At 69.0% G+C, this 111,792-nt stretch carries 104 protein-coding genes and 1 tRNA gene (2 of these 105 running past the window's edge); 40 read left to right on the top strand and 65 right to left on the bottom strand.

Annotated features, from left to right (window positions below):
• Nucleotides 1–161, bottom strand: partial view of an NUDIX domain-containing protein gene (locus AC1D29_RS04545; RefSeq protein ID WP_477894708.1) — the 5' end (the start) only. Its footprint begins 373 nt before the window's first position; the window shows 161 of its 534 coding nt (coding positions 1–161); its start codon is at nt 159–161; its stop codon lies beyond the left edge, outside the window.
• On the bottom strand, nt 158–1,054 hold the full coding sequence (gene cysM, locus AC1D29_RS04540) for a cysteine synthase CysM (RefSeq protein ID WP_477894707.1): 897 nt from the start codon (nt 1,052–1,054) through the stop codon (nt 158–160). Before cysM ends, AC1D29_RS04545 begins: the two co-directional genes overlap by 4 nt.
• A gap of 97 nt (nt 1,055–1,151) precedes the next feature.
• Here cysM and AC1D29_RS04535 point away from each other — a divergent pair.
• Both AC1D29_RS04535 and AC1D29_RS04530 read left to right on the top strand, forming a co-directional pair.
• Nucleotides 1,152–1,236 (top strand) — tRNA-Leu (locus AC1D29_RS04535).
• Between the two features lie 97 nt (nt 1,237–1,333).
• Complete coding sequence (locus AC1D29_RS04530; protein ID WP_477894706.1) at nt 1,334–1,921, top strand: rhomboid family intramembrane serine protease; 588 nt, start codon at nt 1,334–1,336, stop codon at nt 1,919–1,921.
• Here the strand turns inward: AC1D29_RS04530 and AC1D29_RS04525 are convergent.
• Entirely contained in the window at nt 1,918–2,778 is an 861-nt protein-coding gene (locus AC1D29_RS04525; protein WP_477894705.1) for an SDR family oxidoreductase, read from the bottom strand. The genes AC1D29_RS04530 and AC1D29_RS04525 overlap by 4 nt on opposite strands.
• A gap of 117 nt (nt 2,779–2,895) precedes the next feature.
• On the opposite strand from AC1D29_RS04525, the gene AC1D29_RS04520 reads away from it, so the two are divergent.
• The 5 genes from AC1D29_RS04520 (at nt 2,896) to AC1D29_RS04500 (ending at nt 9,755) form a co-directional block, all read left to right on the top strand.
• A complete protein-coding gene (locus AC1D29_RS04520; RefSeq protein ID WP_477894704.1) occupies nt 2,896–3,915 on the top strand; it encodes a CDP-6-deoxy-delta-3,4-glucoseen reductase in 1,020 nt (339 codons plus the stop codon).
• A gap of 1 nt (nt 3,916) precedes the next feature.
• Nucleotides 3,917–4,645, top strand: a complete 729-nt coding sequence (locus AC1D29_RS04515) for a 2OG-Fe dioxygenase family protein (protein ID WP_477894703.1) — start codon at nt 3,917–3,919, stop codon at nt 4,643–4,645.
• Between the two features lie 86 nt (nt 4,646–4,731).
• Entirely contained in the window at nt 4,732–5,787 is a 1,056-nt protein-coding gene (locus tag AC1D29_RS04510; RefSeq protein ID WP_477894702.1) for a Leu/Phe/Val dehydrogenase, read from the top strand.
• Nucleotides 5,788–5,989: 202 nt separating this feature from the next.
• Nucleotides 5,990–7,414 (top strand): OmpP1/FadL family transporter, encoded by a 1,425-nt coding sequence (locus tag AC1D29_RS04505; RefSeq protein WP_477894701.1) that lies wholly within the window; start codon nt 5,990–5,992, stop codon nt 7,412–7,414.
• Between the two features lie 13 nt (nt 7,415–7,427).
• On the top strand, nt 7,428–9,755 hold the full coding sequence (locus tag AC1D29_RS04500; protein ID WP_477894700.1) for an alkaline phosphatase D family protein: 2,328 nt from the start codon (nt 7,428–7,430) through the stop codon (nt 9,753–9,755).
• Nucleotides 9,756–9,893: 138 nt separating this feature from the next.
• Here AC1D29_RS04500 and AC1D29_RS04495 read toward each other — a convergent pair whose 3' ends face one another.
• From AC1D29_RS04495 to AC1D29_RS04480, 4 genes are read right to left on the bottom strand one after another with little or no spacing between them, the layout of a single operon-like run.
• Complete coding sequence (locus AC1D29_RS04495; RefSeq protein WP_477894699.1) at nt 9,894–10,607, bottom strand: ABC transporter ATP-binding protein; 714 nt, start codon at nt 10,605–10,607, stop codon at nt 9,894–9,896.
• 14 nt (nt 10,608–10,621) lie between these two features.
• Entirely contained in the window at nt 10,622–11,407 is a 786-nt protein-coding gene (locus tag AC1D29_RS04490) for an ABC transporter ATP-binding protein (protein ID WP_477894698.1), read from the bottom strand.
• Nucleotides 11,408–11,420: 13 nt separating this feature from the next.
• Nucleotides 11,421–12,503, bottom strand: a complete 1,083-nt coding sequence (locus AC1D29_RS04485; protein WP_477894697.1) for a branched-chain amino acid ABC transporter permease — start codon at nt 12,501–12,503, stop codon at nt 11,421–11,423.
• A 13-nt stretch (nt 12,504–12,516) separates the two neighbouring features.
• On the bottom strand, nt 12,517–13,440 hold the full coding sequence (locus AC1D29_RS04480; protein WP_477894696.1) for a branched-chain amino acid ABC transporter permease: 924 nt from the start codon (nt 13,438–13,440) through the stop codon (nt 12,517–12,519).
• Nucleotides 13,441–13,738: 298 nt separating this feature from the next.
• Between AC1D29_RS04480 and AC1D29_RS04475 the strand changes: the two genes are divergently transcribed.
• Both AC1D29_RS04475 and AC1D29_RS04470 read left to right on the top strand, forming a co-directional pair.
• Entirely contained in the window at nt 13,739–15,598 is a 1,860-nt protein-coding gene (locus tag AC1D29_RS04475; RefSeq protein ID WP_477894695.1) for a sensor histidine kinase, read from the top strand.
• Complete coding sequence (locus AC1D29_RS04470) at nt 15,591–16,931, top strand: sigma-54-dependent transcriptional regulator (protein ID WP_477894694.1); 1,341 nt, start codon at nt 15,591–15,593, stop codon at nt 16,929–16,931. The genes AC1D29_RS04475 and AC1D29_RS04470 overlap by 8 nt, the downstream gene beginning before the upstream one ends.
• On the opposite strand, the gene AC1D29_RS04465 is transcribed toward AC1D29_RS04470, so the two are convergent.
• Genes AC1D29_RS04465 through AC1D29_RS04445 form a run of 5 tightly spaced genes read right to left on the bottom strand, consistent with a single transcriptional unit; the run spans nt 16,928 to nt 22,791 of the window.
• The gene (locus AC1D29_RS04465; protein WP_477894693.1) at nt 16,928–17,869 is read right to left on the bottom strand and encodes an amino acid ABC transporter substrate-binding protein; all 942 of its coding nucleotides are present in this window, start codon (nt 17,867–17,869) and stop codon (nt 16,928–16,930) included. The genes AC1D29_RS04470 and AC1D29_RS04465 overlap by 4 nt on opposite strands.
• Nucleotides 17,811–19,115, bottom strand: coding sequence for a replication-associated recombination protein A (locus tag AC1D29_RS04460; RefSeq protein ID WP_477894692.1), 1,305 nt, complete (start codon nt 19,113–19,115; stop codon nt 17,811–17,813). The genes AC1D29_RS04465 and AC1D29_RS04460 overlap by 59 nt, the downstream gene beginning before the upstream one ends.
• The gene (lolA, locus tag AC1D29_RS04455; protein WP_477894691.1) at nt 19,112–19,717 is read right to left on the bottom strand and encodes an outer membrane lipoprotein periplasmic chaperone LolA; all 606 of its coding nucleotides are present in this window, start codon (nt 19,715–19,717) and stop codon (nt 19,112–19,114) included. Before lolA ends, AC1D29_RS04460 begins: the two co-directional genes overlap by 4 nt.
• A 10-nt stretch (nt 19,718–19,727) precedes the next feature.
• Nucleotides 19,728–22,106: a DNA translocase FtsK gene (locus AC1D29_RS04450; protein ID WP_477894690.1), complete on the bottom strand. Its 2,379-nt coding sequence runs from the start codon at nt 22,104–22,106 to the stop codon at nt 19,728–19,730.
• A 16-nt stretch (nt 22,107–22,122) separates the two neighbouring features.
• Nucleotides 22,123–22,791, bottom strand: coding sequence for a Crp/Fnr family transcriptional regulator (locus AC1D29_RS04445; protein WP_056196243.1), 669 nt, complete (start codon nt 22,789–22,791; stop codon nt 22,123–22,125).
• Nucleotides 22,792–22,966: 175 nt separating this feature from the next.
• Between AC1D29_RS04445 and trxB the strand changes: the two genes are divergently transcribed.
• The 3 genes from trxB to rpmG all read left to right on the top strand — a co-directional run bounded on the left by trxB (nt 22,967) and on the right by rpmG (nt 24,562).
• Nucleotides 22,967–23,926, top strand: a complete 960-nt coding sequence (trxB, locus tag AC1D29_RS04440) for a thioredoxin-disulfide reductase (protein WP_477894689.1) — start codon at nt 22,967–22,969, stop codon at nt 23,924–23,926.
• 194 nt (nt 23,927–24,120) lie between these two features.
• The gene (rpmB, locus tag AC1D29_RS04435) at nt 24,121–24,354 is read left to right on the top strand and encodes a 50S ribosomal protein L28 (protein ID WP_477894688.1); all 234 of its coding nucleotides are present in this window, start codon (nt 24,121–24,123) and stop codon (nt 24,352–24,354) included.
• A gap of 37 nt (nt 24,355–24,391) precedes the next feature.
• Nucleotides 24,392–24,562 (top strand): 50S ribosomal protein L33, encoded by a 171-nt coding sequence (gene rpmG / locus AC1D29_RS04430; protein WP_025564431.1) that lies wholly within the window; start codon nt 24,392–24,394, stop codon nt 24,560–24,562.
• 85 nt (nt 24,563–24,647) lie between these two features.
• Here the strand turns inward: rpmG and AC1D29_RS04425 are convergent, their stop codons facing one another.
• The 3 genes from AC1D29_RS04425 to AC1D29_RS04415 all read right to left on the bottom strand — a co-directional run bounded on the left by AC1D29_RS04425 (nt 24,648) and on the right by AC1D29_RS04415 (nt 27,839).
• Complete coding sequence (locus AC1D29_RS04425) at nt 24,648–25,136, bottom strand: DUF3016 domain-containing protein (RefSeq protein ID WP_477894687.1); 489 nt, start codon at nt 25,134–25,136, stop codon at nt 24,648–24,650.
• A 98-nt stretch (nt 25,137–25,234) separates the two neighbouring features.
• The gene (locus AC1D29_RS04420) at nt 25,235–26,446 is read right to left on the bottom strand and encodes a DesA family fatty acid desaturase (RefSeq protein ID WP_477894686.1); all 1,212 of its coding nucleotides are present in this window, start codon (nt 26,444–26,446) and stop codon (nt 25,235–25,237) included.
• Between the two features lie 130 nt (nt 26,447–26,576).
• On the bottom strand, nt 26,577–27,839 hold the full coding sequence (locus tag AC1D29_RS04415; RefSeq protein WP_477894685.1) for an RsmB/NOP family class I SAM-dependent RNA methyltransferase: 1,263 nt from the start codon (nt 27,837–27,839) through the stop codon (nt 26,577–26,579).
• A 35-nt stretch (nt 27,840–27,874) separates the two neighbouring features.
• On the opposite strand from AC1D29_RS04415, the gene AC1D29_RS04410 reads away from it, so the two are divergent.
• Nucleotides 27,875–28,528 (top strand): DUF1345 domain-containing protein, encoded by a 654-nt coding sequence (locus tag AC1D29_RS04410; RefSeq protein WP_477894684.1) that lies wholly within the window; start codon nt 27,875–27,877, stop codon nt 28,526–28,528.
• On the opposite strand, the gene purN is transcribed toward AC1D29_RS04410, so the two are convergent.
• Complete coding sequence (purN, locus tag AC1D29_RS04405) at nt 28,521–29,153, bottom strand: phosphoribosylglycinamide formyltransferase (protein WP_477894683.1); 633 nt, start codon at nt 29,151–29,153, stop codon at nt 28,521–28,523. The genes AC1D29_RS04410 and purN overlap by 8 nt on opposite strands.
• A gap of 71 nt (nt 29,154–29,224) precedes the next feature.
• Between purN and trpS the strand changes: the two genes are divergently transcribed.
• The 3 genes from trpS to AC1D29_RS04390 are packed head-to-tail and all read left to right on the top strand — an operon-like array spanning nt 29,225 to nt 31,961.
• Nucleotides 29,225–30,217: a tryptophan--tRNA ligase gene (trpS, locus tag AC1D29_RS04400; RefSeq protein WP_477894682.1), complete on the top strand. Its 993-nt coding sequence runs from the start codon at nt 29,225–29,227 to the stop codon at nt 30,215–30,217.
• Nucleotides 30,214–30,621 (top strand): DUF3717 domain-containing protein, encoded by a 408-nt coding sequence (locus AC1D29_RS04395; RefSeq protein WP_477894681.1) that lies wholly within the window; start codon nt 30,214–30,216, stop codon nt 30,619–30,621. Before trpS ends, AC1D29_RS04395 begins: the two co-directional genes overlap by 4 nt.
• Nucleotides 30,618–31,961 (top strand): MATE family efflux transporter, encoded by a 1,344-nt coding sequence (locus AC1D29_RS04390; protein WP_477894680.1) that lies wholly within the window; start codon nt 30,618–30,620, stop codon nt 31,959–31,961. Before AC1D29_RS04395 ends, AC1D29_RS04390 begins: the two co-directional genes overlap by 4 nt.
• A 27-nt stretch (nt 31,962–31,988) precedes the next feature.
• On the opposite strand, the gene AC1D29_RS04385 is transcribed toward AC1D29_RS04390, so the two are convergent.
• From AC1D29_RS04385 to ettA, 4 genes are all read right to left on the bottom strand, one after another.
• Complete coding sequence (locus AC1D29_RS04385) at nt 31,989–33,365, bottom strand: HAMP domain-containing sensor histidine kinase (RefSeq protein WP_477894679.1); 1,377 nt, start codon at nt 33,363–33,365, stop codon at nt 31,989–31,991.
• A 151-nt stretch (nt 33,366–33,516) separates the two neighbouring features.
• Nucleotides 33,517–34,236 (bottom strand): response regulator, encoded by a 720-nt coding sequence (locus AC1D29_RS04380; RefSeq protein ID WP_477894678.1) that lies wholly within the window; start codon nt 34,234–34,236, stop codon nt 33,517–33,519.
• 90 nt (nt 34,237–34,326) lie between these two features.
• Nucleotides 34,327–34,821, bottom strand: a complete 495-nt coding sequence (locus tag AC1D29_RS04375; RefSeq protein ID WP_477894677.1) for a Spy/CpxP family protein refolding chaperone — start codon at nt 34,819–34,821, stop codon at nt 34,327–34,329.
• 148 nt (nt 34,822–34,969) lie between these two features.
• Nucleotides 34,970–36,634, bottom strand: coding sequence for an energy-dependent translational throttle protein EttA (gene ettA, locus AC1D29_RS04370; protein ID WP_477894676.1), 1,665 nt, complete (start codon nt 36,632–36,634; stop codon nt 34,970–34,972).
• Nucleotides 36,635–36,831: 197 nt separating this feature from the next.
• On the opposite strand from ettA, the gene AC1D29_RS04365 reads away from it, so the two are divergent.
• The 7 genes from AC1D29_RS04365 to AC1D29_RS04335 all read left to right on the top strand — a co-directional run bounded on the left by AC1D29_RS04365 (nt 36,832) and on the right by AC1D29_RS04335 (nt 47,001).
• Nucleotides 36,832–37,419: a DUF642 domain-containing protein gene (locus tag AC1D29_RS04365; protein WP_477894675.1), complete on the top strand. Its 588-nt coding sequence runs from the start codon at nt 36,832–36,834 to the stop codon at nt 37,417–37,419.
• A gap of 66 nt (nt 37,420–37,485) precedes the next feature.
• A complete protein-coding gene (locus tag AC1D29_RS04360; RefSeq protein ID WP_477894674.1) occupies nt 37,486–39,078 on the top strand; it encodes an ABC transporter substrate-binding protein in 1,593 nt (530 codons plus the stop codon).
• A gap of 143 nt (nt 39,079–39,221) precedes the next feature.
• Nucleotides 39,222–40,769, top strand: coding sequence for a DEAD/DEAH box helicase (locus AC1D29_RS04355; RefSeq protein ID WP_477894673.1), 1,548 nt, complete (start codon nt 39,222–39,224; stop codon nt 40,767–40,769).
• A 5-nt stretch (nt 40,770–40,774) separates the two neighbouring features.
• Nucleotides 40,775–41,422 (top strand): Rossmann-fold NAD(P)-binding domain-containing protein, encoded by a 648-nt coding sequence (locus tag AC1D29_RS04350; protein WP_477894672.1) that lies wholly within the window; start codon nt 40,775–40,777, stop codon nt 41,420–41,422.
• A complete protein-coding gene (gene mnmC, locus AC1D29_RS04345; protein WP_477894671.1) occupies nt 41,419–43,311 on the top strand; it encodes a bifunctional tRNA (5-methylaminomethyl-2-thiouridine)(34)-methyltransferase MnmC2/FAD-dependent 5-carboxymethylaminomethyl-2-thiouridine(34) oxidoreductase MnmC1 in 1,893 nt (630 codons plus the stop codon). The genes AC1D29_RS04350 and mnmC overlap by 4 nt, the downstream gene beginning before the upstream one ends.
• 90 nt (nt 43,312–43,401) lie before the next feature.
• Nucleotides 43,402–45,180 carry a methyl-accepting chemotaxis protein gene (locus AC1D29_RS04340; RefSeq protein WP_477894670.1) on the top strand — a complete coding sequence of 593 codons (1,779 nt, stop codon included), beginning with the start codon at nt 43,402–43,404 and terminating at the stop codon, nt 45,178–45,180.
• A 267-nt stretch (nt 45,181–45,447) separates the two neighbouring features.
• A complete protein-coding gene (locus tag AC1D29_RS04335; RefSeq protein WP_477894669.1) occupies nt 45,448–47,001 on the top strand; it encodes a M4 family metallopeptidase in 1,554 nt (517 codons plus the stop codon).
• Nucleotides 47,002–47,008: 7 nt separating this feature from the next.
• Here the strand turns inward: AC1D29_RS04335 and AC1D29_RS04330 are convergent, their stop codons facing one another.
• The 9 genes from AC1D29_RS04330 to AC1D29_RS04290 form a co-directional block, all read right to left on the bottom strand.
• Complete coding sequence (locus tag AC1D29_RS04330; RefSeq protein ID WP_477894668.1) at nt 47,009–47,497, bottom strand: hypothetical protein; 489 nt, start codon at nt 47,495–47,497, stop codon at nt 47,009–47,011.
• A 95-nt stretch (nt 47,498–47,592) separates the two neighbouring features.
• Complete coding sequence (gene rpiA, locus AC1D29_RS04325; RefSeq protein ID WP_477894667.1) at nt 47,593–48,252, bottom strand: ribose-5-phosphate isomerase RpiA; 660 nt, start codon at nt 48,250–48,252, stop codon at nt 47,593–47,595.
• Between the two features lie 63 nt (nt 48,253–48,315).
• The gene (locus AC1D29_RS04320) at nt 48,316–50,079 is read right to left on the bottom strand and encodes a glycoside hydrolase family 16 protein (RefSeq protein WP_477894666.1); all 1,764 of its coding nucleotides are present in this window, start codon (nt 50,077–50,079) and stop codon (nt 48,316–48,318) included.
• A 5-nt stretch (nt 50,080–50,084) separates the two neighbouring features.
• The gene (locus AC1D29_RS04315; protein WP_477894665.1) at nt 50,085–50,726 is read right to left on the bottom strand and encodes a PEP-CTERM sorting domain-containing protein; all 642 of its coding nucleotides are present in this window, start codon (nt 50,724–50,726) and stop codon (nt 50,085–50,087) included.
• Nucleotides 50,727–50,746: 20 nt separating this feature from the next.
• A complete protein-coding gene (locus AC1D29_RS04310; protein ID WP_477894664.1) occupies nt 50,747–51,412 on the bottom strand; it encodes a PEP-CTERM sorting domain-containing protein in 666 nt (221 codons plus the stop codon).
• A 185-nt stretch (nt 51,413–51,597) separates the two neighbouring features.
• The gene (locus AC1D29_RS04305) at nt 51,598–53,091 is read right to left on the bottom strand and encodes a carotenoid oxygenase family protein (RefSeq protein ID WP_477894663.1); all 1,494 of its coding nucleotides are present in this window, start codon (nt 53,089–53,091) and stop codon (nt 51,598–51,600) included.
• Nucleotides 53,092–53,102: 11 nt separating this feature from the next.
• A complete protein-coding gene (locus tag AC1D29_RS04300) occupies nt 53,103–53,531 on the bottom strand; it encodes a DUF2141 domain-containing protein (RefSeq protein WP_477894662.1) in 429 nt (142 codons plus the stop codon).
• Between the two features lie 381 nt (nt 53,532–53,912).
• Nucleotides 53,913–55,034, bottom strand: a complete 1,122-nt coding sequence (locus AC1D29_RS04295) for a 3-deoxy-7-phosphoheptulonate synthase (protein ID WP_477894661.1) — start codon at nt 55,032–55,034, stop codon at nt 53,913–53,915.
• A gap of 28 nt (nt 55,035–55,062) precedes the next feature.
• Entirely contained in the window at nt 55,063–55,986 is a 924-nt protein-coding gene (locus AC1D29_RS04290; protein ID WP_477894660.1) for a DMT family transporter, read from the bottom strand.
• A gap of 99 nt (nt 55,987–56,085) precedes the next feature.
• Here AC1D29_RS04290 and AC1D29_RS04285 point away from each other — a divergent pair, with 99 nt between their 5' ends.
• Genes AC1D29_RS04285 through AC1D29_RS04275 form a run of 3 tightly spaced genes read left to right on the top strand, consistent with a single transcriptional unit; the run spans nt 56,086 to nt 58,606 of the window.
• A complete protein-coding gene (locus AC1D29_RS04285; RefSeq protein ID WP_477894659.1) occupies nt 56,086–57,027 on the top strand; it encodes a LysR family transcriptional regulator in 942 nt (313 codons plus the stop codon).
• A 25-nt stretch (nt 57,028–57,052) separates the two neighbouring features.
• Nucleotides 57,053–58,093: a quinone-dependent dihydroorotate dehydrogenase gene (locus AC1D29_RS04280; protein WP_477894658.1), complete on the top strand. Its 1,041-nt coding sequence runs from the start codon at nt 57,053–57,055 to the stop codon at nt 58,091–58,093.
• Between the two features lie 12 nt (nt 58,094–58,105).
• Complete coding sequence (locus tag AC1D29_RS04275; RefSeq protein WP_477894657.1) at nt 58,106–58,606, top strand: outer membrane protein assembly factor BamE; 501 nt, start codon at nt 58,106–58,108, stop codon at nt 58,604–58,606.
• A gap of 100 nt (nt 58,607–58,706) precedes the next feature.
• On the opposite strand, the gene AC1D29_RS04270 is transcribed toward AC1D29_RS04275, so the two are convergent.
• From AC1D29_RS04270 to AC1D29_RS04240, 7 genes are all read right to left on the bottom strand, one after another.
• Nucleotides 58,707–59,189: an FxDxF family PEP-CTERM protein gene (locus AC1D29_RS04270; protein WP_477894656.1), complete on the bottom strand. Its 483-nt coding sequence runs from the start codon at nt 59,187–59,189 to the stop codon at nt 58,707–58,709.
• Between the two features lie 203 nt (nt 59,190–59,392).
• Nucleotides 59,393–61,720, bottom strand: a complete 2,328-nt coding sequence (gene parC / locus AC1D29_RS04265; protein WP_477894655.1) for a DNA topoisomerase IV subunit A — start codon at nt 61,718–61,720, stop codon at nt 59,393–59,395.
• The gene (locus tag AC1D29_RS04260; RefSeq protein ID WP_477894654.1) at nt 61,717–62,373 is read right to left on the bottom strand and encodes a lytic transglycosylase domain-containing protein; all 657 of its coding nucleotides are present in this window, start codon (nt 62,371–62,373) and stop codon (nt 61,717–61,719) included. Before AC1D29_RS04260 ends, parC begins: the two co-directional genes overlap by 4 nt.
• Entirely contained in the window at nt 62,370–62,897 is a 528-nt protein-coding gene (locus tag AC1D29_RS04255; protein ID WP_477894653.1) for a GNAT family N-acetyltransferase, read from the bottom strand. The genes AC1D29_RS04260 and AC1D29_RS04255 overlap by 4 nt, the downstream gene beginning before the upstream one ends.
• Complete coding sequence (locus tag AC1D29_RS04250) at nt 62,894–63,925, bottom strand: histone deacetylase family protein (protein ID WP_477894652.1); 1,032 nt, start codon at nt 63,923–63,925, stop codon at nt 62,894–62,896. Before AC1D29_RS04250 ends, AC1D29_RS04255 begins: the two co-directional genes overlap by 4 nt.
• Nucleotides 63,926–64,073: 148 nt before the next feature.
• Entirely contained in the window at nt 64,074–65,624 is a 1,551-nt protein-coding gene (locus AC1D29_RS04245; RefSeq protein WP_477894651.1) for a S8 family serine peptidase, read from the bottom strand.
• 89 nt (nt 65,625–65,713) lie between these two features.
• Nucleotides 65,714–67,696: a DNA topoisomerase IV subunit B gene (locus AC1D29_RS04240; RefSeq protein ID WP_477894650.1), complete on the bottom strand. Its 1,983-nt coding sequence runs from the start codon at nt 67,694–67,696 to the stop codon at nt 65,714–65,716.
• 66 nt (nt 67,697–67,762) lie between these two features.
• Between AC1D29_RS04240 and AC1D29_RS04235 the strand changes: the two genes are divergently transcribed.
• The 7 genes from AC1D29_RS04235 to AC1D29_RS04205 all read left to right on the top strand — a co-directional run bounded on the left by AC1D29_RS04235 (nt 67,763) and on the right by AC1D29_RS04205 (nt 73,964).
• Entirely contained in the window at nt 67,763–69,130 is a 1,368-nt protein-coding gene (locus tag AC1D29_RS04235) for an amidohydrolase family protein (RefSeq protein WP_477894649.1), read from the top strand.
• Nucleotides 69,131–69,143: 13 nt separating this feature from the next.
• Complete coding sequence (locus AC1D29_RS04230; RefSeq protein ID WP_477894648.1) at nt 69,144–70,367, top strand: MFS transporter; 1,224 nt, start codon at nt 69,144–69,146, stop codon at nt 70,365–70,367.
• A complete protein-coding gene (locus tag AC1D29_RS04225) occupies nt 70,364–70,489 on the top strand; it encodes a hypothetical protein (protein ID WP_477894647.1) in 126 nt (41 codons plus the stop codon). Before AC1D29_RS04230 ends, AC1D29_RS04225 begins: the two co-directional genes overlap by 4 nt.
• Entirely contained in the window at nt 70,486–71,004 is a 519-nt protein-coding gene (locus AC1D29_RS04220; RefSeq protein WP_477894646.1) for a class I SAM-dependent methyltransferase, read from the top strand. The genes AC1D29_RS04225 and AC1D29_RS04220 overlap by 4 nt, the downstream gene beginning before the upstream one ends.
• 30 nt (nt 71,005–71,034) lie before the next feature.
• Nucleotides 71,035–71,916, top strand: a complete 882-nt coding sequence (gene dapA / locus AC1D29_RS04215; RefSeq protein ID WP_477894645.1) for a 4-hydroxy-tetrahydrodipicolinate synthase — start codon at nt 71,035–71,037, stop codon at nt 71,914–71,916.
• 70 nt (nt 71,917–71,986) lie between these two features.
• Nucleotides 71,987–73,156, top strand: a complete 1,170-nt coding sequence (bamC, locus tag AC1D29_RS04210; RefSeq protein ID WP_477894644.1) for an outer membrane protein assembly factor BamC — start codon at nt 71,987–71,989, stop codon at nt 73,154–73,156.
• 28 nt (nt 73,157–73,184) lie between these two features.
• Nucleotides 73,185–73,964, top strand: a complete 780-nt coding sequence (locus tag AC1D29_RS04205) for an MBL fold metallo-hydrolase (protein WP_477894643.1) — start codon at nt 73,185–73,187, stop codon at nt 73,962–73,964.
• 124 nt (nt 73,965–74,088) lie between these two features.
• On the opposite strand, the gene AC1D29_RS04200 is transcribed toward AC1D29_RS04205, so the two are convergent.
• From AC1D29_RS04200 to AC1D29_RS04190, 3 genes are all read right to left on the bottom strand, one after another.
• Nucleotides 74,089–74,292, bottom strand: a complete 204-nt coding sequence (locus AC1D29_RS04200) for a hypothetical protein (protein ID WP_477894642.1) — start codon at nt 74,290–74,292, stop codon at nt 74,089–74,091.
• Nucleotides 74,293–74,455: 163 nt separating this feature from the next.
• A complete protein-coding gene (locus AC1D29_RS04195) occupies nt 74,456–74,950 on the bottom strand; it encodes a hypothetical protein (RefSeq protein ID WP_477894641.1) in 495 nt (164 codons plus the stop codon).
• Complete coding sequence (locus AC1D29_RS04190; RefSeq protein ID WP_477894640.1) at nt 74,947–76,062, bottom strand: JmjC domain-containing protein; 1,116 nt, start codon at nt 76,060–76,062, stop codon at nt 74,947–74,949. The genes AC1D29_RS04195 and AC1D29_RS04190 overlap by 4 nt, the downstream gene beginning before the upstream one ends.
• 39 nt (nt 76,063–76,101) lie before the next feature.
• Between AC1D29_RS04190 and AC1D29_RS04185 the strand changes: the two genes are divergently transcribed.
• Nucleotides 76,102–76,623 carry an FKBP-type peptidyl-prolyl cis-trans isomerase gene (locus AC1D29_RS04185; RefSeq protein ID WP_477894639.1) on the top strand — a complete coding sequence of 174 codons (522 nt, stop codon included), beginning with the start codon at nt 76,102–76,104 and terminating at the stop codon, nt 76,621–76,623.
• 25 nt (nt 76,624–76,648) lie between these two features.
• On the opposite strand, the gene dut is transcribed toward AC1D29_RS04185, so the two are convergent.
• From dut to AC1D29_RS04125, 12 genes are all read right to left on the bottom strand, one after another.
• Nucleotides 76,649–77,098 (bottom strand): dUTP diphosphatase, encoded by a 450-nt coding sequence (gene dut / locus AC1D29_RS04180; RefSeq protein WP_477894638.1) that lies wholly within the window; start codon nt 77,096–77,098, stop codon nt 76,649–76,651.
• Nucleotides 77,098–78,306 carry a bifunctional phosphopantothenoylcysteine decarboxylase/phosphopantothenate--cysteine ligase CoaBC gene (gene coaBC, locus AC1D29_RS04175; RefSeq protein ID WP_477894637.1) on the bottom strand — a complete coding sequence of 403 codons (1,209 nt, stop codon included), beginning with the start codon at nt 78,304–78,306 and terminating at the stop codon, nt 77,098–77,100. Before coaBC ends, dut begins: the two co-directional genes overlap by 1 nt.
• The gene (trmB, locus tag AC1D29_RS04170; RefSeq protein WP_477894636.1) at nt 78,306–79,016 is read right to left on the bottom strand and encodes a tRNA (guanosine(46)-N7)-methyltransferase TrmB; all 711 of its coding nucleotides are present in this window, start codon (nt 79,014–79,016) and stop codon (nt 78,306–78,308) included. The genes coaBC and trmB overlap by 1 nt, the downstream gene beginning before the upstream one ends.
• Complete coding sequence (gene deoA, locus AC1D29_RS04165) at nt 79,016–80,326, bottom strand: thymidine phosphorylase (protein ID WP_477894635.1); 1,311 nt, start codon at nt 80,324–80,326, stop codon at nt 79,016–79,018. The genes trmB and deoA overlap by 1 nt, the downstream gene beginning before the upstream one ends.
• 3 nt (nt 80,327–80,329) lie before the next feature.
• Nucleotides 80,330–81,094 (bottom strand): deoxyribose-phosphate aldolase, encoded by a 765-nt coding sequence (gene deoC / locus AC1D29_RS04160; RefSeq protein ID WP_477894634.1) that lies wholly within the window; start codon nt 81,092–81,094, stop codon nt 80,330–80,332.
• A complete protein-coding gene (locus tag AC1D29_RS04155) occupies nt 81,091–81,927 on the bottom strand; it encodes a purine-nucleoside phosphorylase (protein WP_477894633.1) in 837 nt (278 codons plus the stop codon). Before AC1D29_RS04155 ends, deoC begins: the two co-directional genes overlap by 4 nt.
• 8 nt (nt 81,928–81,935) lie before the next feature.
• Complete coding sequence (gene cdd / locus AC1D29_RS04150) at nt 81,936–82,352, bottom strand: cytidine deaminase (protein WP_477894632.1); 417 nt, start codon at nt 82,350–82,352, stop codon at nt 81,936–81,938.
• A gap of 1 nt (nt 82,353) precedes the next feature.
• Complete coding sequence (locus AC1D29_RS04145) at nt 82,354–83,319, bottom strand: ABC transporter permease (protein WP_477894631.1); 966 nt, start codon at nt 83,317–83,319, stop codon at nt 82,354–82,356.
• The gene (locus AC1D29_RS04140; RefSeq protein ID WP_477894630.1) at nt 83,319–84,422 is read right to left on the bottom strand and encodes an ABC transporter permease; all 1,104 of its coding nucleotides are present in this window, start codon (nt 84,420–84,422) and stop codon (nt 83,319–83,321) included. Before AC1D29_RS04140 ends, AC1D29_RS04145 begins: the two co-directional genes overlap by 1 nt.
• Nucleotides 84,419–85,951 (bottom strand): ABC transporter ATP-binding protein, encoded by a 1,533-nt coding sequence (locus AC1D29_RS04135; protein WP_477894629.1) that lies wholly within the window; start codon nt 85,949–85,951, stop codon nt 84,419–84,421. Before AC1D29_RS04135 ends, AC1D29_RS04140 begins: the two co-directional genes overlap by 4 nt.
• Nucleotides 85,952–85,959: 8 nt before the next feature.
• Nucleotides 85,960–86,937, bottom strand: a complete 978-nt coding sequence (locus AC1D29_RS04130; RefSeq protein WP_477894628.1) for a BMP family lipoprotein — start codon at nt 86,935–86,937, stop codon at nt 85,960–85,962.
• A gap of 167 nt (nt 86,938–87,104) precedes the next feature.
• Nucleotides 87,105–88,454: an MATE family efflux transporter gene (locus tag AC1D29_RS04125; RefSeq protein ID WP_477894627.1), complete on the bottom strand. Its 1,350-nt coding sequence runs from the start codon at nt 88,452–88,454 to the stop codon at nt 87,105–87,107.
• Nucleotides 88,455–88,531: 77 nt separating this feature from the next.
• Here AC1D29_RS04125 and acnA point away from each other — a divergent pair, with 77 nt between their 5' ends.
• From acnA to AC1D29_RS04110, 3 genes are all read left to right on the top strand, one after another.
• Complete coding sequence (gene acnA, locus AC1D29_RS04120) at nt 88,532–91,255, top strand: aconitate hydratase AcnA (protein WP_477894626.1); 2,724 nt, start codon at nt 88,532–88,534, stop codon at nt 91,253–91,255.
• Nucleotides 91,256–91,368: 113 nt separating this feature from the next.
• The gene (locus AC1D29_RS04115; RefSeq protein WP_477894625.1) at nt 91,369–92,535 is read left to right on the top strand and encodes a mechanosensitive ion channel family protein; all 1,167 of its coding nucleotides are present in this window, start codon (nt 91,369–91,371) and stop codon (nt 92,533–92,535) included.
• Between the two features lie 3 nt (nt 92,536–92,538).
• Nucleotides 92,539–93,771, top strand: a complete 1,233-nt coding sequence (locus tag AC1D29_RS04110) for a potassium/proton antiporter (RefSeq protein WP_477894624.1) — start codon at nt 92,539–92,541, stop codon at nt 93,769–93,771.
• A 10-nt stretch (nt 93,772–93,781) separates the two neighbouring features.
• Here AC1D29_RS04110 and AC1D29_RS04105 read toward each other — a convergent pair whose 3' ends face one another.
• From AC1D29_RS04105 to AC1D29_RS04060, 10 genes are all read right to left on the bottom strand, one after another.
• Complete coding sequence (locus AC1D29_RS04105; protein WP_477894623.1) at nt 93,782–94,144, bottom strand: hypothetical protein; 363 nt, start codon at nt 94,142–94,144, stop codon at nt 93,782–93,784.
• Nucleotides 94,145–94,223: 79 nt separating this feature from the next.
• The gene (locus AC1D29_RS04100) at nt 94,224–94,511 is read right to left on the bottom strand and encodes a hypothetical protein (protein WP_477894622.1); all 288 of its coding nucleotides are present in this window, start codon (nt 94,509–94,511) and stop codon (nt 94,224–94,226) included.
• Nucleotides 94,512–94,661: 150 nt separating this feature from the next.
• Nucleotides 94,662–96,281, bottom strand: a complete 1,620-nt coding sequence (locus AC1D29_RS04095; protein ID WP_477894621.1) for an ATP-binding protein — start codon at nt 96,279–96,281, stop codon at nt 94,662–94,664.
• Between the two features lie 66 nt (nt 96,282–96,347).
• Nucleotides 96,348–97,316 (bottom strand): ABC transporter substrate binding protein, encoded by a 969-nt coding sequence (locus tag AC1D29_RS04090; RefSeq protein ID WP_477894620.1) that lies wholly within the window; start codon nt 97,314–97,316, stop codon nt 96,348–96,350.
• 83 nt (nt 97,317–97,399) lie between these two features.
• Complete coding sequence (locus tag AC1D29_RS04085) at nt 97,400–99,484, bottom strand: TonB-dependent receptor plug domain-containing protein (protein ID WP_477894619.1); 2,085 nt, start codon at nt 99,482–99,484, stop codon at nt 97,400–97,402.
• Between the two features lie 33 nt (nt 99,485–99,517).
• Nucleotides 99,518–100,342, bottom strand: a complete 825-nt coding sequence (locus AC1D29_RS04080; RefSeq protein WP_477894618.1) for a citrate synthase family protein — start codon at nt 100,340–100,342, stop codon at nt 99,518–99,520.
• Entirely contained in the window at nt 100,339–101,133 is a 795-nt protein-coding gene (locus AC1D29_RS04075; protein WP_477894617.1) for a citrate synthase family protein, read from the bottom strand. The genes AC1D29_RS04080 and AC1D29_RS04075 overlap by 4 nt, the downstream gene beginning before the upstream one ends.
• Nucleotides 101,130–102,959 (bottom strand): thiamine pyrophosphate-binding protein, encoded by a 1,830-nt coding sequence (locus tag AC1D29_RS04070; protein WP_477894616.1) that lies wholly within the window; start codon nt 102,957–102,959, stop codon nt 101,130–101,132. Before AC1D29_RS04070 ends, AC1D29_RS04075 begins: the two co-directional genes overlap by 4 nt.
• 302 nt (nt 102,960–103,261) lie before the next feature.
• On the bottom strand, nt 103,262–104,512 hold the full coding sequence (locus AC1D29_RS04065) for a M28 family peptidase (RefSeq protein ID WP_477894615.1): 1,251 nt from the start codon (nt 104,510–104,512) through the stop codon (nt 103,262–103,264).
• A 31-nt stretch (nt 104,513–104,543) separates the two neighbouring features.
• Nucleotides 104,544–105,455: a DUF6929 family protein gene (locus AC1D29_RS04060; RefSeq protein ID WP_477894614.1), complete on the bottom strand. Its 912-nt coding sequence runs from the start codon at nt 105,453–105,455 to the stop codon at nt 104,544–104,546.
• 198 nt (nt 105,456–105,653) lie between these two features.
• Between AC1D29_RS04060 and AC1D29_RS04055 the strand changes: the two genes are divergently transcribed.
• The 3 genes from AC1D29_RS04055 (at nt 105,654) to AC1D29_RS04045 (ending at nt 107,377) form a co-directional block, all read left to right on the top strand.
• Nucleotides 105,654–105,983 carry a toxin-activating lysine-acyltransferase gene (locus AC1D29_RS04055; RefSeq protein WP_477894613.1) on the top strand — a complete coding sequence of 110 codons (330 nt, stop codon included), beginning with the start codon at nt 105,654–105,656 and terminating at the stop codon, nt 105,981–105,983.
• Nucleotides 105,984–106,046: 63 nt separating this feature from the next.
• Entirely contained in the window at nt 106,047–107,165 is a 1,119-nt protein-coding gene (locus AC1D29_RS04050; protein WP_477894612.1) for a hypothetical protein, read from the top strand.
• Nucleotides 107,162–107,377, top strand: coding sequence for a glycosyltransferase (locus tag AC1D29_RS04045; RefSeq protein ID WP_477894611.1), 216 nt, complete (start codon nt 107,162–107,164; stop codon nt 107,375–107,377). Before AC1D29_RS04050 ends, AC1D29_RS04045 begins: the two co-directional genes overlap by 4 nt.
• On the opposite strand, the gene AC1D29_RS04040 is transcribed toward AC1D29_RS04045, so the two are convergent.
• The 4 genes from AC1D29_RS04040 to AC1D29_RS04025 form a co-directional block, all read right to left on the bottom strand.
• Nucleotides 107,361–107,561: a hypothetical protein gene (locus tag AC1D29_RS04040; protein WP_477894610.1), complete on the bottom strand. Its 201-nt coding sequence runs from the start codon at nt 107,559–107,561 to the stop codon at nt 107,361–107,363. The two genes, AC1D29_RS04045 and AC1D29_RS04040, sit on opposite strands and share 17 nt — an antisense overlap.
• 54 nt (nt 107,562–107,615) lie before the next feature.
• On the bottom strand, nt 107,616–110,303 hold the full coding sequence (locus AC1D29_RS04035; RefSeq protein WP_477894609.1) for a bifunctional acetate--CoA ligase family protein/GNAT family N-acetyltransferase: 2,688 nt from the start codon (nt 110,301–110,303) through the stop codon (nt 107,616–107,618).
• 5 nt (nt 110,304–110,308) lie between these two features.
• The gene (locus AC1D29_RS04030; protein ID WP_477894608.1) at nt 110,309–111,382 is read right to left on the bottom strand and encodes an NAD(P)-dependent alcohol dehydrogenase; all 1,074 of its coding nucleotides are present in this window, start codon (nt 111,380–111,382) and stop codon (nt 110,309–110,311) included.
• Between the two features lie 139 nt (nt 111,383–111,521).
• On the bottom strand, nt 111,522–111,792 hold the 3' portion of the coding sequence (locus tag AC1D29_RS04025; RefSeq protein WP_477894607.1) for a carboxymuconolactone decarboxylase family protein. It continues 209 nt past the right edge of the window; only the last 271 of its 480 coding nucleotides appear in the window; its start codon lies off the right edge, out of view; it ends in the stop codon at nt 111,522–111,524.

Here is a 111,792-nt window from a genome sequence, read left to right as displayed (position 1 = left end):
TCCACGCATTCGATGACCGCCGCCAGCACCGGCGTCGGGTTGTTCCAGTGCGTGAAGCCGCAGGCCACGCAGCGCAGCCGCTCCTTGTCGCCACCGTCCTCAGCCTGCGTGATCAGCGCCAGTTCGTTGGCACAGTCCGGGCAGAAGCGATAAGGCTTCATGCGGGAAACACACCCGTCGACAGGTAGCGGTCGCCGCGGTCGCAGACGATGAACGCGATGGTCGCGTTCTCGACGCTGCGCGCGATCTGCAGCGCCACCCAGCAGGCGCCCGCCGCCGAGATGCCGGCGAACAAGCCCTCCTCGCGGGCGAGGCGCCGCGCCATGTCCTCGGCGTCGCTCTGGCTGACCAGCACCAGTTCGTCCACGCCGCTGGGGTCGTAGATCTTGGGCAGATAGGCCTCGGGCCATTTGCGGATGCCGGGGATGCGCGAGCCTTCCGCCGGCTGCGCACCGACGATGCGCACGGCCGGGTTCTTCTCCTTCAGGTAGCGCGACACGCCCGTGATGGTGCCCGTCGTGCCCATCGCGCTGACGAAGTGCGTGATCTGGCCGTTCGTGTCCTTCCACAGCTCCGGGCCCGTGGTCTCGTAGTGCACGCGCGGGTTGTCGGCGTTGGCGAACTGGTCCAGCACGCGGCCCTTGCCCTCGCGCGCCATCTGCTCGGCCAGGTCGCGGGCGTACTCCATGCCACCGGTCTTGGGCGTCAGGATCAACTCGGCGCCGAAAGCCTTCATCGTCTGCGCACGCTCGATGGACAGGTCCTCCGGCATGATCAGCACCATGCGGTAGCCACGGATGGCCGCGGCCATCGCCAGCGCGATGCCGGTATTGCCCGAGGTCGCCTCGATCAACGTGTCGCCGGGCTTGATCTCGCCGCGTTCCTCGGCGCGCTTGATCATGCTGATGGCCGGGCGGTCCTTCACCGAACCCGCGGGGTTGTTGCCCTCCAGCTTGGCCAGGATCACATTGCCGCGCGCATCGTCGCCCGGCAGGCGCTGCAGGCGCACGAGCGGCGTCGCGCCGATGACGTCTTCGAGGGTCGGGTAGTTCATGGGCGACGATTGTGGCAGCGGCTCCAAGACCCGGGCCTTTGCGAGTGCATAATCCAGCCCCTCGCTGCAACGGCGAGAGGAAAGCTGTTTCCGACGGGCCCGGGTGGCGAAATCGGTAGACGCAGGGGACTCAAAATCCCCCGCCGCAAGGTGTGCCGGTTCGAGTCCGGCCCCGGGCACCAGGCGAAACAGCCGCCAGCATCCGCTGGCATACACTCAAACGGTAAGCATCGGCCCCTCCGGTGCAGGCGCCTACAGCTGGCGCACCGTCGCGACCTCATGCCCCCGCTGCCTTCGGTCACCAAAGCCTTCCTGCTGGCCTGCGTCGGCGTCTTCTGCTTCTTCGAGCTTGAACCATTCCGCGGGCTCGCTCCCTGGTTCGAACTTTGGCCGCTGACCTCAGGTGCCTTCATGCCCTGGCAGCTGCTGAGCTATGCCTTCCTGCACGGCGACTTCACGCACCTGCTGTTCAACATGCTGGGCCTGTGGATGTTCGGTGGCGAGCTGGAGCGCGTCTGGGGCCCGAAGCGCTACACGCAGATCCTCGTTGCCAGCACGCTGACCGCGGCCATCGTGCAACTCATGTTCACGTGGGCCATCGGCGCGCGCGCACCGACGGTGGGGGCCTCGGGCGCCATCTTCGGGCTGCTGCTGTCCTTCGGCATGCTGTTCCCCAACCGCATCATCGTGCCGCTGATCCCGCCAATTCCGATGAAGGCCAAGTACTTCGTCGCGATCTTCGGCGGGCTGGAGCTGATCCTGGGCTTCAGCCGCTCCAGCGGCATCGCCCACTTCGCCCACCTGGGCGGCATGCTGGGCGCCTGGCTGCTGATCCGCCACTGGCGCTCGCCGCGGCGGCGCGGCTAGAGGCCGTCTTTCGGCGTCGGGTAGCGCAACTTCAAACGCAGCTCGCGTTTGAGCCTCTCGTTGGCCAGCCGGCGCGACTCGCTCCAGAAGCTCAGCTGCATCGCGCTCATGCGCTCGGCCGCGTCGGCGCGCGAGATGCGCTCGGGCCGTGGCAGGCCGGCGAGATGGGCCGCCAGGTCGAAGTAGTCGCCCATCAGCAGCTGGCTGTCATCGCAGACGTTCACGGCCCGCTGCGGCAGGCCACGCAGCAGCGCGAGCACACAGGCACGCGCCAGGTCGTCGGCGTGGATGTGGTTGGTGAACACATCGTCTTCGCGACGCAGCACCGGCGTGCCCTTGGCCAGTCGCTCGCGCGGGTGCCCCCCCTCGCGGTCCGGGGCGTAGATGCCCGGGATGCGCAGCAGGCTCACGCGCGTGCCGTGGCGACGACCGAAGGCGCGCAGCTGGGCCTCGGCGTCAACGCGGCGCGCGGCACGGTCGGTGGCGGGCAGCAAGGCCCGTGTTTCGTCGATGAAGGCGCCACCGCAATCACCGTAGACACCGGTCGTGCTGCCGTAGACCAGAACCGCAGGTGGTTTGCGCGCCAGCGCGGCGAGCAGATGGCGGGTGCGCAGGTCCGCGCTGCCATCACGTGCCGGCGGCGCGAGATGCAGCACGAGGTCGGCCAGCCCGGCGAGTCGCGCCAGCGTCGCCGGCTCGTCCAGATTGCCCACCAGCGGCACGGCCCCGGCGGCGCGCAAAGCAGGCGCTCGCGCCGGGCTGGACGTCAGCGCGAACACTTGCCAGCGACCCGCCAGCGCCCGAAGCACGCGCAGGCCCACGTCACCGCAGCCGATGATCAACAGCCTTGGGGTCATGTCAACGGCGGCGGGCAGAGAGCGGAGCGAACATGGGGGTCATGGCACTGTCGGGCAAAATGGCGGGCAGTCTACGGCCCCGGACTTTGCCTGCGGGGCCGCTTGCTTTTTGAGCCCATGTCCCATCAGATCACCATCCAGCCCGCCGGCCGCGTCTACACGACCGAGGGCGACGACACCTTGCTTGCCGCGGCCATCCGCAACGGCGTCGGCCTGCCCTACGGCTGCAAGGACGGCGCCTGCGGCTCCTGCAAGAGCAAGCTGCTGGAAGGCGCCGTCATCCACGGCAACCACCAGCCCAAGGCTTTGTCGGCCGAGGAAGAGGCTGCCGGCTTCGTGCTGACCTGCTGCGCGCGGCCGCAGACCGATTGCACGATCGAAGCCCGCACGGTGCCCGGCGCCGGCGAGTTTCCGGTGCTGAAGCTGCCCACGCGCGTGGTCGCGATGCTGAAGCCCGCGCCCGACGTGGCCGTTCTGACGATGCAGCTGGCCGCCAACCAGAACTTCCAGTTCCGCGCCGGCCAGTACGTCGAATTCATCCTGCGCGACGGCTCGCGCCGCAGCTACTCGATGGCCAATGCGCCGCACAGCCTGCCCGGCCAGATCGAACTGCACATCCGCCACATGCCGGGTGGCAAGTTCACCGACCACGTGTTCGGCGCGCTGAAGGAAAAGGACATCCTGCGCATGGAGGGCCCGTTCGGCAGCTTCTTCCTGCGCGAGGACAGCGACAAACCCATCGTGCTGCTGGCCAGCGGCACGGGCTTCGCGCCCATCAAGGCCATCATGGAGCGCGCCCGTCACATCGAGTCGACCCGCCCCATGGTGCTGTACTGGGGCGCCCGCAAGCAGGCCGACCTGTACCTGAACGACTGGGCCGCGCAGGTCGCTGCCGAGTGGCCGCAACTGACCTATGTGCCCGTGCTGTCCGAGCCCGACGAGGGCTGGACGGGCCGCACCGGCTTTGTCCACCGCGCGGTGATGGCGGACCTGCCGAGCATGACCGGCCATCAGGTCTACGCCTGCGGCGCGCCCATCGTGGTCGAGTCGGCGCAGCGCGACTTCGTGTCGCAATGCAATTTGCCGGCGGAAGAGTTCTACGCCGACGCCTTCACCTCCGAAGCAGACAAGCACTGACATGTTCCAACCGCCGTGGACCGATCCTGCCGACCTGATCGGCTCGCTGCAACGCGACGGCGAAGCCGTCATCGCGCCGGATGCCCTGGCGACGCTGGGCGTGTCGGCGGTTGAGCTCGACGCGCTGAAACCCTGCTGGGACGACCTGCCGCCCGACGGCTACCTGCGCGATGGCGGCCGCTACCGCTTCCGCCGCCACGGTTGCTTCGTCGCCGACGGCAACACGCTGACGCTGCAGCCCCATCGCGCCCACTGGCAGCCGCTGGACTACAACGCGCTGCACGGCGGCATCCAGCGCTGGTTCGTGCCGCTGGCGCAGGAGATGGTCACTTCACCCGCATGGGCCGCGCTGCTGCTGGGCCTGGCCAGGACCGCGTCGGCGCTGAAAGGTGAACAGCCCTGGTTCATTGAGGCCCATCCGTTTCGCATCGACACCAGCGACGGCATCGGCCGGCCCACCCCCGAGGGCGCGCACCGCGACGGCGTGGACCTGGTGGCCGTGCTGTTCGTCGGCCGCCAGGGCGTCAAGGGCGGCGAGTCGCGCGTGTTCGACGCCGCCGGCCCAGCCGGCCAGCGCTTCACGATGACCCAGCCGTGGACCACGCTGCTGCTGGACGACGCCCGCGTGATCCACGAAACCACGCCCATCCAGCCGCTGGTGGCCGGCGAGCGCGGCTGGCGCGACACGCTGGTCATCACCCTGCGCAGCGGCGGCTTTCAAGGCCCCTGAGCCCTCGCCCCGATAAACTCCCGAACGGCCGCGCCAAAAGCGTGGCCGTTCTTCTTTCACTGCCGCGCCAAAAGCGCCTGACCGTCATGAACCCCTCTTCGATCTTCGGCCTGCCCGAGCAAGCCGCCCACGAGCGCGTGCTGCTCGCCACCGACCCGGCCACCGGCCTGAAGGCCATCCTGGCCGTGCACAGCACCGCCCGCGGCCCCGCTTTTGGCGGCTGCCGCCTGTGGCACTACGAATCGGAACTCGCCGCGCTGAACGACGCGCTGCGCCTGTCGCAAGGCATGAGCCTGAAGAACGCGCTGGCCGACCTGCCCTTCGGCGGCGGCAAGGCCGTCATCCTGAAGCCCGAAGGCCAGTTCGACCGCCCTGCCCTGTTCGCCGCCTTTGGCCGCGCGGTGCAGTCGCTGCAAGGCGCCTACATCACGGCCGAAGACGTCGGCACGACGACGGCCGACATGCGCGGCATGCAGGCCCAGACCTCCTACGTCAGCGGCATCCCGCGCGAACGCGCCTTCGGCGGTGACCCCAGCCCCAAGACGGCCTGGGGCGTGTTCGTCTCCATCCAGGCCGGTGCCCGCCTGGTGCTGGGCCGTTCGTCGCTGGAAGGCGTGCGCGTCGCGCTGCAAGGCCTGGGCGCCGTGGGCTGGCATCTGGCCGAATTCCTGCACCAGGCCGGCGCCAAGCTGGTCGTGGCTGACGTGGATGCGGCCAAGGTCGAGCGCGCCGTCGCGCAGTTCGGCGCGACGCGGGCCAATGTGGCCGAGATCCTCGCGGCCGATGTCGACGTGCTGGCGCCCTGCGCGCTGGGCGCGTCGCTGAACGAGCAGACCGTGCCGACCGTGCATGCCAAGCTGATCGCCGGCGCCGCCAACAACCAGCTGGCCACGGCCGCCGACGGCGACGCGCTGCAGCGCCGCGGCATCTGCTACCTGCCCGACTACCTGGTGAACGCCGGCGGCATCATCAGCGTGGCGCGCGAGTACCGCGGCGAGGGCGAGGAGGCCAAGGTCATGGCCGAGGTCAGCAAGATCGCCGAGCGTGTCGAGGAGCTGCTGCAGCGCGTGCAGCGCGCCGACTCGACACCGGCCCGCGTGGCCGACGACTGGGCGCGCTCCAAGCTCGTCCGCCCGGCCTGAGCCTGCCCCTGGGTTGGCTGGGGTTGCGCCCAGCCAACATCTAGAGAGACCTCTCAAGTCCAGGGTTTGTCTCGACCGGTTTGTCCTTCGGGTGACACGGGCGCTGCGCACAATCGGTGCGAGTTACGCCAGATAACCGGAGACAAACCCTATGCGACGCAATCCCCGTCCAGCGCGCGCGCTGCGACCCTTGCTGGCAGGCATGGCCCTGCTGCCCCTGGCCCTGACGGCCCATTCAGCGGGCTACCGCTTCGGCACCCAGAGCGCCGCCGCCGAAGGCACGGCCAACGCCAACGCCGCCGAGGCAGCCGATGCGAGCACGCTGTTCGCGAACCCCGCGGGCATCACGCGCCTGAGCGGCTGGAACTTCTCCGGCGTCATCGACTACGTCGACCCCAAGACCAAGTTCACCGACCAGGGGTCTTACATCTCCCTGCCCGGCACGGGCCTGCAGCCCCGATCGACGGGCACCGTCGGCGACACGATGAGCTTCGCCAAGGCGGCGGTCGTGCCCCATCTGTACGCCGCCTACAAGGCCTCCGACACGCTGGCCTATGGCGTCGGCTTCTTCGTGCCGTGGGGCACCAAGCTGGACTACCGCGCCGACTGGGGCGGCCGCTACAACCTGCAGAAGGTGGAGCTGAAGTCGTTCTCGCTGAACCCCAACGTCGCCTGGAAGGCCACGCCGGAGCTGTCACTGGCGGGTGGCATCAACCTGCAATACATGGAGGGCAAGCTGCGCCGCGCGGTGCCCTATGCCTCGGCCTACGCCAAGGGCCTGCTGGGTGCCGCGCAACAGGCGGCGGCCGGCGGCGCGCCCGGCCTGGCGCTGCAGTTGCAGCAGCAGGCGGCGCAGGTGTTCGGCAACCCGGCCTATGACGGCTCCATCGCCGTGGAAGGCAAGGACTGGAGCCTGGGCTTCAACCTGTCCATGCTGTGGGAGCCTGCGCCCGGCACGCGCGTGGGCCTGGCCTACCGCAGCAGCGTCAGCCACAAGCTCAAGGGCAGCGCCGACTGGACACAGCCCACCAACCTGCCCGCCAACGTGCTGGCGGCCATCACCGGCACCCCCTACAACGGCACGTCGGCGCTGGACCACAACGACTCCGACGCCAGCCTCGCGGTGCGCACGCCCGAGTCCGTCTCGCTGCACGGCTTCCAGCAACTGACGCCGACCATTGCCGTGATGGCCGACTTCATGTGGACGCGCGACTCGCGGCTGCAGCAGCTGCGCATCGACTTCGCGAACTCGACGGCCGACTCCATCACGCCCGAGCACTGGAAGGACAGCACCAAGGTGTCCGTCGGTGCGCAGTGGAAGGTGCTGCCCGCGCTGCTGCTGCGGGCCGGCTACAGCAAGGACTTGTCGCCCGTGCCCTCCAGCACGCGCAGCCCCGCGCTGCCCGACGCGCACCGCACCTGGCTGGCGCTGGGCGTCAACTGGGCCGTCACCGATGCCACCAGCGTCGACTTCTCGTTTGGCCACGTCAAGCTGAAGGACGCGGCGATGAATGCGACCGACGACGCAGAAGGCGAGACGCCCTGCAACTGCTCGTACGCGACCGCACGCGGCAACTACACGACCAAGGCCACCATCTTCGGTGTCCAGTTCAACCACAAGTTCTGAGGACGCGGACATCATGGACAGACGCAGTTTTCTCCGCCGCAGTGCCGCGCAAGCGGGCGCCCTCATCACCGCCTCCACGGCCCTGTCCAGCCTCGTCGGCTGCGGCGGCGGTGGCGACGCCGGTGCCCCCATCCAGCCGCTGCCGGACACCTTCCCCGGCTCGAGCACGCCGCTGCCGGCGACGCCGGCCGCCACCGGCGCCTACAAGTTCCCGCAGTCGGTCGCCTCGGGCGACCCCAAGCCCGACGGCGCCGTGCTGTGGGCCCGCGTGGTGCCGGGCAGCGCCGATGACGTGGCCAGCGCCACCGGCGGCGGCAGCTACACCGTCAAGCTGAACGTCAGCGCCGCCGCAGGCAACGCCGGGCTTCTCGGCACGACGACGACGCTGACCGGCACCGCGGACGCCACGGCCGATGTGCCGGTCTACGAGTTCTACGACCACACGCTGCGCCACCGCATCAGCGGTCTGCAGCCGGCCACCGTCTACTACTACCAGTTCACCGCCGGCGACAGCCGCTCGCGCGTGGGCCGCTTCAAGACGGCGCCGGCCAACGACGCCGACAACAGCGCGCTGAACTTCGCCTTCATCTCCTGCCAGGACTGGAGCGTCAACCACTGGGCCGGGCTGGACGCACTGGCCGCGGAGAACATCGACTTCATCGTCCACCTGGGCGACTACATCTACGAGGCCGTCGGCGCCGACTACCAGGCCGGCGGCGTGGAGAGCGCCCACACCGCACTGGCGCTGCCCAACGGCACGACGCTGCCCGGTGGCGGCAAGTACGCGACGACCATCGCCGACTACCGCTACCTCTACAAGCGCTACCGCACCGACCGCCGCCTGCAGGCGCTGCACGAGCGCTTCGCCTACGTGGCCGTCTGGGACGACCACGAGTTCAGCGACGACTGCTGGCAGGACCGCGAGACCTACGACAACGGCACGTTCAACACCACGACGCAGGTCGGCGACAACACGGCGCAGACCTCGCGCCGCATGGCCGCCAACCAGGCCTGGTTCGAGAACATGCCGGCCGACATTTCGTTCACGCTGGACCCCGGCCAGGGCATCACCGCCATCCGCATCTACCGCGACCTGAAGTTCGGCAAGCTGCTGCACCTCGTCATGACCGACGAGCGCCTGTACCGCGCCGACCACCTGATCCCCGAGGCCGCGCCCAGCCCGCTGACGGGCCAGCCGCTGGGCTCCATCGGCGCGCGCTACATGGTGCCGGCCGACACGCTGGCCGCCGTCGAGGCCGCCAAGATCACGGCCGGCGCGTCGCTGCCCGACCCGCTGGCGCTGGTCAGCATCCTGGGCGGCGCGCAGCGCCAGTGGTGGGTGCAGACCATGACCACGTCGACCGCCCTGTGGAAGGTCTGGGGCAACGAGGTCTCGCTGCTGAAGATGGGCATCGACGGCAACAAGATCCCGGCCGCACCGGCCGCCTTCAAGGCCAAGTTCGTGCTGAACGCCGACCAGTGGGACGGCTTCAACGGCGAGCGCAAATACCTGATGGGCCAACTGCTGGCCAAGGGCGTGAAGAACGTCGTGGCCGTCACGGGCGACATCCACGCCTTCTACGCCGGCGTCGTCATGGCCGACTACAACGCCGCCACGCCGGTGCCGGCGATGGTGGACCTGGTCACGGCCGGCGTGTCCAGCAACTCCAACTTCAGCTACTTCTACGGTGCGGCCACGCAGCCGGCCTTCGCGGCGCTGAAGCCGTTGGTGGCCACCAGCGAAGCCGAGGCCGAAGCCATCGCGATCCAGATCCTGAGCGCAGCCATCGCCATCGGCGCGGGCGTGACGGACCTCAGCAACACGGCCGCCATCCAGGCGGCGGTGGCGGCCGCCATCGGCGCAGGCCTGGTGCCGGCCGCGGCCTTTGCGCCGACCGCAGGCCTGTCCACGGCCGTCATCGTCACCTTCGACGAGACGCAGGCCGGCACGATGGGCACCATCGTCGCCAATACCATCGCCGGGTTGGCCGGTGCAGCGAAGTCGGTCGCCGCGATGACGCTCTTCGGGCTGATCCGGCAGAAGCTGGCCACCGCGCTGGGCATCCCGACCTCGGCCGTGCCGGTGTCCGAGATCGTCAAGCGCCTGAACCCGTTCGCCGACTCGACCACGGCCGCTCCGCCGCCGGTCAACAACCCGTGGATCAAGCATGTGGACAGCGACGCCCAGGGCTATGCGGTCGTGTCCCTGAGCAAGACCGAGCTGCTGTGTGACTTCAAGAAGGTCGCGCGCCAGGTCGGCGGCGTGGCGCCGACGACGCCGGTGGCCAGCGTCAAGCGCGTGCGCGTGGCAGCCGGCGTGACGGACGTGACCGTGGTCTGAGCCGGACCGGCTCCAAACACAAACGCCTGGCACTGCCAGGCGTTTGTTCATCGAGCGGCCGCCGTGGAACTGGCTTTGCCAGGCCACTGGCGGCGCCCCCTTGAGGGGGAGGCGCGTCAGCGCCTCGGGGGTGGGCGTCTACTCGCCGAGGTAGGCGGCGCGGACCTTGGGGTCGTTCAAGAGCGCCTTGCCGTCGCCCTCCATCGTCACCTCGCCGGACTCCATCACATAGCCCCGGTTGGCCAGCTGCAGCGCGCGGCTGGCGTTCTGCTCGACGAGCAGCACCGTCACGCCCTGCTGGTGGATGTCGTTCACGACCTCGAAGATCTTGTCCACCATGATGGGCGACAAGCCCATGGACGGCTCGTCCAGCAGCAGCACCTTGGGGCGGGCCATCAGCGCGCGGCCCATGGCCAGCATCTGCTGCTCGCCGCCGGACATCGTGCCGGCCAGCTGCTTGGCGCGCTCCTTCAGGCGCGGGAACAGGCCGAAGACCTTGTCGATGTCGGCCTGGATCTCGCCATCCTTGCGGTTGTAGGCGCCCATCAGCAGGTTCTCGGTGATGGTCATGCGCGTGAACGTGCCACGGCCCTCGGGCACCATGACCAGGCCTTGCTTGGCCAGGTCCCAGGCACCCTGGCCCTTGATGGCCTTGCCGAGGTATTCCACGCTGCCGGCGGCCACCGGCTGCAGGCCGGTGATGGCCTTCAGCGTGGTCGTCTTGCCGGCGCCGTTGGCGCCGATCAGCGACACCAGTTCGCCCTCGCGCACCTCGAAGCTGACGCCCTTGACGGCCTGGATGCCGCCGTAGGCCACCTTCAGGCCGCTGACTTTGAGAAGGGTTTGTGCCATGTCGTTCGTCCCTCTCAGTGGTTCTTGTGGCCGGCGCCGAGGTAGGCCTCGATCACCTTCTCATTGCGCTGCACGTCGTACGGCGTGCCTTCGGCGATCTGCTTGCCGTAGTCCAGCACCGTCACACGGTCGCACAGGCCCATGACCAGCTTCACGTCGTGCTCGATGAGCAGGATGGTGCGGCCGTCGTTGCGGATGCGGTCGATGAGCTCGCGCAGCACGACCTTCTCGGTCGCGTTCATGCCGGCGGCGGGCTCGTCCAGCGCGATCAGCTGCGGGTCAGTGGCCAGCGCACGGGCGATCTCCAGGCGACGCTGGTCGCCGTAGCTCAGCGTGCGCGCCTTGAACTCCGCGTACTTGCCGATGCCGACATAGTCCAGCAGCTCCTGGGCACGTGCCTTGATGGCGGCCTCCTCGGCCTTGAACTTGGGCGTGCGGAACACGGCGCCGATCAGGCCGGACTTGGTGCGGATGTGGCGACCGACCATCACGTTCTCGATCGCCGTCATGTCGGCGAACAGGCGGATGTTCTGGAAGGTGCGCGCGATGCCGGCCTTGGCGACCTGGTGCACGGCCTGCGGCGTGTAGGGCGTGCCGCCCAGCGAGAAGCTGCCGCCGTCGGGCGTGTACAAGCCCGTGATGACGTTGAAGAAGGTGGTCTTGCCGGCACCGTTGGGGCCGATCAGGCCGTAGACCTGGCCGCGCTGGATCTGGATGCCGACGTCGGACAGGGCTTGCACGCCGCCGAAACGCTTGGACGCGCCGCTGACGTTGAGAACGATGTTGTCGTGTGTGCTCATGTTGTGCCCCTCCTCACTTCACGGCAGCCGGAGCCGCCTTGCCGTGCTCGGGCGACGGCCACAGGCCGCGCGGCCGGATCAGCATGATGGAGATCATGGCCAGCGCGACGAGCAGCTGGCGCAGGATGGACGCGTCGATGCGGCCGCCCGTCATGCTCTGGATGTCGCCGGCCACGTAGCGCAGCACCTCGGGCAGCGCCGACAGCATCAGCGCGCCGAGGATGACGCCGGGGATGTGGCCGATGCCACCCAGCACGACCATCGCAACGATCATGACCGACTCCTGCAGGCTGAACGACTCGGGTGACACGAAGCCCTGGAAGCTCGCGAACATCGAGCCCGCCACGCCGCCGAAGGTGGCGCCCATGCCGAAGGCCAGCAGCTTCAGGTTGCGGGTGTTGATGCCCATGGCCTTGGCCGCGATCTCGTCCTCGCGGATGGCCATCCACGCGCGGCCGATGCGCGAGTTCTCCAGCCGGTAGCAGATCACCACGCTGGCCACGACCAGCGCCAGGAACAGGTAGTAGTACAGCGTCACCGACGGCAGCGTGAAGCCGAACACTTCCCAGGACTTGCCCAGGTCCACGCCCCAGATGTGGAAGGAGTCGATCTGGCCGATGCCGCGCGGGCCGTTGGTGATGTTGAGCGGGTACTCGAGGTTGTTCAGGAACACGCGGATGATTTCGCCGAAGCCCAGCGTGACGATGGCAAGGTAGTCGCCACGCAGCTTCAGCGTCGGCGCGCCCAGCACGACACCGAACAGCGCCGCGATGCCCGCCGCCATCGGGATGACGAACCAGATCGGCGAATGCAGGCCGGTCGGGAAGGCCGCCTGGATGGCCTCGAAGTTCTCACTCAGGTGCGGGCTGGCCAGCAGCGCGAACATGTAGGAGCCGACCGCGTAGAAGGCCACGTAGCCCAAGTCCAGCAGGCCGGCATAGCCGACGACGATGTTCAGGCCCAGCGCCAGCAGCACGTACAGCAGCGCGAGGTCGATGATGCGGACGGGACCGTTGCCGAGCTGCTGCGCGAACAGCGGCACGACCAGCAGGCCCACGGCCGCGGCGAGGAAGGTGACGAGTTTCTTGGCTTGCATGATGTTTCCTCCCTCAGGCGCGATCGGCCACACGCTCGCCCAGCAGGCCCGAGGGGCGCAGCGTCAGCACGAGGATGAGGGCGATGAAGGCGAAGATGTCGGCATAGTGGCTGCCCAGCACGCCGCCGGTCAGGTCACCCAGATAGCCGGCGCCGATGGCCTCGATGAGGCCCAGCAGCACGCCGCCCACCACGGCACCGGCCAGGTTGCCGATGCCGCCAAGCACGGCAGCCGTGAAGGCCTTCAGGCCCGGCATGAAGCCCATGGTGTGCTGCACGGTGCCGTAGTTGGCGGCCCACATCAGGCCGGCAACGGCCGCCAGTGCGGCGCCGATGACGAACGTGGTGGAGATGATGAAGTCGGGCTTCACGCCCATCAGGCCGGCCACGCGCGGGTTCTCGGCGGTGGCGCGCATCGCGCGGCCCAGCTTCGTGAAGTTCACGAGGTACATCAGGCCCGCGAGGATGACCACGGTGAGGCCCAGGATCAGGCACTGCGTGACCGTGATGACGGGGCCGCCCAGGTCGAACGGCGTCGTCGGCAGCAGCAGCGGGAAGGGCTTGGGGTTCGGCTTCCAGATGATCATCGCCAGCACCTGCAGCAGCAGCGACATGCCCATGGCAGTGATCAGCGGCGCCAGGCGCGGCGCGTTGCGCAGCGGGCGGTAGGCGATCTTCTCGACCGCGTAGTTCAGCACCGAGCAGACGACGATGGCGGCCGCGAGGCCGATCAGCATCAACAGCCAGCCGGGGATGCCCGAATCGGCCAGCAGCGTGACCAGCGTCCAGCTGACCATCGCACCGACCATCAGGATCTCGCCGTGGGCGAAATTGATGAGGTTGATGATGCCGTAGACCATCGTGTAGCCGAGTGCGACGAGGGCATACATGCTCCCCAGCACCAGGCCGTTGATGATCTGTTGAATCAGAGTCTCCATGAGGGCTCCAGAAGATTTTGTTGGGCGCAGCATGCGCCACGCGACCTGGGGTGAATCGCAACCCTCATGCCAATCACGGCGTTTCAAGGGTATTCACCGACGGCCTGAAACAACCAACCGTTCGATCCGGCCCACGGCGCTGGCTGCGGTCGGATTTCACGAGTGTGGAGCAGCAAAACCTGGGCGGAAATCCGCACAAACCGCAGCGCACGCAGGCGGTTCTCCGCCAGGACCTAAAAAACTGCCGCGGCGCGCGCCATCACGCCTGCGGCGTGGGCAAACTACACGGCCCTCTGCCATGGTTGTGTCCTCTTCTTTCTCCCGCCCCCGCGCCCCTGCGCTGCGCCTGCTGCGCCTGCTGAGCCGGCCAGGCTTTCATCTGTTCGCGACGGGCCTGCTGATGGTGCTCGGCTTCGTGCTGGCGCACCGCTTGAGCGAACGCAGCGGCCGCGAGCAGTTGTCCGCCCTCAGCACCGAGCGGCTGGAGCTGTACGCGTCCAACCTCGCCGCCGAGCTGGGCCGCCAGGCGTCGCTACCCAGCCTGCTGGCCATCGACCCGACGCTGCAGGCGCTGATGCAGGCGCCGCAGGATGCGGAGCGCCGCCGTGCGGCCAGCCAGATGCTGGCCCGCGTCAACGTGCGCGCCGGCACGCACCAGATCTTCGTCGCCGACACCCAGGGCCAGGTCTTGTCCGCCAGCGAGGTGTTGACGCCGCCGGCTCGCCTCACCGAGGCGCTGGCGCAGGGCCGCAGCCACTTCTTCGCCGCCGACCCCAGCACCGGCAGCACGGACTTCTACCTGCTGCACCCGCTGCGCCAGGCGAGCGCGCCCGTGGGCGTCATCGTCGTGCGCTTCAACCTCGCGCCGCTGGAGGCGACGTGGATCGACCTGGGCCTGCGCACGCAGGGCGAACGCATCCTCGTCGCCGACGACCAGGACGTGGTCATCATGAGTTCGGTGCAGGCCTGGAAGTACGCCGTGCTGGACCACGCCGACCCGTCGCGCCGCCAGGCCTTGCAGGCCAGCGCGCGCTACCCGCAGGCCATAGGCCCCGACCTGGAGCTGCCGGTGACGCTGGAGGTGCACCAGGGCCAGCAGGTGCGGCTGCCGCTGCCGGGCAGCCGGCCCATGCTGGCCCAGCAGCGCCAGATCGTGCCGCTGGGGCTGCGGCTGGTGGCGCTGTCGGACCTGACCGAGGTGCGCCAGCGCGCGCAGCTCGCCGCCTGGGGCGGCGCCGCGTTCGGCGCCAGCATCGGTCTGCTGGCGCTGTACCTGTCGTCCCGCCGGCGCGCCCTGCGCCAGCTCTTCAAGGCGCAGACCGACCTGCAGCAAACCCACGCCCAGCTGGAGCAACTGGTGGACAGCCKCACAGCCGAGCTGCGCCAGACCAACGACGCGCTGAAGAGCCAGATCGCGCAGCGCCTGCAGACCGAGGGCGAGCTGCTGCAGGCCAGCAAGCTGGCCGTGCTGGGCCAGATGTCGGCCGGCCTGTCGCATGAGGTCAATCAGCCGCTGACGGCGCTGCGCGCGCTGGCGCGCAACTCCATCCGCCTGCTGGAAAGCGGCCGCCAGGACGCCGTGGCCGCCAACCTGCAGATCATGGACGACATGGTCGAGCGCATGAGCCAGATCACGCGCCAGCTGAAGAGCTTCGCGCGCAAGGCCGACGACCAGGTGACGGGCGCCGTGCCGCTGCTGGGCTGCGTGCGCAACGCGCTGCTGCTGCTGGAGCACCGCAGCCGCGCACTGGACCTGCGCTGCGACATCGACGTCGCCGCGGGCTTGCGCGTGCGGGCCGAGGCCAACCGGCTGGAGCAGGTGCTGGTCAACCTGTTCGGCAATGCCATCGACGCGATGCAGAACGAGCCCGAGCGCCACCTGCGCGTGCAAGCCGTCTCGCTGGACGCGGGCCGGCGCGTGCTCGTCAAGGTGCAGGACAGCGGCGCGGGCGTCAGCGACGAGCAGCTGCAACACCTCTTCGAGCCCTTCTTCACCACCAAGCCGGCCGGCGAAGGGCTGGGCCTGGGCCTGGTGATTTCGGCCAAGATCGTGCATGAGTTCGGCGGTGCGCTGCGCGCGGAGCGGCTGCAGCACGGCATGAGTTTCGAGTTCGACCTCGCCGTCGACTCTTGGGAAGCGGAGGCAGTCGATGTTTGAAGGCTACAAGGTCGTGTTCGTCGAGGACGACCTGCCGGYGCGGGTCAGCCTCACGCAGACGCTGGAGCTGGAAGGCCTCACCGTCGTGCCCTGCCGCAGCGCCGAGGAGGCCCTGCCCCACATCCAGCCCGGCGCACCGCTCATCGTCATCACCGACGTGCGCCTGCCCGGCATGGACGGCCGCGCGCTGCTGGCCCATGTGCAGGCCACCGACCCGGGCATCCCGACCATCCTGATCACCGCCCACGGCGACGTGGCCATGGCCGTGCAGTCCATGCGCGCCGGCGCCTACGACTTCATCGAGAAGCCGTTTGCACCCGAGCGCCTGCTGGACGTGGCCTGCCGCGCGCTGGACCTGCGCACGCTGCGCCACTCGGCCGACGAGTTGCGCGCGCAGCTGCAGCGCGCCAGCGGCATCGAGGCTGCGCTGCTGGGCCAGTCGCCGGCCATGCAACAGCTGCGCCGCCAGGTGCTGAACCTGGCCGGCACCTCGGCCGACGTGCTCATCGTCGGCGAGACCGGCACCGGCAAGGAGCTGGTGGCGCGCTGCCTGCACGACCAGAGCGCCCGCCRCGACCGCCACTTCGTCGCCATCAACTGCGGCGGCCTGCCCGAGGCGCTGTTCGAAAGCGAGCTGTTCGGCCACGAGCCCGGCTCGTTCACGTCGGCTGCCAAGCGCCGCATCGGCAAGATCGAGCATGCCAACGGCGGCACGCTGCTGCTGGACGAGATCGAGACCATGCCCATCGCGCTGCAGATCAAGCTGCTGCGCGTGCTGCAGGAGCGGCGCATCGAGCGGCTGGGCTCCAACGAGGAGCTGCCGATCAATGTGCGCTTCATCGCGGCCAGCAAGTCTGACTTGCGCGAGCAGGCGGCCAAGAACGAGTTCCGCAGCGACCTCTACTACCGCCTCAACATCGCCACGCTGACGTTGCCACCGCTGCGCGAGCGCCGCGAGGACATCCCGCTGCTGTTCGAGCATTTCGTCGTGCAGGCCTGTGCCCGCTACGAGCGCGCAGCGCCCGAGCTGACGCCCGAGAAGCTGCGTGAGCTGATGGCGCACGACTGGCCCGGCAACGTGCGCGAGATCCGCAACGCGGCCGACCGCTTCGTGCTGGCGCTGGACGACTTGGACCCGCAAGCCGCGCTTGAGGCTGCACCGTCGCTGAACCTGGCGCGGCAGATGGACCTCATCGAGAAGACGCTGATCGAGCAGGCATTGCGCCGCACGCAGGGCAAGGTGCCGGCGGCAATGGAACTGCTGGGCACGCCACGCAAGACGCTGTATGACAAGCTGAACCGGCATGGCATCCAGCTGGATGCCTTCCGTTAGCGGTACTTGTCCGGGTCCGGCGAATCGGTCGGCTTCGCGATGACGCGGCGAAAGGCTGCGCTCATGGGCAGTTTCAAGTTCAGCCCAAGTGCCGGCAGCGGCTGCTCGAACCAGCGGCGATAGATTGCATGGATCTCACCGCTGCGGTACAGGCCCGCCAGCACCTCGTCCACCAGCGCCTTGAACTGCGGGTCGCCCTTGCGCAAGCCGATGGCATAGGGCTCGACGGTCAGCGCCTGGTCGGAGATGCGATAGTCGTCGGCGCCCGGGCCCTGCTGCGCCAGCAGGCTGCGCAGCAGCACGTCGTCCATCAGGAAGGCCGACGCGCGGCCACTGCGCAGCATCTGGAAGCCCTCGGGGTCGTCCAGCCCGCCGAGGATGCGGATGCCCAGGCCCTGCTGCTCGTTGACCTTGGCCAGGTGCTGGATGCTGGTCGTGCCGATGGTGGACGCCACGGCCAGGCCGCGCAGGTCCGCCAGGCCTTGCACGCGCTCGCCACCGCGCGTCATCAGCCGTGTCTCGGCCACGAAGATGGTCAGCGAGAAGCCCTGGTTGCGCGCCCGCTCGGCGGTGTGCGTCGTGATGCCGCATTCCAGGTCCAGCGTGCCGTTGATGACCAGCGGCATGCGCGTGGCGGATGCGACCTCCACGCGGCGCACTTCAACGTCGGGCATCTGCAGCTTGATGCGCACGGCGGCGACGATGCGGTCGCAGAGTTCGACCGTGTAGCCGGTGGGGCGCAGCTGCGCGTCCAGGTAGGAGAACGGCAGCGACGCCGGCCGGTAGCCGATGACGATGACGCCGGTGTCCCGCACGCGCGTCAGCGTGGGGCCGTCGGCCGCATGCGCCAGGCCGACGCACAGCGCAGCCAGCGCCGCGCTAAGCCTCGCCAGCCGCTTCATCATCCAGCCGGCGCAGTTCAGCCAGCTTGTCGCCAATCTTCTGCTCCAGGCCGCGCGGCACCGGTGCGTACCAGCGCTGGTCTTCCAGGCCGTCGGGCAGGTATTGCTCGCCCGCCGCGTAGCCGCCCGGCTCGTCATGCGCATAGCGGTAGGCCTTGCCATAGCCCAGGTCCTTCATCAGCCGCGTCGGCGCGTTGCGCAGATGCTCGGGCACCGGGCGCGACGTGTCCTGCTTGATGAAACTGCGCACCGCACCAAACGCCTTGTAGACGGCGTTCGACTTGGGCGCGATGGCGAGGAACACCACCGCTTCGGCCAGCGCCAGCTCGCCCTCGGGCGAGCCCAGGCGCTCGTAGGCCTCGGCGGCGTCCAGCGTGATACGCAGCGCGCGCGGGTCGGCCAGGCCGATGTCCTCGCTGGCCATGCGGATCAGGCGACGCGAGATGTAGCGGGCGTCGACGCCGCCATCCAGCATGCGCGCGAACCAGTACAGCGCGCCGTCCGGGCTGCTGCCGCGCACGGACTTGTGCAGGGCCGAGATGACGTCGTAGAACTGGTCGCCGCCCTTGTCGTAGCGGCGCAGCTGCTCGCCCAACGTGCGCTCCAACAGTGCTTCGTCGATCAGCTGGCCGTTGGCAAGCGACGCGGCGGACTCCAGTGCGTTCAGCAGCCGGCGCGCATCGCCGTCGGCATAGCCGATGAGACGGCTCGCGGCATCCTGCGTCGGCGGCTGCACGCCCAGCTCGGCCGCGCCGCGCGCGATCAGCTGGCCCAGCTCCTCGGCGTCCAGGCTCTTCAGCACCTGCACCTGGGCGCGCGACAACAGCGCCGAATTGACCTCGAAGCTCGGGTTCTCCGTCGTCGCACCGATGAAGGTGAACAGGCCCGACTCGACATGCGGCAGGAAGGCGTCCTGCTGGGCCTTGTTGAAGCGGTGCACTTCGTCGACAAAGACCACCGTGCGCCGGCCCTGCTGCGCGGCGATCTGCGCGCGGTCCACGGCCTCGCGGATGTCCTTCACGCCGCCCAGCACGGCCGAGATGGCGATGAACTGCGCGTCGAAGGCACCGGCCACCAGCCGTGCCAGCGTCGTCTTGCCGACGCCCGGCGGGCCCCACAGGATCATGCTCTGCAGCCGCCCGGCCTCGAAAGCCGCGCGCAAAGGCATGCCAGGCCCCAGCAAGTGGCGCTGGCCGATGACCTCGTCCAGCGTCTTCGGCCGCAGCCGTTCGGCCAGCGGCGGCGCAGGCGGGTCGGCGTCGAAGAGAGACGCGGTGCTCACTGCTCGATCAGATCGGCCCCGGCCGGCAGCTTGAACTGGAAGCGCTCGGCAGGCAGCGCCACATTGGCCTGCACCGCACTGAAATCCAGCCGCGAGCGCTGCCCGAAGCCGTCGACGATCTCCATCGCCGCCAGCTCCTTACCCTTGAAGCCCAGCTTGAGCGACTGGATGGTCGACTCGGCCTGCTTGGGCGCGGCCAACACCCAGTCCAGGCCCGCCTCGGCAGGCTGGGCCTTCAGCGTGAAATCGCGTTCGAGGTTGCTGCCGGCCAGCAGCGCGGCGGGCGTGGCGCCCAGCGCATCGGCCAGCTTGCGCGAGCTGGCTTGGTTCAGGTCGGCGTCGTAGATCCAGACCTTGTGGCCGTCCGCGACGATGACCTGCTCGAAGGGCTTGGCATAGGCGAAGCGGAACTGGTTGGGGCGCTGGAACTCGAAGGAGCCGGACGACACCTTCTTGCGCTTGCCGTCGGGCGACGTGACCGTCTGCGTGAAGTTGGCCTTGCCGCTCTTCACGTCGCGACCGAAGTCGCGCAGTGCGTCGACTGCGTCGGCATGGACCGCGCCGGCAAGCAAGAGGCTGAGGGTGACAAGGATGCGCTTCATTCGTCTCGAATCATTCGTCGCGTTTGGGGATGATCAGTTCACGGCTGCCGTTGGACGCCAGCGCGCCGACGAGGCCTGAGTTCTCCATCTGCTCCAGCAGCCGCGCGGCGCGGTTGTAGCCTATGCGCAGATGGCGCTGCACCAGCGAGATGGACGCCTTGCGATGTTGTAGGACGATGGCGACGGCTTGGTCGTACATGGGGTCTTGCTCACCGCTGGACTCACCCGGCGCCGGCGCCTCGCCGTCGAGGCCGTCGAGCACGCCGCCTTCCAGGATGCCTTCGATGTAGTTCGGTTCACCTTGGGACTTGATGTACTCCACAACGCGGTGGACCTCGTCGTCGCTGACAAAGGCGCCATGCACGCGGATGGGCAGGCCCGTGCCGGAGGGCATGTAGAGCATGTCGCCCATGCCCAGCAGCGCCTCGGCGCCCATCTGGTCGAGGATGGTGCGGCTGTCGATCTTGGAGCTGACCTGGAAGGACAGGCGCGTCGGGATGTTGGCCTTGATCAGGCCGGTGATGACGTCCACCGACGGACGCTGCGTGGCCAGGATCAGGTGGATGCCGGCCGCCCGCGCCTTCTGCGCCAGGCGGGCGATCAGCTCCTCGATCTTCTTGCCGACCACCATCATCAGGTCGGCCAGCTCGTCGATGACGACGACGATGAAGGGCAGGCGCTCCAGCGGTTCCGGGTCGTCGTTGTTCAGCGCGAACGGGTTGGGGATGCTGATACCGTTGGCCTTGGCCTCGTCGATCTTCTTGTTGTAGCCGGCCAGGTTGCGCACGCCCATCTTGGACATGAGCTTGTAGCGCCGCTCCATCTCGCCGACGCACCAGTTCAGCGCGTTGCCGGCCTGCTTCATGTCGGTCACGACGGGCGCCAGCAGGTGCGGGATGCCCTCGTAGACGCTCATCTCCAGCATCTTGGGGTCGATCAGGATGAGCCGCACGTCGCGCGCCTCGGCCTTGTAGAGCAGGCTGAGGATCATCGCGTTGATGCCCACGGACTTGCCCGAACCGGTCGTGCCGGCGACCAGGCAGTGCGGCATCTTGGCCAGATCCGCGACGATGGGCAGGCCCACGATGTCCTTGCCCAGACCCATCGTCAGCTGCGATGCGGCATCGGCGTAGACCTGCGAGCCCAGGATCTCGGACAGGCGGATGGTCTGGCGGCGCGCGTTGGGCAGCTCCAGCGCCATGTAGTTCTTGCCCGGGATGGTCTCGACGACGCGGATGGACACCAGGCTCAGCGAGCGCGCCAGGTCCTTGGCCAGGCCGACGATCTGCGAGCCCTTCACGCCGGTGGCCGGCTCGATCTCGTAGCGCGTGATGACCGGGCCAGGCGACGCCGCGACCACGTGCACCTCGACGCCGAAGTCGCGCAGCTTCTTCTCGATGAGGCGGCTGGTCATCTCCAGCGACTCGGGCGTCACCGTCTCCTGGCGGCCCGGCGCGGCGTCCAGCAGGTCGACCTGCGGCAGCTTGGCGTCGCCGGCATCGACAAACAGCGTCTGCTGGCGCTCCTTGGCGACGCGCGTGGACTGCGGCACCTCGACGATCGGTGCCTCGATGACCAGCGGCGCATGCTCGGCTTCGACCTGGCGCTCGATCTGGCGCTCGACCTCGACCTCCTGCTCGCGCTCCTTGACGGCCTGCTCGCCGGCCTTCTGGTCGGCCTTGATCTCGCGCTTTTCCAGGCGCTGATCGCGGAATTGCTCGATGCGCTCGCCGATGGACTCGGCCAGATGACCCCAGGAAAAACGCATGGCCCAGGCCATGCCGGTCAGCAGCAGCACGATCCAGACGACACCCGAGCCCGCAAAGCCCAGGCCCTTCATGCCCAGCGGCCCCAGCGTGTAGCCCAGCAGGCCACCGGCGTGGCCCGGCAGGCGGGGCTCGAGGGCGTAGAGGCGGCTCCACTCCAGCGCGCAGCTGGCGCCGATCAGCAGCAGCACACCGACCCACCAACGGGCCCGCTGGCTCCAGCGCGGCGCCGGAGCGACATCGTGGCGCAACAGGCCGGCCAGGCTGCGCAGCCAGGCGCGCAGCGTCAGCAGCGGCAGCCACCAGGCCGAAAAGCCGAACAGGAACAGCAGGCCGTCCGACAGCCAGGCACCGAAGCCGCCAACACGGTTGCCGACCAGCGCGCGTTGGCCACTGGTCGAGAAGGCCGCGTCGCGCAGGTCGTGCGTGGCCAGTGCCAGCACCAGCAAGGCCCACAGCAAGGCCGTCAAGGCCAGCCAAAGGGGCGTGCGCAGCAGCCGCGATGCGGCGGACGGCGGGGCGGCCTCGCGCTTGGGCGCCTGGCGGCGGGTGGGTTTGGCAGGGGCGGCGGCTTCGCTGGCGGCCGCGTCACCGCCCAGCAGGGAACCGAGGGGAAAACTCATCCCCGCATTGTCACCGTCAATCGTGGGTCAGTCGTTCCTTGATGACGACCGATCCGTTCTCAAGCGTTTCAATGACGCCGCGCTCCTCCAGGTCCTTCATGACCCGGCTGACCATCTCGCGCGATGCGCCCACGACCTTGGCCATGTCCTGGCGCGACACCTTGCCGCGGATCAGCTTGATGCCCTTCTCGTCCTCGGACATGTCCAGCAGCGTGCGCGCGACGCGACCGTAGACGTCCAGCAGCGCCAGCGACTCGATCTGGCGGTCGGCGTTGCGCAGTCGCGCGACCAGGCCGCGCAGGATGCCGTAGGACAGGCTGCTGCTCTCCGGCAGGCAGCGCGCGAACTCCAGCCGGCCCAGCACCAGCATGTCGGTCTGCACCTCGGCGCGGACCGTCGCCGAGTGCGGTTCGTTGTCGATCAGGCTCATCTCGCCGACGTAGTCGCCGGACTGCAGCACGGCCAGGATGACCTCGCGGCCGCGGTGGTCGGCCGTCAGCACGCGGGCGCGGCCGTTCAGCAGGATGAACAGCGCGTTGGACTTGGTGCCCTGCTCGACGATCAGTTCACCGCGCTTGAAGCGGCGCTTGACGACGCTGTCGGCAATGGACTGGGCCTGGTCGGTGGTCAGCATCGAGAACAGCGGAACGCGCCGGATCAGGTCCAGGTTGGAAATCATCGCCATATGCACTCTCCAGGTTTGGGGCCCCAGGCCGACGGCCAGAAAGACGCCTGCCTAAAATGGCGTGCATTGTGCACACGCGGCAAGCTTCGCCGCATCGGGTAAGGCCGGGGTTTTCACCCCTAAGTGCCAGCCGGACACCCTTGCGAGACACGCCACCGCCCTCACCTCTTCCGTCATGACCGCATCCATCCAACACCACGGCCTGCTCATCCTCGGCTCGGGCCCCGCCGGTTACACCGCCGCCATCTACGCTGCACGCGCTAATCTCAAGCCTACGCTGATTACCGGCATGGCCCAAGGGGGTCAGCTCATGACCACGACCGAGGTCGACAACTGGCCGGCCGACGTGATGGGCGTGCAAGGCCCCGAGCTGATGCAGCGATTTCTGCAACACGCCGAGCGTTTCCAGACACAGATCGTGTTCGACCACATCAACGCGGTCGACTTCTCCAAGCGCCCCTTCACGCTGACGGGCGACAGCGGCACCTACACCTGCGACGCACTGATCATCGCGACCGGCGCGTCGGCCAAATACCTGGGCCTGGAGTCTGAGCAGTCCTTCATGGGCCGCGGGGTCAGTGGTTGCGCGACCTGCGACGGCTTCTTCTACCGTGGCCAGGAAGTCTGCGTCGTCGGCGGCGGCAACACCGCTGTCGAGGAGGCGCTCTACCTGTCCAACATCGCCAGCACCGTCCACCTGATCCACCGCCGCGACAAGTTCCGCGCCGAGCCCATTCTGGTCGACAGGCTGATGGAGAAGGCAGCGGCCGGCAAGATCAAGCTGCACCTGTTCCAGCAGCTCGACGAAGTGCTGGGCGATGCCTCCGGCGTCACCGGCGTGCGCACCCACAACGTCAAGGACGACAGCAAGGCCGAGATCACCGTCCACGGCTGCTTCATCGCCATCGGCCACCAGCCCAACACCGACATCTTCAAGGGTCAGCTGGAGATGAAGGACGGCTACATCATCACGAAGAGCGGCCTGGCCGGCTTTGCGACGATGACCAGCGTGCCTGGCGTCTTCGCCGCCGGCGACGTGCAGGATCATGTCTACCGCCAGGCCATCACCAGTGCCGGCACGGGCTGCATGGCGGCACTGGACGCACAGCGCTTCCTCGAGCAAGAGAACGGCTGAGCGCCGACCTCACGGCGAGCCCCTTCCGATTTCAGGGGTTTACCGCTATACTCGCGGGCTTGCCTGCCGGATGGATCGCGCCTTGCCTTCGACTGTAATGGTCTGGGGTTGGGTTTAGCAGGCATTTGCGGTCAATGGGTTGCTGACGAACCGTTCGCAGCGACTGGTCAAGGTCATCAAACTGGAGAAGCGTCATGGCACGCGTCTGTCAAGTCACGGGCAAGAAGCCCATGGTCGGGAACAATGTTTCCCACGCCAACAACAAAACCAAGCGTCGGTTCCTGCCGAACCTGCAATACCGCCGTTTCTTCGTGGAATCGGAAAACCGCTGGATTCGCCTGCGCATCAGCAACGCCGCTCTGCGTTTGATCGACAAGGTCGGCATCGACCAGGTCATCGCCGACCTGCGCGCCAAGGGCGAGCTGTAAAGCGCGCCGTTCACTGACCTACTGAAGGAACAAGACCATGGCATCCAAAGGCGGCCGCGAAAAGATCAAGCTGGAGTCCACTGCGGGCACCGGCCACTTCTACACGACGAACAAGAACAAGAAGACCACGCCCGAAAAGCTGGAATTCATGAAGTTCGATCCGAAGGCACGCAAGCACGTGCTGTACAAGGAAATCAAGCTGAAGTGACGACGCGCGGCGCAAGCCGCGTCGACACTCGCAAAAAAACCCGCCAAGCGGCAACGCTGGCGGGTTTTGCTTTTGGGCGGAGACTTCAGCGAACGGCTTCCGCCACCTTCGGGTTGAACTCGTCCTTGAACCAGCGATCAATCATGCGCTTCTCGTAGCGCAGCGTGTCGCCGCTGGAATAGCTGTTGAAGCCGTCCTGGTAATTCATGTCGCGCAGGTTCACCTCGCCCTGACGAACGACCTTGCCGCCCTCGAGCACCTCGTAGTTCATGGCGATGGACGGCAGCGTGACGGTGCGCATCACGCGCAGCCATTCCACCCGGCGCCCGAAGGGCTCGACCTCACCGGCCAGGTTCACGTCGGTCACGTTGATTCGCACATCGCGGCCCGGCAGGTATTTGCCGGCCTGCTCCATCAGGTGGGCCTCGATGTCCTTCAACACTTCCTTCTGACGAAAGCCGTTGTTGTCCTTGATATCGGAGAACTTATCCGGCTCGACGAACTTGACTTGCACATCGGCGTGTGCCGCGCCAACCAAGGCCAGCAGGCCCAGAGCGATCCAGCGGTATTTCATGGCACGCCTCCTAATTCAGCGACTGCGTATGCCAAGTCTAGGCCAGACCAAGAAAAAGGGCGCCACGAAGGGCGCCCTTTACACCGCCGAAACCTCGCTCAGGCGTGAGCCGCGCGCAGGCGCATCGAGAAGGCTTGCAACTCAGCAATGCCGCTTTCCTCGGCGCGGCGGCACCAGGCCTGCAGGTCGGCCACCAGTTGCTCGGCCGACACATTCGTGCGGGTCCACATCTGGCGCAGCTCTTCGCGCATGGTCACCAGTTTGTCGATGACGGGGCTGGCAGCACGCACATGGGCCAGTTCACCGTGCACGGCGGCGGGGATGCGGTCCTCGTCGCGGTGCAGCCAGCGCTTGGCCAGCTTGAACTGCGTGAAACGCTCGCTGTGCTTGCCGCCTTCGGCCTGGGCCTTGGCCAGTTCGGCCGCGCAGGCGGCCTTCAGGTCACGGGCGTAGTTCGCCATGACCTCGTAGCGATTCGCGATCAGCGCCTCCAGCGTGCGGGCGTCAGCCGGCTTGATCTCGCCCAGGCTCAGCTTGGGCGCCGTCTTGCGGACCTTGGCCATGCCCAGCATTTCCAGGCCGCGGATGTACATCCAGCCGATGTCGAACTCGTAGGGCTTGACGGAGAACTTGGCCGACGTCGGATAGGTGTGGTGGTTGTTGTGCAGTTCTTCGCCACCCACGATCAGCGTCCAGGGCGTCAGGTTGGTCGAGGCGTCGGGCGCTTCGAAGTTGCGGTAGCCCCAGTAGTGACCGATGCCGTTGATGACGCCTGCCGCCCAGATCGGGATCCAGATCATCTGGATGGCCCAGATCGTCGCGCCGGCGGCGCCGAACAACGCCATGTTGATGATCAGCATCAACGCCACGCCCTGCCAGCTGTACTTGGTGTACAGGTTGCGCTCGATCCAGTCCTCGGGCGTGCCGCGGCTGTACTTGGCGATGGTCTCGGCGTTCTTCGCCTCGGCGCGGTACAGCTCGGCACCCTCGGCCAGCACCTTTTTCAGGCCGCGGGTCTGCGGGCTGTGGGGGTCTTCCTCGGTTTCGCACTTGGCGTGGTGCTTGCGGTGAATGGCGACCCATTCACGGGTGACCATGCCCGTCGTCAGCCAGAGCCAGAAGCGGAAGAAGTGGGACGGGATGGGGCCGAGATCCAGCGCGCGGTGAGCCTGGGCGCGATGCAGGAAGATCGTGACCGATGCGATCGTGATGTGGGTCACAACCAGCGTAAAGATCACCAATTGCCAGGCGCTGAAGCCCAGCAGGCCATCGGCCAACCAGTTCAGCAGCGCGTTCAGGATGTCGTTCATGCGTCCAGGACCTCGGCCACAGCGGCCATGCGAAGGAATCTCAATTGTAGAGTAGCGCCCCCAAAAACAAGGGGTTCGGTAGCCCACATTCGGGCGTCTGCGTGTGAATCGGCGCGGTTCTTGACGTCAATCAAGCCTTGCGCTCCCACGCGACGGCGAAAAAGCCGTCCGTGGCGTGGCGGTGCGGCCACAGGCGAAGTGCGCCGTTTTCCACGAGTTCGCTCGCTCGCGCGACCTGGGCCTTGTCCAGCGCCTCGTCCGCCGCTAGCGGCTGGAAGTCAGGATGGGCAGCAGCAAACTCGGCGGCGATGACTTCGTTCTCGGCGTCCAGCAGGCTGCAGGTCGCATACACCAGACGGCCACCAGGCTTCACCAGCCGAGCCGCGCTGGCCAGGATGGCGCGCTGCTTGTCCTGCAGTTCCGCCACGCCTTGAGGCGACTGGCGCCATTTCAGGTCCGGGTTGCGGCGCAGCGTGCCCAGGCCGGAACAGGGGGCATCCACTAGCACGCGGTCGATCTTGCCGGCCAGGCGCTTGATGCGGTCGTCGCGCTCATGCGCGATCTGGGCCGGGTAGACGTTGGACAGGCCGCTGCGCGCCAGGCGCGGCTTGAGCGCCGTCAGCCGGTGGCCGGAGACGTCGAACGCATAGAGCCTGCCGGTGTTGCGCATGGCCGCGCCCAGGGCCAGCGTCTTGCCGCCGGCGCCGGCGCAGAAGTCCACCACCATCTCGCCGCGCTTGGGCGCCAGCAGCAGGGCCAGCAGCTGGCTGCCCTCGTCCTGCACCTCGACACCACCGCTGGTGAAGATCTCCAGCTTGTTCAGTGCCGGCTTGCCCTCGATGCGCAGCCCCAGCGGCGAGTAAGGCGTCGGCACGGCGTCGATGCCCGCGGCCTTGAGTTGGGCCTGGGCGTCCTCGCGCTTCATCTTGAGCGCATTGACCCGCAGGTCCAGCGGGGCGGCCTCGTTCAGCGCGTTGGCGAGCTTCCAGAATTCGTCCTCGCCCAGTCGCGCCAGCAGCGGCTCGGCCAGCCACTCCGGCATGTTGTGGCGCATCTTGGACGCCAAGCTCATCGGGTCGATGGCCTGGACCTGCTCCAGCCACTGCTGCTCCTGGGGGCTGAGCGCTCCGCGCAGGAAGGCCGCATTGCCGCGCCAGGCGAGCATGGCCAGGCGGCGGTTCATGGGGCCGGTGCCGCTCTGGGCCAGGTTCTGGAACTTGATGCGCTCGCGCAGCAGCGCGTAGACGGTCTCGGCGAGGCTGGCGCGCTCGCGCTGGCCGAGGTTCTTGTGTTGACGGAAAAAGGCGGACACGGTGGCGTCGGCCGGGGCTTCGAGCTGGTTGACGACGGCGATCAGCTCGGCGCTCAGCTCCAGGAGGGCATTAGGATGCATCGGCCCATTATCCCAAGCCCTTTCCACCGCCCTGCATGAACCTCTGGACCCAGCTGCGGCTGCGACCCCGACTGCTGCTGGCCATCCTCGCTGGCAGCGCGCTCGCCGCGCTGTGGCCGGGCAACCTGCCGACGACGACGCGGCTGCTGCTGGACTGGGACTTCACGCTGTGGATCTACCTGCCGCTGGCGCTGTGGATGATGCTGGGCCGCACGGGGTCGGTGGACGTGCAACAGCGCGCCAAGGGGCTGGCGGAAGGGCTGCCGGTGATGCTGCTGCTGGCCGTCACCGGCGCGCTGGCCAGCTTTGGCGCCATCGCGCTGGAACTCAGCGCCGCCAAGCAAGCGCATGCAACCAGCGCGCCCACGCTGGCGTTCGCCATTGCCACCGTCTGCAGCTCCTGGCTGCTGCTGCCTGTCGAGTTCGGCATTGCCTACGCGAGCCTGTATCACGGCGGCGGCAAGGCCGCGCACGGACTGGAGTTCCCCGGCGACGACGAAGGGCCGCCGGACTACGGCGACTTCCTGTATTTCTCGATCACCGTCGCCGCGACGTCACAGACCTCGGACGTCGGCGTCAGCTCGCGGGCCATGCGCCGCCTCGTGCTCGCCCAGGCCCTGCTGGCCTTCGTTTTCAACACCGGCGTGCTGGCGCTGACGGTCAACATCCTGGCCGGGCTGATCAGCTGACGAACACCTGCTGCGCGGCGCCGTCCCGGTGGCGCACGACCTCGCCCTCCCACACCAGCGCGTCTTCCGCGAACCAGCGCACCGCCTGCGGGTAGATGCGGTGCTCGGCCGTCAGCACGCGGGCGGACAGCGTCTTCGCGTCATCACTCGGCAGCACCGGCACCACGCCCTGCATGACGATGGCGCCATGGTCCAGCTCGGCGGTCACGAAATGCACCGTCGCGCCGGCGAGCTTGCAGCCCATGGCCAGCGCGCGCTCATGCGTGTGCAGACCCGTGAAGGCCGGCAGCAGCGACGGGTGGATGTTCAGCATGCGGCGCGCATAACGGGCCGTGAAGCCGGGCGTCAGGATGCGCATGAAGCCGGCCAGGATGACCAAGTCGGGCAAGAAACCGTCGATGACGCGCGCCAGCTCGGCGTCGAAATCCTCGCGGCTGGCGTAGGCCTTGTGGTCGACGACGGCCGTGGCAATGCCGCGCTCGGCCGCAAAGGCCAGGCCACCGGCATCGGGCCGGTTGCTGATGACGGCGGCAATTTCGGCAGGCCAGCCCTCAGCGGCACAGGCCTTGACGATGGCCTCCATGTTGGAGCCACGCCCCGAAATCAGCACAACCAGTCTTTTCATGGGCCAGCAGTTTAGGTCTCTCAACCATGCCGACCGGCAGGCCGGCGGCCTTGGCCGACAATCCGCGCCCCATGTCCACTCCCGCCCTCACCCGCCCGCGCGTGCTTTCCGGCATGCGCCCGACCGGCGCCCTGCATCTCGGCCACTTCCACGGCGCCATCAAGAACTGGGTGCAGCTGCAGGACAGCCACGACTGCTTCTTTTTCGTCGCCGACTGGCATGCACTGACGACCTCCCACCCCGACCGCGACACGCTGAGCCGCCATGTCTACGACATGGTCACCGACTGGCTGGCCGCGGGCATCGACCCCGAGCGCTGCACGCTGTTCCTGCAAAGCCGCATGCCCGAGCATGCCGAGCTGTTCACGCTGCTGGCGATGTGCACGCCGTCCAGTTGGCTGGCTCGCATGCCCAGCTACAAGGACCAGGTCGCCGCCGACCCCGAGCTGGCGACTTATGGCTTCTTGGGCTACCCGCTGCTGCAGGCGGCCGACATCCTGCTCTACAAGCCGGCCGGCGTGCCGGTGGGCGAGGACCAGGCCGCCCACGTGGAAGTCACGCGCGAGGTGGGCCGCCGTTTCAACCGGCTGTACCAGCCAGTGTTCGTCGAACCCCAGGCGCTGCTGACGCAGACGTCGCGCGTGCCCGGCCTGGACGGCCAGAAGATGAGCAAGAGCGGGGACAACGCCATCGCCATGCGCGACGCGCCGGAGGCCACGGCCGCCAAGATCCGCACCATGCCGACCGACCCACAGCGCGTGCGCCGCACGGACGCCGGCGACCCGGCGCGTTGCCCCGTGTGGCCGCTGCACCAGATCTACACCGACGACGCGACGCGCGCCGCCTGCGACACCGGTTGCCGCACGGCCAGCATCGGCTGCCTGGACTGCAAGCAGCCGCTGATCGAGGCCATTCAGCGAGAGCAGGCGCCCTGGCGCGAGCGCGCCGCGGCGCTGGACCCGCAACAGGTGCAGTGGACGCTGGAGGTCGGCACCGAGCGCGCCCGCGCCGTCGCTCGCAAGACGCTGCGCGAGGTGCGCGCGGCGATGGGGCTGGTGGCTTGAGTTCCCTGATCCACGTCACCGACCTTGAGGCCGCCATCAACTGGTGGCGCGAGCGTTCGCCGTCGCCCGACGGCATCAGCGCCGCGCCCGAGGTGCGTGCGCTAGCCACAGCCTATGCGCTGCTCGCGTGGAACCGCGCGGCCGAGCTGGAGGTCGGCTCGCTGAGCGACAAGGCGCTCGATGCCTGGCTGGCCTGGTACACGACGACGCCGGACTCGCCCTGCATCGCCATCTGCTCCACGGCGCAGGGCGACCCGGTCTGCAAGGGCTGCGGCCGCACATTCGACGAAGTGCAGCACTGGCCGGCGCTCGACCCGTTCGAGAAGCGCGTCGTCTGGCACCGCATCACGCACGAGGGCACGGCGTGGCGCTTCAATCGCTACGCGGAGCGTGCCACCCGATGAGCCGCATCCGATTCGTCGACAGCGTCCGCCGCCTCGTCCCGCTGGCCTGGCCCGTCCTTGTCGGCCAGATCGCCGTGATGATGTTCAGCACCATCGACACGCTGATGATGGGCCGCGTCAGCCCCGAGGACCTGGCCGCGCTGGCGGTGGGCTCGGCGGCCTATGTATCGATCTTCGTCGGCCTGATGGGCGTCATCCTCGCGGTCGGGCCGATCGCCGGTCGACAATTCGGCGCCCAGGACCTGGCCGGCGCCGGCAGCAGCTTCGTGCAAGCGCAGTGGCTGTCTCTGCTGCTGTGCATCCCGGGCTGCCTGGCCCTGTGGTTCCCCGACCCGTTCACGGCGCTGGCCCAGCTCGATGCCGCCCAGGCGGACAAGGTGCGGGCCTACACGCGGCCCGAGGCCTTCGCGCTGCCGGCTGCCCTGCTCTTCACCGCCTTCCGCGGCTTCTCGACGGCCGTCAGCCGGCCCAAGGCCGTCATGGCGATGCAGCTGACCGGACTGGCCGCCAAGGTGCCGCTGAACGCCGTCCTCGTCTTCGGCTGGGGGCCGATCCCGGCGATGGGCGTGGCGGGCTGCGGCTGGGCGACGGCCATTGCGTTGATCGGCCAGGCCGGTGTCGCCATGCTGCTGCTCAGGCGCGACGGCTTCTACCTGCCGTTCAAGATCCCGCACCTGTGGCAGACACGGCCGCATTGGGGCGAGCTGGCAGCGCTCGTGAAGCTGGGGCTGCCGATGGGCGGGTCCATCCTCGTCGAGGTGACGGGCTTCACCTTCATGGCCTTCTTCATCGCGCGGCTCGGTGCGACGCCGGTGGCCGGCCACCAGATCGCCGTCAATCTCGTCGCGATGATGTTCATGATCGCGCTCGCGCTGGCCACCGCTGCCGGGACGCTGGTCGCCCAGCATCTCGGCGCGGCCCAGAAACACGAGGCACGCATCGTCGGCCGGCATGCGATGACGCTGGCCGCGCTGACCGCGGCTGGCGTCGGCGCCGTCGTCGCGCTCGCGCGCGAGCCCATCGTCGCCCTCTACACCTCGAACGCATCGACGGCGGCGGCCGCGCTGCCGCTGCTGGTGTGGGTGTGGTTCTTCCATCTCGGCGACGCGTTGCAGACCGTGGCCGCCTATGTGTTGCGTGCCTACCAGGTCGCGACGCTGCCCATGATCATCTACGTCGTCGCGCTGTGGGGTCTGGGCATAGGCGGCGGCTATGTGCTCGCCTTCGGCGCCCATGGCGGGGGCGCCGTGGGCTTTTGGCAAGCTGCCACGGCCGGGCTGATCGCCGCCGCGCTGCTGCTCAGCCTGCTGCTGCGGCGTGTGTTCGACCAGAACCGCTAGGGCCTGCTGACGCTACGGCAATGGGCCCTACCGCGAGCTCGGCAGGAACAGCACGAAGCGACTGCCGCCACCGTCACGCGGCAGGCAGCGCACGCTGCCGCCATGGCGCTCGGCGATCTGCTTGACCAGGCTCAGGCCCAGGCCCACGCCGCCCGCCATCTCGGCGTGCCCGGGCAGGCGGTAGAAGGGTTCGAAGATGCGCTCCCGCATCTCGGCCGGCACGCCGGGGCCGCGGTCGGCGACGATGAATTCATAACCACCGGCAACCGGGCGCAATGCCAGCTCCACGTCGGGCCCGCCGTAGCGGCGCGCGTTGTCCAGCAGGTTGCGCAGCGCGCGGCGCAGCAGCCGCTCCTGGCCATCGACCAGGGCCGAGTCGGCCTCCGGCTCGAACGCGGCCTCGGCCCGTGCGGCCTCCTCGGCTCCCAAGGCCAGCAGCTCGACGGCATGCGTTTCGCCGACCACGCTGCCGGCCTCCAGCCGGCTGGCCAGCAACACCTCTTCGACGAGGGCGTCCAGCTCGGCGATGTTGACGTCGATCTCGTGCGCCAGGCGCTCGCGCTGCACCGGCGCCGCGTCGTCCAGCATCGCGAACGCCATCTTCAAGCGTGCCAGCGGCGAGCGCAGCTCGTGGCTGGCATTGGCCAGCAGCGTCTGGTGCGAGCGCAGCAGTGTCTCGATGCGGTCGGCCGCCTGGTTGAAGCTGGTCGCCAGCGCCGCCACCTCGTCGCTGCCGCTGGCATCGACGCGGTGCGCGAGCTGGCCGGAGCCGAACTGCTCGACGCCGCGCTTCAGCGCCTCCAGCCGGCGCGTCAGGCGACGCACGACCGGGTAGGCCCCGACGGCGACGCCGATGAAGAGCAGCACCAGCACGACAGCCAGCGTCGACACCGCGGGCGCGCCCGGCGACACGGGACGGTGCAGCCAGGGGCCGGTCCAGGGGCCTTCGTCCGCGCGCTGCGGGCGAGCACCCGGGCCGCCCGGGCCACCGGGACCGGACGCACCAGCCTGCGGACCGGGCGGACGCACGCTGCGCACCATCTCCAGGCTGCGGCCATCGCCCAGGCTGGCGTTGACGATGATGGCGCCGGGGTCGTCCACGCGGCGCTGGTACATCTGTGTCGTCGCGATGCGCTTGCCATTGGCATCCTCCAGTGCGATGGGCATGCGCAGGCGCTGGCCCCAGTCGGCGAAGACGGCGGCCTGCTCCTCGCGCGGCGCCGTCACCGGCGGCAGCGCCAGCTTGAGCAACCCGGCCATCGCGTTCAACCGCTCGCCGGCCGCCAGCTCGACGTTGCCACGCTCCTGCTCGATGTGGCGCTGGAACAGCCAGGCCGAGCCGAAGGCAAACGCCAGCAGCAGCGCCACCAGCGTCAGGTAGATGCGAACGTAGAGCGATTTCAATTCAGTGATCCACGTCCATGGCATTCGCCGGCCGAGCGCCGGGCCGCTCCCAAGCCAGCCCGCACGGGCGATGTGGTTGCGGGTTGATCCGGCAAGCATCGCCGTCCCCGTGGGGAACCGACCAAGGCACTCCTTGGGCGAGGGGCATCATTCAGGCCGCGTCGGCGTCGGCGTCCTGCTTGCGGGCAAAGACATAACCGGCACCGCGCACCGTCAGCACCCGGCGCGGGTTCTTCGCATCGTCCTCGATGACGGCGCGGATGCGCGAGATGTGCACGTCGATGGAGCGGTCGAAGGCCTCCAGCGGATGCCCCTTCAGCGCGTCCATGATCTGGTCACGGCTCAGCACGCGGCCGGGGCTTTGCGCCAGCACGACCAGCAGGTCGAACTGGTGGCTGGTCAGGTCGCAGATCTTGCCGTCCAGCCGCGCCACGCGGGCCGCGAGGTCGATCTCCAGGCGTCCGAAACGCAGCACCTCGTCGCCGTCCAGCTTGGGCTCCAGCCGGCGCAGCAAGGCCTTGATGCGAGCCTGCAGCTCGCGCGGCTCGAAGGGCTTGGCGAGGTAGTCATCGGCGCCCAGCTCCAGGCCCAGGATGCGGTCCATGGGCTCGCCGCGGGCTGACAGCATCAGCACCGGCTGGTGGCGCCAGCGCGGGTCGCCCCGCAGCCAGCGGCAGAAGTCCAGGCCATCGCCATCGGGCAGCATCAGGTCCAGCACCAGCAGCTCGAAGCGGCTGTGTGCCAGCGCCTCGCGCGCCTGGGCCAGGTTGCCGGCCGTGCTGACCTCGAAGCCGGCGGCTCGCAGGTAGTCGCCCACCATGCCGGTCAGGCGGGCGTCGTCGTCGATCAACAGCAGGCGGGCACTACTCATCAAGGGCGCGAGCGAAGAAAACAAGGGCCGGCGCGCATCGGCGCCGGAGGAGCGGGGCTCAAGCATCGCAGAACTCCTCGCCTCGGCCAATCAGCCGGCCTTGTGGCCAGCGTGGCGGGCCTGGCGCTTCTTCATGACCTCGGCGATCTTGGTGCGCTGCTCGGGCGTCAGCACGCGGGCCGCGTCGATGCTGGCCTGGCTCAGGCGCTTGGAGGCCACCTCATGCTGGGCGCTGATCTGCGCGCGCGTGGCCTCGATGGCGGCGGCGTCGATGTTGGTGGCCGTGTACAGCGTGGCCATCTGCTGATGCAACTTTATGCCGGCCTCGCGCTGGCCGGACAAGTCCTGGCGCGCGGCCTTGAAGATGGCTTCGATCTGGCTGCGCTGGGCATCCGTCGCGTTGACCAGGTCGAGCACATGCTCGAGGTGGCCGCCGAACAGGCCGCCGGGGGCCATCATGGCCGGGCCACCGCGGTGATGACCACCAGGGCCGCCGGGCTGGGCCTGGGCGGCAACACCACCGAGGGCGAGGGCCGCAGCCACCGCACCGACACGCAACAGGTTGTGGATCTGGAAGGACTTCATCAGAGGTCTCCTGGAAGAAGAGTGAGTGAGGTCATCTTCCAGGCGGCCTGTGTGGCATCTTTGGGGGTGGCGTAAAGAACTGTGTCCCGTTGTCGTCGCCAGCCTTACACGCACCCGACTTGAAGCGGCGCCAGGCCGCCCCAAGGCATCACTTGATGGGCTTGAAGCGCATGCGCTTCGGGCGCGCGCCTTCCTCGCCCAGGCGCTTCTTCTTGTCGGCCTCGTACTCGTGGAAGTTGCCGTCGAAGAAGAACCACTGCGAGTTGCCTTCGCAGGCCAGGATGTGCGTGCAGATGCGGTCCAGGAACCAGCGGTCATGGCTGATGACCATGGCCGAGCCGGCGAACTCCAGCAGTGCTTCTTCCAGGGCGCGCAGCGTTTCGACGTCCAGGTCGTTGGACGGTTCGTCCAGCATCAGCACGTTGCCGCCCTGCGCCAGGGTCTTGGCCAGGTGCAGGCGGCCGCGTTCACCGCCGGACAGCGCGCCGACGAGTTTCTGCTGGTCGTTGCCCTTGAAGTTGAAGCGGCCCAGGTAGGCGCGGCTGGGCATGATGAACTTGCCGACGATGATGTTGTCCAGGCCGCCGGAGACGTCCTGCCACACGGTCTTGTCGGCTTCCATGCTCTCGCGGCTCTGGTCGACAAAGGCCATCTTGGCCGTCTTGCCGATCTTGACCGTGCCCGAGTCCGGCTGCTCCACGCCCTGCAGCATGCGGAACAGCGTCGACTTGCCGGCGCCGTTGGGGCCGATGATGCCGACGATGGCGCCAGCCGGCACCTTGAACGACAGGTTGTCGATCAGCACGCGGTCGCCAAAGCTCTTGCTGACGTTCTCGAACTCGATGACTTCATTGCCCAGGCGCTCGGCCACGGGGATGAAGATTTCGTTGGTCACGTTGCGCTGCTGGTATTCGACGTCCGACAGTTCCTCGAAGCGGGCCAGGCGCGCCTTGCTCTTGGCCTGGCGGCCCTTCGCGTTGGAGCGAACCCACTTCAGTTCCTCCTTCATCGCCTTCATGCGCGCGTCTTCGGACTTCTGCTCGGTCTCCAGGCGCTTTTCCTTCTGGTCCAGCCAGTCGGAGTAGTTGCCCTTCCATGGGATGCCGTGGCCGCGGTCGAGTTCAAGAATCCACTCGGCCGCGTTGTCCAGGAAGTAGCGATCGTGGGTGATGGCCACCACGGTGCCAGGGAAGCGCTGCAGGAACTGCTCCAGCCACTCGACACTTTCAGCGTCCAGGTGGTTGGTGGGCTCGTCCAGCAGCAGCATGTCAGGCTTGGACAGCAGCAGGCGGCACAGCGCCACGCGGCGCTTCTCGCCGCCGGACAGCACGCCGATGACGGCGTCCCACGGCGGCAGGTTCAGCGCGTCGGCGGCCAGTTCCAGCTGCAGGTCGGTGTTCTCGGAGCCGGCGGCGGCAATGATGGCTTCCAGCTCGCCCTGCTCGGCGGCCAGCGCGTCGAAGTCGGCGTCCGGCTCGGCGTAGGCCGCGTAGACCTCGTCCAGGCGCTTCTTGGCGGCCAGCACGCCGCCGATGCCCTCTTCCACGGCCTCGCGCACGGTCTGCTCGGGGTTCAGGCGCGGCTCCTGCTCCAGGTAGCCGATCTTGATGCCGGGCATCGGGATGGCTTCGCCCTCGTACTCCTTGTCGACGCCGGCCATGATCTTCAGGATGGTCGACTTGCCCGAGCCGTTCACGCCCAGCACGCCGATCTTGGCGCCGGGGAAGAAGCTCAGCGAGATGTCCTTGAGGATGTGGCGCTTGGGGGGAACCGTCTTGTTGACGCGGTTCATCGAGAAAACGTACTGGGCCATGGACCTGCTCCGGACAAAAACAACGCAGGCCCCGAAACGGCTCGGGGCCTGCGGATCAAAAGGGTTGCCGTGATTGTCGCCGATGCGGGGCCGGCCATCGCTGCCGGCCCCGGCCGTGCTGGATTGCACACGCCGCGGCGCCTCACCCCGCGCTCACGGGGATGGGACCCGCGCTGTGCTCTCCAACAATTCAACCCATGAAATCCCTTGCCGCCCTCACCTTTGCCCTGCTCGCCACCGCTGCCCAAGCGCAGACTGTGTTCAGCGACAGCTTTCAAGCCAACGCGCTCAATCTGAACAGCGTGCCGACGGGCTGGACCGTCACCAACGCCGGCACCGTCGACGTCATCGGCCCGGGCCTGTACGGCGAGCTGTGCGCCGGCAGCGGCACCTGCATCGACCTGGACGGCAGCAACGGTCTGTCCGGCGTGCTGAGCCGCAGCGTCACGCTGACAGCCGGCACCACCTACACGCTGAGCTTCGACATCGCCGGCAACCGCCGCGGCGCCGGCACTGAGACCGGCACCGTCAGCCTGGGCACCACCAGCCTGAACTACAGCCTCGCCGATAGCAGCAGCGCCGCGCCGTACCAGACGCTGTCGCTGGCCTTCACCCCCGGCGTGACCTCCTCCTACACGCTGAGCTTTGCCAACGCCGGCGGCGACAACCAGGGCGCGATCCTGGACAACGTGACGCTGACCGCCGCCGTGCCGGAACCCGCCAGCGCCGCGCTGCTGCTGCTGGGCCTGGGCGGCCTTGCACTGCTGAAGCGCCGCCGCAGCTGACCCCACGCGGCGAACCCGCCGCCCAGCGCCCCTAGACTGGCCACCCGTCGTATCGATGAGGTGGCCATGTCGTTTCTGCGCTCCGTCTGTCTTCTCCTCCCGCTGTGGCTGACGGCGCTTGCCGCGCCCGCCCAGACCCTGCGCTGGACCGCCCAGGGCGACCTGCAGACGCTGGACCCGCATTCGCAGAACGAGTTGATGACCAACTCGCTGAACAACCAGGTCTACGAATACCTGGTGCGGCGCATGCGCGACCAGACCCTGGGCCCGTCGCTGGCCACCGAATGGACGCAGGTGAACCCGCTGCTGTGGCGCGTCAAGCTGCGCGCCGGCGTCAAGTTCCACGACGGCAGCCCCTTCAGCGCCGAGGACGTGGTGTTCTCCATGCAGCGGCTGCGCGACGCGAACTCGCCGTTCCGCGTCTACGCCAACGCGGTGGGCATGCCCAAGGCCGTCGACCCGCTGACGGTGGAGTTCACGCTGACCAAGCCCAACCCCATCTTTGCCGAGCACCTGATCAACCTGATGATCATGAACAAGCGCTGGTGCGAGCAGCACAAGATCACCCGGCCGCTGAACTTCAAGGAGAAGGAAGACAACTACGCCAACCTGCACACCAACGGCACCGGCCCCTTCATGCTGGTCAGCCGCGAACCCGGCGTGAAGACCAGCTACAAGCGCAACCCGGACTGGTGGGGCAGGACGGCACCGGACCAGGGCAATGTGCAGGCCTTCACCTTCGTGCCCATCAGCAACGACTCGACGCGCACTGCCGCGCTGATCACCGGCGAGATCGACCTGGTGCTGGATCCACCCTCTCGCGACATCGAGCGGCTGCGCCGCTCGTCCGGGCTCAAGGTCATCGACGGCCCGGAAAACCGCCTCATCTTCCTCGGCATGGACCAGACGCGCGACTCGCTGCTGTACGGCCAGGCGCCAGGCGGGAAGAACCCGTTCAAGGACATCCGCGTGCGCCGCGCGCTGTACCAGGCCATCGACATCGAGGCCATCAAGACCAAGCTGATGGCTGGCTACTCGGTGCCCACCGGCGCGCTGACACCGTCGCCGCTGGGCAGCTACAACGACCCGGCCCTGGAAACCCGCCTGCCCTACGACCTGGCCGCCGCCAGGAAGCTGATGCTTGATGCTGGCTATGCCGATGGCTTCGAGGTGACGATGGACTGCCCCAACAACCGCTACATCAACGACGAGAAGCTGTGCGTGGCCATCGCCAGCATGTGGGCGCAGTTGAAGGTCAAGGTGCGCGTCAACGCGATGACGCGTGCGCTCTTCTTCCCCAAGGTCGAGAAGTTCGACACCAGCCTGTACCTGGCCGGCTGGGGCGGCGGCACCGTGGACGCCGAGGTCATGCTGACCCCGGTGCTGCGCAACCGCGGCGAGCAGGGCGTGGGCGTGGGCAACTACAGCGGCATCATCAACGACAAGGGCGACGCGCTGGCCGCCGCGTCCAGCATCGAGACCGACGCCGCCAAGCGCCAGGGCCTCGTCAAGGCCGCGCTGCAGGCCTACCGCGAGCAGGTCAACCTGATCCCGCTGCACCGGCAAGTCATCCCCTGGGCCATGCGCGCCGACATCTCCGTGCCGCATTCCCCGGCCAATTGGCTCAGCGTCGACTGGGTGCAGGTCGCGGGCAAGTAGAATGCCGACATCCGCCGCGCTTCTCAGTCTTGCGCGGCGTTCTCTTTTCAGCCCCTGCACGCTGCCCGCCCTGCCCGAAGACTGGCGCCGCTCTCCGCGGCGCGGCAGGCGATGCGACCAGGCGTGCTCACTCCCCCTACCGAATGAGTTTCGATTCCCTCGGCCTGGCAGCGCCGCTGCTCAAGGCCATTGCCGACGCTGGCTACACCACCCCCACCCCCATCCAGGCCCAGGCCATTCCCGCCGTCTTGAACGGTGGTGACCTGCTGGCCGGCGCCCAGACCGGCACCGGCAAGACGGCCGGCTTCACGCTGCCGCTGCTGCACCGCCTGTCCACTGGCGAGAAGCTGCTCAACAAGCGCGGCAAGATCGCCATCCGCGCCCTCGTGCTGACGCCCACCCGCGAACTGGCCGCCCAGGTCGAGGAAAGCGTGCAGACCTACGGCAAGTACCTGCCGCTCAAGAGCATGGTCATGTTCGGCGGCGTCGGCATGCAGCCGCAGATCAACAAGCTGCGCGACGGCGTCGACATCCTCGTCGCCACGCCCGGCCGCCTGCTCGACCACGCGCAGCAAGGCACGCTGGACCTGTCGCAGGTGCAGATCCTGGTGCTGGACGAAGCCGACCGCATGCTCGACATGGGCTTCGTGCACGACATCAAGAAGGTGCTGGCGCTGCTGCCGGCCAAGAAGCAGTCGCTGCTGTTCAGCGCGACGTTCAGCGACGAGATCAAGAACCTCGCCGACCGCCTGCTCAACGCCCCGGCGCTGATCGAGGTGGCCCGCCGCAACCAGACCAACGACGCCATCGCGCAGAAGGTCCACCCGGTTGGCCGCGAGCGCAAGAAGGAACTGCTGGCCCACCTCATCAAGGGTGGTGTCGACGGCCAACCCTGGCACCAGGTGCTGATCTTCACGCGCATGAAGCACGGCGCCAACCGGCTGACCGACTACCTGAACGACCAGGGCATCAGCGCCATGGCCATCCACGGCAACAAGAGCCAGGGTGCCCGCACCAAGGCGCTGGCCGACTTCAAGACCGGCGACCTGACCTGCCTGGTGGCGACCGACATCGCCGCCCGCGGCATCGACATCGACCAGTTGCCCCACGTCGTCAACTTCGAGCTGCCCAACGTGGCCGAAGACTATGTGCACCGCATCGGCCGCACCGGCCGCGCCGGCGCCACGGGCGAGGCGGTCAGCCTGGTCTGCGTCGACGAGAACGGCTTCCTGAAGGAGATCGAGCGCCTCATCAAGCGCGAGATCCCGAAGGAAATCGTGCCCGGCTTCGCGCCCGACCCGAATGAGCGCGCCGAGCCCATCGTGCTGGGCCGCACCGTGCTGAACCCCAACGGCAGCCGCGGCCGCAACCCCAACCCGCCCGCCGGTGCCAACGGCCGCAGCGGCCGTGGTGGCCATGGCGGCGGTGGTGGTGGTGGCCGTGGTGGCGACAACCGCGGCGGTTCTCGTGACGGCGGCCGCCCCGGTGGGCATGCAGGCAAGCCGGGCGGCGCCCACACCGGCCATGGCGGCGCCAAGACCGCCGGCCACACCGGCGTTGGCGGTGCCAAGCCAGCGGCCAAGCCGCACTCGCAGCACGCGCCGCGCTCGGCCTCCAGCCAGCCCAGCCGCGGTGACGGCAGCGCGCCGCGCCACAACAACGGCCCGCGCCTGACGCAACCGAAGCGATAAAGCGCATGGCCGCCACGCCCCGTCCCGACTGGATTGCCGGCGCGACCGGGCTGGTCGGTCGGGCGCTGGCGGCCGAGCTGCCGCAAGGCCTGGCGCTGGTGCGCCGGCCCACCACGGGACTGCCTGTGCCCACCGCGACGGTGGACTACGGCAGTCCCGTTTCCTTTTCTGCGCTGCCCGCGCCGGGCCGCGTGTTCATCGCGCTGGGCACGACGATGGCGCAGGCCGGCTCGCGGGCGGCTTTTCGCGCCGCGGACTTCGATGCCGTGCTGACCGTGGCCCGTGCGGCCCGTGAAGCCGGCGCCACGCACTGCGGCCTGGTGTCCGCGCTGGGCGCCAACGCGCGCTCGACGGTGTTCTACAACCAGGTCAAGGGCGAGGCCGAGGACGCGTTGATCGCACTGGGCTTTGAACGCCTGGTCATCGCGCGGCCGTCGCTGCTGGACGGCGAACGCGAGCAGCTCGACCAGCCGCGCCGCAGCGCCGAAGCCTGGACGCTGAAGCTCGTGCGGCCGCTGGCCGGCCTCATCCCGGCGGTCTGGCGCCCCATCTCGCCGCAACGCATCGCGCGCGCGCTGCGCCTGACGCTGCAGTCCCCCGGCCCCGCCGTGCGCATCATCGAGTCCGGCGAGATGCAGCGTTTGGGCCAATGAAGTCCCCGGCCGTCACGCCGGCCGAGGTCGACTTCTCCGACCCCGCGGCGCCCGCATCGCCCCACTTCGGCGACGTCTACCACTCGCGCGCCGGCGCGCTGCCGCAGGCCCGCCACATCTTTGTCGCCGGCAACGGCCTGCCCGCGCGCTGGCAGGGGCGCGAGCGCTTCGTCGTGCTGGAGACCGGCTTCGGCCTGGGCAACAACTTCCTGGCGACCTGGGACGCCTGGCGGCAAGACCCGGCCCGCTGCGAGCGGCTGGTGTTCGTCAGCGTCGAGAAGCACCCGCTGCGCCGCGAGGACCTGGCCCGTGTGCATGCCGCCAGCCCGTTGGCCGAACTGGCGGCGCAGCTCATGGCCCGCTGGCCGCCGCTGACGGCCGGGTTGCACACGCTCGGCTTCGAGGGCGGCCGCGTGGAATTGCTGCTGGGCCTGGGCGAGGCGCGCGCCCTGGTGCGCGAACTCGTGCTGGACGCCGACGCGCTCTACCTCGACGGCTTCGCGCCGTCGCGCAACCCCGAGCTGTGGGACGAATGGCTGCTGAAGAGCCTGTCCCGCCACGCGGCGCCCGGCATGACCGCCGCGACCTGGAGCATCTCGCGCCCCATGCGCAGAGCATTGGCGGCGCTGAGCTTCGACGTCGAGCTGGCGCCGGGCTTTGCCAACAAGCCGGAGATGACTGTCGCCCGCTTCGCGCCGCGGCACACACCGCAGCGCCCGGCCGGGCGCGAGCCGCTGGCGCCGGGTGCGCGCCGGGCCGTCATCCTCGGTGCCGGCCTGGCGGGTGCGGCCTGCGCGCTGGCCTTGTCGCGTCAGGGCCTGTCCTGCACCGTCGTCGACGCGCTCGCGGGCCCCGCCCAGGCCAGTTCGGGCAACCCAGCCGGCCTCTTCCACGGCACCGTCAACCCCGACGACGGCCCGCACGCCCGCTTCAACCGCGCGGCCGCGCTGGCCACGCAAGCACTGCTGGCCGAGCTGGGCTTGGCGCACCAGCGGGGCCTGCTGCGGCTGGAGACCCGGCTGCCGCTGGCGGCCATGCGGGGCGCACCGGGCTATGTGCAAGCCTTGTCCGCCGACGCCGCATCGGCCCTGGCCGGCACCGCCCTCGCCCACCCGGCCTGGTTCTACCCCGGCGGCGGCGCCGTGGACCCGGCGGCCCACACGCGGGCGATGCTGACGGCCAGCGGCGCCGAGCTGCGGCTGGGCACCGCGGTGGCGGCGCTGCGGCAGGGCGGCGAGGGCTGGCAGTTGCTGGACGCCACGGGTCATGTCATCGACAGCGCGCCCCTCGTCGTGCTGGCCGGTGGCCATGCGCAGCTGCCCCTGCTGGGCGAACTGGACGGTCTGGCTCACGGTCTGGCTGACGGCCTGGTCGTGCAGCGCGGCCAGCTCAGCCACTTGCAGGACGCCCCCTGGTGCCCCGCGGTGCCCATTGCCGGCGAGGGCTATGCGATCGCCGATGGCCGCGGCGGCGTGTGGTGCGGCGCGACGACGCAGGACGGCGACCTGGACCCCGCGCTGCGCGAGTCCGACCAGGCCGACAACCTGGCCCGCTATGCCCGCCTGGCGGGCCTGGCGGCACCGCCCGACGCGGCACTCGCCGGCCGCGTCGCCTGGCGGCTGATCGCGCCGGACCGCCTGCCGCTGATCGGCGGCCTGGCCGCGCCCGGCACACCGGCCGAGCAGTTGCGCCTGCAGCCGCGCCAGCCGGGCCTGGTCGTCTGCACGGCCTTCGCATCGCGCGGCATCGGCTGGGCGGCCCTGGCCGGGCAGCTCGTCGCTGCGCTGGCCCTGGGCGCGCCGCGGCCGCTGGAGGCCGAACTGCTCGATGCGGTCGACCCCGTTCGCTTCGCGCTGCGGCGCAGCCGGCGTGCAATAGCAGCGGTTTAGACCCGGTTTCACGGCCCTGAAGCGCTGTTCAGCGCCAGGGTGCAGAGGCACACTCGTCGGCTTGCCTCACGGGCTCAACGAGGAGACGCCATGTTCAACGGTTTGCTGGGTTCCCGCAGCATTGCGCAACGCCTGACCCTCGTGCTGGGGCTGGTGCTGCTGATCTCATTCATCGGCTCCGGCATCGGCTTCGTGGCGCTCAGCCGCGTGGCGGCGCAGTCGCACACGATGTACACCGACTACCTCGCCGCCGAGCGCGACGCGGCGGAGTACTACCGGCTGGTCAGCGGCGGCGAGGCTCGCTCGCAGGCCATCGCGCTGTCGGCCGACGCGACGCTGGCCGACCAGCTGGCCCCCACGGCCGCGACGGCCACCGAGGCCGCCAACGCCATCTTCAAGAAGCTCGAGCTGCAGATGGACACCGAGGCCGAGAAGGCCTTGCTGAAGGCGCTGGACGTGGCCCGCGGCGGCTACCGCACCGGCCGCGAGGCGCTGATGAAGGCCAAGAAGGCCGGCGACGAGGCGGCCGCCAAGCAGGCCTACACCAGCGAGTTCCAGCCCGCCGTGGCCAAGCTCAGCGAAGCGACGCTGGCCATCGTCAAGTCCCAGCGCGAACAGCTCGACGCCTCCGCCAAGGAGCTGGACAGCGCCAACGCCAAGGCCCGCACCAGCCTGGTGGTGTTCGCGCTGATCGCGCTGGCGCTGGCCGTGTGGCTGTCGCTGGCGCTGGGCGCCTCCATCACCGGTCCGCTGCGCCGCGCGGCCGAGGTGGCCGAGGCGATCGCGCATTTCGACCTGACCAAAGACATCCCCGCCGGCGGCAGCGATGAAGTCGGCCGCCTGCTGAACGCGCTGCAGGAGATGCAGAGCGCGCTGAAGAAGCTGATCGGCGAGGTGCGCGGCGCGGCCGACAGCATCGGCACGGCCAGCGCCGAGATCGCGACCGGCAACCTGGACCTGAGCCAGCGCACCGAGCAGACCGCCAGCAACCTGCAGAACGCGGCGTCGTCCATGTCGGAGCTGACCGGCACGGTCAAGCAGACGGCCGATGCGGCCATGACGGCCAACCAGCTCGCCAGCTCGGCCGCCAGCGTGGCCCAGCGCGGCGGCGAGGCGGTGTCCCAGGTCGTCGCGACCATGGACGAAATCAGCCAGAGCTCGCGCAAGATCAACGACATCATCGGCGTCATCGACGGCATCGCCTTCCAGACCAACATCCTGGCCTTGAACGCCGCCGTGGAAGCCGCGCGAGCCGGCGAGCAGGGTCGCGGCTTCGCGGTCGTCGCCGCCGAGGTGCGCTCGCTGGCGCAGCGCTCGGCCGGCGCGGCCAAGGAGATCAAGACGCTGATCGGCGCCAGCGTCGAGCGCGTGGATTCCGGCACCCAGCAGGTGCAGGCTGCGGGCGCAACGATGACCGAGATCGTCGCCAGCGTGCAGCGCGTGACCGACATCATTGGCGAGATCAGCGCCGCTGCCCGTGAGCAGAGCGAGGGCATCGGCGTCGTCAACGGCTCCGTCGTGCAGCTGGACCAGATGACGCAGCAGAACGCGGCGCTGGTGGAGGAGTCCGCCGCCGCCGCCGAAAGCCTGCGCGAGCAGTCGGCCCGCATGGCCGAGGCCATCGGCGTGTTCAAGCTCAGCGGCGGCGCGCAACGCCCGTTGCCGGCCAAGGCCCCCAGCGCGCCCAAGGCCGCAGCGTTCAAGCCCGCCGCCAAGCCTGCGGCCGGCAAGGCGCCAGCCGCGAGCCCCAAGCCCATCACCAAGCCCGCCGCCCCGGCGCGCCAGGCGGCGACACCCCCGGTCGCGGCACCCCGCCCGGCCGCGCCGGCACCGGCGCCCGCCAACGACGGCGACTGGGAAACCTTCTGAACGCGGCGACTGCCCGGCTTTCACGGGTTTGTGAATCAGGGGCTGCCCGCCGCTGATTCAGGGGCGCGGGCCGCCGGCTCCTGTGCGCGAGTGGGCGCCGCCACCGCTTTGCGGCGCCCCGATTTGCCCGCAGCTGTTGTGCCTGGGCGCCAACTCGGGATGACCCCGGGCCAAGACGCCACCGGGGGTGAGCAAAGTCATTGGCGCGCCGCACCGGCGCAGCAAAGCGGCCGATCCGCCGCGCAGCCAACAAGACAGGAGTCTTCGATGCATTCCACCCTTCGCCTCACGCTGCTGAGCGTGGCGCTTTCGGCCTCCGTGGCCCAGGCCCAGACCCACCGTCCCGACTTCGCCCAGGCCCAGAGCCGCGCCGAAGGCCATGTGCGCCAGTTCCCGGGCCTGAGCATGCACGGCGGCGACCACCGCTACCAGGTACGCGACATCGTCGTCGACGACGACGGCGGCCAGCATGTGCGGCTGGACCGCAGCATCGGCGGCCTGCGCGTCATCGGCGGCGATCTGGTCGTGCAGACCGACCGCCAGGGCAACCTGCGTGCCATGCACCACAACATGCGCTGGCAGGCCGGCGCCGGCGGCAGGCCCGCGTTGAACGCCCAGCGCGCCGCGATGGTGGTGACCCGCACCGAGGCGGGTGACGTCGGCAAGCCCGAGCTGGTGCTCTACGCCCGCGACCAGGTCCCCGCGCTGGCCTGGGATGTGCCGGTGTCGGGCGAGAACGCCGACGGCACGCCCTTCGAGAAGCATGTCATCGTCGACGCTGCCACCGGCCGCCAGCTGGACCTGTGGGACGACGTGCACACCGCTGCAGCCGCCGGCACGGGCCGCACGCTGTACAGCGGCAACGTCGCGCTGACGACCAACAGCATCAGCGGCGGCTACGAGCTGCGCGACCCCAGCCGTGGCAACACCTACACGATCAACATGGGCGGCCGCAAGAACGGCGGCAGCATCCTGACTGACGCCGACAACAGCTGGGGCAACAACGCCACCAGCGACGCCGCCAGCGCCGCGACGGACGCCCAATACGGCACGGCGGTGACCTGGGACTACTACAAGAACGTGCACGGCCGCACGGGCATCGCCAATGACGGCAAGGGCGCCTACAACCGCGTGCACTACAGCCGCAACTACGCCAATGCCTACTGGTCGGACTCGTGCTTCTGCATGACCTATGGCGACGGCAACGGCACGAGCGTGAAGCCGCTGGTGTCGCTGGACGTGGCCGGCCACGAGATGAGCCACGGCGTCACCAGCCGCACGGCCAACCTGACCTACTCGGGCGAATCCGGCGGCCTGAACGAGGCCACGTCGGACATCTTCGGCACCATGGTCGAGTTCTACGCCAACAACGCCAATGACGCGGGCGACTACCTGATCGGCGAGAAGATCATGGTTGGCGGCGGCTCGCTGCGCAGCATGGTCAAGCCCAGCAGCGATGGCGGCTCGGCGGACTGCTGGTACTCCGGCGTGGGCAGCATCGACGTGCACTACAGCTCGGGCGTGGCCAACCACTTCTTCTTCCTGCTGGCCGAAGGCACCAACAGCGCCTACGGCAAGAGCCCGACCTGCGTGGCTGGCAACACGCGCGTGGCCACCGGCACGGGCACGCTGACCGGCATCGGCCGCAACGCGGCGGCCAAGATCTGGTACCGCGCGCTGACGACCAAGATGACGTCCAGCACCAACTACGCCGGTGCGCGCACCGCCACCATCGCCGCGGCACAGGAGCTGACCGCGACACTGGGCGCCGACTACTCGGCCCAGGTCGCTGCCGCCTGGAGCGCCGTCGGCCGCAACTGAGACCGGCTCAGTCCGCGGGGGCGTCTGGCCGGGTGCCGGGCGCCCCTTTTTTCATCAGGCCGGCCTTGCGGCCGCGCGCCGGATACCAGACCTCTCGCTCCACCCACAGCCGCAGGCGGCCCGCGCGCTCGCCGCGCTGCTCACCCAGCCAAGTCAGGGCGGCTTCGTCGAGCAGATACAGGCCGTCGGGCCGTTCGCGCAGCGACTGCGGCTGGCGGCGCCTGAAGACCGCCGCGGGCATGGGCGCGTCCAGCGCCGTCGCGAGGTCGGCCAGCGCGAGCCAGCGCTGCGCATCGACCTCGTCTTCGACGACGCGGATGCGGTGGCCCTTGAACTGGTAGAAGCGCCCCTGCACCGGCTTGAACGCCAGCAGGCGCAGGCCGCGCCAGCCCGTCTCGCCCAGCGCCATCAGGTCGCCCGCAAAGGCGCGGCCCCACAGTGGCAAGCTGCCCAGCAGGCCGATCCAGCCGCTGGCCCACCACAGCAGGCCCGTCACGCCAGCGCACAGCGCGAAGCGAAACAGCAGACTGCGCCACCAGTGGTGGCGCTCGTGCGATGCCGCATCGAAGCCGAGCGGCGTGCGCTGCTTGTTCAGAAGCTCAGCGTCTTCACGCCGCCCGTGCCGCCCAGCAGGCAGACCTGGGCCTTGTGGCGCGCGAACACGCCGACCGTGACGACACCGGGCCACTGGTTGACCTCGGTCTCGAAGCCCAGCGGGTCGGTGATGGCCAGGCCCGTCACGTCGAGGATGTGGCCGCCGTTGTCGGTGACGACGCCGGCGCGCAGCTTGGCCGTGCCGCCCAGCTTGGCGAAGCGGCGCGTCAGCTGCGCCGCGGCCATCGGGATGATCTCCACCGGCAGCGGGAACCGGCCCAGCGCCTGCACGAGCTTGGATTCGTCGGCGATGCAGACGAAGCGCTCGGCCAGGTCGGCGACGATCTTCTCGCGCGTCAGCGCGGCGCCGCCGCCCTTGATCATGAAGCCGTGGTGGTCGATCTCGTCGGCACCGTCGATGTAGACGGTCAGGCCGGTCACTTCAGCCGCGTCCAGCACCGGGATGCCGTGCTTTTGCAGGCGCTGCGTCGAACGCTCGGAGCTGGAGACGGCGCCGGCGACCGCGATGCCGCTGGCCGCGAGCGCGTCGATGAAGCAGTCCACCGTGGAGCCGGTGCCGACGCCGACGATCTGGCCGGGCGTGACGTAGTCCAGGGCCGCGCGGCCGACGAGTTGTTTGAGCTGGTCTTGGTTCATGGCCGCGATTTTCGCGGATGAGCGGGTGGACTCGCGCCCACCCCGTTTTCTCCCAGCCGAGGCTTACTTCAGCACGACCGTCTTGGCGGCGGTGTCGACCGCGACCTGGCCGTTCCAGTAGGTGAAGCGGTACTCGACCACATCGCCCTTCTTCAGGCCACCGGCCGTGTAGCGGCTGCTCTTGCCGTCCTGGCGCAGGCGCACGGTCTGGGTGCTGCCCCCGTTGACCGTGTAGTGCACGTCGGCCCAGCCGGTGGTGGCCACGGCGAAGCCCAGGGTGCTGGCACCCGACTGCGCGGCGTCGGTCGCCACCGCCGGCGCTGGCGCGGCGGCCTTGGCTGCCGCCACCTGGACGGTGCTGCCGGTGCCCGAGTCCCAGATGATGTCGTCGAAGGCGATCTGGAACTGCGCGTTCGGCAACGCCCCGTCGACGCTGAAGAACTGGAACAGGTCCAGCATGGACTGCAGCGCGATCAGCGGGCCGGCGATCTCGGCCACCGGAATGGTGGCCGTGCCCCATTCACCGTTGCGCACCAGGCCGTAGGCCGTCGTGTTGGCGGGGAAGGTCACCGAACTCTGGTTGGTGTAGGTGTCGTAGATGCCGATCTTGAAAGCCACGTTGGCCGGCGCCTTGATCTTCAGCTTGATGTTGCCGTTGCGGAAGCCGCTCATGTCGTGCACCTGGCGCGACTGGATGCTGCCGCCGAACCACTGCCCCGGCGCGAAGTACTTGAAGGCCATCACGCCCGAGCCCTCGTAGGGCGGCAGGTCGCCACCAGTCATGGAGCCCTGGTTCCAGACGTAGATGTCCGACGACACGCCCGGCACCTGCTTGTTGTCGACCGGCGTGTTGTCGGTGAAGACACCGAACTTGCCGACCTCCGGCGCGATGCCCAGGCCCAGCTTGACCTCGCCCTTGCCGTCCAGTTCATAGACGCGCACATAGTCCACATAGGCCGTGCCCGGCAGCGGTGCGGTGATCTGCTCCGGCGTGGCGGCCGGCGTGAAGTTGCCGCCCACGGCCAGGTTCAGCAGCAGGTAGAACGGCGCCTGCAGCGCGGGCGAGCCGACCGTGGAGATGGGCGCCTTGTACATGTCGTACTCGCGGCCGTTGTCCAGCACGCTGAAGCGGATCTGCGTGTCCGTCCAGTACAGGCGGTAGGTGACGAAGCGGTTGGCCAGCGAGCGCGACGGCGTGTACCAGTTCTTGGTCTGCCAGGCGGTGGACGCGGCGCAGCTCTCGTTGCCGGGCACACAGGCGGCCTCGTTGAAGGTGATGACGTTGGCCCCGACGAACTGCTCCGGCGAGATGGGCGGCAGCCCGGCGGGTTGGCGGCCGCCCTGCTCCATGATGTCGATCTCGCCCTTGCGCGGCCAGGATTGCGGGCTGGTGCCCAGCATCCACGCCGCCGGCCACAGGCCTACACCGACCTTGGGCGAGGCCATGCGGACCTCGACGAGGCCGTACTTCACCTGCAGCTTGCCGGCGGTGTCGATCTTGCCGGACGTGAACTGGTTGCTGCCGATGGTCTCGCGCCGGGCCGTGATGGCCAGCGCGCGCGTGCCGGGCTCGAAGGGCACGTTGGCGATGCTGAGGTTGTTAGGGCTGTAGTACTGCAGCTCCTGGTTGCCGTAGCCGCACAGGCCGATCTGGCAGCCGTTGCCGGTGGTGGCGGTCCACAGCGTGGTGTCCAGGCTCGCGCCGTTGAACTCGTCGGACCACAGCAGCTTGCCGATGACGGGGCTGGTGACGCTGGCGGACACGGCGGCGCTGGCGGCCACCAGCGCGGCGCCAGCGAGGGCGCGAACGATGTGTTGACGGGTCATGGCGTTCATCCTTGCTTGGCGTTGGACTTGCGACGGGCGACGGCGGCGAGCAGCAGGCCGCCGGCGACCATCAGGCCGTAGGTGGATGGCTCGGGCACGGCGCTGGTGACGGTGATGCGCACGCCCGGCATGCCGAGGAAGGTCGAGGTTTCTTCCGTCCAGACACCCGGCGCCGTGGTGTAGGCCCAGTTGCCGCTGTAGTCCTGCGTGGCGCTGATCCACTGCCCGGCAAAGCCGGCGTCGGCGGTGGCGACCAGCCAGTAGTTGCCGGCGGCCAACGACCAACCCGTGGGCGTCACGGTCGTGTTGACGACGGGGTTGTCGAGGTGGGTGCTGTAGAGCCAGCTGCCGCTGGCCGGCAGCGCGCCCGACCGGGTCACGACGCCCAGCGTGACGCCGCCTGTGCTGTCCCAATCGGGGTTGCGCTCGATGGCGGTCAGGATGGATTGGACGGACGTGGCGCTGTCGATCTGGAAGGGCACGGCGAGGCTGTTGCCGGCCTTCAGCGGGTTGGGCCAGCCATCCAGGAAGTCGACGTCGGGGCCATAGGAATTGAGCACGACGGTCTGTGCGCCGGCCTGGGCGGCGAGGCCGCAGAGCAGAAGCGCCGAGGCGACCTTAGCGAGGGTGTGGATCTGGGTGTTCATCGAGGTTGTCTCCTTGGGTCTCAGGCGCGACGGCGGCGTGCGACGGCGCCCACGACGGCCAGGCCGGCGATCAGCAGCGCATAGCTCTCGGGCTCGGGCACGGCGGTGGTCAGCGTGAGCTGGACGTCGTCGATGTAGATCGCGTTGATGCGACCGTCCTGCAGCGGCCCGACGGCCGTGTTCATCAGCAGGTAGACGGCCTTGGTGCCGGCGGGAATGGCGGCGGCCGTGAAGCTGATCTGCTTCCATTCGCTGCTCTTGAGGTCGCTCTGGAAGAACTGCAGGCCGCTGTCGTACAGGATGGCGTCGCCCTCGCCCAGGTAGCTCAGCGCGTACTTGGCGTTGCCGGTGGGGCTGGCGTCGCCCTTGGCCCAGAAACTCAGCACAGGCGTATCGCCGACGTTGGCGGCCGTCAACGCCGCCAGGCCGCCATGCGTGACCGAGTGCTGCAGCAGCCCGGAACCGCCGAAGCCGCCAGGGGCGCTCAGCAACATGGCATGCGCGCCCGAGTGGGCGTCGTTGGACAGCACGGCCGGGGACGAGTCCGCCCCCACCCAGCCGGCGGGCTGGTTGGCGCCATTGACGGTCTCGAAGCCGCCATTGGCAATGCCGTTGCTCGTGGCCGCGCTGGCAGCGCCGGCGAGCAAAAGGGTGGCGATGGCCACAGGGGCCTTCAGATTCAGCATGTCGTCTCCTTGGTTTTGGATACGGGTTGATCCCGTCACGGGGCGACGACGAACTGCTGTCAATCGCCGAAAGTGAAAGCGCTTTCTGAAAGCGCTTTCAGCAAACGGCGCGACCATAGGGGCCTTGCTGAAGGCTGTCAATGCGGAGTCCCCTGTCCTGCCCGGGATCAGGGGATCGCCGCACGTCAGGCGGCGTAGAACCGGCCGTGGAAGCCGTAAGGCACCCAGTAGGGCAGCCAGGCGCGAGCAAGCGGGCCGTCGGCCAGGCGCATCGCATCGAACACGTTCAGGAAGCTGCGCCGGCGCTTGACGTCGTAGCCCATGCCGACCAGCCAGCCCTCGCCTTCGCGCGTGCTGCCGGGCTTGGGCACGAGCACATGCTCCTCCACGACGACGTCGTTGCCGAAGCTGAAGCGCTCGCGCGCACCGCTGTCGATGTCCAGCCGCATGAGGCCGTTGAAGCCCCAGCGCGCGCCGGTGTCGACGGCCGTGGGGTACCAGACGAAGCGGTGCCGCCGCGCGACGACGCGCGGGTCGACGACGGGGAACTCGACCGCCTCATCGCGCGACGCGACGCGCAACCGGCCGGTCTGCAGGTCGATGTCCAGCAGGCGCGGCGTCGACACGTCGCGCGTCGACCGCTCGCCACGCATGATCGGCTGCGCCGCGGTGTTGAACTCGGGCAGCGGCGTGCTCTGCACATAGTCCAGCCGCAGCGTGCGGCCGTCGTCCCAGGCATTGCCGAAGTGAAAGACCTGGACCGCCGGCATCTCGAACATGCGCTGCTTCGCGAAGTCGGCCTTGTCGACAACCAGCACGCGCGTGGCCTGCTCGCCGGCCCAGCGCATCGCGTCGAGCAGGGACGACCCGGCGCGCACGGCCGCCATGTCCAGCGTGATGGGCGCCAGCAGGAACACCAGGTGGCGCTGCGACACGGCGAAGTCGTGGAGCATGGCCGGCGCGCCGACGTCCAGCACCGCGTGGCGGCGCACGCTGCCGGCGGCGTCGAGTTGATAGACGACCAGCCGGCCGTTGGCCGTGCCGAAGTTCCACACCGTGCCATCGGGCTCGACCTTGGGGTGGGCCGAGAACGGCATGCCGCGCAGTTCGGGCGCCCAGGTCTTGATGCCGCGCGTGGCCAGCGTCGCCGGGTCCAGCTCGTGGGCGCTGCCGCCCTCCCACAGCGCGTACAGGTGGTCGCCCTGCATCAGCACGCTGGTGTTGGCCGCGTTGACGCTGTCCGGACCGCGCACGGGCCGCTCGGCCTGGATGGCGGTGCCGAATGCGGGCAGCAGGAAGCGGCCGGCGTCCTGCTCGGCGAGGAATTTATCGGTCTGCACGAAGCGGGCGCGGTGGCTGGCGCGGCCGTCCTGCAGCGTCCAGGCCTGCACCAGGCCATCGCCGTCGAACCAGTGGCGGTAGCGCTGCCCGCCCCGCTGCATCAGCCCCGGGCCGTTGCGGAAATAGCGGCCGCGCAGCGCCGCCGGCAGCCGGCCCTCGATGACGGCGGCGCCGTCCAGCCCCTGGCCATCCAGGCCACGCAAGGGCGCCAGTTCCGGCGCGCCGGACGCGAAGCCACCGGCCGGCAGGCCCAGCGCCAGCAGTTCGGGGCTGAAGCCGCCGGCGAACAAGGCGCCCAGGCTGCCGAGGGCGCAACGGCGGGTCAGCATGCTGCTCATGGCCGCCTCCTTCAGTTCAGCTTGACCTTGACGGGCGCGCCGGCCACCGGCGTGATGAGGGCCTGCTCGAACGTCGGCGGGCCGAAGTTGCCCGCCGCGTTGTTCGAGAAGCCATAGGGCTCGACGGGAATTCCCATGGCGTTCATGTCCATGCGGCCGTTGGCGTTGGCGTCCTGGAACAGGCTGATGGCCAACGGGCCGTCGGGCAGGTCCTTCAGCACGACGCTGACCTTGCCGCTGGCGGCACCCGCATCCAGTGCGAAACGACGGCTGGTCTGCGGCTGGCGCAGCCACTGTGCGGGCTCGGTGAACACGGCCACCATCAACGCGGCGCCCTGCAGGCGGCTCGCGTCCAGGCCTTCGACGTCCAGCGTCACATCCGCCGCGTGGCTGCACAGCGGCAGCAGCGCGATCAGGGCGGCGGCAAGGGCTTGTTTCATCGCGGTCTCCAGATTCAGCAGTGGGAATGGCTGAATGATGGGAACCGCCCCGCCGCGGCGCGAGCGCGCTGCGACGGACGGGTGCCTCACGGCGCGAGTGGGGTCGGGGCCGGCGTCAACACGCCGCGTTGCGACGCCACTCGCGATTCGTGGTGACTTCCGGGCCGAGCCCCGGGCCGCTGCCAAGCCGGCCCGCCACGGCGATGTGCTTGCCGGTCAATCCGGCAAACATCGCCGTCCCCTCGGGGGCTGAGGCCGGACACATGGCGCCCAGTGGGCGGCATGTGCCTGCCGAGGGGCTGCAGCACGGCCGCAGCGCGGTCTGCAAGACCGACCAGGCTGGCCCGCGTTCAGCGCGGCCGGACTGGGCGAGGGGCAGCCTCAGCCGCGGCGCTGTTGGACGGCAGCGGCCAGCTCGCGCAGGAGCGGCTCGGTCTGGCTCCAGCCCAGGCAGGCGTCGGTGATGGAGACGCCGGGCTTGAGGTCGGCCTTGGTCTGACCCTCGGCCAGGTCTTGCCGGCCGGGCTGCAGATGGCTCTCGATCATGACGCCGGTGATGCGCTGGTCACCCCCCGCGATCTGCCCCGCCACGTCATGGCCGACGTCGATCTGGCGCTCGTACTTCTTGCTGGAATTGGCGTGCGAGAAGTCGATCATGACCTGCTCTCGCAGGCCCGAGACCTTCAGCGCGTCGCAGGCGGCGTTGACGGAAGGCGCGTCGTAGTTGGGCGCCTTGCCGCCGCGCAGGATGACGTGGCAGTCGGCGTTGCCGCGGGTCTCGAAGATGGCGGCCGTGCCCATCTTGGTCATGCCCATGAAGGCATGCGCGCTGCTGGCGGCCAGCACGGCGTCGCTGGCGACCTTGATGCCGCCGTCCGTGCCGTTCTTGAAGCCGACCGGGCAGCTCAGGCCCGACGCCAGCTGGCGGTGGCTCTGGCTCTCGGTCGTGCGCGCGCCGATGGCGCCCCAGGCGATCAGGTCGGAGATGTACTGTGGCGACAGCAGGTCCAGGAACTCGGTGCCGGCGGGCAGGCCCAAGCCGTTGACGTCCAGCAGCAGCTGGCGCGCCAGGCGCAGGCCCTCGTTCATGTGGAAGCTGCCGTCCAGGCGCGGGTCGTTGATGTAGCCCTTCCAGCCCACCGTCGTGCGCGGCTTCTCGAAGTAGACGCGCATGACGACCAGCAGGTCGCGGCTCAGTTCGTCGCGCGCAGCTTTCAGCAGTCGCGCGTAATCCATCGCCTGGTCGTGATCGTGGATGGAACAGGGGCCGACGATGACCAGCAGCCGGTCGTCCCTGCCGTGCAGGATGGCGCTGATCTCCTGGCGCGCCTGCTCCACCAGCTCCAGCGTCGCGTCGGGGATGGGCAGCTCTTCCAGCAGCAGCGCCGGGCTGATCAGCGCGCGCACGGCGCCGATGCGGGTGTCGTCGGTGCGCGTGGTGTCGCGGGTTTCGTCGCGGGAGCCGGCTTCGCGGTCGTGGCGAGGATCGTCGAGGGGTTTCATGGCGGGGCTCCAGAGAAGCCCGCCATTTTCACCGCTTGGCGGCAGCCGTGCACACTGCCAGTGCAGAGAGCGCAAAACCGGCCAGCGCCAGCGGCTCCAGGCGCTCGCCCAGCAGCACGAAGCCCATCAATGCAGACACGCCCGGGATCAGGAAGAACAGCCGCGCCACCTGCCCCGCCTGGCCGCGGCGGATCATGATGAACATCAGGCTGAACGCGCCGATGGAGTTGACCAGGCCCAGCCACAGCCAGGAGCCGATCAGCTCGGGCGTCCAGTCGATGGCGAAGCCCTCGATCGGCCCCGCGAACGCGGCGACCGCCAGCGCCGACACGGCCATCTGCACGCCTGCGCCGCTGCGCAGGTCCATGTGGGCGCAGAAGCGCTTCTGGTATAGCGTGCCGGCGACCAGGCCGAGCAGGCCCAGGCCGGCGACCGCGTAGGCCGTCCAGGCGCCGCCCAGCGGCTTGTCCGCAATGACCAGCGCCACGCCGGCCAGCCCGCCCAGCAGGCCCAGCATCTGCCGGCGGTTCAGTTGCTCGGCCAGCCAGAGGTGGGCGCCCAATGCCGTCGCCAGCGGCATCAGACCGATCAGCAGGCCGGCCACGCCGGCGCTCAAACCTGCGCGCAGCGCGAAGTAGATGCAGGAGAAGTGCAGCACCTGCATCAGCAGGCCGACGACGGCCAGATGCGCCCAGCCGCGCGCACGGTGTGGCCACGGTGCCCCGGTGGCTGCGGCCACCGCGAGCAGCACGACGGCGGCGAGGCCGAAGCGCAGCGTCAGCAGCGTCAACGGCCCGGTGTGCGGCAGTGCCAGCTTGCCGGCCACATAGCCGCTGCTCCAAAGCAGGATGAACAGCAGTGGCAGGCTGGACGCGGCGACGGCCGACAGCAGTTGGGCCGAGAGGCTGGGCCGGAACGATCGGGCCATGCAGGCGGACAAGGCGGTGGACATGACAGGCTCCTTGAAGACAGGTCTCGACTCTAGAAAATACCTTTTCAGGACACAATCCAGCACAAAATAGATTCAGAGTTTCCAAACGGAGAACATCACATGGGCCGCCTTGAAGACTTGCATGCCTTTGCGCGCGTCGTCGACGCCCGCGGGTTCTCCGGCGCCGCGCGGCTGCTGGGCACGACCAAGTCGGCCATCAGCAAGCAGGTCGTGCGGCTGGAGGACCAGCTCGGCACACGGTTGCTGCACCGCACGACGCGCAGCGTCAGCCCCACGGCCGAGGGCCGCGCCGTCTACGAGCGCGCACTGCGGCTGCTGGATGAATCCCAGGCACTGGAGGCCGAGTTGGCCGGCCGCCACGACGAGCCGCGCGGCGTGCTGCGGCTGTCCACCTCCACGGCCTTCGGCAACCTGCAGTTCACGGCGCTGATGGCCGAGTTCTGCGCCCGCCACCCGCAGCTGGACGTCGTGCTGGGGCTGAACGACCGCTACGTGGACCTGGCCGAGGAAGGCTTCGACGTTGTGCTGCGGCTGACGCACAAGCCGTCGGACGGGCTGGTGGCGCGGCGGCTCGCAGCGGTCCGCTTTGTGTTGTGCGCGGCGCCGGCCTACCTGCAAGCCCACGGCGAGCCGCAGCAGGTCGCCGACATCGCCGGCCACCGCTGTCTGCGCTTCGGCTACCTGCAGTCGCCCGACCGCTGGCGCTTCCGCCACGCCGACCAGGGCGAAGCCGACGTCGAGACCCGCGGCGCCCTGCGCTTCGAAAGCGGGCTGACGGCCAACAGCAGCGAATCGCTGCGCGTCGCGGCGCTGGCCGGCATGGGCCTTGCCGTGCTGCCCACCTATGCCATCGGTGCCGATCTGCGCGCCGGCCGGTTGCGCGCGGTGTTGCCCGACTGGCAGCCGGTGGGCGGCCTGGCGGATGCGGACACGCTGTACGCCGTCTACCTGCCCAGCCGCCACCCGGCGCCGAAGGTGCGCGCGCTGATCGACTACATGCTGGAGAAGATGGGCGACATGCCGCCCTGGGATCGGGACTGAACGGCCCCTGAGAGAATTGCGGGCTATGCCGCTGATTCCCTACGCCCTCACCCGCCCATTCCTGTTCGGCCTGGACCCCGAACATGCCCACGAACTGACGCTGGGCAGCATTGCCAGGCTACAGAACACGCCGGCCCAACTGCTGTGGTGCGGCGAGCGCGTGAGCGATCCGGTCACCATCGCCGGCCTGCGCTTCCCCAACCGCATCGGCCTGGCCGCCGGCCTGGACAAGAACGGCCGCTGCATCGACGGCCTGGGCGCGATGGGCTTCGGCTTCATCGAGGTGGGCACCGTGACGCCCAAGGGCCAGCCAGGCAACGACAAGCCGCGCATGTTCCGCCTGCCCGAGGCCAATGCGCTGATCAACCGGCTGGGCTTCAACAACGAGGGCCTGCAGAGCTTCATCGCCAACGTGCAGCGCGCCCACAGCTTCCGCAAGGCCGGTGGCATCCTGGGGCTGAACATCGGCAAGAACGCCGCCACGCCGATCGAGAACGCGGCCGACGACTACCTGCTGGGGCTGGAGGGCGTGTTCCCGCACGCCGACTACATCACCGTCAACATCTCCAGCCCCAACACCAAGAACCTGCGCGCACTGCAGAGCGACGAGGCGCTGGATGCGCTGCTGTCCCGATTGCAACAACGCAAGCTGCAGCTGGAAGGCGAGAGCGGCCGCAAGGTGCCGATGCTCGTCAAGATCGCACCGGACTTGGAGGAAGACCAGGTCGCCGTCATCGCGCAGACGCTGACGGCCAACGGCATCGACGGCGTCATCGCGACCAACACGACCATCGCCCGCGACAAGGTGCAAGGCCTGACGCATGCCAACGAGATGGGCGGCCTGTCGGGGGCGCCGGTCTTCGAGGCCAGCAACCGCGTCATCCGCCTGCTGCGCGCCGCGCTGCCGGCGGGTTATCCCATCATCGGCGTGGGCGGCGTGATGAGCGGCGCGGACGCGCGCGCCAAGATCGCTGCCGGCGCCGATCTTGTGCAGGTCTACACCGGCCTCATCTACAAGGGCCCGGCTCTCGTCAGCGACTGCGCGAAGGCCCTGGCTCGACGCTGAAAGCCCGTCACCATGCGACGCACGCTGCTGCCCTTGCTCGCCGCACTGCTGCTCGCCGGCTGCGCCACGCTGGACCGTGACGCGCGCCTGCAACCCGGCAGCAGCCGCAGCGAAGACGTCATCGCGATCCATGGCCAACCCAGGCGCGTCTGGCCCGAGGCCGACGGCGGGCGCACGCTGGAGTACTCAAGCCAGCCCATGGGCCGACATTGCTACATGGTCAGGCTCGCGGCAGACGGACGACTGGTCAGCATTGACGACGGGCTGTCCCCCGCGAACCGGGCACGCATCGAGCCCGGCATGACCCCCGAACAAGTCAGCCGCATCCTGGGCACCGAACGCAGCCGTGTGCTGTTCCGCCAGAGCGGCGAAGACGTCTGGGACTGGACGATAGAGCCCGACCAGTCCGGTTACGGCCTGCGTTTCAACGTCTACTTCAAGGACGGCCGCGTCGTGCGCGCCGGTCAAAGCATGGTCTTCCCGAGCCGCCTGTTTCCCGGCATGGACGACTGATCCAGGCGGAAAAAAGCCCCGGTGCTTTTCAGCACCGGGGCTAGTGAGAGACATTTGCCCCCTGCAGGATCAGCCCGAAGGGCGATCCCGCAACTTCCGATCAGTACTCGCGACGACGACGTGCAGCGACGAAGCCGACGATGCCCAGGCCAGCGCCCAGCAGAGCGTAGGTTTCGGGTTCCGGCACCGGAGCCGTGGCCGAAGCGATGGCGTACGACTGCGAGCCGATCGCCGAGCCGCCAACCGTGTAGTAGTAGCTTCCAGCGCCCAGGGACGCGACATGTGTGCCCGAATTCACCGCGAAGGCGAAAACGTTGGTGTCGTCGCTCGTCGCAAACAGGCCGTCAGCGCCATACGACCAGAGGCCATAGGTACCGCCGACGATGCCGCCAAACGACAAGGCACCGCTCGTCACCGTGGATGCCGCACCCAGGCTGAACGCGTAGGTGTCGAGGAAAGCGCCAGCAACGGTGTTACCGCCAAGCTCGAGCGGAGCATGCGAACCCCAGCTGAAGTTGGCAGCGTGGCTGCTCAGTGCAGTTAGTGCCACCAACGAGGCGGCGGCGATGGATTTCAATTTCATTTGCGTAGCTCCTGACTTTGGACGGTCAAGCACAACCGCCGGAAATCATTGTGCAGTGCAACCAAGACCTGAAAAGGGGTCCCACCCCCTTCGGCCTAGGGGTACGACCTCATTTCCTTGTAGCCGCTTGTAAGTACACGCGCCCGATTTTGTGAGATCTGCACCAAGTCAACGCTGGCGGAAACCAATTCTGAGCACATGCCTCACGGAAGTGCAAGCCCTATGAACTTTTGGAGGCCTTCGACCGCCTTGCCCTTGCGAGCCCGCTTGCCGGCGTGAGCGGCCAAAGATTGGTTCTTCAGCACCTCTTCACGCGGCTTGCCGCCACGGCCGCTGCCCAGCACGCGCAACTGGGTCGTGAAGCAGGCCACCGACAGCACGCTGTCCTTGGCTTCCAGATCCATCAGCATCAGCCCTTTGCCGCCCTTGGGCTGGTGCTTGAGTTCTTCCAGCGGGAAGCTCAGCAGCCGCCCTTGAGCGCTCAGCACGCCCAGTTGCAAGGCCACGGCGTCGCCGGGCACGGCGGCCAGCAGCGGTATTTCGCCGTCGTCCAAGGCGAGGAAGGTCTTGCCGGCCTTCTGGCGACCGACGAGGTCGCCGACCTGGGCGATGAGGCCATAGCCGGTGCTGCCGGCCATGACGAGGCGCTGCGCCGGCGCAGCGGCCAGGTAGTGCGCGATCTGCGTACCGCTTTCCAGCTCGATCAGCGTCGTGATGGGTTGGCCATCGCCGCGCCCACCCGGCAGCGCCGACACCGGCACCGAGTACACGCGGCCGTTACCGCCCATGACGATGAGGGGATCGACGCTGCGGCAGCGGAACGCGCCCCACAACGTATCGCCGGCCTTGAAGGTCTGCGCGGCGACGTCGACCTCGTGGCCCTTGAGCGCCCTCACCCAACCCTTCTGGCTGACGATGACGGTGACGGGCTCATCGACGATCTTGACCTCGGCGACGACGCGCTTCTCGGCCTGGATCAGCGTGCGTCGGTCATCGCCGTACTGCTTGGCGTCCGCCTCGATCTCCTTGATGACCGTGCGGCGCAGCGCGCTGGTGGAGCCCAGGATGTCTTCCAGCTTGGCACGTTCATCGCGCAGCTTGGACAGCTCCTGTTCGATCTTGATGGCCTCCAGCCGCGCCAGCTGGCGCAGCCGGATTTCGAGGATGTCCTCGGCCTGGCGATCGCTGAGCTTGAAGTGCTCGATCAGCGCCGGCTTGGGCTCGTCCGACTCTCGGATGATGCGGATGACCTCGTCGATGTTCAGCAGCACCAGCTGCCGGCCTTCCAGCACATGGATGCGGTCGTTGACGTGGGCCAGGCGGTGCTCGGTGCGGCGGCGCACCGTCGTCTGCCGGAAGCCCACCCACTCGACCAGCACCTCGCGCAGGCTCTTCTGCGTCGGCCGGCCGTCATCGCCGATCATCGTCAGGTTGACCGGCGCGCTGCTCTCCAGGCTGGTGTGGGCCAGCAGCGTGTTGATCAAGTCCTGCTGCTCGACGGTGCGGCTCTTGGGCTCGAAGACGATGCGCACGGCCGCGTCCTTGCTGGACTCGTCGCGCACGCCGTCCAGCACGGCCAGCAGGCTGGCCTTCAACTGCAGCTGCTCGGCGCTCAGCGCCTTCTTGCCGACCTTGACCTTGGGGTTGGACAGCTCCTCGATCTCTTCCAGCACCTTCTGCGCGCTGGTGCCGTGCGGCAATTCCGTGACAACGAGCTGCCATTGGCCACGGGCCAGGTCCTCGATCTTCCAGCGCGCGCGCACCTTCAGGCTGCCGCGACCGGACAGGTAGGCGGCGCGGATGTCCTCCGGCGCGCTGATGAGCTGGCCGCCGCCGGGGAAGTCCGGGCCGGGGATCAGGTCAAAGAACTCGTCGTCGGAGAGCTTGTCGTTCTTCAGCAGCGCCACCGCCGCGGCAGCGACTTCGCGCAGGTTGTGGCTGGGGATCTCGGTCGCCAGGCCCACCGCGATGCCGCTCGCGCCATTCAGCAGCACGAAGGGCAGCCGCGCCGGCAGCTCGACGGGCTCCTGTGTCGTGCCGTCGTAGTTGGGGCGGAAATCCACCGTGCCTTCGTCGATCTCGTCCAGCACCAGGCGGGCGATGGGCGCCAGACGCGCCTCCGTGTAGCGCATCGCCGCGGCGCCGTCGCCGTCGCGGCTGCCGAAGTTGCCGTGGCCGTCGATGAGCGGATAGCGCAGCGAGAAGTCCTGCGCCATGCGCACCAGCGCGTCGTAGACCGACTGGTCGCCGTGCGGGTGGAAGCTGCCCAGCACGTCGCCAACGACCTTGGCGCCCTTGACGGGCTTGGCGCCGGCATTGCCGCTCCAGCCCAGGCCCAGGCGGTGCATGGAATAGAGGATGCGGCGCTGCACGGGCTTCTGGCCGTCCGCATAGGACGGCAGCGCGCGGCCCTTGACGACGCTGAGCGCGTACTCGAGATAGGCCTGCTGGGCATAGGCGGCCAGCGTCAGGGCGTTGTCATCACCACCGTCGGTGGGTGGATTGAAGTCGATGGGGGTCTGGGAACTCATGGATGCAAGGTCAAGCGCTGCGCGCGGGCCGGCTGGCTCTGCTGCAGCAAGGCCCAGTACAGCTCGAGCACGAGATGCACATGGGCCTGGGTTTCGTCGATGTCGGGCACGCGGTTGCCGGCGCGGCGCACGGCGCCCTCGCCGGCATTCCAGGCCGCCAGGGCCGCGTCGATGCGGCCGAAGCGGCGCATCAGGTCGGCCAGCATCCGTGCGCCGGTGTGGATATTGATGCGCGGCTCGATGAGCCGTGCGGCGTCGGCCGCCGAGGCGTAGCGGCTGGCGGTTTCGGGCGTGATCTGCATCAGGCCCAGCGCGCCACGCGGCGACACGGCGCCGCGCTGGTAGCCGGACTCGACGGCGATGACGGCCTTCAGCAGCTCGGCGTCCACGCCATGCTGCAGCGCCGCCTCACGCACCCAGGGCTGCACGGCCTTCACCTCGGGCGCAATCTCCAGCCAGGCCAGCAAGGCCAGACCGGCGTCGGTCTTGCCCGGCACGCGCTGCATGCCCACGCTGCCCAGCACGGGGGTGTAGCGCGCGTCGAGCCGCCGCGGCGCGAAGTGCGCCACGCCGGCGGCGTCAACGAAGCCCCACAGCTCAGCGTGAGCGGGCAGCGCCAGACAAGCCAGCAGCACGGCAAGCCAGGCCTTCATGGGGTGACCTCCAGCCCCAGCGCCATGCGCGCCTGGTATTCGCGGTCCAGCAGCGACATGACGACCAGCGAGTCGTAGCCATCGGCAAGGTCGCTGGTGACCCGCACGCTTTCGCGCAGCCGGCCCTCCTCGACAAAGCCTTCGCTTTGGTAGAGCTTCAGCGCGCGCGTGTTCAGCGCCTTCACGTCCAGCCAGAAGCGGTGTGCCTTCAGCTGCGTGAAGGCCATGGCCTTCAACTGCCGCACGGCCGAGCGGCCCAGGCCGCGGCCCTTGGGCTGCAGCACCAGCCGCTTCAGCTCGACCGAGCCGTTGGGGTTGCGGCAGCCCTGCAGGATGACGAAGCCGATGCGTTCGAGCTGGTCGCCTTCCTCCAGGATGAAGTGGCGCGAGTCTGGAAAGCGGATCGCGCCCTCGTGCTGCGGCCGCTCCCACGGCGTGATGAAGGGCAGGTTCACGCCGTCGCGCTCGACCGAGACCACCCAGTCGAGGTCGGACAGCATGGTCGGACGCAGCCTGAGGCTCATGCGCCCTCGAAGCCGGCCAGCACGGCGACGACGTTGCGGCCGATGGCCTCGGTCGCATAGCCGCCTTCCTGGATGAACAGCGTCGGCGCGCCGAACGCGGCCAGGCGCCGGCCCATGCGGCGGAACTCCGGCTCGTCCAGCCTGAAGTGCGAGATCGGGTCGCCGCCATAGGTGTCCACGCCCAGCGACACGATGAGCAGCTCCGGCTTGTAGGCCGTCAGCCGCGCCAGCGCCTGCTCCAGCGCCGCGAACCAGTCGTCGTTGGCCACGCCCACCGGCAGCGGGAAGTTGGCGTTGCAACCCACACCCTCGCCCGCGCCGGTCTCGTCGGCATGGCCCAGGAAGAACGGGAACTCGGTGCGCGGGTCGCCATGGACGCTGGCGTAGAACACGTCGGCGCGGTCGTAGAAGATGGCTTGCGTGCCATTGCCGTGGTGGTAGTCCACGTCCAGGATGGCGACGCGCGCCAGGCCCGCGTCGCGCGCGGCCTGCGCGGCGACAGCGGCGTTGTTGATGAAGCAGTAGCCCCCGAAGAAGTCGGCACCGGCATGGTGGCCGGGCGGGCGGGTCAGGCAGTAGGCCGCGCGCTCGCCGGCCAGCACAAGGTCCAGGGACGTCAGGCTGGCTTGCGCGCCGGCGTAGGCCGCGGCCCAGCTGCCGGCCGTCAGCGGCGTGCCGCTGTCCATCGAATACAGGCCCATGCGGGCCGCGAAGCTGGCCGGCTCGACATCGCTGCGCAGCGAGCGCACGGGCCACACAGCCGGGAAGGCGTCGCCCTCACCGCCCGTGGCCAGCCACCCGGCATGCGCGCCGGCGATGAAATCCAGATAGCGCGGCGCGTGCACGCGCGCCAGTGGTTCGCGGCCGTGGTCCACCGGCGCCAGCACGTCGCCGAGCCCGGCCACCTGCAGCGCCTGCAGGATGTAGTCGGCACGTGCCGGGATCTCGAAGGCCGGCACCAGCCGGCCGCGGAAGAACTCGTGCGTGGCCGCGTGCTGCGCGTGCCGGGCGTTGTAGACGGTGCGCATCAAGCCCTCGTTCCGCCGGGGCGGGCGCAGCCGCGTGCGACGCGGGGCGTCGTGCGGCGTGGGCTGAAGGCGGGGGCGGTCGTCACGGCGCGGGATTGTGCCGCGCTTTGAATCCGCCCCTCCCCGCCACTGTCCCGGCGCGCCTCCCTCAGTTGCCGCAACCCAGCGCGGCAATGCGGTCGTGCGCCGCCTTGGCCTGCACCAGGCCGTTGCCGTAGTGGTCGTCACGGCCGGGGGCGCCCAGGTCCAGCGCACTCTTGTTCAGCGACGCGCGAAGCTGCGGCGCCGTGCAACCCGCATGCAGGCTCCACACCAGCGCCGCGACAGCGGACGCATGGGGCGTCGCCATCGACGTGCCGTTGTAGCTGGCGTACAGGTCGGGCAGGCCGAAGACGGCGACGCTGGTCGCCTGGCCCAGTTGGCCCAGCAGCGTCGCGCCATCGGCCTGCGTGGCGCCGACGGATGGGATGGTCGTCACCGTCTCGCCCAGCGTGCCCAGCAGGTCGCCGGCGGCGTTGTTGTAGATGACGGCGCCGACGCCGCCGCTGTTCTGGCAGTTCAGCACCTTGTCGGCGAAGGCGATGCTGCCGCGCTGAATCAGGCAGACCTTGCCGGTCATGCTGCCCGGCGTGGCAGAGCTGCCCAGGCCGAAGTCGGCCAATGCGCCGCTGGCGCTGCTGCGCGGCGAGCCGTCCATGGACTGCACCGTGAAGCCAGCGCCGCCCACGTTCAGCGAGCCACCGGTCTGGCTGTAGGCCGGCACGGTCGACAGCACGGCCACGCCGGGGGCGGCCAGCTCGACGTCGGCATTGAACTGCGAGAAATCAGCCACGACCTTGTTCGCATCCACCGCCGCGATGGACACCACCTCCGGGAAGGCCGCCGGATAGGACAGCGTGTTGTCGCCCTCGTTGCCGGCCGCCGCCACGACGAGGATGCCCTGCTTGGCCAGCCGGGCCACGACACGGGCCTCGGCCCGGCTGCCGGTGGGGCCGCCCAGCGACATGCTGATGACGTTGGCGCCCGCGCGGCCGCATCCCAGCATGGCGCGTGCGATCACCGCGTCGCTGGCGCTGCCACTGGCGTCGAACACCTTGGCGATGTGCAGGTTCAGGCGGCCCGACGGCGCCACGCCAACGACGCCGACCGCGTTGTTCAGCGCCGCGATGGTGCCGGCGACATGCGTGCCGTGCGAGTTCTCGTCGGTGTTCCAGGCGCCGGATTTGGTGAAGTTCTGGCCAGTCATCGGGATGCCGGCCAGGTCCTCGTGCGTGCCGTCGATGCCGGAGTCGACGATGCACAGGCGCCGGTTGCCGGCCTGCGCGTCGGAGAGTTGGTCGGCCTGCACCATCGCGATGCCATAGGGCGCGACCTGGGCCTGCGAGCCGGCTACGCGGATGCTGCGGTTGCCCAGCACGTGCCGCTCCACCGGCTCGTCGGCGAAATCGACTTGCGCGTGGCGGGCCAGCGCCTTGGCGGCGCCGCGCGGCATGCTGACGACGAGGGCGTCGATCTCGGACAAGTCCTCGACGACCCGCCCGCCGCCGCGGCCGACTTCGGCGCGCACGGCACCGCCGCCGTTGGCCTTGTGGCCCACGATGAGCTGGACTTCATCTTTGCCGGCCGCGAACGCCGTCGACATGACGGCGGCGCCGAGGCAGAGGACAACGGCACGGAGGGCGAACTTGTGCTGACGCATGGCAGCTCCTTGGGATGAGGTGGCAGCCATTCTTCGCCGCCCATTCGCCGCGTCAACACAGGATCGCCCCGCCCCCTAGGCCAGGGGGTTCAGACGTCGATCTCGACCGCGTCGCCGTGCAACTCCATCAGCTCGCGCCGCGACGCCGCCTCGCCCTTGCCCATCAGCTTGTTGAAGGCCTCCACCGTGGCGCCGAAATCGAGCTGGCCGTACTCGACGCGCGACAGGCGGCGCGTCTCGGGGTTCAGCGTCGTGTCCCACAGCTGCTCGGCGTTCATCTCGCCCAGGCCCTTGAAGCGGCTGATGCTCCAGGAACCCTCGCGCGCGCCTTCCTTGCGCAGCTTGTCCAGCGTCGCCGTCAGCTCGCCGTCGTCCAGCGCATACAGCTTGGCGGCGGGCTTCTTGCCACGCGCTGGCGCGTCGACGCGGAACAGCGGCGGACGGGCAACGAACACATGGCCGGTTTCGACCAGCTTGGGGAAGTGGCGGAAGAAGAGTGTGAGCAGCAGCACCTGGATGTGCGAGCCATCGACGTCGGCGTCGGACAGGATGCAGACCTTGCCGTAGCGCAGGCCGGAGAGGTCCGGCGTGTCGTTGGGGCCATGCGGGTCCACGCCCAGCGCCACCGAGATGTCGTGGATCTCGTTGTTCTTGAACAGCAGGTCGCGCTCGACCTCCCAGGAGTTCAGCACCTTGCCGCGCAGCGGCAGGATGGCCTGCGTCTCCTTGTCGCGGCCCATCTTGGCGCTGCCGCCGGCGGAGTCGCCCTCGACGAGGAAGACCTCGTTGTGCAGCAGGTCGCGGCTCTCGCAGTCGGTCAGCTTGCCGGGCAGCACGGCCACGCCGGAGCCCTTGCGCTTCTCGACCTTCTGGCTGGCGCGCTGGCGGGTCTGCGCCTGCTTGATGACCAGCTCGGCCAGCTTCTTGCCATGGTCGACGTGATGGTTCAGCCACAGCTCCAGCGCCGGCTTCACATAGGCCGACACCAGCCGCAGCGCGTCGCGCGAGTTCAGCCGCTCCTTGGTCTGACCCTGGAACTGCGGGTCCAGCACCTTGGCCGACAGCACGAAGCTGGCGCGGGAGAACACGTCGTCCGGCATCAGCTTCACGCCCTTGGGCAGCAGCGAGTGCATCTCGATGAAGCCCTTGACCGCGCCGAACAGGCCGTCCTTCAGGCCCGACTCGTGCGTGCCGCCGGCCACCGTCGGGATCAGGTTCACATAGCTTTCGCGCAGCGGTGCGCCGTCCTCCGTGAAGGCCACGCACCAGGCGGCGCCCTCGCCCTCGGCAAAGTTCTCGCTCTCGCCGGCCGTGGCAAAGCCTTCGCCCTCGAACAGCGGGATCAGCGGGTCGCTGTTCATGGACTGCGACAGGTAGTCGCGCAGGCCGGCCTTGTAGAGCCAGGTGGTCGTCTCGCCGGTCTTCTCGACCTTCAGCGTGACCGTCACGCCCGGCATCAGCACGGCCTTGGAGCGCAGCAGATGCACCAGTTCGTGCTTGGGCAGCTCGGCGCTCTCGAAATACTTGGCCTCGGGCCAGACGCGCACCGTCGTGCCCTGCTTGCGGTCGCCGCTGGCGGCGGGGCGGCTGACGACTTGCTGCACCACGTCGCCGTGCTCGAAGGCGATGCCCGCCACCTGCTTGTCGCGCCAGACGGCCACTTCCAGCCGCTTGGCCAGCGCGTTGGTCACCGACACGCCCACGCCGTGCAGTCCGCCCGAGAAGCTGTAGGCGCCGCCCGAGCCCTTGTCGAACTTGCCGCCGGCGTGCAGCCGCGTGAAGACGATCTCGACGACCGGCACCCCTTCCTCCGGGTGCAGCCCGAAGGGGATGCCGCGGCCGTCGTCGGCGATGGACACCGAGCCGTCGGCATGCAAGGTCACGTCGATGCGCTTGCCGAAGCCGCCCAGCGCCTCGTCGGCGGCGTTGTCGATGACCTCCTGGATGCAGTGCAGCGGGTTCTCGGTCCGGGTGTACATGCCCGGACGTTGTTTGACAGGCTCCAGGCCCTTCAGGACGCGGATCGAGGCTTCGCCATAGGACGAGGGAGAGGAAGGCGGACGGGTCGACATAGGGGCGGGATTCTATGAACCCGCTAGCGCTAGGATTCGCGGCCCCCGAAGAGCGAGTGTTCGAGCTTGAGATTCCTGACCGCCTTTTTGCTGCTGGCCTGCGGACTCGCGCAGGCCGACGCCCCCTATCAGGCCAGCGCCCCGCTGTCCTGGGAACTGAAGAATGCACGCTGGTTCGACGGCCAGAGGATCCAGCGCGGCAACCTCTACGTCGAGAACGGCGTCTTCGTCGCCAAGAAGCCGGCCAAGGTCAACCGCAAGATGGACATCCACGGCCAGCAGGTGCTCATCAACCCGCTGGCCGAGGCGCACAACCACAACCTGCAGACCGCCTGGGGCTGGGGCCAGTACGCCCAGACCTATCTGGACGAGGGTGTCTTCTACGCCGCCATGCTGTGCGGTGACCCGGCCAGCGTCGCCGAGGTCAGGCCGCTGGCCGCCACGCCAGCGGCGCCGGACGTCAGCTTCGTGACCGCCTGCATCACGTCCAGCGACGGCTACCCGCTGGCCGCCGTGCTGCCCGACCCCAGCGCCGAAGCGGCCGCGGCGCAGAAGCAGATCGTCCTCATCGACAGCCCCGAGCAAGCGCTGGCGCAATGGCCCGCCATCAAGGCCCGTGGCGGCAGCTGGCTTCGCATCGTGCTGGCCCACAGCGAGCGCCCCGAGCTGCGCGGCCGGCCGGAGATGTTCGGCCGCCTGGGCCTGACGCCCGAAACCGCCAGCGCGCTGACCCGGCTGGCACGCGCGGACGGCCGGCGTGTCGTCGCCCATGTGGAGACGGCGGCCGACTTCGACGCCGCGCTGGCCGCCGGCGTCGACGCCATCGCCCACCTGCCCGGCTACGCCAACACGCTGGACGAGGCGCCCGAGCGCTTCGTGATCAGCGAGGCCGCAGCCAGCCAGGCCGCGCGCCAGCACACCGCCGTCATCACGACGACGGCCGCCACCGCCCTGTTCAAGCTCGATGCCGCGCCGCTGGCCGCACTGAGGGGCGTGCAACGTGCCAACCTGGCCCGGCTGCAGTCGGCGGGCGTGCAGTTGCTCATCGGCTCCGACGTCTTTGTCGGCACCGGTCGGGCGGAGTTGCACGCGCTGGACGAACTGGGCCTCGACCGCGCCACGCTGCTGCGTCTGGCCACGCGCGACACGCCGCTGGCGCTGTTCCCGGGCCGCAAGCTGGGCTGCTTCGAACCCGGCTGCGAGGCCAGCTTCCTGGTGCTGGGCGCCGACCCGCTGGCCGACCTGGCGACCGTCGACATGCCGCTGCTGCGCGTCAAGCAGGGCCGGCTGCTGACGCGCCTGGCCGACGTGGCCGCGGCCAGCTCGCAGGCCAGCACGTCCACCGCCGATACGCCCAAGAAGGCTGCGACCAGAAAGAAGGGCGGCAAGGCCACGGCGCAAACCAAGACGCCCAGCAAGGCCAAACGGCGCTGATTACAGTCGCCCGATGAACACCCCCCGCACCGCCTCCCCCGGCCTGTCCGTACAGCAGGTGCTGCTGTGCGGCGCCATGATCGTCACGCTGTCCATGGGCATACGCCATGGCTTCGGCTTCTGGTTGCAGCCCATCATCACGGAGCGCGGCTGGACACGCGAGACCTTCTCCTTCGCGATGGCCGTTCAGAACCTGGCCTGGGGCATCGCCGGCCCCATCGCCGGCATGCTGGCCGACCGTTTCGGCGCCTGGAAGGTGCTGATCGCCGGCGGCGTGATGTACGCCTGCGGCCTGCTGCTGATGGCCGTGACCAGTCACCCGCTGAGCTTCACGCTGGGCGCCGGCGTGCTGATCGGCATCGCCCAGTCCGGCTCGACCTACGCCGTCATCTACGGCGTGCTGGGCCGCACGGTGGCGCCGGAGAAGCGCTCCTGGGCCTTCGGCGTGGCGGCGGCCGCCGGCTCGTTCGGCCAGTTCGTCATGATCCCCATCGAGACCTGGCTGATCAGCCATCTCGGCTGGCAGGGCGCGCTGTACCTGCTGGCCGGCGCCGCGCTGCTGATCCTGCCGCTGGCGCTGGGCGTGCGCGAGCGCAGCGTGGCCGCCTTCAGCGGCGCCCACCAGAGCATCGGCCAGGCGCTGCGCGAGGCCTTCGGCTACCGCAGCTTCCAGCTGCTGATGCTGGGGTATTTCGTCTGCGGCTTCCAGGTCGTCTTCATCGGCGTGCACCTGCCCAGCTACCTGAAGGATCACGGGCTGGGCATCGGCGTGTCCACCGGCGCGCTGATGCTGATCGGCCTGTTCAACATCTTCGGCACCTACGCCGCCGGCATGCTGGGCCAGCGCTTCCCGAAGCGCTATCTGCTGTCGGCCATCTACGGCCTGCGCGCCATCGCCATCGTCATCTTCATCTCGGTGCCGCTGACGCCGCTGAGCGTCTACATCTTCGCGGCCGTCATCGGATTCCTGTGGCTGTCCACCGTGCCGCCGACCAACGCCGTCGTCGCGCAGATCTTCGGCGCGCAACACCTGTCCATGCTGGGCGGCTTCGTGTTCTTCAGCCACCAGATCGGCAGCTTCCTGGGCGTCTGGCTGGGCGGCAAGCTCTATGACACCACCGGCAGCTACGACGTCGTGTGGTGGCTGGCGATCGCGCTGGGCGTCATGGCGATGCTGGCCAACCTGCCGGTGCGCGAGGCACCGATCCTGAGGGCGCCGGGAGCGCAACCGGCATGAAGCCGCGCCGCTGGATCCTGCCGGTGCTCGCCGCGGCGGTGCTCGCCGCCACGGTGATGGCCTACCGCCACCCGGCGGTCATGATCCAGCTCAGCGAACAGATCTGGGCCTGCTTCGGATGAGCGGCACGCCCTCGGCCTGGCTGCAGCGCTTCGCACCTCAACCGCCTGGCGTCGCGCTGGACGTGGCCTGCGGTTCGGGCCGCAATCTCACATGGCTTGCCGAGACCGGCTGGCGCGTCACCGGTGTCGACCGAGACACGGCCGCCACGGCGCCCTTGCGAGAGCGCGCCGAGATCGTCGACGCCGACATCGAGGCCGGCCCATGGCCGCTGCCGGACCGCGAATTCGATCTCGTGGTCGTCTGCAACTATCTGTGGCGGCCGCTGCTCGACACAATCAAGCACGCCGTCAAACCCGGCGGCTGGCTGATCTGGGAAACCTTTGCCGACGGCCAGCAGACGATAGGCCGGCCGTCACGGCCCGATTTCCTGCTGCAGCGGGGCGAATTGCTGCGCATCTGCGAGGGGTGGCATATCGTGGCTTACGAAGACCTGTTCGAAGGCGGCGCTGGAATCGAAACCTCGCCGCGCTTCGTCCAGCGCATCGCCGCCATTCGACCGCCGCCAGCGGCCTAAAATCGCCAGATCCCTTAAGACATTCCCACCATGAAGCCCATCCTCGGCAGCATCGTCGCCCTCGTCACGCCCATGAACGAGGACGGCAGCATCGACTACCCGGCCCTGCGCCGCCTGATCGACTGGCATGTCGAGGAAGGCACGGCCTGCGTCGGCGTCGTCGGCACGACCGGCGAGTCGCCCACGGTCAGCATGGAAGAGAACCGCGAAATCATCCGTGTCGCGGTCGAGCACGCCAAGGGCCGTGTGCCCGTCCTGGCCGGCACCGGCGCCAATTCCACCGCCGAGGCCATCGAGCTGAGCCGCTACGCCAAGGAAGTCGGCGCGGACTGCACGCTGTCCGTCGTGCCCTACTACAACAAGCCCTCGCAGGAAGGCATCTACCAGCACTTCAAGGCCATCGCCGAGGCCGTGGACATCCCCATGATGCTCTACAACGTGCCCGGCCGGACCGTGGCGGACATGGCGCCCGAGACCGCGCTGCGCTGCGCCAGCCTGCCCGGCGTCTTCGGCATCAAGGAGGCCTCCGGCAACATCGAGCGCGCAGCCTTCCTGATCAAGCACGCCCCCGAGGGCTTCCACATCTACTCGGGTGACGACGGCACGGCCGTGGCGCTGATGCTGCTGGGCGGCCATGGCAACGTCAGCGTGACGGCCAACGTGGCGCCCGGCGCGATGGCCGAGCTGTGCCGCCTGGCGCTGGCCGGCAACGCCATCGAGGCCCGCAAGATCCATCTCAAGCTGCTGGGCCTGCACAAGCAGCTGTTCTGCGAACCCAGCCCCGGCCCGGCCAAGTGGGCGCTGTCGCGCCTGGGCCGTTGCGGCGCTGCGCTGCGCCTGCCGATCACGCCGCTGACGGCCGCCGGTCAGGCCAGCGTCGGGCAGGCGCTCATCGAAGCCGGACTGCTCTGAGTCCTCTGGTCTAATGCGCGGCTGCGCCGGCCAAGACCGGCGTCTTTGTTCCCCGGAGATTTCCAGCGTGATGTCTGTTTCCTCGCTTCGCCCCACGGCGACCCGCCTGGCCTGCACGGCCTTCGTCCTGTCGCTCGCCGGCTGCAGCTCACTCGACATCTTCTCGTCGGACAAGGTCGACTACAAGGCGGCCTCGCGCCAGACCCAGGGCCTGGACGTCCCGCCCGACCTGACCCAGCTCGCCAAGGACAACCGTGCCCAGGTGCAAGGCGGCTCCATCACCGCCTCGGCGCTGTCCGCGGCCAAACCCACCGCAGGCAGCGCAGGCCCCGGCCTGTCGGCCAACAGCGTGGCACCCAACGCGGCCGGCGACGTGCGCATCGAGCGCAGCGGCACCGAACGCTGGCTGCACACCTCGGCCACGCCCGAGCAACTCTGGCCGCAGCTGCGCAACTTTTGGCAAGAGCGCGGCCTGGACGTTGTCAAGGAACAGCCCGAAGTCGGCGTCATGGAGACCAGCTGGGCCGAGAACCGCGCCAAGCTGCCGCAGGACTTCATCCGCCAGACCATCGGCAAGGTCTTCGACGGCCTGTACTCGACCGGCGAGCGCGACATGTACCGCACCCGCATCGAGCGCAGCGCCAGCGGCACCGACATCTTCATCAGCCACCGCGGCATGCAGGAGGTCTACACCTCGCAAAGCCGTGACTCGACGTCCTGGCAGAACCGCCCCAGCGACCCGTCGCTGGAAGCCGAGATGCTGTCGCGCCTGATGCTCAAGCTGGGCGGCCAGGACACGGCCGCCAAGGCCCTTGTGGCCGAAGCCCCCACCACGCCGACCGCCAAGCCGTCGCCCCAGGCCGTGGGCGGCGAAGCCAATCGCCCGCGCCGTGCGCTGTCCGAAGTGCCCGACAGCCTCACTGTCAACGACGGCTTCGAGCGCGCCTGGCGCCGCACGGGCTTGTCGCTGGACCGCCATGGCTTCACGATCGAAGACCGCGACCGCGCAGCCGGCCTGTTCTACCTGCGCTATGCCGACCCCGAGCAAGCCGGCAAGGACGAGCCCAACTTCTTCCAGCGCCTGTTCGGCGCCAAGGCCGCGGCACCGGTGCGCTACCGCGTCTCCGTCAAGGCCGAGGGCGACAAGAGCACGGTGCGCGTGCTGGACGACCGCGGCCAAGCGATCGCGGACGACAACGCCAAGCGCATCCTCAGCCTGCTGATGGACGACCTGCGCTGATCCAGCGCAGCGCCCTCCCGCTGCCGTGATGCGCTTTTGCAGCCTCGGCAGCGGCAGCGGCGGCAACTCCACGCTGGTCGAGGCCAGCCAGGGCATCACGACCACCCGCGTCCTCATCGATGCGGGCTTCAGTGAACGCGAACTGACGCGGCGCCTGGCGCGCGCCGGCTGCACGCCGGCCGATGTCGACGCCCTCTTCATCACGCATGAACACGGCGACCATGTCGGCTGCTCGCTGGCGTTCGCGCGCCGGCACCGCAAGCCTCTGATCACCAGCCGCGGCACCTGGCGGGCCGTCGGGCGGGAAGACTTCGACATCGATCTGCTGCGCCTGACCCGCTGCGGCGAGGCGATCTCGCTGGGTGACCTGGAACTGCAGCCGTTCGCCGTGCCGCATGACGCGCAGGAGCCGCTGCAGCTGTGCCTCAGCGACGGCGTGGCGCGCCTGGGCGTCGTGACCGACCTGGGCAGCGCGCCGGCCAGCGTGGCCGAGGCGCTGCAGCGCTGCCAGGCCTTGCTGCTGGAATGCAATCACGACGAGGCGATGCTGCGCTCAGGGCCTTATCCGCCCATGTTGAAGCGACGCATCCTGGGCACGCATGGCCATCTGTCCAACGAGGCCGCTGCGGACCTGTTGTCGCGCTGCCGGCACGCTGCGTTGGGCACGGTCATCGCCGCTCACCTCAGTGAGCGAAACAACTCGCCGACCTTGGCCCGCGAAGCCCTGGCGCGGGTACTGCAGGGCGCGAATGACGATATTCGCGTTGCCGATCCGGTACTCGGTTCGGACTGGCTGGTGGTCGGCTGACAGCCGGGCCATTCAGCGCAAAGTTTTGTAATTCAATCTCGCCACAACTCGAATTCGCGGCGCGACAAAGAAAAAAGCCGTCGCTGCTCACGCAGCGGCGGCTTTTTCCGTGGGGACGAAGCGATTACTTCGAAGCGGCCGAGGCGGCGGCGTCGACGACGGCCGAAGCGGCAGCGTCAGCGGCGCTGGCAGCAGCCGAAGCCACTTCCGAAGCGGCTGCGGCCGGGACGGTCGCGACCGGGGCCTCAACCTTGGGTTCTTCCTTCTTGCTGCAAGCGGTCAGAGCAGCAGCAGCCAGCAGGGAAGCCAACAGGATCGACTTATTCATACTTGTCCTCAAACGTTTAAACGACGGTGCACACCATAACTTTGGGGTCGAGCGCCGGTGCTTTCCTGCACCAACGGGCGACCCCGACAGAACAAGACGCGGAAAACCTCGAGCGCTTCCCTCGCCTAGCCAATGATTATAGGGCTACCAATGTCACAAAGATTCAGAGGCCCAAAGTTGTCGGGGCAAATGATTCGCTGGACCGTTGCGCCAGGGCATCAAACCACTCCAGGCCACGCAGGCGGTCCGCCGGGTCGAGATTCAGTTCACCGCGCCACAGGTGCCGGTCGAACAGCCGCATGTTCAGCACGCCCTGCGTACCGGTGACCAGCAGCAGGCTTTGCGGCGCGGCCTCCAGCCGCAGTTCGGGCTCGACGGCGCGCGCGGTCACGCAATGCGCGAAGTCGCGCCGCCAGCGCACGAAACGCGGATGCCGGCGCGCCAGGTCGTCATATTGCAGCGCCAGCAGGTGCAGCTGGCGGCCGGCCCCGGCCCAGGCGGTCAAAGCAGCCAGCACGGCGCCGTCGGACAGCGGCCAGTCGACGAAGTTCGCGTCCCAGGCATGGAACTCGCGGTAACCCTGCTCGCACGACCACACCACGGTCTCGACAAGCAGGCGCTGGAACTCGGCCCGGCCGGCGAAGGTCTGCGGCGTCATTGCGGTTGCGGCTGCACCCAGCCGTCCTCGGTCCATTGGTCCAGCAGTTCGCGCGCGTCCGCCGACAGCCGGGCGACCTCGGCCGCGGACAGCCGGCGATGGTCGGCCAGCGAACGCATCAGCGCGGCGTCGCGGCCACCGGCGCGAAAGCTCTCGCCGTTGAGGAACACATGCGCCGTGTCGTAGAGCATGCGGCTGCGACGGTCCAGCGCGGCGCCCTGACCCGGCGACAGCGGCTCGCCGGGCTCGAACCAGACCTGGGCCTTGGGCTCCGTCAGCGCCTCGCCCAGCGCCCGCTCCAGCGCCAGCGGACGCTGCACGGCGGCCTCCACGGCGCGGCGCGCAAAGTCCAGCAGCGCCGTCGGCACGCGGGCCGGCTCGGTCACGGATTCCTGGCGCGGGTCGGCGTAGAGCTTGCCGGCGGCATCGACGTCGTCCAGCAGCCGCGGCAGCAGCTCGGCCGCCATGCCTTCGGCCGTCGACGCGCGAAAGCCGACGGACCCGGTCACGCAGCCGGGACCGACGGCGATGCCGTCATGCGCCCAGCCCGGGGGCAGGTAGAGCATGTCGCCGGGTTCCAGCACGAAATCTTCCTCGGGCTCGAAGTTCGCAATGATCTTCAGCGGCACGTCGTCGCGCAAGACCGCGTCGCGCTGCGGCGCAATGCGCCAGCGCCGACGCCCTGCGAGCTGGATCAGGAACACGTCGTAGGAGTCGAAATGCGGACCGACGCCGCCGCCGTCGCTGGCGATGGACAGCATCAGGTCGTCCAACCGCGCGTCCGGCACGAAGCGGAACTGGTCCAGCAGCGCACGCGCCTCGGCCAGGTGTTGGTCCAGCCCCTGCACGAGCAGCGTCCAGCCGGGCTTGCTCATGGCGGGCAGGCGCGCGATGGGGCCTTGCTTGAGTTTCCACTCGCCGTCGAAGGCCGTGACGAGGCGCGATTCGACATCGTCGCGAGCGGCCAGAGCCGCGAGGTCTTTCAGCGAAGCCGGCGGCGTCACGCCGTCAAAAGCCTGGCGCACGAGCAGCGGTTTCTTCTGCCAGTGCCGGCGCATGAACTGTGCCGGGCTGAGGCCGGCGAGCATCGAGGTAGGGAGTGCGATCTGCATGCGGGCATTGTGCCGAGGGCACGTGCGAAAATCGCGCCCATGCAAGTGACCCGCCCCTGTGTCGTCTCCCTGCGTTGGAGACTCGAAGATGCCCAGGGCCAACTCATCGACGAGTTGGCCGAGCCCATGGAATTCCTGCACGGCGGGGATGACTTGTTCGCCAAGGTCGAAGAAGCGCTGGAAGGCCAGGAGGTCGGCTTCGAGACCAGCCTCGCGCTGCAGCCCGAGGAGGCTTTTGGCGACTACGACTCCAACCTCGTCTGCTTCGAAGCGCGCAGCCTGTTTCCCGATGGCGTGGAGCCGGGCCTGCAGATCGAGGGCTTGCCCGAAGGCGCTGCCACCGAAGGCATGCCCGAAGACGTGGTCTACACGGTCACCGAGGTCTACCCGGAGCATGTCGTGCTGGACGGCAACCACCCGCTGGCCGGCATCGGCCTGCGCATGCATGTGACGCTGCTGGACGTGCGCCCAGCCACCGAGGCAGAGGCTCAGGCCGGCTCGGTCGGCGAACCCATCTTCATGGTGCAGACCGGCGCGCCGCCGGACGAGCCCCTCCACTGAACCGAAGGCGCCGCAGGCGCCTTTTTCATGCCTTGCCGGTGGAGCCGAAGCCGCCTGCACCCCGCTCGGAGGTGTCGAAACTGTCCACGCGGCGGAACTGCGCCTGCACGACCGGCACGATGACCAGCTGCGCGATGCGCTCGAAAGGCTGGATGACGAACTCGGTCTGGCCGCGGTTCCAGCAGCTGACCATCAGCTGGCCCTGGTAGTCACTGTCGATCAGGCCGACGAGGTTGCCCAGCACGATGCCGTGTTTGTGGCCCAGGCCGGAGCGCGGCAGGATGATGGCCGCCAGGCCCGGATCGGCGATGTGGATGGCCAGACCCGTGGGAATCAGCGTCGTCTGGCCGGGAGCCAGCGTGATCGCCTCGTCCAGGCAGGCGCGCAGGTCGAGGCCAGCGCTGCCGGGCGTGGCGTAGGCGGGGATCTGCTCGGCCATGCGGGCGTCGAGCACTTGCAAATCGATAGCGTGCATCAGAGTCGGGTGGAGAGGTCTTGGATCAGCTCGCGTGCGAGGCTGAGCTTGTCGGCGCGGGGCAATTCACGCTGGCCTTGCTCGTCGATGAGCAGCAGCGCGTTGTCGTCACGGCCGAAGGTGGCCGGGCCGAGGTTGGCGACGATCAGCGGGATGCCCTTGCGGCGGCGCTTGGCATCGGCGTGCTCGGCGAGCTTCTCGCTTTCGGCGGCGAAGCCGACGCAGTAAGGAGCTTTCGGCAGCTTGGCGACGGCTGCAAGGATGTCGGGGTTCTCGGCCATCGCGATGGTCGGCGCCGTGGCGCCGCCTTCGGCCTTCTTCAGCTTGTGCTCGTGCGTCTGCGCGGGGCGCCAGTCGGCGACGGCAGCGGTCGCGATGAACGCGTGCTGGTGCGTGGCCAACGGCAGCACGGCGTCGAACATCTGCTGCGCCGATTGCACGTCGATGCGCTGCACGCCGCGTGGCGTGGGCAGGTGCGCGGGGCCGGCCACCAGCATGACCTCGGCGCCGGCCTCGGCCGCAGCGCGGGCGATGGCGAAGCCCATCTTGCCGCTGCTGTGGTTGGTGATGCCGCGCACCGGGTCGATGGGCTCGAAGGTCGGGCCGGCGGTGATCAGCAGCTTCTTGCCGCGCAAGGTCTTGGGCGCCAGGAACGCCTCGACGTCGTCGAAGATCTCCTGCGCTTCCAGCATGCGGCCATCGCCGATCTCGCCGCAGGCCTGGTCACCGTTGGCGGGGCCGATGACGGTCGCGCCGTCGGCGGTGATCTGCGCGACGTTGCGCTGCGTGGCCGGGTGCGCCCACATCTCGCGATTCATGGCCGGCACGACCAGCAGAGGGCACTCATGGATGCGGCGCGCCAGCGCGGTCAGACTGACGAGGTCGTCCGCCCTGCCCTGCGCCAGCGCGGCGATCGCATCGGCGCTGGCCGGCGCCACCAGCATCACATCGGCCTCGCGGCTGAGGTTGATGTGGGCCATGTTGTTGTCGGGCCGTGCATCCCACTGGTCCGTGAAGACCGGCCGGTTGGACAAGGCCTGCATCGTCACCGGCGTGATGAACTGTTGCGCGCCCTCGGTCATCATGACCTGCACCGTCGCGCCGCCCTTCACGAACAGGCGCGTCAGCTCGGCGATCTTGTAGCCGGCGATGCCGCCGGTCATCGCGAGAAGGATGTGTTTGCCGTAAAGGGGACTGCTTGTCGTCATCAGCGCTTCCTGAACACCAGGTCCCACACGCCATGTCCGAGCTTGATGCCACGGTTCTCGAACTTGGTCAGCGGGCGGTAGGCGGGCTTGTCAGCGTAACCCGTTGCAGCGGCCGCGGTATTCAGGAGATGGGGCTCGGCCGACAGCACTTCAAGCATCTGCTCGGCGTAGGGCTGCCAGTCGGTCGCGCAGTGCAGGTAGCCGCCGGGCGCCAGGTGCTTCACCAGCTTGGCGACGAACTCGGGCTGGATCAGGCGGCGCTTGTTGTGGCGCTTCTTGTGCCAGGGGTCGGGGAAGAAGATGTGTACGCCGGCCAGCAGGTCCGGGCCGATCATGTCGCGCAGCACCTCGACCGCGTCGTGCTGGACGATGCGGATGTTGGCGATCTGCTTCTCGTCGATGAGCTTGAGCAGCGCGCCCACGCCGGGCTCATGCACCTCGCAGCCGATGAAGTCATGATCGGGCAGCGTCTGCGCGATCTCGGCCGTGGCGCCGCCCATGCCGAAGCCGATCTCCAGCACCAGCGGGGCCTTGCGGCCGAAGACTTGTTCAGGAGCGATGCGTTCGGGCTTGTAGGGCAGCACGAACTTCGGGCCCAGTTCGGCCAGGGCCTTGATCTGGCCGGTGCCCATGCGGCCGGCGCGGGTGACGAAGCTCTTGATCGCGCGGCGTGGCGGATCCTGCGGTGGCTGGCCTTGCTCTTCGCTCATCAGCCGACCTCGGCCATGACCATGGGCGTGGCTGCCACATCGGCATCGCCCAGCGTGCAGGCGGCCAGATACGAGGCGATCGCGCGGTCGGCGGCGGCGTCATCGGCCGCGTGGATCAGCGCCAGCGGCTCGCCGGCGGCGACGCGCGTGCCGAGCGGCTTGACGGCGGAGAAGCCGACACGCATGTCGATGGCATCACCCGCCTTGCGGCGCCCGCCGCCCAGCTCGACGATGGCCACGCCCAGGTCGCGGGTCGACATCGTCGTGATGACACCGGCGCGCGGTGCAGCCACGGGCTTCACGACCGGTGCGGCGGTGAGATACGCCTCGGGTCGTTCCATCAGGTCGGCCGGGCCGCCCAGGGCCACGACCATCTTGGCGAATTTCTCGGCGGCGGCGCCGGAGTCCAGCGCGGCCTGCAGCTTCACGCGGGCGGCAGCGATGTTGCCGGCCAAGCCACCCAGCACCAGCATCTCGGCGCACAGCGCCAGCGTCACCTCGTGCAGGCGCTGCTCGCGGTGCTCGCCGGTCAGGTAGCGGATGGTCTCGATGACTTCCAGCGAGTTGCCGACATCCGTGCCCAGGATCTGGTTCATGTCGGTGATCAGCGCGCGTGTCTTCAGGCCCGCGCCACCGGCGACGGCGACGATGCTCTCGGCCAGTTCCTGCGCGAACTCGGGCGTGGACGCGAACGCGCCGTTGCCGCACTTGATGTCCATCGCCAGGCCTTCGAGGCCGGCGGCCAGCTTCTTGGACAGGATGCTGGCGGTGATCAGCGGCACGCTCTCGACCGTGGCCGTCACATCGCGCGTGGCGTAGAAGCGCTTGTCGGCAGGCGCCAGGTCAGCGGTCTGGCCAATGATGGCGCAGCCCAGCGAACGCACGATCTGGTCGAACTTCGCCGGGTCAGGCGTGGTCGTGTAGCCGGGGATGGCTTCCAGCTTGTCGACCGTGCCACCGGTGTGGCCCAGGCCGCGGCCGGCAATCATCGGCACATAGCCGCCGCAGGCCGCCACCATGGGCGCCAGCATCAGGCTGACCTTGTCGCCCACGCCGCCGCTGCTGTGCTTGTCCAGCACCGGGCCGGGCATGCCGGGCCAGCGCATGACGCGGCCGGAATTCATCATCGCGCGCGTCAACAGCACCGCTTCGTCGCGGCCCATGCCCTTCAGGAACACGGCCATGCCGAGCGCGGCGACCTGGCCTTCGCTCCAGGAGTTGTCGACCAGGCCGCGGACGAAGTGGTTGATCTGCGCTTCATTGAGCGCGAGGCCGTCGCGCTTGGCGCGGATGATTTCTTGAGCAAGCATGGTTCAGTAAGCGGCGGTGACGGCGGCGGATTCAGCGCCAGCCAGCACGGCTTCGATGTCGGTGAGCAGGCCGCTTGCGCCAAAGCGCAGGCGTTGTGGGTTCAGGGCTTCGGCACCCAGCGCGGCTTCGGCCAGGGCGATGTAGCCGGCGGCATCCGCCACCGAGCGCACACCGCCGGAAGCCTTGAAGCCGGCGGCGGACAGGCCGCTGGCCTTGATCTCCTTCAGCATCGTGGCGGCGGCGACGGGCGTCGCGCCGGTCTTGGTCTTGCCGGTGCTGGTCTTGACGAAGTCCGCGCCGGCCGCCAGCGCCAGGCGCGTGGCCTGGGCGATGCGATCGGTGGAGCCCAGCTCACCGGATTCGATGATGACCTTCAGCGTCAGCGGGCGGCTGGCGAAGCGGACCTCGGACAGGAACTCCGCCACCTCGGTCGTCTGCCCGGCCATCAGCGCGCGGTACGGCAGCACGACGTCAACCTCGTCGCCACCGGCTTGCGCGATCACGGCCACGTCGGCCAGCGCGCGCTGCACGTCCAGCGCGCCGTCGGGGAAGTTGGCGACCGCGGCGACCTTGATGGACGCTGGCAGCGCGGCGCGGGCCAGCGCAACGAAGCGCGGCCAGACGCAGACGGCGGCCACGGGGCCGTTGACGGTCTGCGCACGCTGGCACAGCGCCGCGATGTCGGCGGCGGTGTCGGCGTCGTTGAGGCTGGTCAGGTCCAGGCAGGCCAGCGCGGTACGGGCCGCTGCCTTCAGGTCCGTGCTCATAGCGTCAGGTCCGCGAAGCTGGCGATCAGCGCCGCCAGAAAGGCCGACGCGCGCTCGCCCGACATCTGCGCCTGCTTCAGCGTCAGGTCATGCGTCAGCGCCTCGGCGGACAAGCCGGCCGCCATGTTGGTCATCAGCGCCACGCCCATGACCTTGAGGCCGGCATGGCGGGCCAGGATGGTCTCGGGCACGGTGCTCATGCCCACGGCGTCGGCGCCCCAGGCGGCGAACATGCGGATCTCGGCCGGCGTCTCGAACTGCGGGCCCAGCGCCCAGCAGTAGGTGCCCTCGCCCAGCATCAGGTTCTCGCGCTTGGCCAGCGCCAGCGCGTGCTTGCGCAGGTCGGCGTCGTAGGCGTTGACCATGTCGACGAAGCGATGGCTGCCCTGCTCGCCCACCAGCGGGCTGCGCTGCGGCGCGTTTATGTGGTCGGCGATCAGCATCAGGCTGCCGGGCGGCATGTGGCCGCGCAGGGAGCCGGAGGCATTGGTCTGCACCACCAGCTTGACACCCCAGCGCTTCAGCGAGCGCAGTGCGCCGGCCATGCCGGTGCAGTCGCCGGACTCGTAGGTGTGGGCGCGGCCGCGCAGGAAGATCACGCGCTGGGCGCCGATGGTGCCGACGACGATCTCGTTGACATGGCCTTCGACCTTGGGCTGCGGGAAGGCGGGCAGCTCGGTGTACGGCAGGTTCTTGGCGTCCTGCACATGGCTGACGGCGCCAGCCCAGCCGGAACCGAGCACGACGGCGACGGCGGGGGCTTCACCGAACAGGGATTGCAGCTTCTCGACGCTCGCGGTGATCGCGACGTCGAGCTGGGTGTTGTTGATCATGGGAAACCTCAGAAATTCAGATGGCTGGGTCCGAAGCTGTGGGGGAGCAGTTCGGCCAGGGTCCAGCGTTGGCGGATGCCGCCAGGATCGCCGGCAATGATGACAAGCTCTTCCGGCACGGAGAACTCGCGCAGCTTCTGTCGGCAGCCGCCGCAGGGGGTGATGATGTCCGGGCCCGGTCCGGTCACGAGGACGGCCCGGGCCTGCTTGCCGCCGGCCATGATCATGGCCGTCAGCGCCGACGGCTCGGCGCACCACCCTTGCGGGTAGGAGGCGTTCTCCATGTTGGCGCCGAGGTGGATGCGGCCCTGCTCGTCGAGCAGGGCCACGCCGACCTTGTATTTGGAATACGGCGAATGCGAGAACTCGCGCGCCTTCAGGGATTCGGCCAGCAGGCGGTCCAGCAGGTGTTGCGTAAGTTCCATCTCAGCGTTCCTTCACGTACGGTCGGCCGAGGGCCTTGGGGGCGACGGCAGAACCAATGAAGCCAGCGAGCAGCACCACCGTCAAGATGTAGGGCAATGCCTGGATCAGCTGCACGGGTACTTCGCCGACGCCCGGCAACTGCACGCCCTGCATGCGGATGGCCATCGCGTCCAGGAAGCCGAACAGCAGGCAGGCACCCATGGTCGGCAGCGGCTTCCACTTGCCGAAGATCATGGCCGCGAGCGCGATGAAGCCGCGCCCTGCCGTCATGTTGGGCGAGAAGGACGCGTTCTGCGCCAGCGTCAGGTAGGAGCCCGCCAAGCCGCACAACACGCCGTTCATCAGCAGCGCCTGGTAACGCAGGCTTTGCACGGACATGCCGGCCGCTTCCACCATCGCCGGGTTCTCGCCCACGGCGCGCAGGCGCAGGCCCGGGCGGGTGCGCTCCAGGAAGAACCACACGGCCGCGACCATCAGGAAGGCGACGTAGACCAGCACGTTGTGGCTCAGCAGGCCGTGGCCAAAGACGGACGCCAGCCAGTTGCCGGGCTGCGGCTCCGCAAAGCCCTTGGCGAGCGCGGTCAGGCGCACGTCGGGCTCGATGGGCGGCGTCTGGCCGCCCTGCTGGAACCAGGCGATGCCCAGCACGACAGTGAGGCCGGCGGCAATCATGTTCAGCGCGACGCCCGAGACGACCTGGTCGCCGCGGTTGGTCACGCAGGCGAAGCCATGCAGCAAGGACGCCAGGCTGGCCACGGCGATGGCGGCCAGCAGGCCCAGCCCGGTGGAGTGCGTGACCGAGGCCGTCGCCGCGGCGGCAAACGCCGCGAACAGCATCTTGCCCTCCAGGCCCAGGTCGACGACGCCGGCGCGCTCGGACAGCACGCCCGCCATCGCGCACAGCAACAGCGGCGCACTGACGCGCAGCGTGGACGCCAGCACCGAGGCGATCAGGACTTCATCCATCAGCGGCCTCCCTTGACGGCAGCGTAGACCCGCGCGAACAGCGGCGCGCTGACGGTGGCCATGGCGCCCGAGAACAGCACGATCAGGCCTTGCGCCGTGACGACCATCTCGCGGCTGAAGCCTTGCAGCTCGAAGCTGACCTCGACGCCGCCCTGGTAGAGCACGCCGAACAGCAGCGACGCCAGCACGATGCCGACCGGATGGTTGCGGCCCATCAGCGACACGGCGATGCCGGTGAAGCCGGCGCCGGCGACGAAGTCCAGCGTCAGCTTGCCCTGCACGCCGGAGATCTCGTTGATGCCGACCATGCCGGCCAGCGCACCGGAGATGGCCATGGCGATCATGACCTGGGCCCGCGGGCGGATGCCGGCGTAATGGGCCGCGCGCGGTGCGCTGCCGACGGAGCGGACCGCGTAGCCGGCGGCGCTCTTCCACAGGAACCAGCCGACCGCCACGCAGGCGACCAGCGCGATAACCAGGCTGAGGTTCAGCGGCGACGACGGCAGCTCATAGCCCAGCGCTGCCGCCATCTGGTGCAGGGCCGGCATGCGGGCGCTGTCGGCGAACTCGGCGGACTCCACCGACATGCTGCCCGCCGGGCGCAGCCAGTTCACCAGCAGGTAGGCGTTCAGCGCCGCGCCGAGGAAATTGAACATGATGGTCGTGATGACGATGTGACTGCCGCGCCAGGCCTGCAGATAGGCCGGCAGCGCCGCCCACAGCATGCCGAACAGCGCGGCGGCCACCACCAGCAGCGGCAGCACGACGATGGCCGGCAGCTTGGCGCCCAGCCACAGCGCCACCAGCGCCACGCCGACGCCGCCCAGCGTCGCCTGGCCTTCGCCGCCGATGTTGAACAGGCCGGCGTGGATGGCGACCGCCACGGCCAGGCCGGTGAAGATGAAGGTCGTCGCGTAGTACAGCGAATAGCCCAGCCCGCGCACGCTGCCCAAGGCGCCGTTGAGCAGGACCGTCAGCGCCTGCAGCGGGCTGTGGCCGATGACCATGACGACGAGGCCGGTCACGACCAGCGCGATGGCGAGGTTCCACAACGGCAGCAGGCCGATGTCGATCCAGCGGGGGAGAGTCAAAGGTTGGCTCATGCGGCCGCTCGTTCTTCTTGTGCGGCCATCAGCAGGCCGAGGCGCTTCTCGTCGCAGTCTTCGATGGCCAGCTCGCCGGTGATGCGGCCGCAGTTCATGACGACGACGCGGTCGGCCAGCGCCAGGATCTCGTCCAGCTCGCTGCTGACCAGCAGTACCGCGCAGCCGGCGTCGCGCAGCGCGCGCAACTGGCCGTGGATGAATTCGATGGCGCCGATGTCGACGCCGCGCGTGGGCTGACCCACCAGCAGCACGGTCGGCTGCTCACCAATCTCGCGGGCCAGGATGAGCTTCTGCTGGTTGCCGCCGGAGAACTTGGACGACCCCAGGTTCTCGTCGCGCGGCCGCACGTCGAAGCGCTCCTGCATCTGTCGCGTGGCCTCGCGCATCGCCGCATGGTTCATGGACGCGCCACGGCGGTATTTGGGCAGGGTCTGGTAGCCCAGCACGGCCGATTCCCACGCCGGGAAGCTCATGACCAGGCCCACCGCATGCCGGTCCTCGGGCACGTGCGCCAGGCGCAGCGTGCGGGCGCGGGCCGTGTCCAGCCAGGCGTCGGGCGAGAAGCTCGCGCCGCCCAGGTCCATGCGACCACCCTCGGGCGCACGCAGGCCGGACAACACCTCCAGCAGCTCGCTCTGACCGTTGCCCGACACGCCGGCCACGCCGACGATCTCGCCGGCCTTCAGCGTCAGGCTGACGCCCTTCAGCGCCGGCACGCCGTTGGCATGCTTGAGACTCAGGTCGCTGGCCTGCAGGCGGACTTCACCGGCATGCACTTCCAGCCCCTCGGGCCGGCCCAGCGTGACCTTGCGGCCGACCATGGACTCGGCCAGCGCCTCTTCGCTCCATTCAGAGATCGGACGCGTCTCGACGACCTGCCCCGCGCGCATCACTGTGACGGCGCTGCACAGGCTCATGACTTCGCGCAACTTGTGCGTGATGAGGATCAGCGTCGTACCGCGCTCCTTCAACTTGCGCAGCGTGACGAACAGCTGGTCGGTCTCCTGCGGCGTCAGCACGGCCGTCGGCTCGTCCAGGATCAGGATCTTGGCGCCGCGGTACAGCGCCTTCAGGATTTCCAGCCGCTGCAGCTCACCCACGGGCAGCTCGCTGACGAGCGCGTCCAGGTGCACATGCAGGCCGGTCTCGGCCATCAGCGCCTCCAGCTTGGCCCTGACCTTGGCCTTGGACGGCGTCAGGAAGAAGCCGCCCTCGGCGCCCAGCATGACGTTCTCCAGGCAGCTCAACGTGTCCACCAGCATGAAGTGCTGGTGCACCATGCCGATGCCCAGTTGAATGGCCTGCTGCGAGTTGGCGATGTGGACGGGCTGGCCGTTGACCTCAATGTGGCCCGAGTCGGCGTGGTAGTAGCCGTACAGGATGGCCATCAGCGTGCTCTTGCCGGCGCCGTTCTCGCCGACGAGGCCATGCACGCTGCCCGCGCCGATGTCGAACGACACCTCGCGGTTGGCCTGGACCGCGCCGAAGCGCTTGGAAATCGCCTGGAGGCGAACAGCGGACGTCATGGCGCCCCTCAGAACTTACAAGCGTTGTCCGCCATGTAGTCGGCCACCTTGACCTTGCCGGCAATGATGTCCGCCTTCACGGCGTCGACCTTCGCCTTCAGCGCGGGATTGAGCAGCTTGACGTTGTTGTCGTCGACGGCGTAGTCGACGCCGCCTTCCTTCAGGCCCAGCACGCTGACGCCGGGCTTCCAGCCCTTCAGCACGTTGTAGACGGCGACGTCCACGCGCTTGACCATGGAGGTCAGCATGGTGCCGGGCTGCAGGTGGTTCTGGTTGCTGTCCACGCCGATGGCCAGCTTGCCGGCGTCCTTGGCCGCCTGGTAGACGCCCACGCCGGTGCCGCCGGCGGCGGCGAAGACGACGTCCGAGCCCTTGGCGAACTGGGACTTGGCCAGCTCACCGCCACGCGTCGGGTCGTTCCAGGCCGTGGACGTGGTGCCCGTCATGTTGGAGAACACCTCGATCTTCGGATTGGTGACCTTGGCGCCCTGCTCGTAGCCGCACTGGAACTTGCGGATCAGCGGGATGTCCATGCCACCCACGAAGCCGACCTTGCCGGTTTTGCTGACCAGGGCCGCCATGGCGCCGACGACGTAGCTGCCTTCATGCTCCTTGAACAGCAGCGACTGCACGTTGGGCAGGTCCACCTTGGCGTCGATGATGGCGAACTGGGTCTTGGGGAAGTCCTTCGCCACCTGCTGCAGCGCCGACGCCTGGGCGAAACCGATGCTGATGATGGGGCTGGCGCCACGCTCGGCCATGCGGCGGATGGCCTGCACGCGCTGGGTGTCGTTGCTGATCTCGAACTCGAGATAGGTCTTGCCGGTCTCCTTCTTCCACTGCTCCGCGCCCTGGTAGCCGGCCTGGTTGAAGGATTTGTCGAACTTGCCGCCCATGTCGAAGATCACCGCGGGCTGCTGGGCCTGGGCCAGGGCCGAGGCGACCAGCAGGGTCAAGGCAGCAAGACGGGGCAGAGAGATCGTCATGGGCGTGGGGTGAGCAAGGCGAAAGGGGCGCATTGTAGAAAACATCCCTCAAGTTTTACTGGGTAGGAAAACACTGACCCCTCGCTCGCCTTTCGGCGTTCGGTCCCCCGAGGGGACGCAGGCCGGCTTGGGGCGGCCCGGTGCTCGGCCTACGGATTCCCCGTGACTCAGTGAGCCTGGCTGTGGCGCAGGCGCCGATGAGCCGCACGGGCATGGGGCAGCCAGCCGAGTGTCGCCCAACGCCGCCACATCAAAAGACCGCGAATCCATTCATCAGCGGCATAAGCAATCCACACGCCAACCAGGCCCCAACCCAGGTAAACACCGAGGAACCAGCTGCCGCCCGCCAGCACGATGGCCATCGAGGCCGAGCCCACCACGACCGGGTAGCGTGCGTCACCCGCGGCCCGCAGCGCGTTGATGACGACCAGGTTGAAGCTGCGCCCAGGTTCAACCAGCACGGTCCACCACAGCAAGGTGCAGCCCAGCGCGACGATGGCCGGGTCGGACGTGAACTGGGTCAGCAGCCACGGCCCGGCCAGCGCAAACGACGTCGACACCAGCAGCGCCAGCACGATGCCCAGCGCCAGCGAACGCCGCACCAGCCGGTTGGCTGCATGCAGCCGACCGGCGCCGATCATGTGGCCCACCATGATCTCGACCGCGAAGCTGATGGCCAGGCTGAACATCAGGATCACGTGCAGGAACTGCATCGTGTACGCGTGGGTCGCCAGCGCATGGGCGCCCAGCTGCGCGACGGCGGCCAGGCTGGTCATGAAGGCCAGGCGCCAGGAGATATTCTCGGCCGCGCCGGGGATGCCGATGTGCAGCACCGCAGCCAGCGGCGCGCGCACCAGCCGCCACCAGTCGACCGCCTGCAGCCGCAGGTCCAGCCGCGTTCGCCACAGCAGGATGTGCAGCGCCAGGCCCACGCCGCGCCCCAGCGCGCAGGCCAGCGCATAGCCCACCAGCCCCAGGCGCGGCATGGCCAGCAAGGCCACCGCCAGCGTGATGACCTGGATGACCACGACGACGGCCAGCGCCTCGCGGCTGCGCAGGTGGGAGCGCATGACGCTGGACATGTTGGCGTTCCAGGCGTCCAGCATCAGCGCCGGTGCCAGGGCTTGCAGCAGCGTCTTGGCCAGCGGCGCCACCTCCGGCGGCGCGTTGACCAGGTTCAGCAGCGGGCCGGCGGCCAGCAGCGCCACCACGGCCCCACCCACGCCCAGCCAGCTGCTGGCGCCCACGACGGCACGCGCCACCGCGTCGGCTTGGTCGCGCCGGCCGGCGCCCAGCGCCTGCGTGACGGCCACGCTGACGCCGGCGCCGATGACACGGAACAGCACGAAGACGGCCGCGAACACCTGGTTGGCCAGGCCGAAGGCGGCACCGCTGTTGTCGGAGAGACGCGCGGCCAGCGCCGTGCCGATGATGCCGATGCCGATGCCCAGCAGCAGCTCCAGCAGCATGGGCCAGGTCAGCGCGAAGAGGCGGGGGCGAGCGGACAAGGCCGTCATGACCAAGTCCTAAAGACGGGATTCACACAAGTCACGACAAGCTCGCCAGAATGGCCCGGAATCCTATAGGAGTAACCATGCCGAAACCCGCCGCTCACGCATTCGCCAACACCCTGGCCAGCTTCAGGACCGCCGCCGGCAAGTCCGGCCAGTATTTCTCGCTGCCCAAGCTGGCCGAGACGCACCCCAACGTCGCACGCATGCCCATCTCGATGCGCATCGTGCTGGAAAGCGTGCTGCGCAACTGCGACGGCAAGAAGGTGACGGCCGAGCATGTGGCGCAGCTGGCCAACTGGAAGCCCACCGCCGCCCGCGTCGACGAGATCCCCTTCGTCGTCGCCCGCGTCGTGCTGCAGGACTTCACCGGCGTGCCGCTGCTGGCCGACCTGGCGGCGATGCGCAACGTCGCCGCGGCGATGGGCAAGAACCCCAAGGCCATCGAGCCGCTGGTGCCGGTGGACCTAGTCGTGGATCACAGCGTCATGATCGACCACTACGGCACGAAGAAGTCGCTGGACCTGAACATGAAGCTGGAGTTCGAGCGCAACCGCGAGCGCTACGAGTTCATGAAGTGGGGCATGCAGGCCTTCGACACCTTCGGCGTCGTGCCGCCCGGCTTCGGCATCGTCCACCAGGTCAACCTGGAATACCTGGCGCGCGGCGTGCACCAGGGCAAGGACGGCGTCTACTACCCCGACAGCCTGGTCGGCACCGACAGCCACACCACGATGATCAACGGCATCGGCGTCGTCGGCTGGGGTGTGGGCGGCATCGAGGCCGAGGCCGGCATGCTGGGCCAGCCGGTGTACTTCCTGACGCCCGATGTCGTCGGCTTCGAGCTGACCGGCCAACTGCGCGAGGGCGTGACCGCGACCGACCTGGTGCTGACCGTCACCGAGATCCTGCGCAAGCACAAGGTGGTGGGCAAGTTCGTCGAGTTCTTCGGCGAAGGCACGCGCACGCTGGCGCTGCCCGACCGCGCAACGATAGCCAACATGGCGCCCGAGTACGGCGCGACGATGGGCTTTTTCCCGGTCGACGAAAAGACCGTCGACTACTTCAGGGGCACGGGCCGCACGCCCGCCGAGATCGAGGCCTTCGAGGCCTACTGGCGCGCGCAGAAGATGTTCGGCGTGCCCAAGGCCGGGGACATCGACTTCACCTCCGTCGTGTCGCTGGACCTGGGCACCGTGGCGCCCAGCCTGGCCGGCCCCAAGCGCCCGCAGGACCGCATCGAGATTACCCACCTCGCGTCCACCTTCGCGCAGCTGTTCAGCAAGCCCATCGCCGAGAACGGCTTCAACCAGCCGGCGGACAAGCTGGCGCAGAACTTCGTCACCGAGTCCGGCATTCCGGTGAAGAACGGCGACGTGCTGATCGCCGCCATCACGTCCTGCACCAACACCAGCAATCCCGGCGTGCTGCTGGCCGCCGGCCTGCTGGCCAAGAAGGCGGTGGAGGCCGGCCTCACCGTCGCGCCGCACATCAAGACCTCGCTGGCGCCCGGCTCGCGCATCGTCACCGAATACCTGGAGAAGGCCGGCCTGCTGCCCTACCTGGAAAAACTGGGCTTCAACGTCGCGGCCTACGGCTGCACGACCTGCATCGGCAACGCCGGCGACCTGACGCCCGAGCTGAACAAGCTCATCCAGGACAACGACCTGGTCTGCGCCGCCGTGCTGTCGGGCAACCGCAACTTCGAGGCGCGCATCCACCCCAACCTGAAGGCCAACTTCCTGGCCAGCCCGCCGCTGGTCGTCGCCTATGCCATCGCCGGCAACGTCACGCGCGACCTGATGACGCAGCCAGTGGGCTACGGCAAGCACAGCAAGCCCGTGTTTCTGGGCGACATCTGGCCCAGCAGCGACGAGATCTACGCGCTGATGAAGTACGCGATGGACGCCAAGGCCTTCAAGGCCAACTACGACAAGGTCGCCAAGGAGCCCGGCAAGCTGTGGGACGCGATCAAGGGCAGCTACGGCAAGGACGGGGGCCAGGTCTACAACTGGCCCAAGAGCACCTACATCGCCCAGCCGCCCTTCTTCGAGGGCTTCACGATGGAGCCCAAGCAGTTGATCAGCGGCGTGAAGGGCGCCAGGATCATGGCGCTGTTCGGCGACTCGATCACCACCGATCACATCAGCCCCGCCGGCTCGTTCAAGGAGACCACGCCGGCCGGCAAGTTCCTCATCGCCAACGGCGTGCGCAAGGCCGACTTCAACTCCTACGGCGCGCGCCGCGGCAACCACGACGTGATGATGCGCGGCACCTTCGCCAACGTGCGCGTGAAGAACCTGATGCTGCCCACGCTGCCCGACGGCTCGCGCGAGGAAGGCGGCTACACGCTGAAGAACGGCGAGCAGACCACCATCTACGACGCCGCGATGGCCTACATCGCCGAGGGCACGCCCACCGTCATCTTTGCCGGCGAGGAGTACGGCACCGGCTCCAGCCGCGATTGGGCCGCCAAGGGCACGCAGCTGCTGGGCATCAAGGCCGTCATCGCCAAGAGCTTCGAGCGCATCCACCGCAGCAACCTGATCGGCATGGGCGTGCTGCCGCTGCAGTTCAAGACCGGCACCAGCTGGGAAAGCCTGGGCCTGACCGGTGCCGAGACCATCGACATCACGCTGGCCGACGAGATCAAGCCGCAGGGCGACGCCGTCATGACCATCACGCGGCCCGACGGCAGCACGCAGCCGGTCGTGCTGACGCTGCGCATCGACACCGCCATCGAGGTGGACTACTACTTCCACGGCGGCATCCTGCCGTTCGTTTTGCGACAGCTGCTCGCGGCGTGATACACGGCGTTGCGCTGTCAGCCCGCGCCCACAAGGCCGACGGGCCGCTGGCTGACAGACGCTTGCGCCGCGCGCGCCTACCGTCTTCGCATGTGGACTTGGCGCCTGTTGCGATGACCTGGAACGACATGCTGAACCGCGCCGCGGCGTCCTTGCCCGATGTGGACTGGACCGACGTGCTGCCCGCCGTGCTGGCGGGCATCGTCACCGTCCTCGTCATCAAGGCCGGCCTGCGGTTGACCGTGCAGCGCCTGCAGGCGCTGTCCAAACGCACGCGCACGTCGCTGGACGACGGCCTGGTGCGCGTGCTGGAGCAGACCAACGCGGCGTTGATCTGGATCGTGGGCCTGCTGGTGGGCCTGAGCCTGCTACCGCTGGACGACCGCTGGCATGGCCGCGTCGCGCAGCTGTGGTTCGCCGTCGTCGCCTTGCAGATCGGCCTGTGGGGCCAGCAGGCGGTGGCGCTGGCGCTGGCGGCCCAGCAACAGCGCCACAGCAATGGCAACACGGGCAACAGCGCGCTGTCGGCCTCGGCCACGCTGCTCAGCTGGAGCCTGCGTGGCGCGCTGTGGGTGGTGGTGGTGCTGGCCGTGCTGTCCAACATGGGCGTCAACATCACCGCCTTCGTCGCCAGCCTGGGCATCGGCGGCATCGCGCTGGCACTGGCCGTGCAGAACATCCTCAGCGACCTGTTCGCGTCGCTGGCCATCGCGGTGGACAAGCCCTTCGAGGTGGGCGACTCCATCACCGTGGGCGACGTGACCGGCACGGTGGAGCGCGTGGGCCTGAAGACCACGCGCATCCGCAGCCTGGGCGGCGAGCAGATCGTCATGTCCAACGCCGAGCTGCTCAAGCGCACGGTGGCCAACTTCAAGCGGCTGCAGACGCGGCGCGCGCTGTTCACCTTCGGCATCACCTACGACGCCACGGCCGATGACGCGGCCGCGGTGCCGCCACTGATCAAGGCGCTCATCGAGGCCGACCCCAAGCTGGAATTCGTGCGCGCGCATTTCAAGGGCTTCGGCGAAAGCTCGCTGAACTTCGAGGTCGTCTACCGCGTTCAGGACCCCAGCTACGACGTCTACATGGACCGCCAGCAGGCACTCAACCTCGCGCTGATGCGGGCGCTGCAGGAGCGCGGCATCCGGCTGGCTTTTGCGACACAGACCCTCAACGTGGTCGGCAGCTTCCAGCAGCAGGTGGACGGCGTCGCTCCCGCACCGCAGGGCGCGCCCAAGCGCCCGACCCGCGGCTCAGACCCCTTGCCGGCGGCGGGCTGAGCGATGTCCGCTGGCGTCGTGTCGGCAGGCCCCGACCTGCTCACGGCGGCAGCGGCCACGCTGGTGCTCGTCGCCATTGCCGGCGCGCTGTACACGCACCGCTTCGGCCTGTCGCACCTGCTGGTCTTCCTGATCGTCGGCATGCTGGCCGGCGTGGACGGACCGCTGGGCCTGCCCTTCGACAACCACGCGTTCGCCGTGCATGTTGGCAACCTGGCGCTGGCGCTGATCCTGTTCGACGGCGGCCTGCGCACGCGCTGGGCGCTGGTGCGCGAAGGCATGCTGCCGGCCAGCCTGCTGGCCACCGCCGGCGTGGCCGCCACCGCCTGCGGCGTGGCGCTGATTGCCAACCTGGCGCTGGACGTGCCCTGGGCCCAGGGCCTGCTGCTGGGCGCGGCGGTGTCGTCCACGGACGCGTCGGCCGTGTTCGCGCAGTTCAGCGCCAGCCGGCTGCGGCTGGAGGAAAGACTGTCGGCAACGATCGAGGTCGAGTCGGCCATGAACGATCCGATGGCCATGGTGCTGACGCTGGGCCTGATCGCCTGGATGACGTCGCGCGGCGACGACGGCGCGGCCTCAGGCCTGGCGGTGCTGATGCCGCTGCTGGGTCAGCAGTTGGGCCTCGGTCTGGTGATCGGCGTGGCCGGCGGGCTGCTGATCGCGGCCTGGGTGCGGCGCCTGCCCTTCGCCGACGACCACGACGGCCTGGCCGCGCTGCTGATGGCCGCCGTAGGGCTGCTGCTGTTTGCCGCCACCAACCGCTGCGGTGGCTCGGGCTTTCTGGCCGTCTACATAGCCGGCCTGCTGGTGCGCCACCGCGCCGAGCAGGTGGCCGTGCAGAGCCTGCCGGGCCTGAACGGCTACACCTGGCTGGCCCAGGCCGCCCTCTTCCTGCTGCTGGGCCTGCTGGTCACGCCGCATGAGGTCTGGCAGTTGGCCGGGCCAGGCCTGGTCGTGGCCGCGGGGCTGATGCTGCTGGCGCGGCCGCTGGGTGTCGTGCTGTGCCTGGCACCGCTGGGGTTCGGCTGGCGCGAGCAGTGCTTCGTGGCCTGGTCGGGCCTGCGCGGCGGCGTTCCCATCGTGCTGGCCGCCTATCCGGTGCTGGCCGGCATTCCGGGCGCGTGGCGGCTGTTCGACGTGGCCTTCCTCGTCGTGCTGCTGTCGCTGCTGATCCAGGGCCCGACGCTGGCGCCACTGGCGCGCGCTCTGAAGCTGAACCGCGACGACGGAACTTGAGTGCCGCCGCTCAGGCGGCGTCGAACACCGGGATGAGGTGCGGCCGGCCGGCGACCAGCGTCACGACGCGACGCGGCAGCCACAGCAACGGCGTCGTGCCGCTGCGCGTGGCGCGCGCCACGGCGGCGCGGGCGGCGTCCAGCAGCGCGGCCAGGCGCGGCCGCTCGCCGCAGCACTTGGAGCGCGGGATGACGAGCGCGAGGTCAAGGCTGCGCGGGCCGCTGGCGTCGAGCGCCTCGACTTCCAGGCGGGCATTGACGACCAGGGTCAGCGGCGTGCGCAGGCTCACGTCGAGGTCGGCATCGACGACATCGTCGGGCGCCACGGGCAAGGGCTGCAGCGGCGGCATGAAGGGCGGTGGGTTCTGGGACATGGGGCGCAATGCTGCGAGGCTGGGGCCGCGGCCGCCGTCGGGCGGGCCGCAGCGCGGGCGTAGGACAAAGCCGCTTCGGTCAGACGCGCGCGGCGAGCGCGGGTCGCACGCGCACCGTCGGGGCGGCGAACAGGCGGCCGATGAGGGTGCGGGCAAAGAAGTAGTCGTTGCGCAGCTTCTCGCCCAGCGCATCCAGGCCGACCCGCCCGTGCGGGTCGCACGGGATGTCCAGTCCGGCGTCGCCGGCCGTCAGCGGCTCGAAATGCAGCAGGTGGACCGCCTGTGGCCCTTGTTCACGCGGCGTGCCGCCGGGCATGTCCACATGGGGCGTCGGGGTGGTTGATCGTTGTGACATCAGCTGGGACATCGTGACCTCCTCGGTAGCAATGACAGCGTGAAGTCACTGTGCGCCGAGCGGGCCTGCACGCTTGTAGGCCCTGGCGTGCAGCGGCGGTGCGCAGCGGCGCGTGCGCCTGTAGGAGTGCACCGGCAGCGGGCACGCCGGCCGCCCCGTCTTTCAGGCGGCAGGGTGCAGCGGCACGCTGATCTCGAACCAGAAGCGGCTGCCCTGCTCGGGACGACTCTCGAGGCGGATCTCGCCGCCCATCATGCGCACCAGTTGCCGGCTGATGGCCAGGCCCAGGCCCGTGCCACCCACGCGCTGCTCGGCATTGCCCGCCTGCTCGAAAGGCTCGAACAGCCGCTCGACCTGGTCCGCGGCGATACCCACGCCGGTGTCGTGCACCTCGAAGCGCAGCAGCACCTGGCCTGGCAGCTCGTCGGCCGAGGGCACGGCCTGGGCGCGCAGCGTCACGCCGCCGGCGTGCGTGAACTTCACCGCATTGCCCAGCAGGTTGAGCAGGATCTGGCTCAGCCGTTTCTCGTCGGCCAGCACCACGGCCGGCAGCTGCGGGTGCAGATCGAGCTCGAGCTCGATCTGCTTGTCCGCGGCCATGACCCGCACGATGTCGACCAGCGCGTGCAGGCGCGCGCCCAGCTCGACGGGGCCCAGGCGCAGCTCGGCCTTGCCGGCCTCGATGCGCGACAGGTCGAGGATGTCGACGATCAGCGTCAGCAGGTGCTGGCCGCTGCTGTGGATGATGTCCAGGCCGTTGCGCTGCTTGGGCGTCAGGCTGGCGTCCATCTTCAGAATCTGCGCATAGCCCATGACGGCGTTCAACGGCGTGCGCAGTTCGTGGCTCATGCGCGCCAGGAACTGGCTCTTCGCGCGGCTCGCGATCTCGGCGCGCTCCTTGGCATCGCTCAACTCCAGCGTGCGCTCGCGCACCAGGTCCTCCAGATGGTCCCGGTGGGCGCCCAGCTCGGCCTCACGCTCCTGCAGCGAGGCGATCATGCGGTTGAAGGTGTCGGCCATGGCGGCGATGTCACGCGGGCCGCCCGCCGGCGCGCGTGCGTCGCTCTCACCACGCTCGACCCGCTCCATCGCGTCGGACAAGGCGGCCAGCGGCCGCGTCAGGCGCAGCGCCAGGAAGCGCACGGCGAACAGGAACAGCGTCGCGAACAGCAGCGCCACGCCGAAGTTCGCGATGAACAGCGAGGTCTGCGTGCGATGCAGCGTGGCCTTGCTCAGGATGACGCGCACATGGCCCAGCAGCTGGGCCGGACGCAGCGTGACCTCGAAAGGCGAAGGCTCCGGGCGCGTCCAGACCGGCGCGGCGAAGGCCCAGCTGTCCTCGGTCTCCTGGTCCAGCCAGGGTTCGCTGGCCGCCCGGGTCGGTGGGACCGGTGCCCGGGCCGCAGGCAGCCCGTCCCGCGCCGACCCCAGCGCCGACAACAGGCGGCCGTTGGCGTCACGGATCTCTATGCCCATGACGTCGGGGAAGGCCAGCGACGCGCGGACGGCTTCGTCGGCGTTGTCCGCCGCCGCGTAGAGCAGCGCCAGCGAGCTGTTGGACGCCAGGTTGGCCGCCACGCGCCCGCCCTGGTCCATCAGCATGGCGCGGACCTGCAGCCCGCCCTGCCAGGCGTTGACAGCGGCCACCAGCAGCGCCAGGCACAGCGCGCCCAGCGTGACGGCCACGCTCAGATGACGGCGGAACGAGGCCTCGCGCAGCCAGCGCGCGTAGACGCGAAGCAGCCATGGCCGCTGCGCTGCCGTCGCCGTGGCTGTGCCCACACCCTCATCCCGCAGGGTGCTGGCCGGCTGGCTGTCGAGGGGATGTGATGGCGACAAACGCTTGCCTCAGTTGGAGGGGTAGACGAGATCGAAGCCGGCCTGCGCGACGGCCACATCGATGCCCAGGTGCGCGGCGGTGCGGATGTTGATGGCGGCGAGCGCCTGGCGCAACGGCAACACGCCGGCCGCCACGCCTTTGGGGCTGGCGACCAGGCGCTGTGCCGAGGCGGCCAGCGTACGCCCCAGTTCGCGGTTGTCCGGGTAAAGCGAGAACAGCGCGCCGCGCTTCACATGCGCCAGGTGGCTGGAGAACACGGTGATGTTGCGGTTCCAGCCTTCCCTCAGCACGAGAGCGAGCACGGTGTTGTCGTCCACCGTCGTCGGGTCCTGGGGCAGCCACAGCGCGTCGCGGGCCGGGTCGGCGGACGCCAGCAGCTGCGAGTAGGCGCGCAAGGCCTCGGCCTGGTCGGCCGCCTCCTGGGCCAGCAGTTCCAGCCCCTCGGCGCGCGCAGCGTCGCGCGCCAGCCGCACCAGCCAGGCGTTCAACTTGGGGTCGTAGACCAGGTGCACACGGCGCGTCGCGGGCCGCAGGCGCTTCAGCCGCGCGAGCAGCAGTGCGGGGTCGGGGGCCAGCGTGTGGATGGGGAAGGCTTTGGCCTCGGACTCCTGCACCGACACCACACAGCCCACCATCACGGGCAACTCGCCGGCAAGGGCGGCGGCGATGCGCATGCCGCCGCGGCCGAGGCCGATCAGCGCCTGCACGTCGCGCTTGCGGATGTCCTCGGCCACCTGCGCCGGCACGGCGTTGCTGGGGACGGCGAAGCTGGCCACCGGCCCGCCCAGCCTGTCCTCGATACCTTCGATGATGGTCGTGAACACCTGCCGGAAGGGTTCGCCCAGCTCCGGGTAGACCACGGCCAGCGAGCGCCCGAGATCGGCCGCTGCGCTTGCGCCGGCGGACAGCGCAAAGGCACCGCCTAGCGCCTGTCGCAACAAGGCGCGGCGCGTGGCTTGGGCGGCGGGTTCAATCAAGTGGAGGGGACTGCGTAGCGAAGCCAGGTCGGGTGGGCGGCATTATGCAAAGGGGACGGATGCGTTCCTGGCTCGGCAGAGGTTCAAAAGCGGTACATGGCCTGCACATAGCCGGCGCGTGGCGCCACCGGCAGGTCGTTGACGATGCCGCCATTGGCCAGGCTGGGCTCGCGCGCATCGGCGTTGAACAGGTTGCGCAGCATCAGCGAGAGTTCCCAGTCCGAGCCACCCAGCTTGAACCGCGCCGACAGGTCCAGCGTCGTGTAGTCCTTGATCGCCGGGCGTGCATCGCCGCTGGGTCGGCGTCGCCCGGCGACATGGTTGACCTGGCCGCTGAGCGTGGCACCGCGCACGATGGCCCAGTCAGCCTGCAGGTAGCCGCGATGGTGGGGCGCATAGCCGGCATCCAGCCGCGTGGCCTCGTCCACGGAGCGCTGGAAGGCGTAGTTGCCCGACACGCGCAGGTTGCGCGAGGCGTCCCAGATGACCTCGAGCTCGGCGCCGTGGCCGTCCTGGCCGCCGCGGTTCTGGATCAGGTTGGCGGGCGGGGCCGCGGGGTTGGGCGCGCCGCGGATGATGTCGCGCATCGCATAGCGGAACAGGCTCAGGTTCAGCTGCAGGCTGTCGGCCGGCGTCCAGGCCAGCGCGGCCTCGGTGGTGCGGATCTTCTCCGGCTTGATGGCGGGGTTGCCGCCCAGCACCGGGTTGTTGATGCTGTACTGCTCGTTGAAGGACGGCGCCCGGAAAGCCTGGCCGTACAGCAGCTTGGCGGTCAGGTCGTAGGCCGCGCTCCACACCAGGGCCAGGCGCGGGTTGGTCGTCGAGCCGAAGTCGGAGTAGTGGTCGCGGCGCACGCCGGCGGTCAGGATCCAGTCCGGATGGAAGCGCCACTCGTCCTGGGCGTAGACATAGTCCACCCGGCGCCGCTGCGGCAGCATGAACTTCAACGCCGTGTTGGAGAAGTCGGTCACGTCGGCGAACGAGCCGGTGCCGATGCGGCTGTAGTTGGGGTTGAAGTTCTTGTACTCGGTGGTCTTGTACAGGTCCAGGTCGTCATAGCCCAGACCCAGCCGCAGCGCGTGGCCGCTGAAGCCCGAATAGGTGGCAAAGCCCGACAGCCGCAGCTGCCGCTCCCATTTGTTCGGCCCGCCGATCAGGCCGTCGGTGAAGACATTGCCCGGCCCCAGTGCCGTGCCCGCGGGCAGCAGCACGTAGTTGGTGCTGGCGGTCTCGGCATAGTGCAGCACGCTGGCCTGCAGGCCGGCGCCCCAGTCCGGCGTGAGCTTGGGCTCGGTCCAGGACAGGTCGGCATGCGTGCGTTCGCTGCGGCTCTTGCCGGTCGCGTCCAGCGCCGAGGCCACGCCCGCACCGGTGCCGACGTTGCTGCGCAGCTTGTAGCCCACGTGGGCGCGCCAGGCGCCCTGGCTGACTTCCAGGTTGCCGTCCACCGCGTCATGGCCGAGGTTCAACGGCCCCGGTGCGCGGGTCACCGCCGCCTGGGCCGCGTCTTTCTCGACGATGTCGCGCGCGCCATCGGTGCTGCCCACGCGCAGATAGGCCGAGACGTCCAGGCCGCCGAGCTTGCCACCGTGCATGACCCAGGCGTCGCGGCTGCCAAAGGAACCGCCCCTCAGGCCAACGCGGGTGCCTGGCGTGTCGGCGGCCGACTTGGTGATGATGTTGATGACGCCGGCATAGGCATCGGCGCCGTACAGCGCCGAGCCGGGGCCGCGGATGACCTCGATGCGCGCGATGTGCTCGACCGGATACCCGGCCCAGACGTTGCCCTTGTTGCCGACGAAGGAGGTCGTCATCGGCACGCCGTTCTGCAGCAGCAGCACCTGGGCCGTGAACTGGCTGTAGATGCCGCGGAAGATGTACAGCGGCATGTACTGGTTGGCCGCGCGCCCCACGTGCAGGCCCGCCACCGACTCCAGCACCTCGTCCAGGTCCACGGCGCCCATGGCCTGGATGGCCTCGGCCGTGATGACGCTGGCCACTGCCGGTGCCTGGCGCAGAGGTTGGCGACTGCCGGCGGCAATGCTCACCGAACGCTGGTCGCCATAGGCCAGCGCCAACTCGTCTTCATCGGTCTGCGCCGTCGCCAGGCCCGGCCCGATCGCGAACGCGGCGACCAGACCCACAAGACCTGCAGAACCACGTGGCATGCCGCACCTGCTGAAGGGGTTTCGGGGCCGCGATTATGAGACGCGCACCGCGCCCCTTTCGGACCAACTGCGGGGTGCATGCCCCTCATAAACCACATTCACGCAAGGCATGGGCATCAGGGTGCCCTCGGGTTTTTCCGCAGCCTCGACGATGCAGGGCGGCATGCCGGCCAGCGTCTTCAGGATGTTGTAGAGCTGGTACTGCCTGGCCGTGAACCCGAGGTCGGCCGCCAGCGCGGCCGTGAGGCCGGCGAAGTTCAGTTTCAGGAAGGGCTTGCGGCGCAGCAGCGCCTGCTCCACGTCGAAGGCCAGGCGGTAGTGCCGGCCTTGATCCAGGCCCTCGCGCTCGACCAGGCGCATCAGCGGCGGCAGGCGCTCGTCGGTCGCATGGATGGGTCGGCCGAAACCCAGGATGCGCCGGTTCGCCAGCAGCTCGGCGGCGACGATGGCCTCGGCCGGCGCACCCTCGCGCAGCTGCTCCCCGGCACGCAGGAAGAAGTCGATGGCCTGCAGGCCCGGCCCGCCGCCAAACACGCCGGCTTCGGTCGACGCGATGGCGGCCGACAAGCCCAGCACCGAGGCGCTGCGTGCGTTGGCCGCCAGCGCCGCGACGCGGTTGTTCCACAGCCGCGTGTCGGGGTAGCTGGTCAGCGTCCAGATGCCTTCCAGCACGCGCAACTCGTTGGCCGCGAAGCGCCGCCCCGTGATGCCGAAGACATACAGGCCCATCCAGCCCATGCCTTGCAGGTCGCGGTGCAGGTCTTGCCCGCGGAACACCGCCCGCGTGCCCGGCCAGCAGGCGCCCACCCGGGTGTGCAGCACGTCGGCGTGCTGGCTCAGCAGATCGGGCCCGGTCATGCGGCCACCGCCTGGTCCGCCGGGTCGTCCTGCAATTGCACGGGCGGGAACGGGAAGCGCTTGTAGCCCAGCGCCCGCTGCTCCAGCGCATGGACGGCGGCACCAGGCAGGCGCAGCAGCAGGTAGAGCATCTCGCCCTGCTCTGGGCTGAAACCCAGGTCGGCCAGCGCCGCCGCGGCGACGCTGGTCATGGCCAGCGGCAGTCCAGCGGCGGCTTCCAGCGCCGCGCGATGTTCGGCCAGCCAGCGCAGGCGCTGCGCCTGCGGGTTGGCGGACAGCCGCGCCAGCGTTTGCAGCACGATGCCGGCCGGGCGCCGGCCGTGCGGGTCGAAGCCTGCCGCGCGTTCGCTCGATGGCCAGATGTCCAGGCGCTGCGAGCCGCCGTCGGCGAGCCGCACCTGCCAGGCAGCCAGGTCGGTGCCGCAGGCAGCCCAGCCGGCCATCGCGTCGAACACGTCGCGTGCGCCACCGTAGCGGCCAGCCCCCACGGACAGCGCCGCCATCAGCGCCGCCGCCGCGGGCGCGCCGCCCGTGCTGCTGGCCATCGCCGCCTGCACGGCCGCGTCACGCGGGCCGGCGTTGGCCAGCGCCACGGCCAGCAGCTCCAGCAGCTCGGTCTGCTCGGGCCACGGCGCTTCGCCGCAGAACATCAGGAAGAGCATCTCGGTCCAACGCACCTGGCCCAGCATGTCGCCGTAGACGTCGTAGCCGTGGCAATGGGCGGCACGCGTCGCGAAGGCGTTGTCGGGCTCGGGCTCCTCGTGCCAGATGCGCGTCTGCAGCTGGTTCATCGCGCCGTGCCCAGCGTCTTCATGCGCACATTCATGGGCGGCACCTCCTCGCCGTCGATGCGCACGTCCAGCAGCGTCGGGCCCCGGCGCGACAGCAGCGCGCCGAAGTCCAGCGCGTCCAGGTCGTGCGGGGAGCGGATCACATACCCGGGGATGCCCATGGCCGCGGCCATCGCGGCGAAGTCCACCTTGGGCAGCTGAAAGCCGATGGGCTCGGCACCGGCCAGGCGCTGGCCGTGCTTGACCATGCCCAGCGCCCCGTCGTTGAGCACGACGTACAGCACCGACAAGCCCAGCTCGGCGGCCACCGTGATCTCCTGGCCGTTCATCAGATAGCTGCCATCGCCCGTCAGGCAGACGACGGGGCAGCGGCGGTTGGCCAGCGCGATGCCCACGGCCGAGCCGATGGCCCAGCCCATGGGCGCGAAGTCCATCGTCACGCGCAGCCAGCTGGAGCTGCGCAGGCGCCTCTCCTTGCCGGACGGCAGGTAGGCGCCACCGGGCATGCGGCTGCGCTTGTCGTGGGGCGCCAGGTAGTGCACCGCCCATGCGGCGCTGTTGCCGGCGTCGGCAACGAAGCGCGTCTGCGGCGGGCAGCGCTCGCCCAAGGTGGCCAGCAGCCGCTGCGGCTTCACCGGCGCGCTGTCGCTGTGCAGAGCCTGCGGGCTGTCGACCATGGCCTCGTAGGCCTGGCGCGCCACCTGCGGATGCATGAAGGGCAGCACAGCTGCGTCCTGGCCGCCATTGGATGGGGCCAGCAGCGTCAGCAGCTGCTCGCACACCGAGCGGATGTGGCCGCGCACGTGCAGCCGCGCCATCGGCGAGCGCATCAGGTTCTCGTCACTGTCGTCCACGTGCACGAGGCGGCTGTTCAGCAGCGCGGTGGACCAGCCACCACTGTTGAACTCGCCAAAGCCCGTGCCCAGCGCGATGACCAGGTCGGGTTCGCTGGACAGCAGTTCGGCCGCGCTGGCGTGGCCGCCGAAGCCGAACACCCCTTGATACCGCGGATGACGGGGGTTGATGAAGCCCTTGCCGTCGGGCGTGGTGATGAAGGTGCCGTCGGTGCGCTGCACCAGCTGCATCAAGTCGTTGGCGGCCTCGCCGCAGCCGTCGCCGATCAGCCAGACGGGTTGCCTGGCCGAGAACAGCAGCCGTGCCAGCTGACGCACGGCAGGCAGGTCGACGAGGGCAGGCGCACGGCGCAGCAGGCCGGCAAAGTCGGGCGTCTCCATGTCGGCCGGCAGCGGCTCGCGCAGGATATCCACCGGGATGGACAGGTGGCTGGGGCCGCTGGGTGCGCGCTGCGCCTGCATCAGCGCGTTGAACAGCTTGGTGGGCAGTTGCTCGGCGTGCGAGACCAGCGAGTTGTAGCGCGTGCAGGGGCGGAACATCGCCATCGTGTTGATGCCGGTGCAGCTGGACTCCTGCAGCGCGCCCTTGCCGAAGTTCTTGATCGGTGGCTGGCCGGTGATGACCAACATCGGCACGTTGTTGTCGTAGGCGCAGGCCACGCCGGTGATCAGGTTGGTGGCGCCGGGGCCGGACGTGGCGATGCACACGCCCAGCTTGCCGGTCTCGCGGGCATAGCCGTCGGCCATGTAGGCGGCGCCCTGCTCGTTGCGGGCCACGACGGCCTGCGGACCGCCACGCCGGCCACTGCGGGCCAGGGCGTTGTACAGCGGCTCGATGGCGCCGCCGGGCACGCCGAACACGTATTCGACGCCCAGCGCCGCCAGCGCATCGACCAGCAGGTCGGCCGCATCACGCGCTGCGGGTTCGCACGTCGGTTCGGGTGCCAGGGCAAGAACAGTATTGGATTCCACGGTGCAGCAGGCAATAGGACGCCGAGCGAAGGCATGGGCATTGCGCTGCTGGAGCGCCTTGCATCTGCTGTCCGCACGACATCGGGAACTGAATGAGCCCACCACGGTGGACTCCCGAACGGCCGTGGACGTTGTGTTCCGACGGCCTAGCTCCCCCTGCGTGCGCTTCGGGCCCCTCCCAGGGCCCCGCTACATCTCTACCTGCGCATGAATACGTTTTCGCAACCACGCAATGGCCGCAACTGTATCCATTTGCAACAACTCCGCATCCCCGCGAATGCGGGCAAACGCTCAGGGGAGGGTCAGGGCTTGATCCGCGCTCCCGTCAGCTGCGCGACAGCTGCCAGTGTTGTCTGCGCCGCGTTCAGGCCGAGCAGGAAATCCTTGTCCGAGTAGGTCGCGTACAGGTCCGTCGGCTGGTGCCAATGCGGGTTCCAGCCCGCGCCGATCTGCATGCCGCGCTCGTTCTCGCGCACCGAGATGGCCGGCACGACGTCCATGAACGGCGTCGAGTCGGTGTTGGTCATGCGGTTGCCGACCGCCGCGGGGTAGTCGGTCGCGTACTTCTCGTTGGCGGCGCGCATCGTCCAGGCCAGCTTGGCCGCGCCGTCCGCCTGCTTGGCGTTGACCTGGAACTCGATGTTCACGTCGGCCTCGGCGCGCTGCTCCCTGGGCGCTGTGTAGACCGGCTGGCCGCGCGCGTCGAGCACCGGCTTGCCGGCGGCGTCCAGCTTGGGGATGGGCATGCCGTGGTCGAACAGCAGCATGTCGTGCTGGATGACGCCCAACCAGGTCGGCTCCGGATACTTCCCCGAGCCCTTGGGCGACTCGATGCCCTGCAGCGCCTGGCGCTGGGCCACATAGGCGTAGGCACCGTTCAGGCCGGTCTCCTCGTTGTTCCAGAGGATGAAGCGGATGGAGCGCTCGGTCGTCACACCCGGCGCGCTGAAGATGCGCGCCAGCTCCATCACCAGCGCGGTGCCCGAGCCGTCGTCGTTGGCCGCCTCGCCAAAGCCGATGCCGTCCATGTGGGCCGACACGATGTACATCTCGTCCGGCCGGGTGGCGCCCACCTTCGTGCAATAGACGCTCTCGCGCGGCGACGTGCCCACCGGTGTCTGCTCGGTGTTCAGCGCGCGCAGCTTCTCGTCGGGCTGGGCCATGGGGTCGGTGTTCACACCGATGGGGGCGCGCTTGCCGAACAGCGTGCCACCGCCTTGCGCGGCCGGGCCGCCGGCCCGCACTGGCTGCAGCTGCACCGGCCCGCGCTTGGCCGGCTCGGTGAAGTCGTAGCGCAGCCGCTCGGTGTTCGTGCAGCCGTAGCTCTTCAGCTGCGCCTCGATCCAGTCCAGCGCCGCCCGGTTGCGCGCCGTGCCCTGGCGCCGGTCGCCAAACTGCGTCAGGCCTTTGATGGTGGCCTTGTACTTGCCCAGCTCCAACTGGTTGACGAGCGGGGCGACCGGGTCGGCCGCATCGACGGGCGCAAGCTGGGCAAAGGCAGTCAGGCAGGTAGCGGCCAGCGCGGCGGCGACGAAAGCGTTCTTGGAAGCCATGATGGGAAGGGTGGAGTCGGGTGCCGCGATCCTAGTCAATGACCAGCGTCGCCGAGAGCAACAGGGCCGACTCGTCGCGGTCATCCGGGTCGGTCACCAGCAGCAGCTGCAGCGTGCCGTTCTCCACGATGACGGCGATGCCCTCGGCCTTGCAGCGCAAGGACAGTGGCCACACGCCAAGCAGGCGCCCGTCCGCGGCCACGACACCCACGGCCGACCCTCGGCAGGGGCCATCCAGATAGCTGTCATCCGTGGCCTCCGCCGCCGCGCAGAACACCCAGCCCCCGTGCGGCAGCGCCGCGCCATCGGTGAAGCACAGCGGCACGCCGTCGATGTCGCCCAGTTCGTACTGACTGCCCGACACCGGTTCGGGCGCCGGCCCCGCGCCGTCCAGCCAGGCGTGGATCGCCTGCCAGTCGTAACTGATCAGCACATTGACCGGGGTGGCCTGGTTGCCCCGCTGCAGCAGGCAGAAATGGCCGTCCGCGACAAAGGCGCCTTCGATGTTCAGCTGCTCGTGCCGGGCGTGCAGCGGCTCGTACAAGGGCGAGAGGTCGATGTCGCGGGGAGAGCCGTGCAGCTCACCTGCCTCGTCATCGAACGCCAGCAGCACCGCACGCTGGCGCTGCGGCCGCGACCCGGAACCCATGGCCAGCAGCGCGCCCTGGGGGCAGCCCGGCCAGGGCGGCAGGTGGGCCAGGGCCTCCAGATCCGGCTTGGCGGCCTTGCGGGCCTTGGGCTTGTGGGGCAGTTCGCCGTCGAAGAGCCGATGCAGCTGGCCGGGGTGCTCGCCCGCGAGGTCAAACACGGCCAGCGTGTGCTCGTCATCGGCCACGACAAACAGCCGCCGCCCCACCTGAACCAAGCCGCTGGCGGCGCTGACGTGGCCCAGCGCGGCATCTGTTCCGACGGACAGGGTTCGGGCGACTTGGACTTCCAGCATGGCAAAGCTCACGGCATGTGTGCGGCGGATGCTAGCGGCGCTGGGAGCGCGGGCGCGGCGCTAGGCTGGGGAGGTGAAGCAAGGTGAGGCGGCTGCTAAACAACCCGATCCTTCGATACTACGGTGCCAATGAAAGCGAGCCGCGCGCCGTCTATTGCAAGGAGCCCAGTACTACGTGAGCCTGAAAGCGAAGCTCTGATGACCGACGGCAACGGATCGTGTGTCGTTCCTTGGGCACGCGAATCGACCGAGGTCCAGTTCCTGGACATCGGCCATGCCGCAGCGCTGTGCTCGGTCACGCGCTCGCATGAAGACGGGTTCACGCAGCGACTCGTCGCCCTCCTCCAACCGGCCATCACCGTGCGCCAGTTCATCGTGTATTTCAACGATGACGATGCCCCAGTCGGCTTCGTGGCCTGGGCCCTTCTCACCGATGCCGTCTTGTCGACCTGCCAGCGCGACCCGAGTTACCTACTTCATTGGCGCGAGTGGAACGAAGGCAGCCTGCGACGCATCGTGATTCCGTAGCCCCTTACGGCGATGTGCAGCTGATCATCATGGACCCCGGATCTTCACTAAGGAAAGAATGCTATGTACTACCCACTTCGGCTCGCGGCTCTATTCGGAGTTCTGACCGGTTCATGGACGCCAAGCTTCGCCGACGCGGTCTCACTCGAACCGTTGTGCACGCAATGTGGAAACTCTGTCAAATGGGCGAGCGTCGTCGCGATGAGCGTCGACGGGACCCATGTTGTTGCCAATGGCGAAGACCTGCTGAGCCGGACCGCCCCATGCCACCGCCCCCGGCAGTGCTCGACGGCGTTCGCACTCAAGCAGGGTGACGCAATTCCGATGCCGTCGATCAACGGCTTCGCCGAAGGCGTCGCGATGGCCGTGGCCAACGATGGCACGGCTGTCGGATACGCGTATGACGCCGCAACCTTCCAACCGCTGTTCTTACCGGTCGTCTGGCCGGGCGGTGCAGCCGCGAAACGGTTGGCGACGCTCGCCCATGTCGAGCAGACGCAGGCGGTCGGCATCGATTCGTCCAGCCGAATCATCGGCATTGGCCAGATCCCGGCGGTGAACCACACCATGTCCCGGTCAGTCGCCATGGTGTGGTGTTCACACGACTCCACGCCCAAATTGCTGCCGAGCCTGGTCGCCGCAACAGATCCGAGCATCAACAGCGGCGTGACCGCGGCGCATGCCATCACGGATGATGGCTACATCGTCGGTGCTGTGGGCATGTCCGACGGTTTTCATCCAGCTTACTGGCGCATTGACGCACGCTGCGATGTCTCGATGCCGACGCTGCTGTCTAATTCGCGCGGCGTAGCCCTTGCGCGCATCGCCCCCGGACAGTTCGTCGGTCAAATCTATCGCGGCGCGACGTCGCTGGCCGCCAGCTGGGACGCGGGAGCACAAATCACACTGGAAGTGCCTTCGCCGTCGATGATGACTCTCAACGCAGGCGACGCCGACACCCTCTATGGCTTCGTTACCGATCCCGACAAATCCGTCAGCCGGATCTACGCGCGCGACCGACGCAGCAACAGCGACGTCAAGCTGCCAGGAAACGTTGCCGACAGCTTGAGGTTCGTGACCAGCGTGGACCCCAGCGGCACAGCGGTGGGCATGGGGGTTGTGGACGGCCGCCTTCAACCCGTCAAACTGCACCGGCCTGCCGCTAGCAAGGCCGCCCAATGACCAGCCCGCAAATCACGCTGCTCATCTCGACATGCAACCGGCCCGCGCTGCTGGCCAGGGCGCTGGGCAGCGTGGCCGGGCAGACCACACCACCGCAGGAAGTGATCGTCCTTGATGACGGCGACCGGCAGGATGGCCGCACCGCAGACGTGGAACCAACGCCACCTGCAGCAACGCCGACAGCGCCACCGCGCTCTACAGCCAGCGGCTGACGAACAAGTTGCGAGAAGCGCTGGCCGTCTTCGATCGCGCGTTGACGCAGTTGATGAACAGCTGCGCCAGCACCAGCACCAGCACCGTGAAGTCCGCCGTGCGCGCGGTTGCGAGGTCGCCTTCCCCTTCAATCAGGCCGCCGGGCAGGTCGAGATGAATCGTCGCCAGCGTGGCGATCGCCATCGCCAGGCCCGTCCAGACCACGCCTCATCGCAGAGGCGCGTCTAAAAGGCGCGCTCACCCGGCCGGCGTGGCGGGCGCTGCGCGTCCCGTCAGCTTCAGCACATAGCGATAGACGTCGCGATCTGAGCCTGCTTCGTCCAGCGTGAAGCCGCCTTGCGTTGCCAGCTCGCGCATGGCCGTGTTCTCGCGCAGCACCACGGCGACCAGGCGCTGTGTGCCGTGGCCGCGCAGGTAGGCCACCATCTTGTCCAGCAGGCGCTGGCCCAGGCCCTGCCCTTGCACCTCGGCCGCAAGGATGATGGCGAACTCGGCCTCGATGTTGTCGGGGTCGGCCACGGCGCGCACCACGCCCAGCGTGCGCTGCGCGCCATCGGGCTGCGCTTCCAGCACGACGAAGGCCATCTCGCGGTCGTAGTCGATCTGCACCAGCCGGGCCAGCTCGCTGCGCGGCAGCTCGCGGCGCATGCTGAAAAAGCGCAAGCGGATGTCCTCGGGCGCTAGCTGCGCGGCGAAGGCGAGGTGCCGCGCCTCGTCCTCGGGCCGGATCGGCCGCACCAGCAGCTGCCGGCCCTGCCAGGCCCAGGTCTCGGCGAGTTCAGCCGGATAAGGCTGGATGGCAAAGCGCGACGTGCCGGCACTGGCCGCCGGGGTGACACGCAGGCGGGCGTCCAGCGCGATGACGCCGTCGCCGTCGGCCAGCAGCGGGTTGATGTCCAGCTCGGCCAGCTCCGGCAGGTCGGCCAGCATCTGCGAGACGGTCACCAGCACGTCGCAGATGGCGTCCATACGCGCGGGTGCATGGTCGCGGTAGCCGGCGAGCAGCCGGGCGATGCGCGTACCGGCCACCAGCTCGCGCGCCAGCACGCGGTTCAGCGGCGGCAGGCCGATGGCGCGGTCGGCCATCACCTCCACCGCCGTGCCGCCCTGGCCGAACAGGATGATCGGGCCGAACACCGCGTCCACGCTGGCGCCGACGATCAGCTCCTGCGCATGCGGCCGGCTCACCATGGCCTGCACCGTGAAGCCCGTGATGCGTGCTGACGGTTTGACCGAGCGGACGCGTGCCAGCATCTGCCGGGCGGCCAGCCGCACGGCCGCGTCGTCGGTCAGGCCCAGCACGACGCCGCCCACATCCGACTTGTGGCTGATGTCGGGCGACAGGATCTTCAGCGCGACGGGGTAGCCGATGGCGCCTGCGGCGGTGACCGCTTCGTCGGCCGAGGGGCCGACCGCGACCGTCGGCACGACCGGGATGCCATAGGCCTGCAGCACCGTCTTGGCCTCCAGCTCGTCGAGCATGTCGCGGCCGTCAGCCAGCGCGGCCTCGACGACGGCGCGAGCCGCCGCCCGGTCGGCCGGCCCGGCCTCGCTGGCAGTGGGCGCCTCGGTGAGCAGCGCCTGGTTGCTGGCGTAGCGGGCCAGCATGGAGAAAGCGCGCACGGCTTCCTCGGGTGTGTCGTAGGTGGCCACGCCCGCGCCCTCGAAGATGCGCCGCGCCTCGGCCACGCCGGCGTCGCCCAGCCAGCTACTCACCAGCCGGCCCGCCGCCTCGCGGGCCAACGGGGCGCAGGCCCGCGCGATGTCCTCGCTGCGCACGATGGCCGTCGGCGCATGCATGAACAGCACCGTGCCGGTGTCGGGGTCGGCTAGCAGCGCGCGCAGCGTCGCGGTGTAGCGCTCGACGGGGGCGTCGCCAATGATGTCGACGGGGTTGCCGCGAGACCAGGTGGGCGGCAGCACCGCGTCCAGCTTGCCGCGCAGCGCCTCGCTCAGCGGCGGCAGCTCCACGCCGGCCAGCGCCGCTGCATCGGCCGCCATGACGCCCGCGCCGCCGCCGTTGGTCATCAGCGTCAGGCCGCGCCGCGGACTGCCGCGAAAGTGCGCCAGCGTCTCGGCCGCCATGAACAGGTCTTGCAGCGTGTCGACGCGCAATATGCCGGCGCGGCGAATGGCCGCGTCGATGACCACGTCCGACCCGGCGAGCGCACCGGTGTGCGAGGCCGCAGCCTGCAAGCCATTGCCGGCGCGCCCGGCCTTCACGACGATGACCGGCTTGTTGCGCGCCGCCGCGCGCGCCGCCGACATGAACTTGCGCGGCGACTCGATGGACTCCATGTAGAGCAGGATGGCGCGGGTGTGCGGGTCGCTGGCGAAATGGTCCAGCAGGTCGCCGAAGTCCACGTCGGCCCGCTCGCCCAGCGACACCATGTGGGAGAAGCCGATGCGGCGCGAGCGCGCCCAGTCGAGCACCGCCGTGACCAGCGCGCCCGACTGCGACACGAAGGCGATGTCGCCGGGCAAGGCATCGACGTGGGCAAAGCTGGCGTTCAGGCCGATGCGCGGCGACAGCAGGCCCAGGCAGTTGGGGCCGAGCAGGCGCAGCAGGTGGGGTCGGGCAGCGTCGAGTGCGGCCTGCTTCTGAGCAGCGCTGAGGCCGGCGGTCATGACGATGGCGGCGCGCGTGCCGAGCTGACCCAGCTCGGCGATGAGGCCGGGCACCGTATCGGGCGGCGTGCACAGCACGGCCAGGTCGGGCGCCTCGGTGAGGTCGCCGACGCGGGCCGCCAGCGCCACGCCGTCAAGCTCGGCGTGTTTGGGGTTGACGCCGAACACGCGGCCCGCGAACGAGCCGGCGCGCAGGTTGCGCCAGACGGTCGCGCCGACGCTGCCGGGACGGTTGGAGGCGCCGACCACCACGACCGAGCGCGGTGAGAGAAGCTGGTCGAGGTGGCGGATGCTCATGGGGATCAGGGCGTGATCGCCACTTTCAGCACGCCGTCGCGCTGATGGCCGAACAGCTCGTAGGCGGCCTCGATGTCGTCGAGCTTGAAGCGGTGGGTCACCATCGCCTCCAGGTTGACGCGCCGCGCGGCGATGACGGACATCAGCCGGCGCATGCGCTCCTTGCCGCCGGGACAGAGCGTGGTGACGATCTTGTGGTCGCCCAGGCCTGCTGCAAAGGCGCCGAGCGGAATGGTCAGGTCGGTGGAATAGACGCCCAGGCTGGACAGCGTGCCGCCCGGCCGCAGCACGCGCAGGCAGGCCTCGAAGGTCTGCTGCGTGCCCAGCGCCTCGATGGCAACGTCCACACCGCGGCCGCCGGTGAGCCGCATGATGGTCTCGATGGGGTCGACCTTGCTGGCGTCGATGACGTGGTCGGCGCCCATCTGCGTGGCGATGGCCAGGCGGTTGGCGAGCCGGTCGACGCCGATCACCATCGAAGCACCGCTGAGCTTGGCGCCGGCCGTGGCGCACAGGCCGATGGGGCCTTGCGCAAACACCGCCACCGTGTCGCCGATGCGCACGCCCGCGCTCTCGGCACCGCTGAAGCCGGTGGACATGATGTCGGGGCACATCAGCACCTGCTCGTCGGTGAGCGAGTCGGGCACCGGCGCCAGGTTGGCCATGGCGTCGGGCACCAGCACGTACTCGGCCTGGCAGCCGTCGATGGTGTTGCCGAACTTCCAGCCGCCCATGGCCTTCCAGCCATGCGCCGTGCCGGCGCCGTCCTGCGAGCCGCAGCCGCACAGGCAGGCGGTGCTCCAGCCGCTGGGCGTGATGGCGCCGGCGATGACGCGCTGGCCCTCGCGGTAGCCGCGCACGCCGGAGCCGAGCTTCTCGATGATGCCGACGGGCTCATGGCCGATGGTCAGGCCGCGCTCGACCGGGTACTCGCCCTTGAGAATGTGGATGTCGGTGCCGCAGATGGTCGTCGTGGTGACGCGGATCAGCGCGTCCTGCGGGCCGACATCGGGGATGCGCTTGTCGTCGAGCACGATGCGACCGGGCTCGACGAAGACGGCGGCTTTCATCATGGCCATGGGAAATCCTCCAAAAGGCGCTACGCGCCTGGAAGGGTTCCATGACGTCAGACCATCCTGAACCCAGGCATGCCGGGCGTCGAGGCTGGGAGCGCCGTTGCAGGGTAGGACGCCAGGCCTGCGGCCGGTTTGCGCCAGATCAGGCGAGGCCTGCTTTCTCCAGCCAGAACATCTTGTCCAGCGAGCCGGGCACGTTGCGGAAGGCCACGTTCATGCGGTTCCAGCCGTTGATGGCGGCAACGCGCCAGGTCAGTTCGGACAGTTCCTCGGGCGGGAAATGCTTGCTGACTTCGGCGTAGGCGGCGTCGGAGACGCCCTCGGGCGCGATGCGCGTCAGCGCCTCCGTCCAGGCCAGGGCCGCGCGCTCCTTGGGTGTGAACAGCGGCGACTCGCGCCAGATGGCCACGTGG

The sequence above is a fragment of the Roseateles sp. P1_C6 genome, from assembly GCF_056406315.1.
The sequence above is the reverse complement of the archived record's forward strand: the minus strand, read 5'-3'. Positions and strand labels throughout refer to the sequence as shown.

Coding starts and splice junctions, on each gene's coding strand:
- AC1D29_RS04200 (WP_477894642.1), bottom strand. CDS start 74,292: ATGAATAAGTCGATCCTGTTGGCTTCCCTGCTGGCTGCTGCTGCTCTG.
- trxB (WP_477894689.1), top strand. CDS start 22,967: ATGACCGCATCCATCCAACACCACGGCCTGCTCATCCTCGGCTCGGGC.
- AC1D29_RS04115 (WP_477894625.1), top strand. CDS start 91,369: ATGACCTGGAACGACATGCTGAACCGCGCCGCGGCGTCCTTGCCCGAT.
- AC1D29_RS04110 (WP_477894624.1), top strand. CDS start 92,539: ATGTCCGCTGGCGTCGTGTCGGCAGGCCCCGACCTGCTCACGGCGGCA.
- AC1D29_RS04135 (WP_477894629.1), bottom strand. CDS start 85,951: ATGACGTCCGCTGTTCGCCTCCAGGCGATTTCCAAGCGCTTCGGCGCG.
- AC1D29_RS04300 (WP_477894662.1), bottom strand. CDS start 53,531: ATGAAACAAGCCCTTGCCGCCGCCCTGATCGCGCTGCTGCCGCTGTGC.
- AC1D29_RS04410 (WP_477894684.1), top strand. CDS start 27,875: ATGAACCTCTGGACCCAGCTGCGGCTGCGACCCCGACTGCTGCTGGCC.
- AC1D29_RS04390 (WP_477894680.1), top strand. CDS start 30,618: ATGAGCCGCATCCGATTCGTCGACAGCGTCCGCCGCCTCGTCCCGCTG.
- AC1D29_RS04155 (WP_477894633.1), bottom strand. CDS start 81,927: ATGATCAACAACACCCAGCTCGACGTCGCGATCACCGCGAGCGTCGAG.
- AC1D29_RS04240 (WP_477894650.1), bottom strand. CDS start 67,696: ATGTCGACCCGTCCGCCTTCCTCTCCCTCGTCCTATGGCGAAGCCTCG.
- AC1D29_RS04290 (WP_477894660.1), bottom strand. CDS start 55,986: ATGTCCACCGCCTTGTCCGCCTGCATGGCCCGATCGTTCCGGCCCAGC.
- AC1D29_RS04510 (WP_477894702.1), top strand. CDS start 4,732: ATGAACCCCTCTTCGATCTTCGGCCTGCCCGAGCAAGCCGCCCACGAG.
- acnA (WP_477894626.1), top strand. CDS start 88,532: ATGCCGAAACCCGCCGCTCACGCATTCGCCAACACCCTGGCCAGCTTC.
- trpS (WP_477894682.1), top strand. CDS start 29,225: ATGTCCACTCCCGCCCTCACCCGCCCGCGCGTGCTTTCCGGCATGCGC.
- rpmG (WP_025564431.1), top strand. CDS start 24,392: ATGGCATCCAAAGGCGGCCGCGAAAAGATCAAGCTGGAGTCCACTGCG.
- AC1D29_RS04080 (WP_477894618.1), bottom strand. CDS start 100,342: ATGACCGGGCCCGATCTGCTGAGCCAGCACGCCGACGTGCTGCACACC.
- coaBC (WP_477894637.1), bottom strand. CDS start 78,306: ATGACGACAAGCAGTCCCCTTTACGGCAAACACATCCTTCTCGCGATG.
- AC1D29_RS04045 (WP_477894611.1), top strand. CDS start 107,162: ATGACCAGCCCGCAAATCACGCTGCTCATCTCGACATGCAACCGGCCC.
- AC1D29_RS04520 (WP_477894704.1), top strand. CDS start 2,896: ATGTCCCATCAGATCACCATCCAGCCCGCCGGCCGCGTCTACACGACC.
- AC1D29_RS04075 (WP_477894617.1), bottom strand. CDS start 101,133: ATGAACCAGCTGCAGACGCGCATCTGGCACGAGGAGCCCGAGCCCGAC.
- ettA (WP_477894676.1), bottom strand. CDS start 36,634: ATGGCCCAGTACGTTTTCTCGATGAACCGCGTCAACAAGACGGTTCCC.
- AC1D29_RS04525 (WP_477894705.1), bottom strand. CDS start 2,778: ATGACCCCAAGGCTGTTGATCATCGGCTGCGGTGACGTGGGCCTGCGC.
- AC1D29_RS04425 (WP_477894687.1), bottom strand. CDS start 25,136: ATGAAATACCGCTGGATCGCTCTGGGCCTGCTGGCCTTGGTTGGCGCG.
- AC1D29_RS04415 (WP_477894685.1), bottom strand. CDS start 27,839: ATGCATCCTAATGCCCTCCTGGAGCTGAGCGCCGAGCTGATCGCCGTC.
- AC1D29_RS04500 (WP_477894700.1), top strand. CDS start 7,428: ATGGACAGACGCAGTTTTCTCCGCCGCAGTGCCGCGCAAGCGGGCGCC.
- AC1D29_RS04310 (WP_477894664.1), bottom strand. CDS start 51,412: ATGCTGAATCTGAAGGCCCCTGTGGCCATCGCCACCCTTTTGCTCGCC.
- AC1D29_RS04225 (WP_477894647.1), top strand. CDS start 70,364: ATGAAGCCGCGCCGCTGGATCCTGCCGGTGCTCGCCGCGGCGGTGCTC.
- AC1D29_RS04305 (WP_477894663.1), bottom strand. CDS start 53,091: ATGAGCAGCATGCTGACCCGCCGTTGCGCCCTCGGCAGCCTGGGCGCC.
- AC1D29_RS04355 (WP_477894673.1), top strand. CDS start 39,222: ATGAGTTTCGATTCCCTCGGCCTGGCAGCGCCGCTGCTCAAGGCCATT.
- AC1D29_RS04185 (WP_477894639.1), top strand. CDS start 76,102: ATGCAAGTGACCCGCCCCTGTGTCGTCTCCCTGCGTTGGAGACTCGAA.
- AC1D29_RS04085 (WP_477894619.1), bottom strand. CDS start 99,484: ATGCCACGTGGTTCTGCAGGTCTTGTGGGTCTGGTCGCCGCGTTCGCG.
- AC1D29_RS04205 (WP_477894643.1), top strand. CDS start 73,185: ATGCGCTTTTGCAGCCTCGGCAGCGGCAGCGGCGGCAACTCCACGCTG.
- AC1D29_RS04105 (WP_477894623.1), bottom strand. CDS start 94,144: ATGTCCCAGAACCCACCGCCCTTCATGCCGCCGCTGCAGCCCTTGCCC.
- dut (WP_477894638.1), bottom strand. CDS start 77,098: ATGCACGCTATCGATTTGCAAGTGCTCGACGCCCGCATGGCCGAGCAG.
- AC1D29_RS04140 (WP_477894630.1), bottom strand. CDS start 84,422: ATGAGCCAACCTTTGACTCTCCCCCGCTGGATCGACATCGGCCTGCTG.
- AC1D29_RS04065 (WP_477894615.1), bottom strand. CDS start 104,512: ATGGCTTCCAAGAACGCTTTCGTCGCCGCCGCGCTGGCCGCTACCTGC.
- AC1D29_RS04035 (WP_477894609.1), bottom strand. CDS start 110,303: ATGAGCATCCGCCACCTCGACCAGCTTCTCTCACCGCGCTCGGTCGTG.
- AC1D29_RS04145 (WP_477894631.1), bottom strand. CDS start 83,319: ATGGATGAAGTCCTGATCGCCTCGGTGCTGGCGTCCACGCTGCGCGTC.
- AC1D29_RS04130 (WP_477894628.1), bottom strand. CDS start 86,937: ATGACGATCTCTCTGCCCCGTCTTGCTGCCTTGACCCTGCTGGTCGCC.
- AC1D29_RS04490 (WP_477894698.1), bottom strand. CDS start 11,407: ATGAGCACACACGACAACATCGTTCTCAACGTCAGCGGCGCGTCCAAG.
- mnmC (WP_477894671.1), top strand. CDS start 41,419: ATGAAGTCCCCGGCCGTCACGCCGGCCGAGGTCGACTTCTCCGACCCC.
- AC1D29_RS04375 (WP_477894677.1), bottom strand. CDS start 34,821: ATGAAGTCCTTCCAGATCCACAACCTGTTGCGTGTCGGTGCGGTGGCT.
- AC1D29_RS04365 (WP_477894675.1), top strand. CDS start 36,832: ATGAAATCCCTTGCCGCCCTCACCTTTGCCCTGCTCGCCACCGCTGCC.
- AC1D29_RS04420 (WP_477894686.1), bottom strand. CDS start 26,446: ATGAACGACATCCTGAACGCGCTGCTGAACTGGTTGGCCGATGGCCTG.
- AC1D29_RS04340 (WP_477894670.1), top strand. CDS start 43,402: ATGTTCAACGGTTTGCTGGGTTCCCGCAGCATTGCGCAACGCCTGACC.
- cdd (WP_477894632.1), bottom strand. CDS start 82,352: ATGGAACTTACGCAACACCTGCTGGACCGCCTGCTGGCCGAATCCCTG.
- AC1D29_RS04295 (WP_477894661.1), bottom strand. CDS start 55,034: ATGAAACCCCTCGACGATCCTCGCCACGACCGCGAAGCCGGCTCCCGC.
- AC1D29_RS04450 (WP_477894690.1), bottom strand. CDS start 22,106: ATGAGTTTTCCCCTCGGTTCCCTGCTGGGCGGTGACGCGGCCGCCAGC.
- AC1D29_RS04255 (WP_477894653.1), bottom strand. CDS start 62,897: ATGAGCCTCAGGCTGCGTCCGACCATGCTGTCCGACCTCGACTGGGTG.
- AC1D29_RS04485 (WP_477894697.1), bottom strand. CDS start 12,503: ATGCAAGCCAAGAAACTCGTCACCTTCCTCGCCGCGGCCGTGGGCCTG.
- deoC (WP_477894634.1), bottom strand. CDS start 81,094: ATGAGCACGGACCTGAAGGCAGCGGCCCGTACCGCGCTGGCCTGCCTG.
- AC1D29_RS04195 (WP_477894641.1), bottom strand. CDS start 74,950: ATGACGCCGCAGACCTTCGCCGGCCGGGCCGAGTTCCAGCGCCTGCTT.
- AC1D29_RS04505 (WP_477894701.1), top strand. CDS start 5,990: ATGGCCCTGCTGCCCCTGGCCCTGACGGCCCATTCAGCGGGCTACCGC.
- AC1D29_RS04280 (WP_477894658.1), top strand. CDS start 57,053: ATGCCGCTGATTCCCTACGCCCTCACCCGCCCATTCCTGTTCGGCCTG.
- AC1D29_RS04055 (WP_477894613.1), top strand. CDS start 105,654: ATGACCGACGGCAACGGATCGTGTGTCGTTCCTTGGGCACGCGAATCG.
- AC1D29_RS04515 (WP_477894703.1), top strand. CDS start 3,917: ATGTTCCAACCGCCGTGGACCGATCCTGCCGACCTGATCGGCTCGCTG.
- AC1D29_RS04125 (WP_477894627.1), bottom strand. CDS start 88,454: ATGACGGCCTTGTCCGCTCGCCCCCGCCTCTTCGCGCTGACCTGGCCC.
- rpmB (WP_477894688.1), top strand. CDS start 24,121: ATGGCACGCGTCTGTCAAGTCACGGGCAAGAAGCCCATGGTCGGGAAC.
- AC1D29_RS04100 (WP_477894622.1), bottom strand. CDS start 94,511: ATGTCCCAGCTGATGTCACAACGATCAACCACCCCGACGCCCCATGTG.
- AC1D29_RS04230 (WP_477894648.1), top strand. CDS start 69,144: ATGAACACCCCCCGCACCGCCTCCCCCGGCCTGTCCGTACAGCAGGTG.
- AC1D29_RS04245 (WP_477894651.1), bottom strand. CDS start 65,624: ATGCGTCAGCACAAGTTCGCCCTCCGTGCCGTTGTCCTCTGCCTCGGC.
- bamC (WP_477894644.1), top strand. CDS start 71,987: ATGTCTGTTTCCTCGCTTCGCCCCACGGCGACCCGCCTGGCCTGCACG.
- cysM (WP_477894707.1), bottom strand. CDS start 1,054: ATGAACTACCCGACCCTCGAAGACGTCATCGGCGCGACGCCGCTCGTG.
- AC1D29_RS04040 (WP_477894610.1), bottom strand. CDS start 107,561: ATGGCGATCGCCACGCTGGCGACGATTCATCTCGACCTGCCCGGCGGC.
- dapA (WP_477894645.1), top strand. CDS start 71,035: ATGAAGCCCATCCTCGGCAGCATCGTCGCCCTCGTCACGCCCATGAAC.
- parC (WP_477894655.1), bottom strand. CDS start 61,720: ATGAGTTCCCAGACCCCCATCGACTTCAATCCACCCACCGACGGTGGT.
- AC1D29_RS04050 (WP_477894612.1), top strand. CDS start 106,047: ATGTACTACCCACTTCGGCTCGCGGCTCTATTCGGAGTTCTGACCGGT.
- AC1D29_RS04270 (WP_477894656.1), bottom strand. CDS start 59,189: ATGAAATTGAAATCCATCGCCGCCGCCTCGTTGGTGGCACTAACTGCA.
- AC1D29_RS04380 (WP_477894678.1), bottom strand. CDS start 34,236: ATGAGTAGTGCCCGCCTGCTGTTGATCGACGACGACGCCCGCCTGACC.
- AC1D29_RS04480 (WP_477894696.1), bottom strand. CDS start 13,440: ATGGAGACTCTGATTCAACAGATCATCAACGGCCTGGTGCTGGGGAGC.
- AC1D29_RS04060 (WP_477894614.1), bottom strand. CDS start 105,455: ATGCTGGAAGTCCAAGTCGCCCGAACCCTGTCCGTCGGAACAGATGCC.
- AC1D29_RS04250 (WP_477894652.1), bottom strand. CDS start 63,925: ATGCGCACCGTCTACAACGCCCGGCACGCGCAGCACGCGGCCACGCAC.
- AC1D29_RS04335 (WP_477894669.1), top strand. CDS start 45,448: ATGCATTCCACCCTTCGCCTCACGCTGCTGAGCGTGGCGCTTTCGGCC.
- AC1D29_RS04260 (WP_477894654.1), bottom strand. CDS start 62,373: ATGAAGGCCTGGCTTGCCGTGCTGCTGGCTTGTCTGGCGCTGCCCGCT.
- AC1D29_RS04220 (WP_477894646.1), top strand. CDS start 70,486: ATGAGCGGCACGCCCTCGGCCTGGCTGCAGCGCTTCGCACCTCAACCG.
- lolA (WP_477894691.1), bottom strand. CDS start 19,717: ATGAAGCGCATCCTTGTCACCCTCAGCCTCTTGCTTGCCGGCGCGGTC.
- AC1D29_RS04315 (WP_477894665.1), bottom strand. CDS start 50,726: ATGAACACCCAGATCCACACCCTCGCTAAGGTCGCCTCGGCGCTTCTG.
- AC1D29_RS04030 (WP_477894608.1), bottom strand. CDS start 111,382: ATGGCCATGATGAAAGCCGCCGTCTTCGTCGAGCCCGGTCGCATCGTG.
- AC1D29_RS04275 (WP_477894657.1), top strand. CDS start 58,106: ATGCGACGCACGCTGCTGCCCTTGCTCGCCGCACTGCTGCTCGCCGGC.
- AC1D29_RS04495 (WP_477894699.1), bottom strand. CDS start 10,607: ATGGCACAAACCCTTCTCAAAGTCAGCGGCCTGAAGGTGGCCTACGGC.
- AC1D29_RS04445 (WP_056196243.1), bottom strand. CDS start 22,791: ATGGCGATGATTTCCAACCTGGACCTGATCCGGCGCGTTCCGCTGTTC.
- AC1D29_RS04320 (WP_477894666.1), bottom strand. CDS start 50,079: ATGACCCGTCAACACATCGTTCGCGCCCTCGCTGGCGCCGCGCTGGTG.
- purN (WP_477894683.1), bottom strand. CDS start 29,153: ATGAAAAGACTGGTTGTGCTGATTTCGGGGCGTGGCTCCAACATGGAG.
- AC1D29_RS04530 (WP_477894706.1), top strand. CDS start 1,334: ATGCCCCCGCTGCCTTCGGTCACCAAAGCCTTCCTGCTGGCCTGCGTC.
- AC1D29_RS04360 (WP_477894674.1), top strand. CDS start 37,486: ATGTCGTTTCTGCGCTCCGTCTGTCTTCTCCTCCCGCTGTGGCTGACG.
- deoA (WP_477894635.1), bottom strand. CDS start 80,326: ATGCTTGCTCAAGAAATCATCCGCGCCAAGCGCGACGGCCTCGCGCTC.
- rpiA (WP_477894667.1), bottom strand. CDS start 48,252: ATGAACCAAGACCAGCTCAAACAACTCGTCGGCCGCGCGGCCCTGGAC.
- trmB (WP_477894636.1), bottom strand. CDS start 79,016: ATGAGCGAAGAGCAAGGCCAGCCACCGCAGGATCCGCCACGCCGCGCG.
- AC1D29_RS04350 (WP_477894672.1), top strand. CDS start 40,775: ATGGCCGCCACGCCCCGTCCCGACTGGATTGCCGGCGCGACCGGGCTG.
- AC1D29_RS04190 (WP_477894640.1), bottom strand. CDS start 76,062: ATGCAGATCGCACTCCCTACCTCGATGCTCGCCGGCCTCAGCCCGGCA.
- AC1D29_RS04285 (WP_477894659.1), top strand. CDS start 56,086: ATGGGCCGCCTTGAAGACTTGCATGCCTTTGCGCGCGTCGTCGACGCC.